The sequence below is a fragment of the Caulobacter sp. BP25 genome, from assembly GCF_002737755.1.
In the GTDB taxonomy this organism is placed as follows: Bacteria; Pseudomonadota; Alphaproteobacteria; order Caulobacterales; family Caulobacteraceae; genus Caulobacter.
Genome location: NZ_PEGH01000010.1, coordinates 57672 through 169666 on the forward strand (window position 1 = coordinate 57672; position 111995 = coordinate 169666).

A 111995-nucleotide genomic window follows, 5' to 3' on the forward strand; every position below is an offset into this window, starting at 1 on the left:
GAGGATCTTGTCGAGACGGCGCTCGATCAGGAAGGACTTCAGGGTTTCGCCGGACTCGGCGTGGTTGGCGACCGAGACTTCGGGCTTGAAGAAGCGCGGCAGCATCTGGCCCCAGCCTGCGGCCGGCTCGAAGCGCTGGTCGGTGACGGTGGAGTCCCCCGCCAGGAACAGGGTCGGGACCGTGAAGGGCTCTACCCTTATACGGCGTACGGCGGCGGTTGGTCCGCAGAACTCCAGGGTGAGCTTGTCGTCCCACGCATAGCTGCCTTCCTCGCGCGGGTTCAGCAGGACGCGTGTTCCTCCCGGGGCGTTGGGCGGCGGGGGAGCCAGATCGGGGCGGCGGACATTGACGACGATGGTTCGCGTTTCGGTTTTGCGCGGGGCGACGCGGACGCCCTCCAGCATCAGCCGACGAGCCTCCGCCTTGACAGTGGTCTCCGAGGCCTTGTCGCCGCCCAGATCGAGGGTGATGCGATAATCGCCCTCAGGCGCGCGCACCGAGAACAGGGCGCCGGGACCGGCCTCCCAGCCGTGGCCGACGGCGGCGTCGTATGGCGTTCGGGGCGATGTCTCGAAATCGAAGACCCACACGGGGGCTACCTCCCTGGCGAGCGCAATGCTAGGCGCGAGGGCGAGGCCCGTCAGCACAGTTCGCCGGTCCAGGATCATGCCGCCTCCCTCGCGCGCAGAGTCCGTGATCTTGGTAGCGGCGCGGCGGTGGGCTTTCAATGTCAAAATACAGGACAATATCCTGAAATGTGGGACTTATGGAGCGGCCGCCGCCGAGGTCTGGCGGGGAACCATCGGCGCCTCCGGACGCGTCGCGCGCCAAAGGACCAAGCCCAGGGCGCCGAGTGTCAGTTCGCGCAGGCGCCTCAGCAGCGAAAGCGCCAGCGCCTGGTCCGGCGAAAGTCCCAGGGCGCCGCCCAGCAGCAGATAGCCGCCCTCCTGCACGCCCAGCGCGCCGGGGATAGCGAAGCCCACGACCTTGGCCGTCTGGGCCAGGCCCTCCACGATCAGGGCCTGGACTAGGGTGGGCTGCAGGCCAAGAGCCCACATCGAGACATAGGTTTCGAACGCCCCCGCCAGCCAGGCGGCCATGTGCCAGGCCCAGGAAGCGCCGATCTCCTTCCGCCGCGCACCGATGTCGCGGAAGGCGTCGCCCAGCGCTCCGACGCGACCGGCGATCGCCGTCCAGCGTTGCGAAACCTTGCCTATGCGGCGGCCAACGCCCGCCCTGTGAGCGACGAACAGGCAAACCGCGATAAGGGTGACGACGCCGACCAGCGCCAGGGCGGCCTGAGCCAGACGCGGATCGCGCAGTGTCGCCATAGCCACCGCCAGGCTTGTCAGCACGAACAGCACCAGGCCGACCGTGCCTGCCAGGACGTCCACCACGCAACTGGCCGTGGTCTCCGCCAGCGAGAGGCCTTTGCGCGCCGCGAGCTTGGCTCGCACCACCTCGCCCCCGACTTGCGCCACGGGTAGCAGGGCGTTCACCGCTTCCTTGATCAGGCGCAGGCGGAACAGAAAGGGCAGGGACGGACGACGGTTCGGCGGCAACAGAACTTGCCAGCCGATGGTGGCGAACAAGGTCACCGGCAGATGGGCCGCCACGACCAGCACCGCCTGCCAACCGACCTCGGCCGCGAGCGCGCGGACCGCGCCGGCTCCGTGCGTGGCCAGCAGGACCGCCATCAAGGCGACGCCAGCCGTCAGCAGCCAGCCTCGCGCCGCTCCGCCGCGCTTAGCGCTCTTGTCCGTCATGCGGCCGAGCGAGCTTGGTGATCGGGAGCCGCTCCAAGTTCACGATAGACCTCAAGGACATCCGCGCAGATCGTCCGCCAGTCATAGGCGGCGCTAGAGGCGCGGGCCGCCCGCCCGATCCTCAAGCGTCGGAGCGGCTCAGCGATCAGGGCGTCAAGCGCAGCAGCGTAGCTCGCCGCGTCGGGACTTGTCGCGAGGACGCCGTCGCGCCCGTCGCTGATCAGAGCGCTGGTGCTGGGCGCGCGTGGGCAAAGCACCGCCAGGCCCGCAGCCATACCCTCGAGGCTGGCGTTGCCGAAGGCTTCGGTCAGGCTGGGATTGAACAGGATGTCGGCGCTGGAGATTGCGCGTCCGAGGGCGTCACCGTCGAGATGGCCGGTAAAGATCGCCTGTGGCGCGCGCGCTTCGAGAAACGCGCGAGCTGGTCCCTCGCCGATGATCAGCGGCCGGATCGGCTGGTCGCGGAGGCGCGCCAGAGTCTCGGTCAGCACGTCGAGACCCTTTTCCATGACCAGACGGCCGAGAAAGGCGACCACGACCTCGTGGTCGGCGATCCCCAGCGATCGGCGCCAGGCCATGTCCCTACGTTCGGGAGAGAAGCGGTTCCGGTCGACGCCGCGCCCCCACACGCGCACGCGCTCGCCCAGTCCCTGGGCGCGCAGCAGATCGGCGATCGGCGCGTTCGGCGCCAGGACCCGGTCGCAGCCACGATAGAAGCGGTCGAGATAGCGTTCGACCGTAGGGCGCAGCCAGTCGAAGCCGTAGTAGGAGAGATAGGTCTCGAACCGCGTGTGCAGGCTGGCGACGACGGGAAGGCCCGCCTGCCGGCCCCAGCGGCTGGCCTGGGCGCCCAGCAGGTCGGGCGCGGAGAGATGGACCAGGGTCGGCTGGAATGCGGCGAGATCGGCCTTCAAGCTTGGGGTCAGGCCGAGCGCCAGCCGGTACTCGCTGCGTCCCGGAATGGCGACGGAGGGCGCCGACACCAGCTCGCCGGCGGGCTCGAACGCTGGGGTGTCGGTCGTCGGCGAATAGACGCGGACCGTCGCGCCAGCGTCGATCAGATAGGCCGCCAGGCGATTGAGCGCCTGGTTCGAGCCATCTCGCGTATAGTTGTAGTTGCCGGAAAACAGGGCGAGGCGAAGGCCGTTGGCGGGCTTTTCCTCAGCAGGCTGACGAATGGTTCTTTCCGCGCGCTGCACGACGCCTCCTGATCTAGAGTCCGAGGCCCCACCCGAATATGACAATGGGCATATGGTGGAATGGTTCAGGTTCCGGAAGGGGAAGGCCGTCGGGTCTCGGCACAATCTTCAGGTCAAGCTGAACCCAAGCTGAACCACAGCGGGAGGTTTCTGACGGGGCCACAGCCAGGCTTGGACCGTCACCCAAGGGCCGCACCGGCAGAAAAAGGCGTTCGGAGACTTGCGCGCGGCGGAGCTGGCGGCTTTGACAGGCGCGCGGACTTGCCCAGAGGCCGGTTCGTGCTCAGTTATGCGCTCGCGACCGTCAGGTTCGCGGTCGAACGATTCCTTGAGGGGCGAAAACAGGCCCCTATCCAGCGAGATTTTTAGAACGTCATGCAGCCGGTCAAGACCCTCATCCTCGCCGCTGGTCAGGGCAAGCGCCTGTCGCCGCTGACCGACGACCGGCCCAAGTGCCTAGTCGAGCTGGCCGGTCGGTCGGTTCTGGAGTGGCAGTTGCGCCATCTGCACAAGGCTGGTGTTCCGGAGGTCGTGGTCGTCACAGGCTTCCGCAGCGACCTTGTCGAGGCCGAGATCGCGCGCCTGTCGCTGCCGGGCATGAGCGTCCGCACGCTCTACAACCCCTTCTACAGCGTGACCGACAACCTCGCGACCTGCTGGCTGGCGCGCGAAGAGATGAAGGGAGGCCCCTTCATGATCCTGAACGGCGACACCCTGTTCGAACCCGCAATCGCCGAGCGCCTGATCAGCGCGCCGGATGCGCCGATCACGGTGACGGTCGATCGCAAGGCCGGCGGCTACGACGCCGATGACATGAAGGTGCTGACCGAGGGGGACGCCCTGCGCGCCATCGGCAAGACGATCACCGAGTACGACGCCGAGTCGATCGGCTTCCTGCGCTTTGACGCCGAGGGCTCCGCCCTGTTTGTGAAGACGCTCGAGGCGATCATGCGCACGCCGGAAGGCCTGAAGCGCTGGTACCTTAGCGTGATCAACGAGATCGCCCAGAACCACGATGTGGTGCGCGTGCGCTCGATCGAAGGGCTGGACTGGGCCGAGATGGACTTCCCGGAAGATCTGGTCCGCAACCGCGAACTCACCGGGCAGTGGGCGGCCAAGGAAGCCGAGGCGGTCTAGGCCTCGCCCACCAGTTCTCGCACCAGATCCATGTCGGAGGGCTTGTCGACATCGACGGCGGCCAGGCCATCGTGCGCGCGGACAGCGGCGGCCTTGACGTCTGCCAGCTTGCCCAGCCGCGCTACCGCCTCGTCCAGCGTCAGTAGGCCCAGAGCGTAGCGGATCAGGAAGCTGGGACCCAGCATGGCGGCGATCTTCCAAGGCTGCTTGCGCAGGGCCTCGACCTTGCGCCAGACGGCTATGACGTTCAGCGCGTTCTCGTTTCGCAGCAGGAAGAGGTTGCAGCCCGAGTATCGGCCGTCGCGGAACTTCAGATAGGTCCGCTTGGTCTGTGGCGCGGCCGCCTGAACACGTTCTTCCGAGGCCAGCAGCACGGCGACGTCTGCGTCGGCCGGCGTGTCCGCTAGGAACTGCGCGATCCACTCCGGCTTGAGCAGGGCGTGGTCCACCGTCGTGACGACCAGCGGAAAGCCCAGCGTTGTCGCGCCATCGGCCACGCTCTGGCTGGGACCTGCGGCCGGCGGCAGAACCTTCACGTCGGCGCCAGCCAGGGCCGAGCGGATTGTCTCGTCATTGGCGGAAACGCCGATCGTCTCCGCGCCGGCGGCCTGGACGGCGCCGAGCACCCGCTCCAGCAAGGTGTGGCCCTGCAGCACGATCAGGCCCTTGTGGGCGACGCCGGCATAGGCGGCGGCCGGATCGACCTCGCCGCCGCGCGAGCCGGCCAGGATCAGCGCCTTGAAGGGGTGATTCACAGAGCCTTCTCGTAGATCCGGTAGGTTTTGTAGTGCGTGCCGCCGACGTTCTCGGCGATGTGGCACATGGCCTTGTTGTCCTCGAGCACCCACGAGATTTCATAGCGATTGTAGCCCAGGCTCATCGCCATATCCCGGCTGGCCTTCATCATCCAGAAGGGCAGCATGCGGCCGCGCTGGGTGGTCGAGAACTTGCGCTTAACGCCCATCAGCGGGATGCGCGCTGACTTCACGCCCTTGACCTTCAGCCGCCACAACAGCTTGGCCCAGCCAAACGGCAGCAGCTTGCCGTTCAGGTCGGCGATCGCCTCGTTGACGTTGGGCAGGAAGACCACAACGCCGGCGGCTTCGCCGTCGATCTCCGCGAACCAGATCAAGCGCTTGTCGATCACCTGCCGCAGGGCCTTGCCCAATTGGGCGGTCTCGGCCTCGGTGGTGGCGGTGAAGCCCCAGTTGTCCTTCCAGGCGTCGTTGAGGATGTTGGTCAGGGTCTGGACCTCCTCGTCGTAGCGCTTCATGTCCAGTTGGCGCAGAACCACGCCCGCCGGTAGGCCGCGCTTGACCCGCTTCTGGGCGATCTCGGGAATGTCGCCGGTTTCGTCGGCGCGATAAGCGAAGACGTCCTTGGCCTTTACGTAGTCCTGCTCCTCGACGCGCTTGCCGGCATAGGCCGGGTCGTGGCCCATTAGGATCATCGGCGGCGTGTCGAAGCCGTGGACCAGCAGGCCGACCTCTTCGTTGATCGACAGGTTGAACGGCCCGACGATGTGGGTGCGGCCCCGGGCGCGCAGCCAGTCCTCAGCCTCGCGGAACAGGACCTGGAAGACCGCCGGATCGTCCTCCGCAGCGATCATGCCGAAGTGGCCGTCTAGCCGGCCCGGGGTCGGTTGCGGCGTCAGGCGGTCGATCTGGGCGCTTATCCGCCCGACGTCGCGTCCGCCGCGCGTAGCCAGGAACAGTTGCACCTCGGCGTGGGCGAAGAACGGGTTGGTCTTCGGCGTCAGCGCCTCGGTCCGCTCCATAAAGAGCGGCGTGATCCAGTTAGGGTCCTTGGCGTTGAGCCGGGCGGGCAGGGCGATGAAGCGCTTTAGCTCTGCCGGCGTCCTGACCGGGATGACGTGCAGGTCGGCGTTCGTCGAGTCGAAAGGCATCACCCCTCCAGGGCCAAGAAGGTGCGCGCCGCCAGAGCGCCGAAGATGGCGGGAGCCGCCCAGACGGCGAGGAAGGGCGACAGGGCGCCAGACTCGCCAAGGGCGGTCAGCATGCCGTTCGCCACAAGGAAGAGCAGCCCAGCGCCAAGACCCGCCGTCAGCAGGACCGCGCCCTGGCCGCTGCGGAAGTTGGCCAAGGCCACGGGCGCGCTCAGCAGCAGCATGACCAGCGAGACAAACGGACTGGCGAAGGCCGCCTGGAAGTGGGTCGCGTAGAAGCTCTCCGGTCGGTCGGAGCCGCCGTTCTCCAGTGCGCGGCGGGCCGAGGCGGCGGTCGGGGCGCTATCGTCGCCGAACAGGCCCTGGACGTCCTGCGGCCGAAGGGCGGTCGGCCAATTAGTCGAGGTGGCGGTCGACGTCTGGGCAATATCGCCGGCGAAGCGGGTGGTCTTGGGGGTCTCCAGAGTCCAGGCGCCATGAGCGTAAAGCGCCTTTGGCGTCTCGACCTTCTCGATAAGGATGCCCTTGTCGTCGCGGCGGAAGATGGTGAGGTCGCTGATCTGACGGCCGTCAGCCGACGCATCGCCGCCGATGACCAGATCCCCGCCCGCCCGGAAGGTGCGGGGCGAAGGCGCCTTGCGCTCGGCGACGGGCGTCGTGTTCTTCCACCAGTCGGCCAGGGTCGGGTCGGCGCGCGGCGCCAGGACCTGGCCGCACAGGGCGTCCAGCAGCATGACCGCGATGACGGCGGGCATGGCCATGGCCACGATGCGATATCCAGAGATGCCGCTGGCGCGCATGGCGACGACCGCGCTCTCTCGCGCCAGCTGCGAGAAAGCGAACAGGCCTCCGGCCAGGACAGCGATCGGCGCGACCTGCTCGAACAGACGCGGCAGACGCAAGGCGGCGTAGTAGGCTACGCCCGCAAGACCTAGGCCCCGATCGAGGATGTCGGTGGTGACGTCCAGCAGGTCCAGCATCTGCAGGATCGACATCAAGATCAGCGCCGCGCCGAGGATGCGGGTGGCGACTGTCCGCAGGACGTAGAGCTGCAGCTTCATGCGGGTTGTCGCTTCGGCAGGGGCAGAGCGTGGACCACGCGCTTGACCAGATTGTTGATGCGGCGCACCAGGCGCGAGACCGGCGTGTCGCCGGGACGCGTGCGGCTGCCCAGGAACAGCCAGACAGCGAATCCCGAGAAAAGCGCGAAGGGAATCCAGATCGCCGGCGCGGCCGCGACTTTCTCGGCCTTGGCCAGGCTCTGGCCCAGCAAGAGAGTGTGCTGGAAAGCTAGCAGCAGCACGCCGGCCATGATCAGGCCCGGTGCGCGGTTGCCCCGTTTTGAGGCCAGCCCCAGGGGGAACGCCAGCAGGGGCAGGAACGGCAGGAACGCGGCTCGCGCCAGGCGGCCATAAAGTTCGCTCAGCAGCGTGGACTTCGGAACGATCGGATGTGGGGACTCAGCCTGCTTGGCCAGTTCGCCCAAGGTGAGTTCGCGCTCATCGCCGCCGCGGTCGCGCAGCAGGACGGCGGCGGTCGCCAGCGGGGTCTGGGTCGTCAGGGTGCTGAAGGCGAGGTTGCGATAGTCGCCAGCCGCGTCTCGAGCGATGCGGCGGCCATCTTTGAGGTCCATGGTCACCGTCTTGCCGCCGGCGTCCATCTTCAGATTGGCCGAGGCGGCGGTGATGATCTCTTCCTGACCCTTGGCGTCGAGGCGGCGGATAAAGACGCGGGTCAGGCTCTGACCGGCGATATCGGCGCTGTCGGCTGTCAGCAGCGAACCCTTGTCGTCGATGAATGCTCCGCCGGCGAGGCGTCCGTTCCAGCCGGCGTTGACCGCGGCGTGCATCACCGCCCGATAGGCGTAGCGGCTGTAGGGCTGCATGTAGCCGAAGACGATCAGGCTGAAGACGCTGAGGAACAGGCCGACGGCGAGGAACGGCGCGGCGATCCGCTCCAGCGACTGGCCACTGGCCAGCAGGGCGTCGACTTCGGAGCCGTCCGACAGTTTCACGATGACGATGAACAGCGCCACGAAGAAGGCCACCGGCAAAGCCAGGCCCAGATAGTGCGGCACCAGGTTGGCCGCCAGCTGCGCGACATAGCCAAACCGCGCGCTGCTTTGTGACAGGGCGTCCAGCAGGCGCAGGATACGCTCCAGCAGCAAGGCGACCACCGTAACGCCCAGGCAGCCCACCAAGGGCCAGAACAGCAGGCGCAACAGGTAGCGGTCGATCAGCCGCAAACCGCTGACGGAAGGGGTCTTGTCGCTCACGCCTGGACCCAGGCCTTGGCGAAGCGCGCGGCGAGCCGCTCCACCGCCTCGGAAGACAGCTCGACGGCCGATCCCAGGGCCGGCGCCGCAGGCCAACCCGCGTCAGGGAAGGTCTGGCCCTCGTGCTCGCGGACGCCAGCGTAGCGTGGCAGCACGTGGAAGTGGACGTCTTTGTCGACCATCATCAGCATGAGGTAATTGATCTTTTCATAGTCGACCTGCGCCTTCAGCAGACGCTCGATGCCGGCCACGGCGACCTGCAGATCGGCGAAGGCTGCGGGACTCACCTCGGAGAACGCCTGGACAGCTTCCTTGCACACCAGCACCAAAGACCCAAATGTCGGCTGCTTGGGTCGGAGAAGAATCAGCCAGTGATCGGTCTCCGCGATCTTCGAACCGGGATAGCCGAACGCCAGGGCGGTGGGATTGGTCATGAGAAAGCCGGGAACTTCAGGCTGCTGTCGCCTGGGCGTAACAATAGGGATGCGGCGTTTTAGATGAAAGCACGATCCGTTCTCATCGGCGCGATCTTCGCGACTTTGGCGGCCGGCTCGGTGCGCGCCGAGGGGCTCGGCGCGCCCCCGGCGGACCGCGATTGCGTTGGGCGCAAAGGCGACGTGCGTCTCGTGGTGCAGGTCGGAGCGTTGCGATCGAACGCCGGGGAGGTGTCGATCACCGTCTACCCCGCAGATCCGGAGCGATTTCTCGCGCCGCGCGGCAAGCTGTTGCGCCACCGGGTCAAGACCTCGGCGCCCATGACCCAGGCCTGTTTCAATCTGCCGGTCGCCGACGCCTACGCGGTGGCGGTCTATCACGACGCCAACGCTGATCGGAAGTTTGACCGCAACACCTTGGGCGTACCAACCGAGGGCTATGGCTTTTCAAACGATGCGCCGACCCGATACGCGACGCCCTCGTATGACGCGGCCCGCTTCATGGTGAAGCCTGGCGACAACACCATCCGGATCAAGATCCGCTATCCGCGCTGAGCGGCGGCGTCGGACAGGCTGAAGCGGCCCAGTTCGGCCAAGCCGTCGCGGCCGGCCTCTATCCCCCGCGCCACGATCCGGACGTCGAAGCCGCCGCCAGCGCGCGGTTCGATCTCGATCGTGTTCCAGCGGGCTGGGCCGTGCCGGTTCGGGCGCGCCGAAGCGGACGGGACGCCCAGAACCGGGATCGTCGCGCCGTTCGGGCCGCGCAGGGCGCCCAGCAGCGCTTCGTGGGCGTGGCCATGCAGGACGAGATTCACGCCGCGCCGCTCCAGCACCTCGCGCAGGCCATGGCGATCTTCCAGGGACTTGCGCTTGGAGACCGCGCCCTCCTGCGGTGGGTGGTGCAGCACGACCAGGCGGAAGAGGCCTTGGTAGACGGGGTCGGCTAGCGCCGCGTCCAGTTTTCGAAGCTGTTCCTCGCCCAGGCGGCCGGTCGCCAGATGGGGCGCGGTTGGCACGGCCGAGCAGAGGTTGAAGATCGCGACGGGGCCGCGCACCCGGACCTGGGGAAAGTGGCTCTCGCCCGTATCGCCCAGCCAAGGCGCCCAGATGGCGAAACGCTCGTGGCCGCCGACGCCGGCCAGGGCGTCGTGATTGCCCGGGCTAACGGTGAAGTCGGCTGGCGCCCCCAGGGATTCCAGCCACTTGCGCGCTGCTGAAATCTCCGTGGGCGAAGCGAAGTTGGTGAGATCGCCGCTGATCACCACATGATCAGGCGCGGCGGCCTTCAGGTCCGCCACCAGCGCCGCCAGCACTTCGGGCCGATGGACCTTGCGCTTCTTGCGCCAGGCGATGCGGCTCAGGAGGCGCTTGGTGAAGACGTCCTTCCAGCCAAAAGCGCCGGGCGGCGGCGGCAGGTGGGGGTCGGACAGGTGGGCGATGCGGTAAATGGACAAGATCTTTCGGGTCGTTCTGGTCGAAGCAGCCGAAGCTGCTTATCAATCGGCGCGGGATTCAAGGGGTATATCGGTTCTTGAGCGCTGAAATTCAAAACACGGCCGCTGAGAGTGGTCCGCGAGCTGTGACCGTCGGCGAGGCTGACGGCCGCATCTGGGGCATGAGCTCCCGCGAGCGCCTGTCGCGCATCTATCGGCGTCTGGGCCTGGTCGAGACGCCGGCTGTCGACCTTTCGCACGCGGTGATCGCGGTCGACGCCGGCTGGGTGTTCGACGAGTCGCTGATCAAGGCCCTGGCCGGCCGCGAGGGGGGGTGCTGGTCGACGAGACCGGACGCGCGGTGGCCGCGCACGCGCCTTCCGACCTGGCCTACGCCGTCTCTGAAGCGCTCGCCGCCGGGCAGGACCCGTCGGGCCTGGACGCCCGCCTGACGCGGCTCACGGCGCTGGAACTGGGCTCGGCCTACAACAGCGCGCTGCGCAAGCGCGAGCCGCCGGTGCTGGAGCGCTTGACGCCGGAGACGGTTCGCGCGGTCGAAAAGCGCCTGTTCCAGGGCTCCTACAAGGGCGTCACCGACTTCGTCACCAAGTACGTCTGGCCAGCGCCCGCGCGCGTCGTGACCCGCTGGTGCGCCCTGGCGAAGATGACGCCGAACCAGGTGACCTTCATCGGCTTTCTGATGGTGATGGCGGCCACCTGGCTGTTCTGGACAGGTCAGTTCGGCTGGGGCCTCGTTTGCGCCTGGATCATGACCTTCCTCGACACGGTCGATGGCAAGTTGGCCCGCGTGACCCTGACCTCGTCGAAGTGGGGCAACGTCTTTGACCACGGCATCGACCTTGTGCACCCGCCGTTCTGGTGGTGGGCCTGGTTCGTCGGCGTCTACGCGGTCGGCCAGTCGGTCCCCTATGCGACGCTCAGCCTGGCGATCGTGATCGGCGGCTATGTCGCCCAGCGGGTGGAGGAGGGGATCTTCCTGGCCCTGTTCAAGCTGGAGATGCATGCTTGGCGGCCGTTCGACAGCTTCTTCCGTCTGATCACGGCGCGTCGAAACCCGAACCTGATCCTGATGACAGCTTGCGCGTTGATAGGTCGCCCGGACGTCGGCTTCACCCTGGTGGCGATCTGGACCGCCGTGTGCCTCCTCGTGCACGCCGTCCAGATTCTGCAAGGCCTGGCCGCCCCCAAGGGCTCGATCCAATCTTGGCTGTCGAAATGAGTCGCATCGCGGTCATCCGCAATCCGAAAAGCCACGGCAATCGGATGAACCCGCCCGGGCCGACGCCCGACGGGGTGCGGCTGGCCGAGCCTTTCGGGCGCGACGCCCTGCGGACGGTTCTCGAGGACTTCGCCCGCGACGGTCTCGACCTGTTGGTCATCGACGGCGGCGACGGCACGGTGCGCGACGTCATCAGCCTGCTGCCACATACGTTCGGCGAGGACCCGCCGCTGCTTGCGGTGCTGCCCTCGGGAAAGACTAACGTGCTGGCGATCGACCTGGGCGCTCAACGCGACTGGCGGCTTGAGGAGGCGCTGAGCGCAGCCCGTCAGGCTGAGCCGCGGATCAAGTCGCGGCCGCCGCTTAGGATTAGTTGGGTCGACGGTCATCGCCCGTGCCTACAAGGCTTCTTCTTCGGGGTCGGCGCGCCCGTGAAGGCGACGAACCTCTCCCAGAAGGTCCACAAGGTCGGCTTCTTCCATAACCTGGCCGTCGCCGTGACCATTGTCACCGCAACCTTCGGCGCGCTGTTCGGCGGCACGCGCGATGAATGGCGCGAGGGCGTGCCGGCTAAGCTGACTCTGGACGGCGAGCGCCAGCCGGGAGATGAGCGGTTCGCCATAGTGGCGACGGCGCTCAAGCGCCTGCCGTTCGGTCTGAAGCCATTCGGCGCGCCGCGCGAGGGCCTCAAGATCCTGGACGTGGACGCGCCCCCTCGCAAGCTGCTCAGGGCTTTGCCCCTTGTCCTCAGCGGCAAGGCCGAGCCGAAGCTGGAGAGCTTGGGCTATCGCCGCCGCGATCCCCAGAGGGTCGGCCTGGCGGGCTGCGCGCCGTTCGTGCTGGACGGCGAGGTGTTCGAGGGCGGCGAGCTGATCATCGCCCTGGGGCCGGCCTTGAGGTTCCTGGTCGGATGAGCCGGTTGCGCGACCTGGTCGCGGCCGAGCTCGCCACGCCAACACCCGACCCGATCACTGCTTTCGCCGAGCATCTGGCGAGCGTCTTCCCCGGCGCGCGCGCGGTTTTGTTCTACGGCTCGATCCTGCGGACAGGCGATCTGTCGGGCGTGCTCGACTACTACGTCCTGACCGAACGGCCGCCGGCTGGCTGGCGGGGCTTCTTCACCCGTATCCTGTGGCCGGACGTCAGCTATCACGAGCTCAAGCACGGTGGAGAGGTGCTGCGCGCCAAGGTCGCCTCGATGACGCTGGCGCAGTTCCAGCGCGCTGTAAGCGGCGCAGGGGCGGACACCACCATATGGGCGCGTTTCGTGCAGCCCTGCGCCCTTGTCTGGGCGGCCGACGGTGTCGGTGGCGCCGTCGTGGACGCGGTTGCCGAGGCGGCCCGCACCGCCGCTCGCTTCGCTCAGGCGCTCGGGGCGGAGGGGGCGGGGCCGCGCGCGCTGTGGACGGCGCTGTTCCAAGAGACCTACAAGGCCGAGCTGCGGGTCGAGAAGGCTGGGCGGGAGGTCTCCATCCTGGCCTATGATCCCGAGCGCTACGACCATGTGATGACCGCCGTCCAGAGCGACCAGGGCGGTCCGCTGGAGCCAGCGGATCGCGCGCGCCTTCGCAAGGCCTGGGGACCCCGCAAGCTGCTCGGCAAGCCTCTGAACGTCGCGCGGCTGATGAAGGCGGCTTTCACCTTTCAGGGCGCTGCGCGTTACGCCGCCTGGAAGATCCAGCGTCACACCGGCGTCGAGATCGAAGTCACGCCCTGGCGCGAACGCCACCCGATCCTTTCCGCGCCTGGCGTGCTGCTGAAGGTCTGGAAAGGGCGGCGTAAGGCGCTCTGAGACCCAAAAACAAAAACGCCCGGGCCTGGACCCGGGCGTTCTCGTATCAACGATGAGAGCGCTATCAGGCTCGGGCGCGCTTAAGCGGCTCGATGACGCCCAGGGCCGCGCCGATTTCGGCGAAGGTCTTGAGGACAGCGTCGATCTGCTCGTCGGTGTGGGCGGCGCTGACGCTGGCGCGCAGCAGCGGACGGCTGTCCGGCGTGGCGGGCGGCAGGGCCAGGTTCAGGTACACGCCGCCTTGCAGCAGGGCGTTCCACATGGCGATGGCGCGTTCCTGGTCCGGCATGGTCGTGGCGACCACGGGGCTGGCCGTCGGGCCGGTATGGAAACCTAGCGTCGTCAGACCGTCGTACAGGCGCTTGGCGTTGTGGTTCAGGCGGTCGCGCAGTTGCGGCTGCTCGATCATGCGGCGCAGGGCCGTGATGGTCGAGGCCACGACGGCCGGCGGCAGGGAAGCGGTGAACATGTAGGGGCGGCAGACGACGCGCATGACGTCGAAGTCGTCCATGTTCGAGACGCAGAAGCCGCCGATGGCGCCCAGGCTCTTGGAGAAGGTGCCGACGATGAAGTCGACGTCCTCTTCCACGCCCGCGGCTTCGGCCAGGCCTCGGCCCGTGGCGCCGAGCACGCCCATCGAGTGCGCTTCGTCGACCAGCAGGTAGCCGCCCAGCTCGCGCTTCACGGCCGCGATTTCCTTCAGCGGCGCGACGTCGCCGATCATCGAATAGACGCCCTCGACCACGATCAGGCGCTCGCCGGGCGCGTCGCCCAGGCGGCGCAGGCGCTTGGCCAGGTCTTCGGGATCGTTGTGGCGGAAGCGGATGACCTCGGCCTGGCCCAGACGCGAGGCGTCGTAGATCGAGGCGTGGCTGTCGGCGTCCAGGATCAGGTGGTCGCCGCGACCGACCAGGGTCGACAGCACGCCCAGATTGGCCTGGTAGCCGGTCGTGAAGACCATGGCGTGCTTACGGCCGTAGAATTTGGCCAGTTCCTGCTCGAGCTCGACGTGAGCTTCGAAGCTTCCGTTGGCGATGCGGGAACCCGTGGTGCCCGTGCCGCGTTCTTGCACAGCTTTCACCGAAGCGGCGATGGCTTGCTCGTCGAACGTCAGGCCCAGGTAGTTGTTGGTGCCGAGCAGAATGGTCGGACGACCGTCAACGACGCCTTCAGTCGGCGAATGCACCGCGTCGAAGCGGACCTTGAACGGGTCAGCCCCGGCGTCTTGGATGGCCTTGTACGCATCGCGATAGGCCAGGTGCTTATCGAATAGCCCCATTAGTTAAGCCCTAGTCCGGAGATCGTTGATCAGTTTGGAAAGGTCGCCGGCGGTCTCGACAGAGGCCAGGCGATCCAGGGGGATGGAGATATCGAAGGTGTCTTCGAGCTCCATGATGATGTTCATGAGGGCCAGGGAGTCCACGGCGAGGTCACGGCCAATATGCGACTCTGCGCGAACCTCGACCGGTCGCCCCAGAACCTTGCTCGCCGCTACCCCGATCTCGCGCAGGCTGAGATCCGTCACAGTTTCCATTCTAGATCAAACCTCCGGGAGCCCCACCCGTGACACTACTGTAACGGCGAGTCTGTCAGATAGCCGCCTCATTTGCGCAAGGCGACGAAATTTTAGGGCAGCCAACCCTGTTTTCGATACCAATCGACGGTGTGAGCAAACCCGTCGAGAAGACCGAATACGCTGGGTACTCTCTCCGCCTTCGGAGCGCTAGATGGGGTCCAATCGGCGTGAAACAACTCCCGCGCCTTGCCTAAACCGAACACGGTGGGTGTTCGAGTCGCGAAAGACCAAGCATCCACAAGGGCTCCGGCGGCGAGGATACCCGCCCGGGGAAGCCTTACCAGGCTTGGGTTTCGACCCATGACGGTCGCGGCCGCGCGCATGATTTCCGCCCAGGTGTAACCGTCGCGCCGCACATCCGACAGCTCAACAAGGCCAGAGAGCGGGTCTTTGCAGTAGTTCGCAAGCTGCGCCGCCGCGTCATGGACATGGATCATGGCCACTCGCGCCGATGGCGACAGCACGGGCAGGATAGGGCTCGAAGCGGCCAGCTTGAAGACTTCCAGGGTCTCGGTGTCGCCGGGGCCATAGATCGCTGGCGGGCGGATGATCAGCGCATGGGGCGAGTCGGCGGACACGGCGTCTTCGCCGGCGCGCTTGCTGGCGGCGTAGTTCGACAGCGCCGGTTCGCGGGCGGCGTAGCTCGAAACGAGGATGAAGCGGGCTCCCGCCGCGCGGGCGGCGCGGGCGGCGGCCAGGGCGCCGTCGCGATTGACCGCGTTGAAGCCCTCCAGAGAGTTTGCCTTAATCAGGCCGGCCACGTGGACGACGACCTCCGCTCCCTGGCTGAGCCGGTCGAGGGCGCCAGGCGTTCTGAGATCACCCGCGATGATCTCGACCTCGAAGTCGCCCCACAACGGATGGATCGGATCGCGCCGGACCAGCACGCGTGGCGTCCAGCCGTCTTTCGCCAGGGCGCGGACCAAGTGTCGGCCCAAGAAGCCCGTGGCCCCGGTGACGGCGACGACGCGTGGCATCAGTCGCCGTAGGTCCCGGCCAGATAGGCGGCGCGGGCCTTGGAGCGGCTTAGCTTGCCCGACGAGGTCTGGGGCAGGGCGTGGGCGCCGACCAGCTTGACCTTGGCGTCGACGCCGTGGCGCGTGCGCAGCAGGGTGGCCACTCGCTCGACAAGGGCGGCGCGGCTGTCTGCGTCGCCGCCGCGAGCCTGCACCAGCACCACGATCTGGTCTTCAGGCTCGGCGGGAACGGCGAAGGCGCAGACGTCGCCGCTGCGCAGGCCGTCGATCTCGTGATCGGCCGTCCATTCCAGGTCCTGCGGCCAGATGTTGCGGCCGTTCAGGATAATCAGGTCCTTGGCGCGGCCGGTGATGACGATCTCGCCTTCGATCTTGAAGCCGATGTCACCGGTGTCGAGCCAGCCTTCGGCCGACAGCACGCGGGTGGTCTCGTCCGGATTGGCGAAGTAGCCGCTCATTACCGAGGGGCCCTTGGCGAAGATGTGGCCGACGCCGCGTTCGGGCAGGACCTGGCCGTCCTCGCCGCGCACTTCCAGGAAGTGATCGGGCAGGGCGGGGCCGCAACGGGCGAAGTCGCGGGCGCGTTCGGAGCCCTCCGGCGCGTCGACGGCCAGGGCGTCGCGCTCTAGGCGCTCGACGTCTAGGGTTTCGGCGCGCAGGCCCTTGCCCAGCGGGGCCATCGACAGGGCCAAGGTGGCCTCCGCCATGCCGTAGCTGGCCACGAACGCCTTGTCGGAGAAGCCGGCGGGACCGAACGCCTCGACGAAGGCCTTCAGCGGCGGCATGCGGATCATGTCGCCGCCCAGGCCGGCGCTGCGCCAGTGCGACAGGTCGTAGGCGTCCAGCGGCTGGCCCTGCACGCGGCGGGCGCACAGTTCGTAGCCGAAGGTCGGGCTGTAGGCGATGGTGGCCTTGTTGCGACCGATCAGGTCGATCCACAGCAGGGGGCGGCGGACGAAGGCGCCCGTGGGCAGCAGATCGACCGACATCTGGCAGCTCAGCGGGCTCAGCAGGAAGCCGATCAGGCCCATGTCGTGATAGAGCGGCAGCCATGAGATGGCGCGGTCCGCCGCTTTAACCTGCAGCCCGTCGCGGGTGATGGCCACGCAGTTGGCCATCAGGGCCTTGTGCAAAACGAGGACGCCGGTCGGGGTTCGAGTGCTGCCCGACGAGAATTGCAGATAGCAGGGATCTTCCGGCGTGATGGTCGGCAGGGCCGCGCCGCCGTCTTCCGGCAGGTCGGCCAGGACGCCGGCGAAATCCAGGTCCGCGCGTTGGCCGATGTCGGTGACGAAGTCCTTCAAGCCCACGGGACCGATCAGGATCTTGGCCTTGGCCGAGCGGGCCAGGTTGCTGATCTGCTCGATATAGGCCTCGCGGCCACCCAGCGGGGTCGGCAGCGCCATGGGCGCGGGCAGCAGGCCGGCGTACTGGCAGGCGAAGAAGGCGCGCACGAAGTCGCCGTCGGTCTCGGCCAGCAAGGCGACGCTGTCGCCGACCTTGGCGCCGGTCGCCAGCAGGCGCCGCGCCAGGACCAAGGCCTCGTCCCGCAGCTTGGCGTAGGGCAGGGCTTCGACCAACTCGCCGCGCAGCGAATAGAGGTTGATCCCCGTCTCGCCGGTCGCGGCGAAATCGAGGGCCTGGGTCAGGGTCGGGAAGTCGGCGAACCGAACGGTGCGGTCAGACGCCGTGGGCGTGATCATACTTGGGGCCTTCATCGTCTTTCGTCGTGCGTGCGGAGTCGTCCTCCGCCGCGAGTCGGGCGAGCCTACGGCGCGCCATCAAATACATGCCGATGGCCATCGCCAAGGCGGATGCGACCAAGGCCGCGCCCGCGCCGGTCAGGCCGAAGCGCTGGATAAGCGGAACAAGGGCGGCGAAATAGCAGATCACGACCACAAGCCGAACCATTAACGCGGCGCCGGCGGCGCGCATCGAAACCAGCATGGGCTCCAGGGGCAGGGTCATGACCCCAATGGCGGCGGCGGCCACCTGCCAGTTCATGACCCCGGCGGCCGGGCCGAAGGCGGGGCCCATGACGGTCTCCAGGATCCAGCGGCCCGCCAGCAAGCTGACCAACAACAGGACGCCAGCAGCCGCGCCGCCGATCAGAGCGATCTGGATCGCCAGCTTGGTCATGGCTTGCTGGCCGCCGGATGCGCGCATCTTGGCCAGTTCCGGATACAGCGCCGGCACCATCAGCCGCGCGGGCTTGGCCATGCCGTCGGCGACCTGCTTGCCGATGCGCCAGAACGCCGCTTGTGCGGGACCCAAGAGAGCGCCGACCGCCATGGTCAGCACATGGGTGAAGCCGACATCCAGGGTGCTCGAGAAGTTCGTAGCCAGGGCGAAGCGCCAGACGCCGGGAAGGTCGCGGCTGGTCGGTCCCAGAAGGGTGAAGCCCTTCAGCAGGCCCCGGCGGTTCAGATCCCAGATGGCGATCGAGGCGACGTAAAAGAACGAGGCGAAGGTTCCGGCCGCCCAGGCCAGCAGAAAGTACTGGATCGGCGCCTGGGTCACCGCGCAGATCGCGCAGCCTACCATCCGCACGAAAGAACTGATCGCCTGCTCGGCGGCCAGGAACCGGAAGCGGTCGAACAGCCGCAGCAGTCCCACGCCCGTGGCCGAGGTCATCACCGCGATCGAGAGCGCGTAGAGCGCGCCGTAGCCGCTCATGCCCTCGGGCCAGCTCAGCTCCTGCCAGAAGAACCAGGCGCCGGCGACGCCCAGGCTTATGCCCAGCACCGCGCTGATGCCGTCCAGCAGCAACGACAGGCGCAGCACTTGCTGGAACTTCACGCGCTCGCCGGCCATCAGCGGACCTGTCCCGTAGGTCAGGACGGTCTGCCAGGACTGAAAGTGCGCCACCTCGCCCAGGAACTGCGCGAAGGCGTTGATCAGCACCAGAACGCCCATCGCTTCCTTGCCGAGGCTGCGAGCAGTCAGGGCGATATAGGCCAGGCCCACGACGGCGTTGACGACCCTGCCGCTAAGCAACTGCCCCGCATTGGCCAGGACGCGCTTGATCGGAGAGACCTCCTGGTCCGGCTCGATGGTCACGCGTGCGGCTCCAGCCGCTCCGCGATCGCCCGGGCGGCGCGCAGCGACGACGGCTCCTCGGTGATATCGAACGTCTCGGCGATGCCCTCGGCCTGGATGGGGCGGAAATCGGCATGGGTTGCGAGCGCGCGATCGACGGCGTCGGGAAGGGCTTCCACGTCGTCCAGAACCGGCCCGAACAGCCAGTGGTGGAAGCTGGGATCACCGCGCCAGGCCGCGCCGCTGGCGTTGAGGAAAAGGCAGGGCTTGGGCGTGCGCAGGAACTCGTAGATCTGGCTGGAGACGTCTCCCAGATAGAGGTCAGCCGCGCGCGTGTAGGTCATGTCCGCCGCCGCCGGGCCGCCGAGATCGACGTGGATGCGAGGGTGCTCGGCGAAGCGCTCGAAGGCGGCGCGTTCGTCGCTGGAGGCGGTTTCGAACAGGCGGATATGGGGCGAGAAGATCAGGTTGTGGCGATCGCCGCGGGCGAAGGCTTCCAGCACTTCCCAGCCCCACTTCGGCCAGGAGCTGAGCTCTGGGTGGAAGTGCGGGTTGTACAGCACCACGGGGCCAGGGCGCTCGAAGCGCGGCTCTGGGCGCCGAGGCAGGGCGTCCACCAGGTCGAACTTCGGATAGCCGACCATGGCGCAGTTCTCGGGCTTGACCCAGCCTTCGCCGATCATCCGGTCGCGCTGTTTGGGTCCCGCCGCCATGACGAGGTTGAACACGCGAAGGCGCGGCTCGAACGGACCTTCGCGGTCGCCGGCGCCATGCTGGGTGTAGACGAGGGCGGGATGGCGAATGCCCAGCTTGCGCAGAAGGGCGGTGGTCCGCTCCGGCGTAATGACAGCATCGTAGCGCCCTAGCCTCAGGGCGTTGGCGATCAGCATCGGCGCCTTGGGTGGCGCGCCGCCGCCGCCGAACCGGCGCATCCAGGCCGGCGGCAGAAGGACAAGTTCAATCGGCGCCCCGCCAAGCTCCGCGAGCAGGCCTGAAACGTAGTCGAGCAGCTCGGGGGTGGTCGCGGCGATCTCGACCTTCAGCTCAGGCCAGCCGCGCGCCATGGCGACGGCCACCGACAGGCTGTGCCAGACCTGATGGTGTTGGGCGATATAGAGGAAGCAGACGCGTTTTTTGGCCACGTCAGGGACGCGGCTCCAGGCGGGTGCGGACTCCGCCCTTCAGAATGACCCGGTCGCCCTTATCGGTGACGCTGTAGGCGTTGGCTCGGGTGCTGGCGTTGGGGCCCTGGCCCGCGACGCCGGCGTCTCCGCTGACTTCGCCGGTCCGCATGTCGATCAGGGCCTGAGGCGCGTCGAACTCATAGCCCTCGCCGCTGGTGATCTTCACGTCTTGTGTCAGTAGCAAGGTGCGTGCGGCCTCGCGGTAGACACCGCTCTTGGCGGTCGCCTGACTGGAGTCCGGCTGGCCGTAACCACGGACGAGCGTGGGGGCGCTGAGGCGGACCAGATCCGCGTCTTCGGAGTCGCGCTCGGCGCGCTCGGCGGTGATCAGAAACGGGCGGCCGTCCTTCAGCACGCCCGTGAAGCGGGGCTTCTCGAGCAGAAGAGGCGTCGAGGCCGCCTGAGTTTGCAGCTTGCTTGAGGCCAGGCTGCGCCAGGAGGCTTGCCCCACGACCGCCGCGCCGATGACGGTCGCGAAAATCGCCAGACCCAGACGCAGGCGACGGACCGGCGCCCGGCGCCGGTTGCGGGCCCGTTCTGCGGCGCTGAGCATTGGGATGGCGGCGGAGCCGTCGGTCTGGGTGAGCATTTCGGCCATGGATAGTCCTACGCCGCCGTTCGCCCAAGACCTTTGTTTCCGGTTCGCCCGGTTGCCTCCGCGCGCGCGATCGCTGAAAGCGATCTATCGACACTTATTGTGTCACTATATAAGCTGGTCGCCGCGAGCGAGGGAAGGCGAGTATGAGGGTCCTAAAGGCGTTTTGCGCGGCGGCGCTGGCTCTGGGCGTGACCGGCGCGGCCCTGTGGTTCTTCCGCTTCGACCTGATCATCCTCTATGCCCGCCTCAATCAGTCGAAGATCGAGGCCTATCGCCCCGTCTCCTGGAGCCAAGGGGCTGAGACGCCGCCATCCGCGACAGGCCGCCCGCCGAACGTGGTGTTCATCCTGGCCGATGACCTTGGCTACAACGACATCACGCTGAACGGTGGCGGCGTGGCGGGCGGGGCGGTCCCGACGCCCGCGATAGATTCCTTGGCCCATGACGGCGTGACCTTCGCCAACGGCTACGCGGGCAACGCCACCTGCGCGCCGTCGCGCGCCGCGATCATGACGGGCCGCTACGCCACCCGGTTCGGCTTCGAATTCACGCCCACGCCCGTAGCCTTCTCACGAGTCGTCGGGGGGCATGCTGGGGATACTCTGCATCCCTCGCGCTTCAACGCCGCCGAGGTCAAGAACGCGCCCAAGGATGACAATACCGAAGTCGTACCGCCGACTGAGGTGACCATCGCCGAGGTGCTGAAGACACGGGGCTATCACACGGTCCACCTGGGCAAGTGGCACCTGGGCGGGATCAAGGGCTCGCGGCCAGAGGATCAGGGCTTTGACGAGAGCTTGGGGTTCATGGCCGGAGCCTCGCTGTTCGCGCCGGTTGGCGATGCGTCTGTCGTCGAGTCACGTCAGGACTTCGACCCGATCGACAAGTTCCTGTGGGGCGCGTTGCCCTATGCGGTGCAGTACAACGGCGGACCGCTGTTCCACCCGAACCGCTACATGACCGACTACTTGACCGATCAGGCGGTCGCGGCGATCGACGCCAACCGTAATCGGCCCTTCTTCCTCTACCTGGCCTATAACGCCGTCCACACGCCGTTGCAGGCGCCCAAGGCGGATTACGACGCCCTCTCGGGGGTCAAGGATCACCGTCTGCGCGTCTACGCCGCCATGGTCCGCAACCTGGACCGCAATGTCGGACGCGTGCTGCAAGCGCTCAAGGATCGAGGACTGGACGACAACACCCTGGTGATCTTTACCTCCGACAACGGCGGGGCGAACTATGTCGGACTGCCGGACCTGAACCGACCCTATCGCGGTTGGAAGGCGACGTTCTTCGAAGGGGGGATCAAGGCGCCTTTCCTGCTGCGCTGGCCCGCCCAGCTGCCGGCCGGCGCGATCTATCGCAGCCCGGTGGGCCACGTGGACATCTTCGCAACCGCCGCCGGCGCGGCCGGCGCCAGCCCACCAGCCGACCGCGTGATCGACGGCGTCGACCTGGTTCCGTTCGTGAAGGGACGGGCCTCGGGCGATCCGCACAAGGCGATGTACTGGCGGTCGGGCCGCTACAAGGTCGTGATGGCGGGCGGGTGGAAGCTGCAGGTCGCCCAGGAGCCGAACCGGGTCTGGCTGTTTGACCTGGCCAACGATCCGACCGAACAGCGCGAGCTTTCCAAGGCGCGTCCTGACAAGGTTCGCGAGCTTCGGGCGATCCTGGCGCAGCTGGACAGCCAGATGGTCAAGCCGGCCTGGCCCTCGCTGCTGTCGGGCGCGATCTATGTCGACCACCCGAGCGGTCAGCCGTCCACGCCTAGCGACGAGTATGTCTATTGGGACAACTGAAGACGTCGCTCTCTTGGTTCGCGGGCGCGGTTATCGCCGTCTCGTTGGCGGCATGTGGTCCGAAGACGCCCAAGGCCTGCCGGGTCGACCTGCCGGTTCCGGACCCGGCCCATCGCACGGCGGGCATGGTTCGGTTGTCTGGCGGGGATTTCCTGATGGGCGGCGCGCCGATCCGCCCGGAGGAGGGCCCCCGGAGACGGTCCGCGTCGCGCCGTTCTGGATCGACCGCACCGAAGTCACCAACGCCGCCTTCGCGCGGTTCGTCGCGGCCACGGGCTACCGCACCGTGGCCGAACGGCCGCTCGATCCCGCGCGCGACGCCTCGTTGTCGGCGGCGCAGCGGCGTCCGGCCTCGCTCGTTTTCGTGGGGGAAAAAGGAGCGAGGTCGGACGATCCTTCGCAATGGTGGCGGGCCATCCCCGGCGCCGACTGGCGGCATCCCGAAGGACCGGCCTCCAGCATCCGGGGCAAGGAGGCCTGGCCTGTCGTCCATATCGCTTGGGAGGACGCCATGGCCTACGCGCGCTGGCTGGGCCGCGACCTGCCGACCGAGGCTGAGTGGGAGTACGCCGCGCGCGGCGGCCTGGTCGCCAAGCGCTACGCCTGGGGAGATCAGCCGCAGGACGCCGGACGTCCCAGGGCCAACACCTGGCAGGGCGTCTTTCCCGCCCAGGACCTCGGCGAGGACGGCTTCAAGGCAAGGCCGGCGCCCGTGGGCTGCTTTCCTCCCAATGGCTATGGCCTCTCCGATATGGCCGGCAACGTCTGGGAATGGACCAAGGACTGGTTCAAGCCCGGCCTGGAGCCCGCTAGCGTGATCGAGACGGGCGGACCGCCCGAGGTTCGGGCGCTGGACCCGGACGAGCCGAACGTCGCCAAGCACGTGATCAAGGGCGGCTCGTTCCTGTGCACGGACGACTACTGTTTCCGCTATCGCCCCGCCGCGCGCACGCCGGGGCCGCCGGATAGCGGGGCCTCGCACGTTGGCTTCCGCACTGTTCTGAGGGAGCGCTAGAAGCCCGGTCCCGGCCGTGTGCGGATGTTCAACTGGCCGGCCAAGCCAGCTTTGCGGTGGTGCTCGATGGCGTGCATCTCCGGCGACATGGCCATGGCCTGGAAGGCGGCGAGCGACGGATACTCGGCCAGGGCGACCGCGTCCCATAGCTCTTCGACCTCGCCCAGCAGCAGACCCGTCACCGCGCCGCTGTAGCGGATGCGTCCGCCCAGACCTTCGACCAACTTGCTGACCAGCTCGCCGTAGCGGGCGTAGGCCTCACGACCGGAAAGATGGCTGTCCGAGCCGTCCGGATACTGAGCCTTCTCATGGAACTTCAGCAGGTTGACCATCACGAACGGCCCGTCCTCTGGCGCACCGAAGAAGGTCGCGATCTGCTCAGGACCGGGAAAGACTGCGTTCTCGACCTTCACGCGACCATCTCCGGCTGGGGCAGGGAGGCTACGAGCTCGTCCAGCAGGGCCGCGATCTCGGCGGGGGCGTCTTCTTGGATGAAGTGCCCGCCCTTCAGCGTCACGTGCTTGGATTTCTGGGTCGCCGGCACGCGCGCCTGGAAGATGGCTTCGCCGCCGCGGGTGATCGGATCGCCGTCCGAGAAGGCGGTCAGGAATGGCTTGTCGAAGCGCTCCAGAACCTTCCAGGCCGCTTCGTTCTCGGCCACGGAGGCGTGTTCGAGCGTGATCGGCACCAGAGCCGGGAACTGCCGGGCGCCCTCCTTGTAGCGCTCGTCCGGGAAAGGCGCGTCGTAGGCGGCGCGTTCGGCGTCGGATAGATCGCGCGCCGTCCCGCCGTTCAGGATGAAGCCGATCGGCATCTCTGGCACGTTCTGGCTGAAGTTCAGCCAGGCCTCGAAGCCCTCGGTCTTGCCATAGCCCACCGGCATGCCGGTGTTGGACACGACCACCGCCGCGAAGCGTTCGGGGAAGGCCGCCACGAGGCGAAGGCCGATCAGGCCGCCCCAGTCCTGGCAAAAGAGGACGATGTCCTTCAGGTCGTTGCGGACGAGCCAGTCGCTCATCCAGGCCACGTGTCGCTCGTAGGTGTAGTCGGTTCGGGACGCCGGCTTATCCGAGCGGCCGAAGCCGACAAGGTCGGGAGCGACCGCTCGGCGGCCCCGGCCGGCCAGGTCGGCGATGATCTTGCGATATAGATAGGCCCAAGAGGGCTCGCCATGCATCAGCAGGATGGGGCGCTGGTCGCGCGGGCCCTCGTCGACATGATGGATCCGCAGGCGCGTCCCGTTCGCATCGGTGATTTCGGTGTAGCCGGGGGCGTAGGTCCAATCCGCCAAGCCCTCGAACCGCTCATCCGGCGTCCGCAGCACATCCATGGCGTCTCTCCCTTCGATCTCTGCATTATTGACATAATGAGTGTCACTATATCGCCTGCTGTCAAGCACGACAGCCGCGAGGCGGGTGGCGGTCGTGGCTGTCGGACGCTAAGCAAGGGGAAGGAGGCTCCGGATTTGGACCGCGCGCGCTATCTTCTTCCCCATCCGCCCCACGATGAGCTGTCCCCCGATGGGCGGCGGCGGCGGGGACAGGACAGCCGGGCCCGCATCGTCCAGGCGATGCTGGACTTGGTTCGCGAAGGCCATGTCTCGCCCTCCGCCGAGCTCGTGGCGTCGCGGGCGAACGTTGGCCTGCGCACCGTGTTCCGGCACTTCAAGGATCTGGAGAGCCTCTATCGCGAGATGTCGGGCGTCATCGAGGCCGAACTGGTCGCCTTGGCTGACACGCCTTTCAAGGCCGTCGGCTGGCGCGAGCGGGTGCTAGAGCTGGTCGAGCGTCGCGGCTGGGCCTACGAACGCATCGCTCCGTTCAAACGGGCCTCGGCGGTCCATCGGCATCAATCCTCGGTTCTGACCTTGGACAACGCCAGGCTGGTCGCCGGCGCTCGCGACATTCTGAGGCGTGAATTGCCGGCCAGCCTGACGGGCGCCCGCAATCTTTTCGAGGCGATTGATCTGTTGCTGAGTTTTGACGCCTGGCGACGGCTGCGTCAGGAGCAGGAGCTTTCCGTCGAGGCGACGACCGAAGTCCTTCAGGCGGCAATCTCGGCGCTACTGGATCGCGCCGACGCTGCTTGAGGCATCGTCCCAGCGCGAAAGGGGCCGGCCGGAGCTGCTCAATTCCCCGGCCGGCGGGCATCCGACCGTAAGGGGCGATCGGAGGCCTTGCCGAAGAAAGACGGCGCCGCGCGAAGCGATCCTCCATGCCTTGCTCCCAGGTCTCGCGCGCTTCCTGACACGCCCTGTCAGCAGCGCGAGCCGATGCGGGTTGCCAGCACAGGTTGGAACGCCGAGGTTTCGCGAGCGTTGTCGTCGCCTGGACGGGCAAGCGCCACCACGCCCGAGGAGCTCCATGACCCCCGACGACCTGCCCGTCATAGATATGGCCGATGTCGAGGCTTCCGCCGCAGCCGAGCGCTATCGCCGGGTCCGCCGGCGCACCGAGGCCCTGGCCGCGCCCTTGTCGCCCGAAGACCAGGCCGCTCAGTCCATGCCGGACGCCAGCCCGACCAAGTGGCATCGGGCCCATACCACCTGGTTCTTCGAGACCTTTCTTCTGGTCCCGTTTCTGCCCGGCTACGCCGTTCATGACCGCGACTACGGCTACCTATTCAACTCCTACTATGAGGCCGTCGGGCCTCGGCAGCCTCGGCCTGAGCGCGGCTTGCTGACACGACCGTCGACACCGGCGATCGGCGCCTATCGCGCTCACGTCGACGCGGCCATGGAGCGCCTGCTGGTCGGGCCCCTGACCGCCGAGATCAGCGAGCGCCTCGAGCTTGGCCTGGCCCATGAGGAGCAACATCAGGAGCTGATCCTGATGGACATCTTGCATTTGTTCGCCCAATCGCCGCTCAGCCCGGCCTACCAATCGGCCGCCGCCGGGCGCGCTGATCCGGGAGCGCAACGTTTCCATCGCTTCGAGGGCGGGGTTGTCGAGATCGGCGCCGAGAAAGCAGGTTTCGCCTTCGACAATGAGCGCCCCCGACATCGCGTTTATGTCGCGCCCTTCCGCCTGTCGGATCGCCTGGTGACCAATGGTGAGTGGATCGCGTTTATCGACGCCGGGGGCTATCAGCGCGTCGACCTCTGGCTTTCCGAAGGGTGGACCAGGGCTCGGGAAGAAGGTTGGACCGCGCCTGCCTATTGGCGACGGGAGGAAGACAGGACCTGGACCGCCATGAGTCTGCAGGGGCGGCGGCCTGTCGATCCTAACGCTCCGGTCGTCCACGTCAGCTATTATGAGGCCGCCGCCTTCGCGGCCTGGGCTGGCCGACGGCTGCCCACCGAGGCCGAATGGGAAGTGGCCGCTACGGCGCCGGGAGGTATGGCGCCGCGGCAGCTTTATGGAGCGGCCTGGCAGTGGACCTCCAGCGCCTATGCTCCCTATCCAGGCTTCAAGCCGGGGCCTGGAGCGCTGGGCGAGTACAATGGCAAGTTCATGGTCAACCAGATGGTGCTGCGCGGCGGGTGCCAGGCCACGCCGCCTGGTCACTCGCGGGCGACTTACCGGAACTTCTTCCATCCTGATCGGCGTTGGATGTTCGCAGGGGTTCGGCTGGCCGACGACGATGGTCTGGACGAGGCGACGCCTGCCAGTTCTTTCCTTGACGAGGTCGTCGCGGGCCTTTCGGCGACGCCCAAGACCCTTCCGGCCAAGTACTTCTACGACGCCGAGGGTTCCCGTCTGTTCGAACAGATCTGCGCGCTGCCGGAGTACTATCTGACCCGGACCGAGACGGCGCTGTTGCGCGAGATCGCGCCGGAGATCGCCGCGTGCATCCCGGGTGATGCGGCTCTCGTCGAGTTCGGCAGCGGCGCCAGCACCAAGACCCGCATCCTGCTAGATGCGGCGCCGCAGGTGTCGGTCTATGCGCCGATCGACATCAGTCCAACCGCGCTGGACGCGGCGGCCGCCAGCCTGCGGGCGGACTATCCCAATCTGACGGTCGCGCCTCTGGTCGGGGATTTCACCAAGGCCTTATCGGCGCCGGAAGGCGCGCGAGGGCGCCCGATTGTGGGTTTCTTTCCCGGGTCGACGATTGGAAACTTCTCACCCGACGAGGCTGAGGTCTTGCTGCGCCAGGCGCGCGAATGGCTGGGTGAGGGCGCCATATTCGTCATCGGCGCGGACGTCGCAAAGGACCCGGGTGTGCTGATCCCGGCCTATGACGACGCGCGGGGTGTTACGGCGGCCTTCAATCGCAACATCCTGGTCCACATCAATCGTGAACTGGGCGGGAGCTTTGATCCGGAGGCCTTCGCGCACCGCGCCGTCTGGAACGCCGAAGAAAGCCGGATCGAGATGCATCTGGAGAGCGTCCGCGACAAGATCGTTATGGTCGGCGATCGTGGCGTGCGCTTCGCTAAGGGCGAGACCATCCACACGGAGAACTCCTACAAGTATCGGCCGGAAGCATTCGAAGCCATCGCCGGTCGCGCGGGCTGGACCGTGGCGCGGCGCTGGGTCAGCCCAGATCCCGCCTTCGCGGTCTACATGCTGGCGGCTTGATCGTCGCCGGCGACGCGCGAACACGAAAAAGCGCCGGTTCCGAGGGGCTCGGAACCGGCGCGTTCGAACCGGAGTTCGACGATCTAAAGCCCGCGCTGGCCGGGACGACCGCTGCGCGAAGACGATCCGCCCTTGCGGCCGGCGTTGGCGGCCAGGTCGCGATCCTTGGCGAAGCTGCGCTTTTCACTCGGTACGCTCGCTCCGCCTTTCCTGGCGATCTCGCGACGGCGTTCCGGGTCCATGGCGGCGAAACCGCGACGACCGCGGGGACGTTCGCTATCGGTGTCCATCTGGGGCTCCTAGTCGGGACTGGTCACAGGCGGTACGGGCGAGGGCGCGACGCCATAGGGACGATCGTCCCTAGGATCGACCGGCGGCGAGGTTGGGGGCTCCTCGACGGGGACGACGCCGGGCTCGTATTCGGGCGGCTTGGGCTCGATCGGGGGCGGGGCGTCGGTGTCGGTCATCTGGCTTCGTTTCCTGCGCGTTCCGGTGAAGTAACCAGCGAAGACGCTTTCGGTTCACCATGAAGCCGCACTAATTACGCCGGAGCGGGAATGTCCGTGCGCCAAGGAGTCGTCCGAGAATGCCGCGCAGCACCAAGCAGACGCTCTCTCGCGCCATGTCTCATTGGCGTCTGGCCGCCGCCTTCGCGACCGGGATCATCGCCTGGGTCACGGCGACATATTTCGACGCGCCGCGTGAAACCCACCTTCTGCTGGCCTGGGACAGCGGTGCGCTCGTCTATCTCTTGACGATGTGGACCCTGTTTATTCGGTCCGACGAGGCTGAGCTGAAATCGCGAGCGGCCCTCTACGACGAGGGCGTCCCAGTGCTGATGTTGATCGTCTTGACGGCCATAGCCGCCAGCCTCGGCGCGGTGGTCGACGCAATGATCGTGGTCAAGGAAGCGCTGAGCGGCGCCAGGGCCGTCATCATCGGCAGCGCCATGGCGACGCTGATCCTGTCCTGGCTGGTGCTGCAGACGGTGTTCGTCCTGCATTACGCGCATCGCCATTTTGGGGCCGGCAAGGACAAGGGCGGCATCCAGTTTCCCGGGGAGCCGCCCACCAGCTATCTCGACTTCGCCTATCTGGCCTTTAGCGTGGGCGCGACCTTCCAGGTGTCGGATAACAGCATCCTGACCTCGAAGCTGCGTCGCCTGGTCACCGCCCACGCGGCGGCAGCGTACTTCTACAACACCGCCGTGCTGGCGCTGGGCATCAACATCATTGCCAGCCTGATCGGCGGATAGGCCTATCGGCGGGGCGGACGCCCGCCCCGCTTGTCTCGATCCTTGCCGCCCTCGGCCATCTTCTGGGCCGGAGTCTTGGGCAACTCTTCCAGCTTCAGCAGGCCGTCCTTGTCGGTATCGAGCAAGGCAAAGCGGGTCTTGGCGGCCTTGGTCGCCTCGTCCTTGGTGATGCGACGATTGAAGTCGGCGTCTGCGCCCATGACCGGTTGAGGCTCGGCGATCAGGCCGTACAGTGAGGCGCCCTGAAGCATGTTTGCCCCCATGCTCCGCCGACGAGCCCCGCTCGGTCCCTCGCCGCCGCCGCTCGGGCCCATGCCGCCTCCGGGCGGGCCGCCGCCGCCGGGACCCTGTCCTGCGGGACCACGTCGCATCGAGGGCGCCGCGCCACCGACGATCTCGGGCGCGATGCGCGTCTCGTAGGCCGAGACCTCGAAACCGTCGATGACTCCGTCACGGTCCGCGTCGACCACAGCAAAGAACCGCAGGGAGTCGGCGACGAACTCCTCCCGGCTCAGGGCGCCGTCATGGTTGGCGTCGGCGCCGGCGAACCAGGTCGTGACGGGGTAGGGCTGGCCGGGCGGTGCGCGGAACGGCTCGCCAGCGGGGCTGATGAATAGTTGCGGACCGCCGCCTGGGCCACCCGGACCGCCCCGACCAGGCGGTCCGAAGTCAGAACCATCCGGGTCAGAGGGGCCGCCGTCGGGCGGGCCGCTGGCGCAGGCGGACAGGGCGGCGGCCAGGATCGCGGACAGGGCGAGAGCGCGTAACATCATCGAGGGGGTCTCCATCGCCAAGCTTTGAAGACCCCCTGGATTGCCGGCCAATGTCAGGGGTGATGGCGGCCTTTACGGCGGCGCAACAATCGGTTGGTTCCCGCAAGTCTCAGGCAGGCAGGCGCACGCTGGCCCGCAAACCGCCCTCCGGCCGGTTGACCAGGGTGACGTCGCCGCCATGGGCGCGCGCCAGAGAGCGGACCACCGCCAGGCCCAGGCCCATGCCGCCGGTTTCGCGATTGCGCGAGGGCTCCCCGCGATAGAAGGGCTCGAACACCCGCTCCACTTCAGCCGGCGGCACGCCGGGGCCATCGTCGTCGATCTCGATGATCGCCATGCCGTCCTCGGCGTAGACGCGTCCGCGCGCGGCGCCGCCGTATTTCAGGGCGTTCTCGACCAGGTTCTGCACCAGGCGTTTCAGCGCCACGGGGTCGCCCTCGATGATCGTTTTCTCGGCGCGCTCGACCGTGGCGTCGCCGCCGGTCTCCGCTGCTTCGTCCATCACGCTTTCCAGAAGCGAGGCCAGCTCCAGCTTGGTGCGCTCGGCCGGACGGTTGGTGTCACGGACGAAGCCCAGCGTGGCGGCGATCATGGCCTCCATCTGGTCGATATCGGCCGCCAGTTTCGGGCGAATGTCGTCGGGCGCGGCTTCGATGCGGAACTTTAAGCGGGTGAGGGGCGTGCGCAGATCGTGGGCGATCGCCCCGACCATGGCCGTACGATCTTCGACGTAACGCCGCAGACGCTCCTGCATCATGTTAAAGGCCGACGCGGCGGCGACCACCTCGGTCGAACCCGAGAGGTTGAGTGGCGGCGTGCGCGGATCTTTCCCCAAACGCTCTGCGGCGTCGGCGAAGGCGGTAATCGGCTGCGACAGGCGACGGGCGAACAGCCAGGCCAGCGGCGTCACGGCGATCACCGACAGCAGCAGGATCAGCAGAATCCGCTGCTGCCAGCTGTCCAGGCGGAAAGTGGGCTTGGGCTCCACGACCAGCCAGTGGCCGTCGCTCTGCCGGACGCCCAGCTTGAAGTCGCCGAAGATCAGTGGCTCGTCACGGCCGCGCGCGCCTGACGGACCGCCAGCGCCGGGCTCCCGGGCGAACGGCTCGCGGGGAGGGCGGCCATCGGGAGGCGGGCGATCGCCATCCGACATCTTGGGCGGGTTGACGGGGCTACGGCGGACGAAGAAGCGCGGACCGTTGTCGATCTGCAGCTCGACGCGATTGGCCGGAACGCCGATCGCGCGCGCTATGCCCGCCTTGAAGTCCGCGCGGCGGATGCTGTCCTGCCCATTGGAGCGAAGGGCGCTACGCTCCTTGACCACCAGCAGTCGGCCGTCGCGAGGTTGGACGGGCTGGCCGGTCTTGAGCGCGCGGACGATCTCGGCGGATCGGTAGAATTCGGGCGGCGGAGGCGGCAGGTTGAAGATGACCGCGATCGCGATCAGCTGGGCCGCCACCAAGGTGACGATGACGAGGCCGAGCGCCTGAACGAACAGCGGCGCGCCGCGCCGAAACATCGTCATGGGGTGCGCACGACCTTGGCGGTGAACATGTAGCCTTCGCTGCGGATCGTGCGGATCAATTCGCCGCCGCCGCCGTCGTCCAGCTTGCGTCGCAGGCGGCTGATCTGGACGTCGATGGCGCGGTCATAGGCGTCGCTGTCGCGGCCTCGGGCGAGGTCCAGCAGCTGGTCGCGGGTCAGCACGCGCTGCGGACGCTCCACGAAGGCGCGAAGCAGCGAGAACTCGCCGCTGGAGAGGTTCACGACGACCGACTGCGGCGAGCGCAGCTCGCGCCGGACAAGATCCAGTCGCCAGCCGGCGAACTCGCACGCAGCGCCCATGGCGTCATCGGCCACGCGGGGCTCCTGGCGTCGGCGCAGCACGGCGCGGACACGGGCTAGCAGTTCGCGCGGGTTGCAGGGCTTGGGCAGGTAATCGTCGGCGCCGAGTTCGAGGCCGACGATCCGGTCGGTTTCCTCGCCCATGGCCGAGAGCATGATGATGGCCGGGCCATCGGTTGCGGACGACAGGCGGCGACAGATCGCCAGGCCGTCCTCGCCGGGCAGCATGACATCCAGCACCACCAGGTCGATCGGGCCTCGCGCCAGGACCTGCTCCATGGTGCGGGCGTCTTGCGCTGTCTCCACCGCGTAGCCGTGGCGGGTGAGGAAGTCGGAGACCACGTCACGGATCCCGGGGTCGTCATCGACGATCAGGATGCGCGGCGCCGCGCCCCGGGGGGCGTCTGGATCGCCTTGGACGGTGTTTTGGGCATTTTCCATTGGGCTTTCCTGTCATGGCCCCGTCACGCTCTGATTTCATCTCTGAAACAGCCGCGCAACCCTCGCAAGACGTCCAGATTTCGCCGACCTTAGCCTGGCGAGTGGTTTTTGGGCGCGTGGTAGCGTTCGCCCTGAGCCTTCATGGCCGCCACGGCGCGGTCGCCGACAAACGGGTTGCTGCGGCGTTCGGCCCCGAAGCTGGACATCGGGCCGTGACCCGGCACGAAGCGCACGTCGTCGCCCAGCGGCCAGAGCTTCTGGGTAATGGCGTCGATCAGGTCCTGGTGGTTGCCCAACGGAAAGTCGGTCCGTCCGATCGAGCCCTGGAACAGTACGTCGCCGACCTGGGCGAACTTGGTCTCGCGATGGAAGAAGACGACGTGGCCCGGCGTGTGGCCCGGGCAGTGAAGCACCTCGAACTCGGTCTCGCCCAGCGTGACCTTGTCGCCGTCCTGAAGCCAGCGATCGGTAACGAAAATGCGAGCCTCGGGCATGCCGTACATCTCGCCGCTCTGCTGGATGCGGTCGATCCAGAACTGGTCGGCCTCGTGCGGGCCCTCGATCGGGACGCCGGTGCGCGCCTTCAGCTCGGCCGCGCCGCCGGCATGGTCCATGTGGCCGTGGGTGATCCAGATCTTCTCCAGCGTCAGCCCCTTTTCGGCCAGCGCCTTCAGCAGGCGATCCACCTCGCCGCCCGGGTCTATGATCGCGGCCTTCATCGTCTTCGCGCACCAGACGATCGTGCAGTTCTGCTGCAGCGGCGTGACCGGGGCGATCACGGCGGCGATGGGCATGGCGGGCGAAGTCATCAGCGGCTCCTCTTTACGCACAGCATAAGGAGTCGCGCGCGGATAAAGAAGAAGGCCCAGGATCGCTCCCGGGCCTTCTGAGACGACGCTGAGCGCGTTGTCTACTTCACGTCGTCGACGCCGCGGCCCATGGCCTCGGCCGGCGAGTTCATCTCGGTGTCTTCGGTGATGTCGATGCCCTTGGCCAGCTTGGAGTGCCAGAAGCCGTAGGCGATGTAGATCACCGCGCCGACCGCCGCGTAACCGCCCAGGATCATCAGCGGCAGCGGGTTGTCGTTCATCGCGTGAACGATCATCGGCTGGAAGTTCTGATAGGCCAGGAACAAGCAGGCCGCGATGCCCGCCGCTGCGGTGAACACGCCGCCCGGCACCTTGAACGGACGCGGCAGGTCGGGGTGCTTGATGCGCAGATAGATCACCGACAAGCAGACGATCGAGAAGGCGACTGCAGTGCCCAGCGACACCAGGTCGCCCAGCAGGCTGATCGGCAGGAACGAAGCGGCGATGGCGATCACCACGCCCAGCAGGATGGTGCCCATCCAGGGGGTGCGGAACTTCGGGTGGATCTCGGCGAACACCTTCGGCAGCAGGCCGTCGCGGGCCATGGTGTAGAAGATGCGGGTCTGGCCGTAGCACAGCACCAGCATAACCGACGAAAGACCCGTGATGGCGCCGATCTTGATGGCGAAGCTGAGCAGGTTCAGCTTGCCGCCTTCGGCCGCCGCGTACGGGATGTCGGCCCATTCCAGGCCCATCCGGTCGATGGCGACGGCGATCGGGGCCGGGCTGGCCAGTTCACGGAAGGGCACCACGCCGGTCATCACGGCCGCGACGGCCATGTAGATCAGCGTACAGATCACCAGGGCGCCCAGGATGCCGATTGGCACGTCGCGCGAGGGGTTCTTGGCTTCGGCGGCGGCGGTCGAAACAGCTTCGAAGCCGACATAGGCGAAGAAGATGATGGCGGCGCCGCGGAAGATGCCGCCGATGCCGAACTCGCCGGGCTGGCCGGTCGGCTCGGGGATGAAGGGGTGCCAGTTGGCCGGGTTGATGTACTGCGCTCCTACCGCGATGAACGTCACCAGCACGATCACCTTGATGACCACGATGGCGTTGTTGACGTTGGCGGATTCGCTGACGCCGACCACCAGCAGGGCCGAAACCATGGCGATGCCGATGGCGGCCACCAGGTTCAGCGTGCCGGTCATGGCGAACATGGTGCCGCCGCCGGGCGCAGCCACGGCTTGGATCAGCGGCGTCGCCCACATCGGCGCGTCAGCACCGGCGACCTGGATCATTGGGAAGTTTATCCCAAGGGCATGCAGGGTGCTGACGACATAGCCCGACCAGCCGACCGCGACGGTCGAGGCGGCCACGCCGTATTCGAGCACGAGCAGCCAGCCCATGATCCAGGCGAAGACTTCGCCCAGCGTGCCGTAGGCATAGGTGTAGGCCGAGCCCGACACCGGCATGGTCGAGGCCAGTTCGGCGTAGCACAGGCCAGCCAGCGCGCAGGCGATGCCCGCGACGATGAACGACAGCATGATGGCGGGGCCGGCGTTCGCCGAAGCGACCTGACCGGTCAGCACAAAGATGCCGGCGCCGATGATGGCGCCGACGCCCAAGCTCATGAGGTTGATGGGACCAAGCGTACGCTTGAGTTGGCTATGGGCGGCTTCCTTTTGGATGCTCGCGATCGATTTTTTCAGGAATAGCCTGTTTCCGGCCATGTCGTTCATTTCCCCATCGACCAGCGAACCCCGCCGGCCAGGCACTGGGCGGCGACGTTAGTCAGCTCGCGGCGGCCGCGCAATGCCTTGCGGTGACGAGCCGCTCATGAGGGACTATGTCTGCGCCTGATGCTGCCTATTGAGAATGTTCTGCCCGCCCTGAGAGCGGCCCTGCTTGGTTCGCAAGCGACGGTTCTTGTCGCCCCGCCGGGCGCGGGCAAGACCACAGCCGTTCCCTTGGCGCTCTTGGAAGAGCCGTGGGTTCAGGGCCGCAAGCTGATCGTCCTGGAACCTCGACGCCTGGCCGCACGGGCGGCGGCCTCACGCATGGCGGCCAATCTGGGCCAGAGCGTCGGCGAAACCGTGGGCTTTCGCGTGCGCCTGCAGTCCAAGGTGTCGGCCCGGACGCGGATCGAGGTCGTCACCGAGGGCGTCTTCACCCGGATGATTCTCGACGACCCGGGCCTGGACGGCGTCGCGGCCGTGCTGTTCGACGAGTTCCACGAGCGCAGCCTCGACGCCGATCTTGGCCTGGCCTTCGCCCGTGATGTGCAGAGCGTGCTGCGCGACGACCTGCGCCTGCTGGTCATGTCCGCGACCTTGGACGGAGCCCGCATTTCGGCCCTGCTGGACGACGCTCCGGTGGTCGAGAGCCAGGGGCGGATGTTCCCGGTCGACACCCGCTATCTTAGCCGCGACGAGCGGCAGCGCTTGGAAGAGCGGGTCGGCCGCGCCGTCGAGCGCGCCCTGGCCGAGGAGGGCGGCTCGGTCCTGGTCTTCCTGCCTGGGCAGGGCGAGATCCGCCGGGCCGAGACCTGGTTGAACGAGCGCCTTCGCCGACCTGATGTCGATATCGCGCCGCTGTATGGGGCGCTAGAGCCGGCCGCCCAGGACCGCGCGATCTCGCCCGCGCCCGCCGGCCGCCGCAAGGTTGTGTTGGCCACCTCGATCGCGGAGACCAGCCTGACCATCGAGGGCGTGCGCGTCGTGATCGACGCGGGCCTCGCGCGCGTGCCGCGCTATGACCCGGCCTCGGGCATCACGCGGCTGGAGACCGTGCGGGTCAGCCGCGCCGCCGCCGACCAGCGCCGAGGCCGCGCCGGCCGGACCGAGCCGGGCGTCTGCTACCGCCTGTGGGACGAGCCCGAGACCCGCGCTCTGCCCGCCTTCGCCCGACCCGAGATCTTGGAGGCCGACCTGTCGCGGCTGGCGCTGGATCTCGCCCGCTGGGGCGCGCGCGACGCGGACGGCCTGACCTTCCTCGACCCGCCGCCGGCCGCCGCCTTCGCCGAGGCGCGGGGCCTCTTGACCCGCATCCAGGCGCTGGACGCCCAGGGCGACCTGACCGCCCACGGCAAGGCGTTGGCTGACATGCCTCTACCGCCGCGTCTGGCGCATATGGTCGTGCGTGGCGCGGCCTCCGGCCAGGCGCGCGAGGCCGCCGAGGTCGCCGCCGTGCTGACCGAGCAGGGGCTGGGCGGCAAGGACGTCGACCTGCGTCGGCGGCTGGAAAACCTACACCGCGACCGCTCGCCGAGGGCCCGCGACGCCATGGCACTGGTCGAGCGCTGGGCCCGCGCGGCCGGGAAGCCCTCGGGCGCCAAGGAACTAGAAGTCGGGCTGATGCTGGCCGAGGCCTATCCCGAGCGCGTCGCCAAGGCGCGCGGCAAGCCGGGCGAGTTCCAACTGGCCGGCGGACGCGGCGTCTATCTGGAACCCACCGATCCCCTGGCGCGCGAGCCCTGGCTAGCCGTCGGCGAGCTGGGCGGTGGCGATAGCCGTGACCGCATCCTGCTGGCCGCCGCCGTCGAGGAAGCCGACCTGCGCGAGACCTTCGCCGATCGCCTCGTGGCCGAGGACCGCCTGGAGACCGCCGGCGGCAAGGTGCGCGCCAAGCGGCTGCTGCGCCTGGGCAAGCTGGTCCTGGAAGAGCGGCTGATCGAGAACCCCGACCCCGCGATGATCGCCGGCGCGCTGCTGGACCAGGTTCGCGCCGAGGGCCTTTCGGCGCTCCGCCTGGGCGAGCGGGGCAGGGCGCTGCTGGACCGCGTGGCCTTCCTGCGCGAGGTCGATGGCGACGACTGGCCCGATCTGTCAGAGGCCGCCCTGGTCGAACGCCTCGACGAGTGGCTGGAGCCGCTGCTGGCCGGTCGCTCGTCGCTATCGAGCCTGGATGAGGGGACGCTGCACGACGCGCTGAAGACTCTGGTCACCTGGGACCTGCAGCGGAAGATGGACGCCCTGCTGCCCGCCCGCTTCGAGGCGCCGACCGGCAACAGCTTCGCCATCGACTATTCCGCTGAAGGAGGACCCCGCGTCGAGGTCCGGGTCGGGGAGCTCTACGGCCTGGCCGAACATCCCAGCGTCGCGGGCGGCAAGGTCCCGCTGACGCTCGCCTTGCTGTCGCCCGCCCACCGCCCGATCCAGATCACCAAGGACCTGCCGGGTTTCTGGAAGGGCTCGTGGCGCGAGGTGAAGGTCGAGATGAAGGGCCGCTATCCCCGGCACGTCTGGCCGGATGATCCGGCCAGCGCCGCGCCAGTGACGCGGGCGAAGCCGAGAGGGACGTGAGGCGTGATCAAGATCCTCCCCGCGTTGCGGGGGAGCTGTCGCGGAGCGACTGAGGGGGCAAGCTGGACGCATGTGGCGTTAGCCCCCTCCGGCCCTCTGGGCCACCTCCCCCGCAAGGCGGGGGAGGAACTTCGACCGCTACCCCGTCACCGTATAGATCATGATCCCCGTCGCCACCGACAGGTTCAGGCTGTCGGCCCGGCCGCGCATCGGGATCTTCACGTTGACATCGCACGCCGCCGCCAGCTCGGGCGGCAGGCCCTGTTGCTCGTTGCCCATCAGGATCAGCGACGGCTTCACATAGTCGGCGGACTTGTGATCGACCGTGGCGGTCAGCAGCGTCCCCACCACGCTGCCGGGCCAGGTTTCGCGCCAGGCCAGGAACTCGGGGATGGTGGCCTTGGCGATCTTGACCGCGAAGATCGAGCCCATGGTCGCGCGCACGCCCTCGACCGAATAGGGATCGACGCAGTCGCCGACCAGGATCACCCCGCCGCAGCCGGCCGCGTCGGCGGTGCGGATGACGGTGCCGAGGTTGCCCGGATCGCGGACGGCCTGCATGGCGACCCAGCAAGGCGCGCTTTCCGGGGCGATGGTCGAAAGCGGCGTGAACACTTGGCGGAAGACGGCGACCACGGCCTGCGGGTTGTCGCGGCGCGAGACCTTCTCGAGGATTTCGCGATTGACCTCAATGACTTCGCCGCCGGCCTTCAGGCAGGCGGCGACGGCCTTCTTCAGCATCGGATGCTCGGCGGCATCGGGGCCGTACATGACGATCTTGGGCGCATGGCCGCAGTCGATCGCCTCGATGACGATCTTCAGGCCCTCGGCCAGGAACAGGCCGCTGTCCTCGCGTTCCTTGCGCATGTGCAGGGCGCGGACGGCCTTGACGGTGGCGTTGGTCAGGGAGGTGACGGTCTTGGTGCTCATCTGACTTATCCCTCCGACGACCAGCGGGCGAAGAAGGAGAGACCGATCTGCCGGTCGCCCCTGTCCTCGACCAGCGAAAGCTCGCCCCAGTCGATGACGCCGCCCCTGCCTTCCAGCTCCTGCGCCAGCAGGCCTGACATCGCGGCGCCCGAGACGCGGGCGGCATAGGCGTTCATCAGCAGGAACGAAGCATCTTCGTTGAGCAGGGCGGCACAGTCCTTGGAGAGGGCCGCCAGGTCCTCGAACAGGCGCCAGACCTCGCCGTCGGCGCCGCGGCCGAACTTGGGTGGATCTAGGATAATGCCGTCATAGACATTGCCGCGCCGGACCTCGCGCGCCACGAACTTGCGGGCGTCCTCGACGATCCAGCGGATCGGCTTCTCCGCAAGGCCCGCGAAGGCGGCGTTCTCGCGCGCGAAGCCGACGGACTTCTTGGAGGCGTCCACGTGCGTGACAGCCGCGCCGGCGGCCGCGCAGACCAGCGAGGCCACGCCCGTGTAACCGAACAGATTCAAAATCTTGGGCTGACGTCCCGAGGTCTTGGCGAAGGCGCGCACGCGCTCGTCCTGCCAGGCCCAGTTGGCCGCCTGCTCGGGGAAGAAGGCCAGGTGGCGGAACGGCGTGAACTGGCCGTGGAACTTGGCGCCGCCCCATCCAAGCGGGAACTTCTCGATCGGTGCGCCCTTAAAGCGCCAGCGGCCGGCCTCGTCCTCGTCGGTGGGGTCGAAGACGGCGTCGGCGTTGTCCCAGGCCTTCTGGTCCAGGCGCGGCGCCCAGAAGCACTGCGGCTCGGGACGCACGACGGTGTAGCGGCCATAGCGCTCCAGCTTCTTGCCGTGACCGCTGTCCAGCAGGGCGTAGTCGGCCCAGCCGGTGGTGCGCATGACGATGGGGGCGGGAGCGATCTTCGGAGCCATCGCCCGCCCATACCTGTTTACAGCCTGACCCGTCCAGAGCGCGGGACGTGCAGCGTCTTGTCCCAGCGGTGCGGGGCGGTCACGAACTGATGTAGCGCCTTGGCCGCCGCCACGCTCTGCAGCAGCCAGTAGAGGGGCATGCCCAAGAGGTGCAGGGCCTTGGGCTTGCCCTGGGCGCGCAGCATGCCGCGCGCGCCGGCGAGGGCCGCCGCGCTCCAGCCCAGGGCGTAGAGCACGAGGTCGGCGGCGGGAATGTCAAAACTGGCGTCGGGCCAGTAGTCGATGGCCGCCGCCACGATCGCCGCCGCCATCACCGGGCCATGCAGGTGCGAGGACGCCACCGACTGGGCCAAGGTCAGGAGCAGGGCCGTGGCGTTCCGCGCCTGACGGACGACGCGGCCGCGCGAGTGGACGGCCAGGGTCTGCATGTGTCCCTTGATCCAGCGCGCCCGCTGGGGAAGCCACTGGCGCCAGGTGGTCGGGGCGGTCTCCCAGGTCGGCTTGGAAATGACGCCCAGCCGATAGCCCGCTGCGGCCAACCGAAAGCCGACGTCCGCGTCCTCGGTGACGTTGTAGGCGTCCCAGGCGCCGATTTCGCGTAAAGGACCGACCTTGAAGTGGTTGCTGGTGCCGCCCAGCGGAAAGGCCAAGCCCCACTTCGCCAGGGCCGGCAGCAGCACTTCGAAGTGGGCCGCGTACTCCAGGCGAAACTGGGAAGGAGAAAGACGGAAAATCCCGGGTCTTCGATCCGCAGCGGCGCCTGCAGGCAGGCCAGGCGCGGGTCAGAAGCGGCGAAGCGGGCGGCCGCCTCGCGAAGTTGGCCAGGATCAGGCATATCCTCGGCGTCGTAGATCACCACGAGGTCGCCCCGGGCCCGCGCCAGGGCGTGATTGCAGGCGCGAGGCTTGGTCTTGGGCGTTCCCGGCGGGACCACCAACACCTGGACAAAGGCCGGCAGGTCCAAGGCGCGCACGGCCGTCAGAGTCTGGGTATCGTCGGCTTCCAGCACGATCAGCGCTTGCAGCCGGTCGCGCGGATAGTCGATCGCGGCGAGGTTCTGGAGCAGCTCGCCTACGACCTCGGCCTCGCGGTAGAGCGGCGCGATGATGGTGTAGGCGGGCAGGTTTCCATCGGCCAGGGGCGGTGAAGAAAGGGGCTCCAGCGGTGTGCAGGCGGCCGCCAAACGTGTCAGGCCGCCCAGCAAGAATACGGCGAAGAACAGGTGATGCACGCCGATCAGGCCGGTGCTCGGCGCCAGCGCCAGGGTGACCGCGATCGCTAAGCCCGTCAGGCCTATGCCCGCAGCCTGGGCTCGCGACAGGGAAAGGTGAGCGCCATCCCGTACAATCCTCGCGCGGGAATCTTCGCTCGAAGGCGCTCGCGTCGCCGTATCGTGCTCAAAGCTTTGAACTCCGGGCGCAAGTCCGCCCGCCGGCGCAAGCGCCGGTTCTAAACGCCGTTCTTCACGCGCCATCGTCGCCCCAAGACGCCAGATCGCCCCAACGGCGTGGATAACGGTATCTCAACCAAAAAGTGTCAAATGGAAAAACACGCGTTTTAGGGCTCTTCCTCGCGCGCGCGAAGTCACAGGGGCGGAAATTCTTCCCGTCACGCACGTTCTTGCGACGGCTGGGTGATTCCCGTTTAGTGTTGGACTGGGGAAATGCAGGGGAAGCGAGTTCCGTGACGGTTGTTCTGAAGAAGCCTCAAAAGTCTGCGCGTAAGCCCAAGGGGGATGGGCATCTTAGGCGCGGAGAAATCCTGGAGGCCGCCGAGAAGATTTTCATCGCCGAAGGCTATTCGGGCGCGACGATCCGCAAGATCGCCGACGCGGTCGGCGTGTCGTCGACGGCGCTCTACATGCACTTTCGCGACAAGGACCAGATTCTGATGGAGATCAGCAACGACGCCATCGAGCGTCTGCTGGCTCTGAACATCCAGATCGCCGCCCAGCCGGTCGACCCGGTAGCGCGCGTGCGCCTGATGCTGGAGGCGTACATGACGTTCGCGCTCGACAACCCCAACACCTACCAACTGGTGTTCTGCAGCACCGGCGAGCACATCTCGCAGGACAAGATCTCCGACCTCCTGTCGCTGGGTGACCGCTGCTTCGAGAAGTTCAGTGAGCCGGTGCACCAGATCGCCGCCCAGGGCCGCCTGCGCTCTGGCTCGGCGGTCGAGGCGGCCGAGGTGCTGTGGGCGGGTTGCCATGGCCTGGTGTCGCTGCTGATCACCAAGCCCTCGCGCGGCTGGTCTTCGTCCGAGGGGCTGATGAAGGTAATGCTGGACGGTCTGCTGCACGGCCTGGTCACGGACTGATTTCATGAGCGCCGCCAAGGCCTTGTGCGCCCTTGTGGCGGCGCTGGCGCTCGCGCCTGGCTTCGCCCTGGCGGCTCCGCGCGTGATGTCGCTGGACTCCTGCGCCGACCAGTATGTGCTGGCCCTGGCCCCGCGCGACAGCATCGTCGGCCTGTCGCACCGCGCCGTTTCGCGGGACAGCTATATGCGGGGCGCGGCGGCCGGCCTGCCTTTGCGGCGGGCGACGTTCGAGAGTCTAGTCGCCGCGCGCCCAGATGTGGTGGTGCGCCTGTGGGGCGGCGACGCCCGGCTGTCCAAGGCGATCGAGAAGAAGGGCGTGGCGACCGTGACGCTGGACGACGCCGCCGACTTCGACGGCGTCCGCGTCAATGTGCGCAAGGTGGCCATCGCTCTGAACCGTCGCGCCGAGGGCGAGGCGGTCATCGCCCGAATGGACGCTCAACTCACCAGCGCGGCGGGAGCGGGGAAGGGGCGGTCGGCGCTCTATCTGACACCGGGCGGCTTTACGGCCGGATCGGGCACGCTGATCGACGCCATGCTGAAATCGGCCGGCTACGCCAACGCTTCCAAGACGCCATACTTCGCGCCCGTCTCGCTGGAGGGGCTGGTGATGACGCCGCCGACGGCCGTGGTGCTGGGGCTGTTCGACATGGCGTGGGCGGGGGCGGACCGTTGGGGGCCGGGACGCCACGCCGCCCTCCAGCGCGTGGTCGCGACCCGTACGGCAGCCTCGCTGCCCGCCTCGGTGGTCGGTTGCCCCGGCTGGTTCGCGGCCGACGGCGCGCGGATGCTGGCGGAGGCGTCGCGATGAGCCTTGTTAGACTTTGCCTGCTGATGCTGCTGGTCCTGGCGCTGGCCGCGATCGCGGCGGTGGCGCTGGGCGAGACGCCTTTGACCTGGAGCCAGTACGTCCAGGCGCTGACCCAGCCGGGCTCGCCGCCTGGAGAGGTGTTGTGGACGATCCGCGCGCCGCGCGTCGCCGTCGCGGCCCTGGTCGGCGCGGCTCTCGGCTTGGCGGGCGCGACCATGCAGGGCCTGCTGCGCAATCCGCTGGCCGACCCCGGCGTGCTGGGCGTCTCGGCGGTGTCGGGCCTGGGGGCCGCGATCGCCATCTCGGCTGGTCTCGCCGCCATTCCCGGCGCGATCGAGCTGTCGGCCCTGGTCGGCGCGTTGGTCGCTGGCGGCTTGGTCGTGACCCTGGCCGCGCGGTTCCGCGAGCCTGAGGTACTGATCCTGTTTGGCGTCGCCCTCTCGGCGTTCGGCGGCGCCCTGACGGCCCTGGTGTTCAACCTGTCGCCCTCGCCGGTTGCGACGGCCGAGATTTTGGCCTGGCTGATGGGCTCGGTGCAGAACCGCGACGCCATGGACGCCCTGCGAGCCCTGATCCCCATGGCCATCGGCGTGGCGCTCTGCCTGCGCGCCGGAGACGGCCTGCGGATGCTGACCCTGGGCGAGGAGGCCGCGCGGATGTCGGCCCTGCCGATGGCGCGGCTGCGGGTCTATGCGGTCGCCGGCGCGGCCCTGCTGACTGGCGCGGCGGTGGCGGCGGCGGGCGTGATCGGCTTCGTCGGTCTGGCCGCCCCGCATCTGGTGCGGGCGCTGGTGCGCGATGATCCCAAGCGCATCCTTTGGCCCTCGGCCCTTGCGGGAGCGCTGCTGCTGGTCGTGGCCGACCTCGCCGCGCGTCTGATCCCGACCGAGCAGGAGCTGAAGCTGGGCGTCGTCACCGCCCTGTTCGGCGCGCCCGCCTTTGGCCTCCTGGCCTGGCGCGCCGCGCGGAGCTGGCGGTCATGAGCGCGATTTGGACGCTCGACGCGGTGACCGCTCGCCAGGGGCGAAAGACGGTTCTGGAGGCGGCGAGCCTGCGCGTCGTCTCTGGCGAGGTTGTCGGCATCGTCGGACCAAACGGCGCGGGCAAGACCAGCCTGCTGCGCGCGGGTCTTGGCCTCCTGCCGCTGGAGGCGGGGCAAGCGCGGCTATCGGGGCAGCCGGTGACTTCGCTGAAGCCCGAAGCGCGCGCGCGCCTGGTCGGCTACCTGCCGCAGGAGCGCCGCGCGGCCTGGAATCTGCCCGCCCGGATGATCGCCGCGCTGGGGGCGAGCGATCTTTCCGACACGGAGGCCGACGCGCTCGCCCGAGCCTGCCTGACGCGCGTCGGCGCTGGCGATCTGGCCGATCGTGGCGTGCTCGACATGTCGGGCGGTGAGCGGGCGAGGGTGCTGTTGGCGCGGCTGCTGGCGACCCGCGCGCCGCTGCTGGTGGCCGACGAGCCGGTGGCGGGCCTTGATCCCGACGCCCAGTTGCTGACGCTGGACCTTCTGCGCGCCGAGGCGGCGGGCGGGGCGGCGGTGGTGGTGACGCTGCACGACCTGGGTCTCGCTGCGCGGGCTTGTGATCGCGTGGTTGTCGTCTCTCAGGGCCGCATCGTCGCGGAGGGGGCGCCGCGCGAGGCGCTGTCGAAGGACGTTCTGGCGCAGGTGTTCGGGCTGGATGGCGGCCTGGTCGAGACGTCGGCCGGCTTGGTGCTGGCGGCTCGGCGGGTTTAGCCATGATATCAAAACTCTCGTCATCCCGGGCGGCGAAGCCGACCCGGGGGGCAGTGCGGCGGCCCCTGGGGCCCGGCTCTCCGCTGCGCTGCGGGCCGGGATGACAAGGTATTGTGAAGCCCTTTGTCCGCCAGCTAACCCTTAAGGCTGCGCCGCCACCGTCTCGGCCGAGGCTACCGCCGCGCTGTAGCTGTAGCCGCCGCGCTTTAAGTCGCTAGAGAGCGTCAGGGGCGTGGCGCCGCCGCTTAGCCGCGCGCGATAGACCATGGTCGTCTCCAACGTCCGCATCACGTAGTTGCGGGTTTCGGAGAACGGGATGCACTCGATGAAGTCGAGCGGGTCGGTCGTCGCGCCGCGCGGGTCGCCGCATTGGTTGACCCATCGCGCCGGACGGCCAGGGCCTGCGTTGTAGGCGGCAGCGGCCATGATGTACGAGCCGCTGAAGGTGTTGACCATCTGGCCCAGGTACACCGAGCCCAGGCGCATGTTGTACGAGGCGTCGGATAGGCGATCGAGCGAGTGGTCTTCGCCCAGCTTGCGCGCCACCAGCGAGGCGGTGGCCGGCATCAGCTGCATCATGCCGCGCGCGCCGACGCCAGAGCGGGCCTCGGGGTCGAAATTGCTTTCCTGGCGCGAGATCGAATAGACGAAGGCCGTCTCGGCGGCGCCGGGAATTGGCGTGAAGTGGTGGTGCAGCAGCGGATAGCCGCGCTCAGGTAGGACAAAACCCCTCTGAGCAGCGGCGCGCACGGCGCGCATGGCCAGGTCCTGGTCGCCATAGCCGCGCGCCATGTCGACCAACAGGGCGATCTCCGGGAGGCTCGGCAGGACGTCGTCGATATAGAGCATCAGGCTGCGGAACTGGTCGCGCGCGCCGATGTCGGCCAGGATCCGCGCGGCGCGCACCTGCTCGCGGCTATAGAACCGCGCCCGATCAGCGGCGGTGATCACCGGATCGCCCTCAAGGCGCAGCTCCTGGAGCCCCGCCTTCTCGGCCGAGAGTTGCCCGTAGAAGGTGGTGATGTAACGCGAGCCTTCGAAGTAGAAGGCCTGGGCCGCGATCGGGTCGCCTTGCGCCTCGGCGGCGCGGCCTTGCCAGTAGAGTGCGCGGCCCTTGGTGATCGGCGAGGCGCCGACGGCGGCGATCTGGGCGAAGTGGGCGGCGGCGGCGTCTGGATTTCTCAACCGCGAGAGCGCGATCCAGCCAGCGAAGAACTCTGACTCGGCGATCTCGGTGGGCGTCAGGGCACGGGTGTTGCTGGCGGCGGCGTAGGCGCCGACGTTGTCGCCAGCCTGCAGGGCCGCGACGACCAGCTGTTTGCGCTCCTTCCAGATCGTGGTCGAGGCCTCTTCCGTCGGCGGGGCCGGGAAGTTCGCCACCATCGGCAGGGCCAGGGTCTCCATGCCCTTGCGGCGCAGATAGGCCGCGCGCTCGAAGACCACGCCAGGCGAGTCCTGCAGGTCTGGGGTCAGGCCGTTGTAGAGATCGTTCGCGTTGGCCGCGCCCTGGCGATAGGCGATGCGCGTGCGGGAGGCCGCTTGCTGCGTCTCCGACAGCATCGCGACGATCTCACGCGCCGCCGGGCCTTGCTGGCCGTAGAGCAGAATGTCGGCGCGGCGGACGTAGTCGTCCGGCGTCAGCATGGCGCCGAACCGCGCGATCATGGCGCGCTGGGCGTCGGCTTCGAACACCTTGTCGCGGAAGGTGCGGCGTATCAGGTCCGTCGCCTCTTGCTGGCGGCCGGTCGCCTGCAGGGCGCTGGCCAGGGTCATGACGCCCTCGGCCGTCGCCGGCTGAGCGCCACCGAACCACGCGACGATGCGGGCCGGATCTAGGCCCGAGGTGCCGAGGGCTCGCTCGACGGCCGCGTCGCGACGGGCGCCGCGCGGCCAGTCGGCCAGTTCTCGACGCGCCGAGTCGAGATCGTAGAAGCTCAGCGCCTCGGCGTTGGCGTCGACCAGCGCCCACAGGGCGATCTTGCGCGCGACCGGATCACCAAGGCTGGCCATGGCTGATCGCGCGCCCGAGACGTCGCCTCGTTTGGCGGCGGACAGGGCTGTGCGCAGGGTGGAGGCGTCGGTGTCGGAGATAAACGCCGCGCCCGCGCTGAACGACGCATTGGCGAGGTCGGGCGTGGTCGTCTGGGCGTCGGCGACGCCGCAAACGGCGACGATGCAAGCCCCTCCGAGCATGATGCGGCGTAGAACTGAAGCCAAAACACACTCCTCAACCCGGCCCTGAGCCAGGGCCTTCGAACCATCCGCCAGCCGGATACGCGCCAGCGTAAGGGTCGTCCTCGAATCGCAAATCCGGATCCGAAATAAGATCAGGCCGGATTATGTTTAAAGGAGGGTTGGCGGGACTTGACCCGAGGGCCTCGTCCGATCAAACCGCTCCAGCCTCGACGCGCCCGGTTGCGGGACGGCGGGGCAGGGACATATTGTCCGCCTCCTTCGTCCTGCCGCAACCGACGCGGCGCCATTCTCACGGCAATTTGCAAGTCATGGTCCATTCCCCGTTCAAGGGCGTCATTCCGGCCCTCGTCACGCCGTTCAAGGACGGGGAGGTCGATGAGAAAGCCTTCGTGGCGCTGGTCGAGCGCCAGATCGCGGGCGGCGTGCACGGCCTTGTGCCCGTCGGCACCACCGGCGAGACCTCGACCCTTTCGCACGAAGAGCACATGCGGGTCGTCGAACTGTGCGTGAAGACCGCCGCCGGCCGCGTGCCGGTGATCGCCGGCGCGGGCAGCAACTCGACCGACGAGGCCATCATGCTGGTCCGTCACGCCAAGACCGTCGGCGCCGACGCCGCGCTGGTGGTGACGCCCTATTACAACCGCCCCAGCCAGGAAGGCCTCTATCGCCATTACGAGGCGATCAATAACGCCGTCCAGCTGCCGGTGTTCGTCTACAACGTGCCGGGCCGCACGGGCGTCGATATCTCCAACGAAACCCTGGCGCGCCTGTCCAAGCTGCCCAACATCGTCGGCATCAAGGACGCCACCGGCGACCTGACCCGCATCAGCTTTCAGCGCCTGATGTGCGGGCCCGACTGGATCCTGCTGACTGGCGACGATCCGACGGCGCTGGGCTACATGGCCCATGGCGGTCACGGGGTGATCTCGGTCACCGCCAATGTCGCGCCAGAGGCCTGCGCCGCCTTCATGAACGCCTGTATGCAAGGCGCCTGGGAGACCGGCCTCTACTGGCAGGATCGCCTGGTGCGCCTTCATAAGGCTCTGTTCCTGGACTCCTCGCCGGCCCCGACCAAGTTCGCCTTGTCGCATCTTGGCCTGTGCGCGGAGGACGTCCGCCTGCCGATCACGCCCTGCGCGCAGGCCGTGCGTCCGACGATCCTGGACGCCATGCGCGAGGCCGGTCTCGAATAATGACCAAGCCGATCGCGGAGAACCGGCGCGCCCGGTACGACTACTTCATCGAGGAGACCTTCGAGGCCGGCATCATGCTGACCGGCACCGAGGTGAAGTCGCTGCGCGTCGGTCGGGCCAACATCGCTGAATCGTACGCCTCGGTCGAAGGGCGTGAGATCAAGCTGATCAACGCCGATATTCCGCCCTACGGCCACGCCAACCGCTTTAACCACGAGCCGCGCCGCCACCGGAAGCTGCTGCTGCATCGCAAGCAGATCGACAAGCTGATCGGCGCGGTCCAGCGTGACGGCCGGACGATGATCCCGCTGAAGCTCTATTGGAACGAGAAAGGTCTGGCCAAGCTTGAGATCGGCCTGGCCAAGGGCAAGAAGCTGCACGACAAGCGCGAGACCGAAGCTAACCGCGACTGGCAGCGCGACAAGGCGCGCCTGATGAAGGGCGACCGCGGCGACTAAGAGAGGTCGTCCGCGATCGTCGTGGCTTTGTCTTGTTCAGCCCAGGCCGAATATCATCAAGAAGCCCAGCGCCATGCCGAGGCAAAATCCGGCGACACTGGCGATGAGATACCGGCGGACGTCCGCGCGGACGTCGGTACGCGTCTGGGCCATCTGTAGTCCCGCTCCCACACGCCTCTTGGGCGTGACGAATCAATCCACGATTCAGTTTTAGCGTGACTTGATCCTGATCAACGGGGGTCAATACGCGGGCGCGACGATTGTTCGCAGCATAAACCCCCGGGGAGGTCGCCAATCGAGTCCGTTTCGGGAGTCTTGTGCTTGGCGGAAGTCCAAGATTGCCAACGCTGTCAAATGATCATCCAGCGTCGATTACTTCGATGATGGATTAGCCATTCTCCAACGCCAAAAGGGCAAAGGTCGCCAACCAGTGTTCGCCCATGTAGTCGCCGGAAACATGCGGGATCGCGGCGGCCAAATGGTTCACCGCAGCGCTGATCGCATGGGGTTTAGCCGGGTCGGCTTCAGACATCGCGCTGGCCAGCGTGCGCCAACACCAGGCTCTGGACAGGTTCAAGCCGTCGAGGTGGGCGATTTTACCGTCAGTGCGGTCGCTGACCCGCGCGGGCGTGAACAGTGTGGCCGGCTGCTTGCGCGCCAGGTCGGGCAGGAAGCGCGGGAACCATAGCTCGAAGCGCTCGGGCGGCAGCAGCCGGCGCATGGCCTCTGCTTCGATCAGGGCCGGGGACAGGAAGTCGTCGCCCGACGGCTCCCAGGCCTGGCAGGCGGCGTCCTCGCCGTACCAAACGAGGGCGCGGTTGCGCATGAGCTCGTAGAGCGCCTGGTCGCCCGTCATCTCGGCGTACTCGTAGGCCAGCACCAGAGCGAAGGCGGTGTTGTAGTGGGTCCCGGCTCGGACCGGATAGTCGGCGATCGGCAGGAAGGCCTCGAAGCGGGCTTTGAACGCTAGGGCGAGGGGGGCGTGGGCGCCGGCCCAGGGGCGGCTGTGGCGCAGCAGCTCGGCCTGCAGCATCAGGCTCCACGCCCAGCCGTAAGGACGTTCGAAGCCCCGGCTTTCGGGGCGCGCCAGATAAGCCACCTCGCCGGCGACCTTCTCCGTGGTGAAAGCGTCGTCAAACAGGGCGACGATGGTGTCGGCCTCGGGCATCTCGGGACGCAGGCGCAGCAAGGTGGCCAGCAGCCAGTAGCCATGCACGCACGAGTGCCAGTCGAAGCTGCCGAAGAAGATCGGATGCAGTTCGCGCGGCGAGCGGACGTCTTCCGGCCCGCCCATGACGTGGTCCAGCTTGTTGGGGTACTCGCGGGTCAGGTGCCCCAGCGCGATCCTGGCGAAGCGCGAGGCCGTGGCGCGGGCCAGACTCATGGGCGGCCGGTCTCAAGCATGGAAGGCGAGGGCGTTCATCAGGATCACATTGACGATCAGCATCAGGACCGCTGTCGGCGCCTGGGCGCGGATCACGGCGTAGCGGTCCTTCAACTGCAACAGGGCGGCCGGCACAAGGTTGAAGTTGGCCGCCAGCGGCGTCAGCAGGGTGCCGCAGAACCCCGACAGCATGCCGATGGCGCAGACCACGGCCGGGTCGCCGCCAAATCTGCCGATGACCAAGGGCAGGGCGATGCCGCCCGTCATCACCGGAAAGGCGGCGAAGGCGTTGCCCATCATGATCGTGAAGACGGCCATTCCTAAGCAGTAGGCGGCGACGGCGGCGAAGCGGCTATCGGCGGGCGTGATCATCACCGCGAGCTCGCCGATCGTCTTGCCCACCCCCGCCAGGGCGAAGACCGCCCCCAGGGCCGCCAGCATCTGCGGCAGCAGGGCGGCCCAGCCGACCAGGTCCATCAGCCGACGCCCCTCCTGCACGGCCGAGGCGGGAGGCTGGCGGAACATGACCTGGGCGAGGACCGCCGCGACCAGGGCGGCCAGGGCCAGCGAGATCAGCGTCGCTTGCTTGGGATCGACCAGCGGGGTCCCGTGAAGGGTCAGGCGCTTGAAGACCAGGGAGCCCGCCAGGACCAAGACGGGAATGACCAGGGCGGGAACGAACAGGCGCGCGCCATACCGAGCGGCCAGGCTTTCGCGCTGGTCGGGCGAGGTGGTCTTCGGAACTCCGACGCCCAACTGACCCGCTCCGGCGATCACGGCCAGGGCCAGCGCCAGGACGCCGTTGCCAAGGTCGCCCAGGTGGTCTCCGGCCAGGAAGCTCAGGGCGAACAGGCCCCAGAAGGCGGCGTTGCCAAGGCGCTTGGGATTCTCGCGGTCCGCCAGGCTGAGGCCCGCGAAGGCGGCGAACATCACGCCGGACAGCAGATAGACGAGCGGCAGGCCGATCACGCGGCGTCCTCCGCCTGGGGCTTCAGCGTGCGGTCGAACAGCAGCAAGCGGGCCCCGTGGATCAGGAAGGCGGCGATGGCGGACGGGATCGCCCAGACCGACAGGGCCAGCGGCTCGACCGTGATCCCGCTCTGGTCCAAGAAACCGACGATCAGCAGGATCGAGCCGATCGCCAGGAAGATGTCCTCGCCGAAGAACAGGCCGATATTGTCGGTCGCCGCGCTAATCGCCCGCACACGCTGACGGTCGTCGTCGGACAGCGGATCGGCCGCCGCCTCAGCCATCGGCGCCAGCAGCGGACGCACGGTCTGGGCTTGGCCGGCCACCTGGGTCAGGCCCAGCGCCGCCGCGATCTGGCGCAAGGCCAGATAGGCCAGGAGGATGCGGCCGGCGGTCGCCGCACGCAGGCCTTGGATCGTCCGCCGCGCCTGCTCGCGCAGTCCGGCTCGCTCCAGAACGCCTATGGCCGGCAGGACCAGCCAGGCGACGCTCACATAGCGATTGGTGTTGAAGGCCTTGCCGAACGCCGCCAGCACCTCGACCGCCGTCAGCCCTGCGGCCAGCCCCGACGTCATCGCGGCGGCAATCACGACCAGCAGCGGATTGAAGCGCAGGGCAAAGCCCAGCACGATTACCGCCACGCCCAGAAGGGTCAGCATCCCCAACGACTCCCCGTGTCCGATGCGACCGTCGGACGCCAAGGCGGTGCTGGCAAGGCCATAGGGCCAAACCGCATTCGGCGAGGTTGGACTTGACGCCTCGGCGCCCTGGCGCGACGCTCAAGTCAACAATGATAACCTACGGGAGGCACCCATGGCCGACGGCTCACTGCCGATTACATCCCTGAAGGGCAAGGTCAGCGACGCCGAGTGGCAGGCGCGCGTGGACCTGGCGGCCCTTTACCGCCTGGTCGCCCTGCACGGCTGGGACGACATGATCTTCACCCACATCTCGGCCCGCATCCCGGGGCCCGAGCATCACTTCCTGATCAATCCCTACGGCATGTTCTTCGGCGAGATGACCGCCTCGTGCCTGGTCAAGGTGGATCTGGACGGCAACATCGTCGACAAGACGCCGTACTTCATCAATCCGGCGGGCTTCACGATCCACTCGGCCGTTCACGGCGCGCGCGACGACGCCCAGTACGTCATGCACCTGCACTCAGACCAGGGCGTGGCGGTCTCGGCCCAGCGCGATGGCCTGCTGCCGTTGACACAACATGCGCTGATCGTCTTGCCTCAACTCGCCTATCACGACTATGAAGGTGTTGCGCTCAACTTGGGAGAGCGAGAGCGGATCGTGTCCGATCTCGGCGACAAGAAGCTGCTGATGCTGCGCAACCACGGCACGCTGTCGGTGGGCGCAACGGCCGCTGAGTGCTGGTTGGGGATGTTCTTTCTGGAGCGGGCGTGCGCGCAGCAGGTCATGGCCTTGTCGACCGGACGAGACAACGTCCTTCTGGCGCCGGAATCGGCTCAGGAGGAGGTGCGTCGCCAGACCGGCATGGGCATGGGGATGATCGGCGGCCTGGCCTGGCCCGGCTGCCTCAGAAGGCTGGACCGCGAGCTGCCCGGTTACGCGGAGTAGGCGCGCCTTCCACGGCTTCGAGAGCCGCCGCGATCCTTTTGGGTGCGGCGGCTCTTTCATGTCTGGGCGGGGGTAGGGCCTTTGCTGGGGCGTGGCCCATGGAGCCGGGGCGCGCCCAGGTGATCGTCAAGTACGAGCGCGCGACCGCCGATCGGGGCTATGATCTTGGCGGCGGGCTGACGCCGATCGCGCCTCGGCGGGATGAGGTTCTGTCGGTGTTCGTCGAGCGGGGCCTGACGCCTCGCCTGACGCTTCAGGCCAAGGCGGGCGCGACTCGCGGCCACGACCCTTGGGTCGACTATTCGGGCCGGGGACCGATCGAGGTCGGGCTTCGATGGACCGCCCAGCGCGGTCCCCGCTCATCGCTTGCCGTTTATCTAGGCGCCGGGGAAGCCGGTGTGGGCCGAAACGCGGGCTACGCGGCGCCTGGAAAGGGCAGTCTGGATCTTGAGGCGCGGGTCCTCTACGGCCGCTCGGCCGTCTGGCGGGGACGCGAGGCGTTTGTCGACCTGGAGGCCGCTCGGCTCAAGCGAGAGGGTCTGGCGGACGAAACCCGGATCGACGCGACGCTCGGTTTCAGACCGGCCAAGTCCTGGCTTTTGCTGGCCCAGACCTATGCGGGCCAGGCCGATCGCGGCGAGCTCGATGCGCGCTGGATCAAGGCTGAGCTGTCTGTGGTGCGGAGCTTTGGCGACTGGAGCCTTCAGGCTGGATGGCGTGATACGGTCTCTGGTCGGGAGACCGCGCGGGATCGTGGCGTCGTCCTTGCCGTCTGGCGTCGCCTCTAGCTTGTTTCAGGGTTGAAATAGTCCGTCATCCGCCTGTCACTGGACGCCGCTTTAGGCTGAGGTCATATCTCGCCGCACCCATAACTTCGCCGCTCGTGGCGCCCGGAGCTGTTCGTTGATCCGCAGGCACTTCTTTCTGATCCTGGCCCTGGTGGCTGTCGTGCTGATGCTGGTTGTCGGCGGCTTCAAGCTGGCCTTCGCCGGCAAGGAGAAAGCCGGGGCCGGCGGTGGCGGCGGGCGCGCCACGCCCGTTTCTCAGCTGGTGGTGGGGCAGCGTCCGTTCACGGATCGCATCGAGGTGCTGGGCGTCGCCAAGGGGCGTCAGTCCGTGACCATCACCTCCAATACGGCCGAGATGATCACGGCCGTGCATTTCAGCGATGGCCAGGCCGTGTCCCGCGGTCAGGTGCTGGTCGAGCTGAAGGCCGACCAGGAGAACGCCGGAATCGCCGAGGCGAGGGCGAGTTTGGCCCAGGCCGAGCGAGATTATCAGCGCTGGAAAGCCCTGGCCGAGAAAGGGATCGCTCCCCGCGCCACGGCCGAGCAGTATCTTTCGGCCTATGAGACGGCCAAGGCCGCCGTCGCCTCCGCCCAGGCCCAGAAGCTGGACCGCGTGATCCGCGCGCCGTTTTCGGGCCGGGTCGGCATCTCCGATATCGCGCCAGGCGCGCTGATCAGCCCCGGAACGGCGATCGTCACGCTGGACGACACCTCGGTCATCCGCGTCGACTTCTCGATTCCCGACCGTTATTTGACGACCCTCCGCGTGGGCCTGCCCATCAACGCCAGGCCGGACGCCTTGCCGGGCGAAACATTCCAGGGGCGAATCGCCCAGATCGATACGCGCATCGACCCGGCGACCCGGGCGATCAAGGCGCGCGCCGAGTTCCCGAATTCCGATGGCCGCCTGCGGCCGGGCATGCTGGTCAAGGTCGGGATCGACCAGGGCGTGCGCCAGTCCGTGGCTGTGCCCGAGGCCGCCGTGCAGTTCGAAGGAACCCAGGCTTCGGTGTTCCTGATCGCCAAGGGTCCCAAGGGCCAGATCGCCCGCCGGACCAATGTCGAGACCGGTCTCGACCAGGGCGGCTATGTCGAAGTTCGCTCGGGCCTCAAGGCGGGCGACAAGATCATCGCGGACGGTCTGAACCGCGTGCAGGACGGGGCGCCTGTCGGCGGCGGCCAGGGCAAGCCGGGTAACGGCGGCGAGCGCAAGGCTCCCTGATGATTTCCGATCTTTCTGTCCGCCGTCCGGTTTTCGCCGCCGTCGCGGCGATCATCCTGTGCGTCATCGGTCTGGCCGCCTTCACCGGCCTGCCGATCCGCGAACTGCCGAACGTTGACCCGCCGGTCGTCTCGGTCTCGACCAGCTATCGCGGCGCCTCGGCCGAGGTTATCGAAGAGCGCATCACCCAGGTGATCGAGCGCCAGGTGGCGGGCATCCAGGGCATTGACCGGGTGAACTCGTCCTCGCGCGACGGCCGCTCGCAGATCAACATCACCTTCACCCTGGACCGCGACCTCGACGATGCGGCCAACGACGTGCGCGACGCGGTCAGCCGGGTCACCTCGAACCTGCCCGATCAAGCCGACCCGCCCCAGATCGCCAAGGCCAACGCCGACAGCTCGCCGATCATCATTCTGAACCTGACCTCGTCGACCCTGTCGCCGCTCGAGCTGGCCGACTATGCCGACCGCTATCTGGTCGAGCGAATGTCGACGGTGCCGGGCGTGGCCCAGGCGGGCCTCAATGGCCAGCTCTACGCCATGCGCATCTGGCTCAATCCGGACGCCATGGCCGCTCGCGGCGTGACGGTGGACGACGTCGAGACGGCATTGAACACCGAGAATGTCGAACTGCCCGCCGGTTCGCTCGAAAGCGCCGCCAAGGACTTCACGATCCGCGTCAGCCGCTCCTATTCGAAGCCCGAGGACTTCGCCCAGCTGCCGGTCCGCGCCGCCGACGCCAACGGCTTCATCGTCCGCCTGGGCGAGGTGGCTCGCGTGGAAGAGGGCTCGGACGAGCGCCGCAAGATCTTCCGCGGGAACGGCCAGAACCAGGTCGGCATCTTCCTGACCCGCCAGTCCCAGGCCAACGACGTGGCCATCTCCAAGGTCGTGGACCAGGAAATCAAGGCGATCAACCAGACGCTGCCGCCCGGCACCCAGCTGATCAAGGCGGTGGACAACTCGATCTTCACCGCCGAGGCGATCCACGAGGTCTGGATCACCATGGGGATTTCGGTGGTCCTGGTCGCGCTCGTGAACCTGGTGTTCCTGGGTAGCTGGCGGTCGGCCCTGATCCCGTCGATCGTCGCTCCGATCTGTATTCTTTCGACCTTCATCGTCCTGGCCCCGCTGGGCTTCTCGCTGAACCTGCTGACGCTGCTCGCCCTGGTGCTGGCGGTGGGCCTGGTGGTCGACGACGCCATTGTGGTGGTCGAGAACATCCAGCGCCGCGTGGACGAGGGCGAGCCGGCGCCGGTTGCGTCCCTGCGCGGAACGCGGCAGGTGTTCTTCGCCGTCGTGGCCACGACCATCGTGCTGATCTCGGTGTTCGCGCCCCTGATGTTCCTGCCCGGCTATACCGGCCGTCTGTTCGTCGAGCTGGCCGTGGCGATCGCCGCCGCCGTCGGCTTCTCGGCCCTGCTGGCCTTCACCCTGTCGCCGATGCTGGCGTCCAAGCTGCTGAAGCCCGCCCAGGGCGACGGCTGGCTGGCGCGACGCGTCGACTCCGCCATGGACAAGCTGCGCGATAGCTATCGCCATTCGCTGGAGCTTCTGCTGGGCGCGCGGGCGGCGGGCTGGGCCACGGGTCTGGTCGTCCTGATCCTCGCCGTCGCGGCGACCGGTCTTTTCATCGCTCTGCCCAAGGAGATGGTGCCAGCCGAAGACCGGGGCCGGGTGGATGTCTCGATCAGCGGCCCCGAGGGCGCGGGTTTCGACTACACCACCCAGATCGCCAATCAGGTGGAGAAGGAACTGGCCAAGTACCGGGAGCAAGGGGTCGCCGACCGCACGATCATCGCCGTGCCGCGCTTTGGCCAGAGCCAGTTCAATACGGGCAATGGCGTGCTGGTGCTCAAGGACTGGGGCGAACGCGACAAGACGGCGGATGAGGTCGCCGCCGAACTGAACAAGACTCTTAGCAAGATCACCGGCGCTCGCGCTGTAGCGACCGTGCGCGGCGCTTTTCAGCGTGGCGCGGGCGGCGGCGGCACCAATGTCGACCTGATCGCCGTGGGCAACGACTACGTCCAGCTCGCCAATTGGCTAAAGCCGATCCTGGAGGCCGCCCAGGACAATCCGGGCTTCTCGCGTCCGCGCATCGACTACGAGCCGACCTCGCCGCGTCTGTCGGTGCAGATCGACCGCGACAAGGCCGCCAGCCTGGGCGTGTCGACCCAGTCGATCGGCCGCGCGCTGGAGACCATGTTCGGTTCGCGCCAGGTGACGACCTACATCAAGAACGGCCAGGAGTACGACGTCATCCTGCAGTCCGAACTTGAGCAGCGTCGCAGCATCGACAACCTCAACCAGCTGCAGGTGCGCACCGAGGCCGGAACCCTGGTGCCGCTGTCGACGGTGGTGACCACCGAGCTGCGGGGCGACACGCCCGACCGTCCGCGCGTCGACCGCCTTCGCTCGGTGACGCTGACGGCGCAGCTGGCGCCCGGATTCACGGTCGAGGACGCCGTCAGCTTCCTGCAGGCCCAGGCCGACGCCAATCCGACGCCCGGCGTCAGCGTCAAGTGGGGCGGCCAGGCCAAGGATTATCTGGAGGCTTCCGGCGCGGTCGGCATCGCCTTCGGCTTCGCCCTGCTGCTGGTCTTCCTGGTGCTGGCGGCGCAGTTCGAAAGCTGGATCCACCCGGCCGTCATCATGCTGACCGTGCCGCTGGCGGTGCTGGGCGGCCTGTTCGGCCTCCTGATGATGGGCTCGACCATCAACACCTACAGCCAGATCGGCCTGATTATCCTGGTGGGCATCGCCGCCAAGAACGGCATCCTGATCGTCGAGTTCGCCAACCAGCTGCGCGACGAGGGGTTGAAGGTGCGCGAAGCGGTCATCGAGGCCTCGGCCCTGCGTCTGCGCCCGATCGTAATGACCTCGATCGCCACGGCCATGGGCGCGCTGCCGCTGATGCTGTGGACGGGGGCCGGCGCCGGCAGCCGCCAGACCATCGGCTCGGTGATCTTCATGGGCGCGATCGTGGCCACGGTGCTGACGCTGTTCGTTGTGCCGGTCTTCTACAACCTGCTGGCGCGCTTTACGAAGTCGCCGGAGTGGATGTCGCGTCAGATCGAGGAATACGAGGCCAAGGAGAAAGCTGGCGAGGGCGAAGGGTCTCCGGCCTAGGCGCTCCACATAGGAGCCAGAACGGGCGCAGGGCGCGTCGGCGCAAGCTGACGCGTCCGAATTCCGACGAGACCGGCCTACCGCCGGGGGCGCTCGACGTCCAGGACCTCCATGCGCCAGAAGAGGTCGTCACGCAGCGTGTAGCGGTGGCGCGCCATCAGGTCCGACCACAGCTTGCCCGCCAGGTTCCAGACTACCACGTTGGCCAGGACGACGATGCGATCCTCGTCGTCGATCTCGACCGTGACCGGCGTCATTTCGATCCGCAGCGCCCGATCATTGTAGACCCAGTAGGCGCGGACGGCCGCAGGGGTCTTCAACAAGCCGCCACGCGTCACGTCGGGCCATTCCAGGTGTGGATGCACGAGGGCGCGAAACCCTTCGAAGTCGCGCCGCTGGTTGGCGTCGTAGAGACGCTCGACCCGCGCCTGGATGTCGGGTGAAGCCGGTCTCACGTCACGGCGCCGGCTTGTAGCCCGTCTCGACCTTTAAATAGGCGATCAGGTCAATCCGGTCCTTTGGATCCTTCAGGCCCGCGAAGGTCATTTTTGTGCCGGGCATGAAGCCGCGCGGATCCGCCAGCCACTTGTCCAGATGCTCGGCGTCCCAGACGAAGCCCGCAGCCTTCACCACGTCCGAATAGTTATAATCGGCCTTGGCCCCGGCCTTGCGTCCGAACACGCCGTAGAGGTTTGGCCCGGTCAGGTCGGGGCCACCTTCGGTGATCGTATGGCACGAACGACAGAGGGCGAACTTCCTCTGGCCGTTGGAGAGGTCGCCGGTGTTGTAGGGCGCGGGCAGGGCGGCTAGCGCCGCGGCCTTCTCGGCGTCCGTGGGGGCTGAGGCCGGCGCGTCGGCCGGCGGCGCCGACGAGCTGCCGCCGTCCCTGGAACAGGCGACCGCCGAGATGGCGAGGGCGGCTAGGGCGACCAATTTCAGCGTTCGCATGAGGGTTCCCGACTGACGTTTCGTCGCGGGTTCTGCGACGCCGCGACGCATTCCAAAACCTTATAAAATCTGGGCCCCGACCTTGTCACCTAACAAGGGTCCCTAACAGTCAAGCCTGCGACAATTGGCGATATCTATGTGATTCTCTAAGTGAAAAGTGAAATCGCAAACCGTGGGTTCGCACATAACCATTTGACGCTTGTTAACCATAAATCTTACCCCTTTTTCCACGGAGCGGGCTGGCTCCGGGCAGGGCTGGAAGACAAGATCATGGACTGGAGCGAAGAACGCACAGCGACCCTCAAGAAGCTGTGGCTGGAGGGCCTCAGCGCGAGCCAGGTCGCGCGGCAACTGGGCGGCGTCAGCCGCAGCGCGGTGATCGGCAAGGTGCACCGTCTGGGCATCACCGTCCGCGAAACCCCGGTCCGACAGCGCGCCTCGTCCATCCGCGTGTCCTCGCGCATGGCTTCTCGCCAGCGGCCCGCCCGTGAGGCGACGACCGCGGCCCGTCAGGTTCCGACATTCGAGCGCGTCGAGGAGGATCTGCTGCCGACCTCCGGCATCCTGGGCCTGGGCGCCCACTCCTGCCGCTGGCCGATCGGCCATCCCGACAGCGATGACTTCGGCTTCTGCGGTCGTCCCAAGGTCAGCGCCCGGGGCTCGTATTGCGAGCAGCACAGCCAGGGCGCCTTCCGTCGGGTCGGCTCGAGCCAGGCCCTCGAAGCCTGGGCGCTGAAGGGCGTCAACGAAAAGCGCGTCCAGTCCATCCTGGGCTGAGTTCGATCACTCCCATCCTATCAACCTCACGTACGATCGCCGAGACAATCCCATGAACATGGTCCTGATCGAGAACGCCGCCGGCAGCAGCCAAGTGATCACCATTATCGAGGAGTTCGCCGGCCATTCGGTGTCGCGCGACCTCAATCCCGGTGACCACGCCGAGATCCCGGTCACCCAGTTCAAGTCGATCACCGTGCGCGAGACCTATCCCGACGACTGGCTCACCCGCGGTCGTCAGCGGAACCGGGCCGCGATCGACGCGTGACCGTCTAGCGCCGTGTCGATAGGGCTATTTCCCGCCTAGATTGAAAGGCATGACCCCGCGAAGCCTTTCGCGGGGTTTTTCGTTGCGCCGGGGGGGCGCGCTGATTGCGTGGCCGTTAACCTTATGACAGACAAGTCGCCGCTTTGTGGGGGGCGAAAAAGATTATGCGTGAGGGGGAAGAGCGCGCGGCGATGGTAGAAGACCATGCGCTGCCGCTGCCGAGTTACCTGAGCTATCTGCTCTACCAGACCGAGCAGCATCGGCGGGCCATGGCCGCCGACCTGCTGGCGCGTCATGGCCTGAGTTTCGCCAAGTGGGTGGCGATGATTTCGCTGCGCCGGTTCGGGGATCTGTCGATGACCCGCCTGGCCAAGCTCGCCGCCACCGATCGCACCACCTTGACCCGCTCGATCGACAGCCTGATCGTCGACGGCTTGGTGATGCGCGAGACCTCGACCGCCGATCGGCGCATCGTCGTCATTCGCCTGACCGAGGCCGGACGCGCCCTGCTGGCGACGATCCGCGCCGAGATCCGGCCGCTGAACCACGACATCTGCGCTCATCTCACGCTTGACGAGCAGGCTGTGATGACCCGCGCCTTGCAGAAGATGCTGGGGGGACTGATCGCCGAGCCGGACTGGAAGGACGACGTCCTGGCCTTTTCCGCGCCGGCGCCCGTGGCGCCCGTGGCGGCTTAGTCGTCGAACCTCACCCGTCCGCGCCCTGACTTCACCGTCCCGCGCTTGGCCTTGCCTTCCAGTCGCTTGAGCTTGCTGGAATAGGTCGGCTTGGTCGCCTTGCGAGGCTTGGGTTTCTCGGTGGCGCGGCGGATCAGGTCCACCAGGCGCGCCTGGGCGTCCTGGCGGTTCATTTCCTGCGAGCGCGAGCCCTGGGCGAACAGGATCAGCACGCCGTCCTGGGTCAGGCGGCTGCCTGCCAGCGTCTCCAGCCGCGCCTTGACGTCCTCGGGCAGGGACGGGGAGCCTCGCACGTCGAACCGCAGCTCCAGCGCCGTGGACGTCTTGTTGACGTGCTGGCCGCCAGGGCCCGAGGCGCGCGCGGCCTTCCAGACCAGCTCGTCCTCGTCGATGCGCAGCCAGGAGGTGATGTCGATCGTCATGGGCGCCGAGGGGGCGGTGGGACCACCCGCTTGGCCTTGACCACCAGCTGATCCAACGCCTGCAGGAACCGCGAGCGGTCGGCGTTGGCGAAGGCGGCCGGGCCTTTGGTGACTTCGCCCATCGAGCGCAGGTGCTCGCCGATCGAACGTGAGGCCAGGGCCGAGCCGATCGTATCGAGTGTGAACACCCGTCCGTTCGGCGCCACGGCCGCGCCGCCGGCCTTCAACACGCGGTCGGCCAGGGGAATGTCGTTGGTCACCACCACGTCGCCCGGCCCGCAGCGTTCGGCGATCCAGTCGTCGGCGATGTCGGGGCCCGCGTCGACCACGACCTGCTCGATCGCCGGCGTCAGCGGCACGCGGATCCAGCTATTGGACACTACGAAGGTCTTGAACCCATGCCGCGCGGCGACCTTGTAGGCCTCGTCCTTCACGGGACAGGCGTCGGCGTCGATGAAGAGCGTGGCGGTCATCGCGCGACCCGAGGAAAGAGAATGGTGCCGGCTGAGGGGATCGAACCCCCGACCTTCGGTTTACAAAACCGCTGCACTACCGCTGTGCTAAGCCGGCATGCCCGACGCGAAGCCGAGCGGGCGTCTTCCTTAGCGAGCGATGTGGGTCTGGGCAAGCCGGCCACCGTCGCAGGCCCCCACCTGACCACGCTTTGCGTGGTCGTCCGCCCCAATCCTCCCCCCAGCGGGGGAGGTGTCCGCGCAGCGGACGGAGGGGGAAGTGTTGCTGGCCCTGCCTCTTCCCCCTCCGTCGTCTCTTCGAGCCGACACCTCCCCCGCTGGGGGGAGGATTTTACGAGCGTTCGCGGCGCTCTATGATCCGCGTATCCGTAATCGAAGTCAGCGATTTCAACGACTTCTCACTTTTACACGCTGCTGTGTGATCCGCGTTGAAACCGCGCGCACAATCATAGCCATCCCCGTCGCGGGGGAGGGCGTATGGATCCGGCCCAATACGGCGGCGGGGCTAGGTTGAGCGGGGCCGCGTTCGGCGCCTGGGAGGCTTTGTCTGGTCGTGCGGCTTACTCTTTAGGAGCGCGCACGAGGGGCCGGGCCGCTCGGGATCACGTCGAACGCGGAGCGACAGGGCGGTGATCGTATAAGCCGCCTATCGTGGATCGTCGGGCTGGAGACGGAGGAGCCGATCCAGTTGGTCCGCGCCCGTCCGGGGGTAGCGAAGTCCCGAGCAGATAATGCTCACGCCCGTCGCCCTCACGGACAAGAACAGCCTGGCGGAGCGGACGATCGAGCCGAAACGCACAACACACTCACGGTCTCCGGGTTCGCCCGGCCGCTCCGTCGCCTCCCCACACCTTCAGCGAGCGATCGCGTGAAGCCGAGACGCCGTGTCCGCTTCAGTCAGTTCCTCCCCCGCGATGCGGGGGAGGTGGCCCAGAGGGCCGGAGGGGGCCAACTCGGCCGACCTCCAGCTCGCCCCCTCCGTCGGCTCCGCCGACACCTCCCCCGTGTCACGGGGGAGGAACTTCAGAGATCGAACCGCACGCCCTGCGCCAGCGGCAGGGCCCCCGAGTAGTTCACGGTCGCGGTCTGGCGGCGCATGTACTGCTTCCAGCTGTCGGAGCCGCTTTCGCGACCGCCGCCGGTCTCCTTCTCGCCGCCGAACGCGCCGCCGATCTCGGCGCCCGAGGGGCCGATATTGACGTTGGCGATGCCGCAGTCGCTGCCGGCGGCCGACAGGAAGGCCTCGGCCTCGCGGACGTCGTTGGTCATCACGCAGGAGGAAAGGCCCTGGGGGACATCGTTCTGGATCGCCACAGCCTCGTTGAAGTCCGCGTAGGGCACGACATGCAGCAGCGGCGCGAAGGTCTCGCGTTGCATGCACGGCGCGGGGGCGGGCAGGCGGGCCAGGGCCGGGCGGACGTAGAAGGCCTCGGGCCACTGATCGGCCAGCAGGCGCTCGCCGCCGCTGACGGTCCCGCCCTCGGCGCGGACGGCGTCCATGGCCGCGACGAAGGCCTCATAGGCGGCGCGGTCGATCAGCGGGCCCAGCAGCGTCTTGCCCTCGCGCGGATCGCCGACCGGCAGGCGCTGGAAGGCGGTCTCGACCGCGTCCGAGACCTTGTCGACCAGGCTTTCGTGGACGATCAGGCGACGCAGGGACGTGCAGCGCTGGCCCGCCGTACCGGCGGCCGAGAAGACGATGGCGCGCAGGGCCAGGGACAGGTCCGCCGAGGGCGTGACGATCATGGCGTTGTTGCCGCCCAGCTCCAGGATCGAGCGGCCGAAACGCTCGGCGACCACGGGGGCCAGCGCCTTGCCCATCCGGGTCGAGCCTGTGGCGCTGACCAACGGGATGCGCGGGTCGCGGGCCAGCCGCTCGCCGGCGTCACGTCCGCCCTGAACCACGCTGGCCAGGCCCTCGGGCGCGTCGCCGAAGCGGGCGATGGCGCGTTCGAGGATGGCGTGCGTGGCCAGCGCCGTCAGCGGCGTCTTCTCGGACGGCTTCCAGATCACCGGATCGCCGCAGACCAAAGCGAGGCACGCGTTCCAGGCCCAGACGGCGACCGGGAAGTTGAAAGCGCTGATCACCGCGACCGGACCCAGCGGATGCCAGGTCTCACGCATGGCGTGGCCGGGACGCTCCGAGGCGATGGTCAGGCCGTGCAGCTGGCGCGACAGGCCGACGGCGAAGTCGCAGATGTCGATCATCTCCTGAACCTCGCCGGCCGCCTCGGAGGCGATCTTGCCGGCTTCCAGGGTGACGAGTTCGGCCAGATCGGTCTTGGCCGCGCGCAGCTCCTCGCCGAACAGTCGCACCAGCTCGCCGCGACGCGGGGCGGGCACGACGCGCCAGGCGTCAAAGGCGCGGCGGGCGGCCGCGACCTTGGCCTCGATCTCGCGGGCGTCGTCGAAGGCGACGTGGGTCAGGACGGAGCCGTCGATCGGGCTGCGCACGGGCTGGCCGGCGTCGGCGGGGCGGGCCGGGACGCCCAGCGCGTCCAAGAGGTCGCGGGCATGGGCGGCGGGAGTCGGGAAGGGCTGGGTCATGGCCTTGGAAAACGCTCCCCGACGGTTCGGGTCAAGCCCTTGGCGGCGGCGTTGCGCGACGCGCGTCGAGCGGCTAGGGACGCGGGAAGCAGGAGAACCGACATGGCGCAGGCTAAACTCATCGACGGCAAGGCTTTCGCGGCCGATCTGCGGGCCAAGATCGCCGGCGAGGTCGCCGAGCTGAAGGCCAAGCATGGCGTCACGCCGGGCCTGGCCGTCGTGCTGGTCGGCGAGGATCCGGCCAGTCAGGTCTATGTCCGCAACAAAGGCGAGCAGACGCAAGCCGCCGGGATGTACTCCGAGACCCACCGCCTGCCGGCCGAAACGACCCAGGACGAACTCCTGGCCGTCGTCGCCAAGCTGAACGCCGATCCCAAGATCCACGGCGTGCTCGTGCAGTTCCCGGTGCCGCCGCATATCAGCCAGATGGACGTCGTGGCGGCCCTTTCGCCGGACAAGGACGTCGATGGCCTGACCGTGACCAACGCCGGGCGCCTGGCCAGCGGCCTGCCGGCCCTGACGCCCTGCACGCCGCTGGGCTGCATGATGCTGCTGACGGACACGCTGGGCGACCTTTCCGGCAAGAGCGCCGTGGTCATCGGCCGCTCGAACCTGATGGGCAAGCCGATGGCCCAGATGCTGCTGGCCGCCGACTGCACCGTCACCATCGCCCACTCGCGCTCCAAGGACCTACCGGGGATCGTGCGCCAAGCCGACATCGTCGTGGCCGCCGTGGGCCGGGCCGAGATGGTCAAGGCCGACTGGGTCAAGCCGGGCGCGACCGTGATCGACGTCGGCATTACCCGCTATCCAGCCCGCGACCCCGCTGCTGCGGCGGCGGGCAAGACCCGTCTTGTCGGCGACGTCGCCTTCGACGAGGTTAGCCAGGTCGCCGGCGCGATCACGCCGGTTCCGGGGGGAGTGGGGCCTATGACCATCGCATGCCTGCTGGCCAATACGCTGACGGCGGCCAAGCGCCTGTCGGGGATCGCCTGATGAAGCGGGTGGCCGTCCTTCTCGCGTCCGCCCTCATCCTCACCGCGTGCGGGGCCAAGCCCCCGCCGCCGCCCACGCCCGAGCAGGCCTTGGCCCTGCGTCCGGCCGACGCGCGGCTGGCGGCGCTCTACGAAACCTCCTGTCGCGCGTGCCACGCCATGCCCGAGACGGGCGCGCCGATGGTGCACGATCGCGCGGCTTGGGACCCGCGCTGGAAGCAGGGCGAGGCCGTATTGCTGGACCACACCATCCAAGGCTTCAACGCCATGCCGGCCACCGGCCAATGCGCGACTTGCACGCCGGACGATTTCAAGGCCCTGATACGGTTCATGGCGGGGCGCGAAGACTCCGCGACGTAACAAACAACAAGCGGGCGGAAACATGATCTCCAGGCGTGGGGCCCTGATCGCGGGCGGAACGGGTGTGGCGGTGGTCGCCGGCGGCGCGGCCGCCTACAAGGTCGCCACCGGAGACAAGCCCGAGCCGCCTTCGCCGCCCTCGGTCAACGCCGACGGCAAGGTCTTGTGGCGCAACTGGTCGGGCATTCAGAACGCCTATCCCGCCGCTCGTCTCGCGCCCAAGGACGAGGGCGAGCTGGCCCTGGCTCTGAAGACCGCGCCCGCGCCGATCCGCCCCGTCGGCTCGGGCCACTCCTTCACCGCCCTGGCGCCGACGAGCGGCGCCCTGGTCTCGCTGGACGCCATGTCCGGGATCGTCGGCTGGGAGGGCGACGAGGCGATCGTGCGAGCCGGCACGCGGCTAGGCGCGCTGGGGCCGATGCTGGCCGAGAAGGGCCGGGCGCTGCCGAACCTGCCGGACATCAACAAGCAGTCCCTGGGCGGCGCCCTGGGTACTGGCACCCACGGCACGGGCGTGAAGATCCCGGCGCTGCACGGGGATGTCACAGGCCTTCGCCTGGTCACGCCCTCAGGCCAGGTCATCGACGCGGACGCCCAGAAGAACCCCGAGATCTTTCAGGCCGCGCGCGTTTCGCTGGGATCGCTGGGCGTGATCAGCCAGGTGCGGATCAAGACCAGCGCCAACCGCCGCTTGCGCCGCCGCGTCTGGCTTGAACCGTTCGAGGAGGCGCTGGCCAACGCCGAGGCGCGCTGGGCTCAGCATCGGAACTTCGAGTTCTACGCCGTGCCGTTCACGGGGCTGGCGGTGAACATCAGCCACGACGAGACCGACGATCCAGCCCTGCCGCGCGGCCCCGATCAGGACACCGAGTTCCTCGAGGCGCTCAAGGGCCTGCGCAACCTGCTGGGCTTTGCGACCCCGGTGCGCAAGGCCGCCGCCAAGGCGCTACTGTCGACCGCCAAGCCCGAGACCGCCATCGACGAGGGCTGGAAGCTGCTGTCGACCGAGCGGCCGGTACGCTTCAACGAAATGGAGTTCCATCTGCCGGCCCAGAACCAGCTGAAGGCGCTGGAGGAGGTGGTTCGGACCATCGAGAAGGAACGTCCGGACGTCTTTTTCCCCATCGAGGTGCGCCGGATCGCGCCCGATGATGCTTGGCTCTCGCCTTTCCAGGATGGGATACGCGGGTCGGTGGCGGTCCACGCCTACTATCGGGACGACTTCACGTTCCTCTACAGCCTGATCGAGCCGATCTTCCGCCGCTACGAGGGACGCCCGCACTGGGGCAAGCTGCACACGCTGAGAGGTCGGCAGCTAGCTGCGCTCTATCCACGCTGGGACGACTTCCTGGCCGTGCGACAGGAGCTGGATCCGGAGGGGCGGATGCTCAATCCGTACCTCAGGGGTCTGTTTGGCCTTGCCTAGCCGAGATAGTCGGCGACGCGGGCTTCCAGCTCGGTGACGAGCGGGCGGCCGACCGGGTGAGTATCGACCCGGATGTCGTCGCGGACGCAGGCCTTGATCGCGTCGATGTGCGCATCGACCAGGAACATGGGCGCCGAAAGACGCGTCGCCGGGTCGTCGATCAGCTTGCAAAGCGAGGCGGCCAGGCGCGTGATCAGGGGGAACTCGTAGGTGGCGCCCAAGCCCTTCAGGTCGTGGGCGCGCAGGTAAAGGGTCTCGACCGTTTCGGCCGTAAGGCCTTCGCTGCGGACGCCTTGGCGCGCCGCCTCCAGCTTGACGATCTCGTCATCCAGCCATTGGGCGAAGTTGCCGGACAGGCTCTTGAGCGCGGCTTCGGCCTTGGCGATGGCGGCCATGTCTATGCCGCCACGCCCGCCCACCTTGAGCTTGAGCATGTTCGGCACCTGGATCACCTCTGCGGTGGTCTTACTCGTCACGGTCGCCTCCCCAGCGGCGGGATATTCGCGAGTCGGTACCATAGCAGGCGTTAACATTGAGTGAGACCACACCTAACGTGCGACCCAACGCCTCAGGCCGAGAATTGCTCGGCCAAAACCCGCTCCTCCAGGCTGCGGCCGGCGTCGAACAGCATCGACAGCGAGGTGCCGCGGTCCTCGGAGATGTGAACCTCCATGACGTCCCGCACCTCGAAATTGTCGGCGACGGCGCTGACAGGACGTTTGTCGGCTTCGAGAATCTCGAAGGTCACGCGGGCCGATTGCGGCAACAGCGCCCCGCGCCAGCGGCGGGGGCGAAAGGCGCTGATCGGGGTCAGGGCCAGTACATGCCCGTGGATGGGAATGATCGGGCCGTGCGCCGAAAGATTGTAGGCGGTTGAGCCGGCCGGCGTGGCCAGCAGGGCGCCGTCGCAGACCAGCTCGCCCATGCGCACCTTGCCGTCGATCGAGATGCGAAGCTTCGCCGTCTGCCGGGTTTGGCGCAGCAGCGAGACCTCGTTGATCGCCAGGGCGCGATGCTGCGTCCGGCGCGAATCGATCGCCACCATCGCCAGCGGATGGATGACTGCTCGTTCCGCCGCGTTGATCCGCTCCAGCAGACCATCCTCGCTGTACTCGTTCATCAAGAAGCCGACCGAGCCCCGGTTCATGCCGTAGATCGGCGTCTGAGACGCGATCGCCTCGTGCAGCGTTTCCAGCATGAAGCCGTCGCCGCCGAGGGCCACGATGACTTGAGCCTTGTCCTCACCGACGTCGCCATAGCGGGCGGTGAGTCGTTCGCGAGCTTCCTGGGCTTCGGGCCGGTCGCTGGACTTGAACGCCAGGCGAGTCACGAAAGGTTGCGGCTGGTACATGCCCGCCAAGAGGCGACAAGCCTATGCGCTTGTCAAACCGCTCCGACGGCCTGGCGGAAGGCCATGCCGGCGATGTCCGGCGTGAAGGGACCGAAGGCGCTGTTGGCGCGGCGCAAGCCCTCGTCGCCGCCGCCCGGACGGCCGCCGTTCAGCTGGCGCACATGCTCAAGAATGGTCGGAAACACGCTGCGGTCGATGCCGACGGCCGAGCAGGCGAGCGCCAGGAGCTCGGGCTTGGCGCTGTCGATCGCGCGGCGGATCTGTGGGGGCTCGAACTCGCCCAGTCGCGCCAGGGCCATGATGAACAGCTGTAGCCGGCCCTCGCGCAGCACCCGCAGCAGGTAGCCCGGTCGGAGCTGTCCCGCCGAGTCGAGCTTCTCGATCAGCGAGCGCTCCATGTCTTCGCGCTCCTCATCCTGTTCGACGGGGGCGATCTCGATTTCGCTTTCGCCGCGATGGGCGGCGCGCAGGACCTCTTCGAGCGCGCTCTGCATGCGGGCGGTGTCGAGATTGAAACGGGTGGCGAGGGCCTCGCGCAGGGCGCGGCCGACCAGAACATAGAGCTGTTCGGCAAGATCGCTGGACATCCGCGGATGTCTGGCCAGTGGCGAGCGCAACGCGACGACGTCGCGAGAGCGGTCGACAAGGCGCTGCATGGCCTGGTCGGAGATGTCCGCCGTCTCGTTCGCCGCCAGAGCGGTTAGGACGGCCGGCTCGTCGCGGTCGATGATCGCGTCCACGACCGGGGGCGAAAGACGCGGGCGGCGGGCGATCTCGATCTGGTGCTCCAGTGTCGCCTGGACCAGCAGGCGGACCAGATCGTGATCATTAAGGACAGGGCTGCGGGCGATGATCGGTCGGGCGATCTCGATCTCGTCCAGGGCCATGATGTTGATCAGGGCGGACGGCGCCCAGTCGGCGTCCGCGAGCCGTTCCGACAGGCGATGGCGGATATCCCGCTCAGCCTCGACAACCAGCGTCATGAAGATCGAGTTGAGCAGGGCCTGGACGTCGGGATGGGTCGGCTCGCCATTGGCGCGGCCGGCCTCGCACAGGTCGATGATCCCGGTGAGCAGGCGTTCGCGGTCACCTGGCTCGCGACTGCGAGCCAGTGTCATAAGCGCGGAGATCTCGACGGCTGAAATGGCCCGACTCCTCGAATCCGAAGGCGCTTCAAGGATGACCTTGCGGAGGCCAAATGAAAACATGCTTAAAGGCGATAGCGGGGTCGGCGTGTAACGGGCCCGGACGCCGCTTGAGAGGGAGGACGCCGGCATGGCGCAAGAGCTTATCCTGGCTCTGGATCAGGGCACGACCAGCACGCGCGCCATTCTGTTCGATCGCGAGGGGCGGGCGGTGGCCGAGGCGTCCAGGCCGCTGCGTCAGGCCTATCCAGACGACGGTTGGGTCGAGCATGACGCCGAGGAGATCTACGCAGCCTGCGTCGCTGTCATGCGAGAGGTCGCCGAGGCCTCGGGGCGGACGGCGGACATCGCCGCCCTCGGCGTCACCAACCAGCGCGAGACCGTTGTCGTCTGGGATCAGCGCACGGGGCGGCCAATCCACCCTGCGATCGTCTGGCAAGATCGGCGCACGGCGAATGTCTGCGCCAAGCTCAAGGCCGAGGGGCGCGAGCCGCAGGTGGCCGAGGTCACCGGCCTGCTGCTCGACCCCTATTTCTCGGCCACCAAGATCGCCTGGCTTCTCGACCATGTCCCTGGCGCTCGCGCCCGGGCTGAGGCCGGCGAGTTGCTCTGCGGCACCATGGACTGTTGGGTGATCTGGCGGCTGACCGGCGGCGCGGTCCACGCCACCGACGCGACCAACGCCTCGCGCACCTTGCTGTTCGACATCGGCGCGCAGGCTTGGTCCGACGAGATGCTTGACCTGTTCGACGTACCCCGGGCGCTGCTACCCAAGGTTCTCGACTGCGTGGACGACTACGGCGAGGTTGGAGCCGAGATCCTAGGCCGGCCGGTTCCCATCTGCGGCGTCGCCGGCGACCAGCAGGCGGCGTTGATGGGGCAGGGGTGCGTGGCGTCCGGACAGATGAAGGCGACCTACGGCACCGGCTGTTTCATGCTGATCAACACGGGCGAGGAAAAGTGCGTCTCGCGGTCGCGTCTTCTGACGACCGTGGCGGCGCGGGTGAACGGCAAGACGACCTACGCGCTGGAAGGCTCGATCTTCGTCGCCGGGGCGGCCATCCAGTGGCTGGGCGAGGGGCTGGGCGTCACCGGCGGACCGCGCGCCGCCGAGGCCTTGGCGCAGGCCGCCAAGGCCGATCATGGCGTCGTGATCGTGCCGGCCTTCACCGGTCTTGGCGCGCCCTGGTGGGACGCCGGCGCGCGCGGCGCGATCTTCGGTCTGACTCGTGACGCCGGCCTGCCGGAGATCGCGGCGGCGACTTTCGACGCCTGCGCCCTGCAGAGCCGAGACCTTATTGAGGCGATGCGCGCCGATGCGCCGGGCGCTTTCGGCGAGGCCGCGCAGCTACGCATCGACGGCGGCATGTCCAACAGCGCCTGGTTCTCGCAGCGCCTGGCTGACCTGACGGGCGTCTCCGTGCGACGGTCCAGCTACCAGGAGACGACGGCGTTGGGCGCGGCCCTTTTCGCCGGCGTCGGGGCGGGTCTCTATGCCGACGTCGAGGTCGCGGCCCAGGTCAGTCCTGCCGCCGAGACCCTCAAGCCATCGCTGAACGAACACGAACGCGAGGCCGCCTATGCGCGTTGGCTAGATGCGGTGCCGCGTGTCAGGTCCTGACGTTTCGGCGTTGTCGCGACACCGCTGTCATGGTCTCTAGGCGGCGGAACGAGAAGCGGAGACCGCCAACATGACGACCCGACGCGCCATGCTCGCCGCCGGAGCCGCTCTGATCGCCGGAGGACGATCAATGAATGCAGAAGCCGCGACATCGGCGTTCCCCAGGATCGGCCGTATTCGTCGCCTGTCTCCGGACCTGGACGCGGTGATCGCACCCGACGCGGTGATCGAGCAACTGGCCGACGGCATGATCTGGTCCGAGGGGCCGGTCTGGATTCCGGACGGCTATTTGCTGTTCTCCGACGTGCCGGGCAATGTCATGTACCGGTGGAGCGAGAAGGATGGGAAGACGATCTTCCTTCAGCCGTCCGGCTACGCGGGTCCGCCGACCAAGGTCTTCCGTGAGCCCGGAACCAACGGCATGACCTTGTCCCTGGCGGGCGAGCTTCTCGTCTGCGACCACGGCAATCGAGCGGTCTCCAAGGTCGACCTTAGGACCAAGGGCAAGACCGTGCTGGCCTACCGCTTCCAGGGCAAGCGGTTCAATAGCCCCAACGACCTGATCGTCGCGCGGCTGGGTGACCTGAGGGGCTCGATCTACTTCACCGATCCGCCTTATGGGCTGGAAGGTCTCGACGCCTCGCCGGTCAAGGAGCTGCCCTTCAACGGGGTCTATCTGCGCCGTCCGAACGGCGATGTGGCGCTGGTCGACGACAAGCTGACCTTTCCGAACGGCGTCGCTCTGTCCCCTGACGAGAAGCGCCTCTACGTGGCGGTGTCCGATCCCAAAGGCCCGATCATCATGGCCTACGACCTTGGTCGCGATGGACTGCCCGTTGCGCGCAAGGTTTTCTTCGATGCCAGCGAGTTGCTGAAGGCGGGCGGTCCTGGGTTGCCGGACGGGATGCGAGTGGATGCTCAAGGGCGCCTTTTCGCGACCGGGCCGGGCGGGGTCTTGATCCTGACACCGGAAGCCAAGCTTCTGGGCGTGATCGAAACCGGCTTCCCGACCGCCAACTGCACGTTCGGCGAGGACGGCCACACGCTGTTCCTGACGTCCAATCACGTCTTGGCGCGGGTCCGCACGCTGACGTCGGGCCTTAGCGGAGCGAAGTGATGAGCGGGATCAGCAAGCGGACCTTCATCGCCTCCAGCTTGGCGCTTGCCGCAGCCGCCAGACCGCTGGACGGGCTGGCCCGGCAATCGGATCGCAAGCTGGGCTATGCGATCCTGGGCCTTGGCTACTACGCTACTCAGATCATCATGCCGCGCTTCGCCGAGTGCGAGCACTCACGTCTAGCCGCTCTGGTCAGCGGCACGCCCGAGAAGCTGAAAAAGTATGGCGAGCAGTATGGCGTGCCCGAAAGCGCTCGTTACAGCTATGAGGCCTTCGACAAGATCGCCGAGAACCCGGACGTCGACATCGTCTACGTGATCACGCCCAACAGCCTGCACCGCACCTTCACCGAGCGTGCGGCCAGGGCTGGCAAGCACGTCGTGTGCGAAAAGCCGATGGCGACGTCATCGGCTGACTGCGAGGCGATGATCGCCGCCTGTAAAAAGGCCGGCCGCAAGCTGATGATCGGCTACCGCAGCCGCTTCCAGGCGCACAACATCGAAGCCATCAAGCTGATCCGCGACGGCGCGATCGGGCCGGTTCGGACAGTCGTCACCGATCACGGTTTCACAATCGGCGATCCCAAGCAGTGGCGTCTGAACAGGGCGCTGGCGGGCGGCGGCAGCCTTATGGACATTGGCATCTACAGCCTAAACGCGGCCCGCTACCTGACCGGCGAGGAGCCGGTGGCGGTCAACGCCATGGAGTCCACCGACCGTAGCGATCCGCGCTTCAAGGAGGTGGAGGACATCATCAACTTCCAGCTCCTGTTCCCGTCTGGCGCGACCGCCAACTGTGTCTCGGCCTACAGCGCCAACTGCAACCGCTATCGGGTCACGGGGCCAAAGGGCTGGATCGAGATCGACCCGGCCACGAGCTATCAAGGTCAGGCGATGCGAACGCAGCTGAACCGCCAAACCGGCCCGCGCGAGCCGGCTCCGCAGCCGAAGAACCAGTTCTCGGCCCAGTTGGACCATCTGTCGGAATGCATTCTGACCAACCGCGAGCCAATCGTGGGAGGGGAGGAGGGGCTGAAAGACCTGCGCCTGATCGAGGCGATCTATCGCGCCGCCCGCGAGGGGCGCACGGTGAGGGTGTGACGGAGGGGGCTGGTTGAACCCCGCGCTAGGCGGCCTCGTCCAGGTACGTTTTTACCCGCGCGAACAGCTCCTCGAACATGGGCGTCGTCAGACGTCCGGTGTTCGTGTTGAGCCGCGAGCAGTGATAGCTGTTGAAGATCCGGTAGGGCCCCGCCTGGAACTCCGAGCCGTGGCCCGGAACGCCGGCGGAGGCCTTCAGGCCCAGCGCCTTCAGCACATTGCGGCGCGAGACGTCCCCCAGAGTGACGATGGCCTTAAGGTTCGGGAACATCTCCAGTCGCGTCGTCAGGAACGGGCGGCAGGCGTTCTCCTCTGAGGTCTCGGGTTTGTTGCCGGGCGGCGCGCAGCGGACGGCGTTTGTCACCGCGCTGCCGACTAGCTGGAGGCTGTCATCGGGCCGCGCCTCGAACTTGCCGGTGGCGAAGCCGAACTTGATCAAGGTCTCGTAGAGCAGGGTCCCGGCATAGTCGCCGGTGAACGGACGACCGGTCCGGTTCGCGCCCTTGCGGCCCGGGGCCAGGCCCACGACCAGCAGCCGCGCATCCTTGTCGCCGAACGACGGGGCGGGGCCGTTGAACCAGTCGGGATAGAGGTCCTGGTTCTCGCGCCGATAAGCGACGAGCCGGGGGCACAGCGGGCAGTCGCGCGGCGGCTCGGCCGGGTTGGGAACGACCTCGCCGAGGATGTTCGAGACCTGCGCCACGCTTAATACTCGTCCTCGGCTTCGCGTTCGGCCAGGGTGCGGTTGTCCAGCGGTTGGCGAGGCTGGGCGCGCTGGGGACGGCCAATGATGCCGCCCAGGTCAGAGAGATCCACGAAGTTGTCGGCCTGGCGGCGCAGGTCGTCGCTGGTCATCGGCGGCTGGCTCTTCATGGTCGAGACCACGGTGACGCGGCGCCCCTTGCGCTGGACGGCCTCGACCAGGGCGCGGAAGTCGCCGTCGCCCGAGAACAGCACCAGGTGGTCAGCGGTCTCGGCCATCTGCAGCATGTCGACGGCGATCTCGATGTCCATGTCGCCACGCCAGCGCTTGCGGCCCTGGGAGTCGGTGAACTCCCGCGCGGGCTTCGTCACGAGCGTAAAGCCGTTGTAGTCCAGCCAGTCGACCAACGGCCGGATCGGGGAATAGTCGTCGTTCTCGGCGATGGCGGTGTAGTAGTAAGCCCGGATCAGGACGCCGCGCTTTTTGAACTCATCGAGCAGCTTGCGGTAGTCGATGTCGAAGCCCAACGCCTTGGCGGCGGAATAGAGATTGGCCCCGTCGATAAACAGGGCGATGCGGTCGGTCGGATAGAAGGTCACGGGAAATCCTTGAAAAATCAGGTCGCTGAAAATGACTTGGACGAGGCCGTGATCGTGGCGCTCGGCTGCAATCTGCCGGGAGCCTATACGAGTCGCGAGGCTTTGTTGGAAGCCGCCCTGATCGCTTTGCCGCGAGAGGGTTTGGAGGTGGCCGCGCGGTCCAGTTGGTGGCGTTCGGCCGCGTGGCCGGACCCGCAAGGGCCCGAGTACTTGAACGGCGTGACGCTCGTGCGAACAGCATTGTCGCCCGCCGAGGTGCTGGCGGCGCTACACCGGATCGAGGCGCGCTTTGGCCGAGCGCGGGGAGAGACCAACGCCGCGCGCACCCTGGACTTAGACCTCGTCGCGCATGGTCGGAACGTCCTGGACGGCGCGATCGTCGTGCCTCACCCTAGGGCCCATGAGCGGCTGTTCGTCATGGGGCCATTGGCGGAGGTGGCTCCCGCTTGGACCCATCCTCTCAGCGGCGAACTGGCTTCCAGCTTGGCGGCGATGGCGGTGGTCGGACGCGATGCGCGGCCCAGCGAAGGGATAGACTAAGTCTGGACATTGAACCTCGAAGCGGGCATAAGCGCTCGCTCGCGAAAGCTGATGATCGTGCGCGGCGTTGCGTGTCGCCGCACGGAAGCCTATTTTGCGTTAGATAACCGCAGCCCGAGGAACTCATGGCCCGCGTCACCGTAGAAGATTGCGTCGAGAAGGTTCCGAACCGCTTCGCGCTCGTCCTGCTGTCGGCCCATCGCGCCCGCGGCATCTCGGCCGGCGCGGCCCTGATGGTCGACCGCGACAACGACAAGAACCCCGTCGTGGCCCTGCGTGAAATCGCCGACGACGTGATTGATCACGAAGGTCTCAAGGAGCACCTGATCACGACGCTGCAGCGCGTTGACGAGCACACCGAAGCGGAAGAAGAGGCTGAGACCCTGGCCCTGCTGGCCGATCCCAGCCACATGCAGATGAGCGAACTGGAACTGGTCCGCGCCCTGCAAAGCGACCGCGATGGCGGCCAGGAGGAGCGGTACTGAGCCCCGAAGGCACAGACCCTCTGACCCTGCAAGCGGTCTCCAACACCGCTTTGTCCCAACGCGCGCCAGATTCCGCTCCAATTGGGGCCGAATCGGGCGCGTCGTCGTCTGTGGCTTCTAGTGAGGTCGCGGCGACCCCCGCGCCGCAACCAAAGCCGCGCCCGAAGTTTCTTCGCCAGTATGAGCTGATCGAGCGGGTCCACGCTTACGACCCGACAGCCAATGAGGCGTTGCTGAACCGCGCCTATGTCTACGCCATGCGCATGCACGGCTCGCAGACCCGGGCCAGCGGTGATCCCTACTACGCCCACCCGATCGAGGTGGCGGGCATCCTCACCGAATACCGGCTCGATACCGCGACCATCGTCACAGCGCTCCTGCATGATGTGATCGAGGACACCCCGGTCACCAAGGAGGAGATCGCCCAGCTGTTCGGCGAAGAGATCGCCGAGCTGGTCGAGGGCGTCACCAAGCTTTCAAAGCTTGAGCTTCAGGCCGAGCACACGCGCCAGGCCGAGAACCTGCGTAAGTTCATCCTGGCCATTTCCAAGGACGTCCGTGTCCTGCTGGTCAAGCTGGCCGACCGTCTGCACAACATGCGGACGCTGCACTTCATCAAGAACCAAGCCAAGCGCGAGCGCATTGCCCGTGAGACGCGCGACATCTACGCGCCGCTGGCTCGCAACATCGGTTGCCACCGCATCTGCGTGGAGCTGGAGGAGCTATCCTTCCAGCACACCAACCCCGTTGCGCGCGACGCGATCATCCGGCGTCTAGACGCCTTGCGCGAAGAGCAGGGCGGGGCAGTGGCCCTGGTCAGCCAAGAAATCTCGGCCAGACTGGCGTTGGCCGCTTTGCCGTCGCGGGTCTTCGGCCGCGAGAAGTCGCCCTATTCGATCTGGCGCAAGCTGCAGCGCAAGTCGATCGGCTTCTCGCAGATGTCGGACATCTACGCCTTCCGCGTGATCGTCGACAGCGAGGAGGACTGCTACCGCGCCCTCGGCGTCGTTCACCGCGCCTGGTCCAGCGTGCCCGATCGCTTCAAGGACTACATCTCGACGCCGAAGCGGAACAACTACCGCTCGCTGCACACGACCGTCGTCGGGCCGCGCGGCATGCGCATCGAGATGCAGATCCGCACGGAGTCGATGGATCGCGTCAACGAAGAGGGCGTCGCCGCCCACTTCCGCTACAAGGACGCCTCGTACGGCCTCGACCTGGAAGGCATGGAGGCCGCCGGCGGCCGCGACCCGCTGGCCAACCTGCGCCAACTGGTTCAGGTGCTGGAGCACGGCGGCGACAGCGAAGAGCTGGTCGAGCACGCCAAGCTCGAGATGTTCCTCGACCAAGTGTTCGTCTTCACGCCCAAGGGCAAGCTGGTCAGCCTGCCGCGTGGCGCGATGCCGCTGGACTTCGCCTATGCCGTGCACACCAGCGTCGGCGATACCTGTATTGGAGTGAAGATCAATGGCGAGCTGAAACCGCTGCGCACGCCGCTGGTCAATGGCGACGTGGTCGAGGTGGTGCGCGGCTCCAAGCCCGTGGTGCCACCAGACTGGCGCTCGCTGACGGTCACGGGCCGCGCCCGTTCGGCTATCCGTCGCCATATCCGCCAGACCGAGAAGGAAGAGTTCCTGCGCCTGGGCAGGGCCTCGCTGGAGCAGGTCTTCGAGCGCGCGGGCAAGAAGCTGAAGGACGTCTCGCTGCGGCCGATCCTGGAGCGCTTCGCGCTGGACGGTGATGAGGCTCTGTTCGACTCCGTCGGTCGTGGTCGTGTCTCGCCCAGCCAGGTGCTGGAGACCGCCTATCCTGGCATGAAGGATTCCGAGCGTGAGGCGGCTACGGCCCGTCGCAAGATCGAGGGCGGCAAGGACGCCACGCTCTACGTCGGCGGCGGCGGCCTGACGCCTGGCGTCTGCCTGCACTTCGCGCACTGTTGCAGCCCGGTGCCCGGCGATCGCATTGTCGGCATTCTGCGCGAGGACGGTGAAGGGCTCGACGTCCACACGATCGACTGCCCGCGCCTCGCCGAATTCGAGGATCGCGAGGAGCTTTGGCGTGACCTGATCTGGACGCCGGAGGCCGAGCGCTCGACCATCTCGCTGACCCGTCTGCACGCGACGATCCAGAACGCGCCCGGCGTCCTGGGTCAGGTCTGCACAATCATCGGCGAGGCGGGCGGCAACATCGTCAACCTGCGCATGCACCACCGGCAGAGCGACTTCTTCGACACCGATATCGACGTCGAGGTTCGCGACGCCAAGCACCTGACCAACATCCAGGCCGCGCTACGCGCCTGCCCGTCGGTCGAGACGGTCGATCGGACGCGCGGCTAGGCCTTCCTCAGCGCCGCCACCGCCTCGAGGCTGCCCGCTGTCATCGGCGAGGGCAGGGCGTCTAGCGCGAACCAGCCCCATTCGTGGATGGCGTGGGCCTCCTGGATTACTGGCTGGCCTTCCCAGCTTGCGACCGCGTAGGTGATCGCCACCCAGTGGTAGTCCGGCGCGACCATGTCGGTGACCGCCAGGACGCGACCGGTCTTGACGACGATGCCAAGTTCCTCGTTGGTCTCGCGCTCGGCGCAGACGTGAGCGGCTTCGCCCCAGTCAAGCTTGCCGCCAGGAACGCCCCAGTGATCAGCCTCGGGGTTCTTGACCCGTTTGACCAGCAAGAGGCGGCCCTGGGCATCGAGGATGGCGGCGCCGCAGCCCACCCGGGGGCGTTGGATGTCTTCAGTCATGCGCGCGGTAGAGCCCTAAACGACGCCCAGGCGCAAGCCGGCGTTTGTAGACTCGGCGGGCTGGGCTATATCCACGGCCCATGACCAACGACGACGTTCTCGACGAATTCCGCGCCGCCGGCGCGCTCCGCGAAGGCCACTTCGTGTTGTCCAGCGGCCTGCACAGCCCCGTCTTTCTGCAGAAGAACCTGGTGTTCATGCGGCCCGAGCGCTGCGAGCGCCTCTGCAAGGCCTTGGCCCAGAAGATCATCGCCACGGTGGGGCAGGTCGACGTCGCCGTCTCGCCGGCCGTTGGCGGTATCATCCCTGGTTACGAAACCGCCCGTCACCTGAACGTGCCGTCGATCTACGTCGAGCGCGAGGGCGGGGGCTTCAAATTCCGGCGCGGCTTCCACCTGGAGCCCGGCCAGAAAGTTGTGATGGTCGAGGATATCGTCACCACGGGTCTCTCGTCGCGTGAATGCATCCAGGCGATCAAGGACGCTGGCGGCGACGTCGTGGCTGCCGCCTGCATCGTTGATCGTTCGGGCGGCAAGGCCGATGTCGGAGTGCCGCTGATCGCGCTGGCCAGTCTGGAAGTGCCGGCCTATCCGGCCGATGCTCTGCCGCCAGAACTGGCCGCGATCCCGATCGAGGATCCTGGCAGCCGCCGGCTGAAGGGCTGACCATCATGCTACGTCTGGGCGTCAATATCGACCACGTGGCGACGATCCGGAACGCCCGCGGCTCCTACTATCCCGAACCGGTCCGCGCGGCCGAGCTGGCGCTCGCCGCCGGCGCGGACGGCATCACCGCCCACCTGCGCGAAGACCGTCGCCACATCAGCGACGCAGATATCGCCGTGCTGACCGACCTCTGCCACAAGCGTGGTAAGCCGCTGAACTTCGAGATGGCCGTGACAGACGAGATGGTCTGCATCGCGATCGGCGCAAAGCCGCACGCCGCCTGTCTCGTGCCCGAACGCCGCGAGGAGGTCACCACCGAAGGGGGGCTAGACGTCGTCAAGGGCCAGAAGCGTATCGCCGACGCCACGACTCGTCTGCGCACGGTCGGCGCGCGCGTGTCGCTCTTTATCGAGCCGGATCCCCAGCAGATCCGCGCCTCGGTCGCGGCCGGCGCCCAGGTCATCGAGCTTCATACCGGAGCCTATTGTGACGCCGCCCGCGCTGGCGAGGTCGAACGCGCGGAAGCTATCCTGGAACGTCTCAAGAAAGGCGCGGCGCTGGCTGCGGAACTCGGCCTGGAAGTTCACGCTGGCCACGGTATCGACTACGCCACGGTCAAGCCTATCGCCGCCATCCCGCAGATCGCCGAGCTGAACGTTGGCCACTTCCTGATCGGCGAGGCCATCTTCGTGGGCCTGCCGCAGGCGATCCAGCGGATGCGGGCCTTGATGGATGCCGCGCGCGTGGAGATGGCCGCATGATCATCGGGATCGGCTCGGACCTGTGCGACATCCGCCGGATCGAGAAGTCCCTGGAGCGCTTCGGCGATCGCTTCACGAACAAGGTGTTCACCGAGATCGAGCGCAAGCGGTCCGAGCGGAAGCCCGACCGCGCCTCCAGCTACGCCAAGCGTTTCGCGGCCAAGGAGGCTTGCTCCAAGGCGCTCGGCACGGGCCTGAAGCGCGGCGTGCACCTGGCGGGCATGGGCGTGGTCAACCTCCCGTCAGGCAAGCCGACTATGGCCCTGACCGGAGGAGCGCTGGAGCGCTTGAAGGAAATGACGCCGCCTGGCATGGAGGCGGTCATCCACCTCTCCCTGACCGACGATCATCCCTACGCCCAGGCTTTCGTGATCATCGAGGCGGCGCCCAAACCTTAGGAAGGCGAACATGGCCGACTATCTCTTGCTGATGCACGACGATGCGATTGGCGAGCGTGCCGCAGATTGGCCTTTGTACCTGGAACAGTTGTCGATCAAGGGGCGTCTGCGTGGAGGAAGCGCGATTGGAACCGGCGCGTGCTTCCGCAAAGAGGGCGCGCCAGGCCCGGAGAGCGGGCGTCTGACGGGCTTCATCCGCATTGTGGCGGATGATCTGCAGGACGCAGAGACCTGTCTTATGGGGAATCCGGTCTATGAGGCCGGCGGCACGGTTGAGATCCGTTTGCTGCCGGAGAGTGAGTAGGCCCGCGCCGCATCCTCGCCGTAAAGCCAAGCTAACGCGCCGCTCTTGCTCCTGGCTGCAACCCCGTCTAGCAAAGCCCCATCCGGTTTCCCGGACCGTCCTTTTCGAAGAGCTCAGCGCCCGCATGACCGACGTCGCCGACACGCCACCGCCCGGAGAGAAGGGCGCCGTCGCCGAGCTCATCGAGATCATCAAGACCGTCGCCTACGCCTTGGGTATCGCGCTGGTGCTGCGGGTCCTGCTGTTCCAGCCCTTCACGATCCCGTCGGCCTCGATGGAGCCTAACCTCTATCAGGGCGACTACATCATCGTGTCGAAGTTCAGCTACGGCTGGAGCCGCCACTCGATTCCGTTCAGCCCGCCGATCATCAAGGGCCGGATTTTCAATCGCGCGCCTACGCGCGGCGACATCGTCGTCTTCAAGCTGCCGCGCGACAACCGCACCGATTACATCAAGCGCCTGATCGGCATGCCGGGTGACAAGGTCCAGATCCGCGGCGGCGTAGTTTACATCAATGGCAAGGAGCTGCCGCGAAAGCCCTTAGCGCCGGCCCTGGTCGACACTGGCTACGGCTTTACTCAGCAGGTACAGCGCTTTGAGGAAACCAATCCCGAAGGTCGCCAGTACAAGACCCAGGACTTCGGTCCCGACAGCCGTGGCGACAGCACCGGCGTTTATACCGTTCCTGCCGGCTGCTATTTCTTCATGGGCGACAACCGCGACAACTCGGCCGACAGCCGCTTTGATCCGGGCGTCTCGCCGTTCAAGGAGAGCGCCTGCAAGTGGGATTACGAGCTCGACCAGTACATTGGCGACGAGGTCGGCGTCGGTTTCGTGCCGGAAGAAAACCTGGTTGGCCGCGCCCAGATCATCCTGCTGTCGTGGAACGCCGAGGCCAGCCTGTTCAAGCCCTGGACCTGGTTCCTGGACGCGCGTCCCAGCCGCTTCTTCCACGTGCTGAAGTGATCTTGCGCCATGGATAGGCGCGCCGCCGCAGTAGGCGACCTGGAGCGCCGGATCGGTCACCAGTTCGAGGATCGCGAACTGCTTGAACGCGCCCTGACTCACGCCAGTGTCGGCGATGGGGCCAAGAAGGTCCGCGACAACGAGGTGCTGGAGTTCATCGGCGACCGCGTGCTTGGCCTCCTGGCCGCCGAGGCCCTGGCCCAGCGGTTTCCGAAGGCTAAGGAAGGCGAGCTGGCGCCGCGCCTGAACGCTCTGGTTAGTCGCGAGACCTGCGCCCGCGTGGCGCGGGTGGCCGAGCTGGGGCCGGCGCTGCGGCTCTCGGCCTCGTCGAGCAAGATCGGTGGGCGCGAGACCGAGTCGATCCTGGCCGGCGCGACCGAAGCCCTGATGGCGGCCCTTTATCAGGACGGCGGGTTAGACACCGCGCGACGTGTATTCCTGAACCTCTGGGCCGACGAGTTCGACCGTGCGGGCGAGGGGCGTCCGCGCGATCCCAAGACCGCTTTGCAGGAATGGGCCCAGGGCAAGGGACGGCCGCTGCCGACCTATCGCGTGCTAGACCGCACCGGTCCCGACCATGCGCCGGTCTTCACCGTCGAAGTCGTGGTGAGCGGCGTCGATCCAGCGATCGCCAAGGGCAAATCCCGGCAAGAGGCCGAGAAGGCCGCCGCCAAGTCTCTGCTTGAGCGCGAGCGGGCGGGCTGAGGCGTTAGAACGCGATAAACATGCCCAGGACGGCGGCGGCCATCACGGCGGTCGCCAGCCAGCCGAAGACCTTCTGAAGCGGCGTGGCCACGAAGTCGCCCATCTGAGCCTTGCGGCTGGCCACGACCATCATCGCCGCCATGATCGGCACCGAAATGACGCCGTTGATCACCGCGCTCCAGAACAGCGCCTGGATCGGGTCGAAGCCAGAATAGTCGACCACGAGGCCAAGGACTATGGCGGTCGCGATGACGCCGTAAAAGGCCTTGGCCTCGGTGGGCTTGTGCTCCAGCCCGCACTTCCAGTCGCGCAACTCGCCTATCGCGTAGCCGACCGATCCCGCTAGGACCGGCACCGCCAGCAGGCCCGTGCCGACGACGCCCATCGCGAACAGGAAGAAGGCCAAATCTCCGGCGACGGGACGTAACGCTTCCGCCGCCTCGGCCGAGGTCTGGATGTTGGTGATCCCCTGCGTATGCAGGGTCACGGCGGTCGTTAGAATGATGAAGAAGGCGATCAGGTTCGACACGCCCATACCGACCAGGGTGTCCCAGCGGATGCGCCTCAGTTCCTCGGGCGCGTCGGTCGGGTCTTCAATCAGCGGCGCCTCGCCTTTGGCCTCTTCGTCCTCGACCTCCTCGGAGCTCTGCCAGAAGAAGAGGTAGGGGCTGATGGTGGTGCCGAACACGGCGACGACCACGACGATCCAGCTGCTCTTGGGCAGTTGCGGCAGGATCGTGTGCTCCACGACCTGGCCCCAGTCGATCTTCACGGTGAAGACCACGGCCACGTATGCGAACAGAGCCATGGTCAGCCACTTCAGTAGCTTGACGTAGCGGTGGTAGGGCACCAGGACTTGAAGCAGCAGGCTGGCGACCGCGAAGCCGACCGTCATGACGTGCTGGTTCCAGCCCGTGACCAGCTTGGCCGCGGCGCCCATGGCGGCAAGATCGGCCCCGATATTTATGGCGTTGCCGATGAAGAGCAGCGCGACAAGGCTCGTCACCGCCCAGCTCGGGAAGACCTTAGCCAGATTGGTCGAGAGGCCATGACCGGTCACCCGGCCAATGCGAGCGCTGATCGACTGGATGGCGACCATCAGCGGATAGGTCAGCACGACCGTCCACAGCATGTTGAGGCCGAACTGCGCGCCAGCCTGGGAGTAGGTCGCGATGCCACTGGGATCGTCGTCCGCCGCGCCGGTGATCAGGCCGGGGCCTAGGGTGCGCAGGAGCTTGGGCCTGGGCGAGACCGATTCTGGCGAGCTCATGCGTTTCCCGAATCCGTTACGCCGGGGCGATGGGAAGACCAATGCCCAGCTTAGCGGCGATCACAAGGCAGGCGGGGCGGGATTTTCCGATCCATTGGTGCTACACGCACGCGCAATGACTGAAACCACCTCCCAAACTCGCGCTGGCTTCGCCGCCATCATCGGCGCGCCGAACGCCGGCAAGTCCACTCTGGTCAACCGCATGGTCGGGGCCAAGGTCTCGATCGTGACCCAGAAGGTCCAGACCACGCGCTTCCCCGTACGCGGCGTCGCCATCGCTGGCGACACCCAGATCGTCCTCGTCGACACCCCCGGCATCTTCAGCCCGCGCCGCCGCCTGGACCGCGCCATGGTCCGCGCCGCTTGGGCCGGCTCCGAAGAAGCCGAGGCCACCGTCCACCTCGTCGATGTTCAGGCCGAACTGGCCAGCCGCGCCGACAAGGCTACGCCGGGCGAATACCGCTCGGCCCAGGACGTCCAGACTATCATAGAGGGTCTCAAGGCCGCCAACCGCAAGGTGATCCTGGCGCTGAACAAGATCGACGGGATCAAGCGCGACACCCTGCTGGCCGTCGCTAAGGAGTTCTTTGACACCGGCGTCTACACCGACGTTTTCATGATCAGCGCCTCGACCGGCGCGGGTGTCGAGGACCTGACCGCCAAGCTGGTCTCGATGATGCCCGAGGGCCCCTGGCTCTATCCGGAAGACCAGACCGCCGACCTGCCGGCTCGTCTGCTGGCCGCCGAGATCACCCGTGAGAAGGTCTATCTGCGCGTCCACGAGGAGCTGCCCTATGCGGCCACGGTCGAGACGACCGCCTTCGAGGAGCGCAAGGACGGCTCGGTCCGGATCGAGCAGACCATCCTGGTCGAGCGCGAAGGCCAGCGGGTCATCGTCATCGGCAAGGGCGGTCAGACCTTGAAGTGGATCGGCCAGGCCTCGCGCGAGGAGCTGTGCGACATCCTCGACCGCAAGGTTCATCTGTTCCTGCACGTGAAGGTCAAAGAGAACTGGGCCGAGGAGCGCGGCCTGTTCAGCGACATTGGCCTCGACTTCGATGTTTGACGCGCCGGCCCCAGCTGTCGACCTGGACGCCTATTTCCGGCGTATCGGCTATGACGGCCCGCGCGAGCCGACCCTGGATACGCTGCGGGCCATCGCCTTCCGCCACCCGGACGCCATCCCGTTCGAGAACCTCGACGTCCTCTTGGGGCGTGGGATCAGCATTGTCCCCAGCGATGTCGACGCCAAGCTGATCGGCGCCGGGCGAGGCGGCTACTGCTACGAGCAGAACGGGCTGTTGAAGCGCGTGTTGCAGGCGCTGGGTTTCCAGGTCGAGGGCCTGATGGCCCGCGTACTGTGGATGGCCCCGGAAGGCGCGCCGCCGCGTCCGCGCTCGCACCAGGTGCTGGGCGTGACGATTGACGGCGAAACCTGGCTGGCCGACGCTGGCTTTGGCGGCTGCGTCCTGACCGCGCCGCTGCGCCTGTTCTCGGATGAGGTCCAGGACAGTCCGCACGGTCCGTTCCGGATTGTCGATACGCAGACCAACGGCGTCGCCGAGCGTCAGGTCCTGGCCGATCTCTCGGGCCGCTGGGCTCCGCTCTATCAGGTGTCGCAAGGCGCGTGGGCCGAGGTCGACTACGAGCAGGCCAATTTCTTCACCTACACCCATCCCAGCTCCCACTTTACCTGGAGCATGACCGTTGGGCGCACGACGCCGATCGCGCGCTACGCCTTGAAGAACAACCGCTTCACCCATCGCGACGTCACCGGCGCCGTGGTCGAGCAGCGCGACCTTTCGGTCGACGAGCTGGAGGCGACCCTGCGAGACGTGATCGGCCTGCCGGTCGCGCCCGACTGGCGTCCTGTTCTGGGGAAGGTCGTGGCCTGGGGGACGCCGTCTTAGATGGAGTGGGAGGACGAAGCCTATGTCCTCTCGGCGCGCTCGCACGGCGAGACCGGTGCGATCGTCGAACTGCTGACCCAGGACCGCGGCAAGTTCGCCGCCCACGTGGCTGGCGCCGCCTCGCGCCGAATGAAGCCCTTCTTGCAGCCAGGCGCGCGAGTGATCGCGCGCTATCGCGCTCGCGTGTCCGACCAACTGGGCTCTGCCAGCCTGGAGCCGATGGGCGAGGGGCCCTCATCGCTGTTCGATGACCGCCTGGCGCTTGCGGGGCTTTCGGCCGCCGCCGCCGTCGCCGCTGCGGCCCTGCCGGAACGGGAAGCCCATCCAGGCGCCTTCTACGCCTTGGAGGCCCTGATCCGCGTATTGGAGATTCCCGAGATCTGGCCGGCGGTCTATGTCCGCTACGAGGCGGGGCTGCTGCAGGAACTGGGCTTTGGCCTGGATCTCTCCAGGTGCGCCGCCACAGGCGCCTTTGATGACCTCGTCTATGTCAGCCCGCGCACTGGTCGCGCGGTAAGCCGCGAAGCCGGACGGCCCTATCAAGACAAACTGCTGCCGCTGCCGCCGTTCATGCTGTCGTCACAGGGAGGGCTGACGGAAGGCGATGTAAAGGCGGGTCTGGATATCACGGGCCACTTCCTTGAGCAGTTCGTGTTCGGACCGCTGAACAGGCCGCTGCCCCCGGCGCGGCTTTGGCTGCTTGACCGCCTTGTCGAGGCGAGACGGCTTTAAGAAGCGTCACAAATGCGGTTTATCCCGAAACGGAAGTTTCGGAGCCGCTTGATGTCTGTTCTTGATCGCTACGCCCTCAGCCGTCGGCGCCTGCTGTCCGTCTTCGGCGGCGCGGCGGTCACCGCGCTGGCCATTCCGATGGAGAGTGGCAAGGCCCTGGCCCAGGCGGTTTTCGCCACCTATCCGTTCCAGCTGGGCGTAGCGTCGGGTGATCCGTCGCCGGACGGCTTCGTGATCTGGACGCGGCTCGCGCCCGAACCGCTGGAGATCGGTTACGGCATGCCCAGCGCGCCTGTCGCCGTCGAATGGGAAGTCGGCGATGCGCCCAGCATGCGCAACATCGTCGCCAAGGGGCGCGCGGTCGCGCCGCCGGAGTTGGGCCATGCGGTGCATGTCGAGGTCAGCGGTCTTCAGCCCGGTCGGGACTACTGGTATCGCTTCATCGCGGGCCGCGAACGCAGCCTGACCGGCCGGGCGCGCACCACGCCAGCCTGGGGCGCGGCCGTGGACAGGGTTCGGTTCGGCGTCGTCGGCTGCCAGAACTACGAGCAGGGCTATTATACCGCTCACCGGCGCCTGGCCGACGAGAATCCCGACTTCGTGTTCTGCTACGGCGACTATATCTATGAGGGCCGCGGCAACCGGATCTGGAACAGCGCCGATGGGCCGGTGGAGAACGTTCGGCAGCACTTTGGCGGAGAGGTCTACAGCCTCGACGACTACCGCCGCCGCTACGCCCAGTACAAGATGGACGCCGACCTGCAGGACGCCCACGCGGCCGCGCCTTGGTTCGCGGTCTGGGATGACCATGAGGTCGAGAACAACTGGGTCGGCGACCATGATCCCAATGGTGTCGATCCTAAAGTGTTCCTCCTGCGTCGCCAGGCGGCTGCTCAGGCCTACTATGAAAACATGCCGTTGCGCGCGGCGAGCTTCCCCTCGGGGCCCTCTATCCGCATTCACCGCCGCGCGGCGTTCGGCGGACTGATGGATCTGAATCTGCTCGACACCCGCCAGTTCCGCAGCGACCAGCCGTGCGGTGATCGTTATGGCGTAACCTGTCCCGGCGTTGATGATGCGGCGGCTCAAGTGCTGGGGGCGGAGCAGGAAAAATGGCTGTATAACAGCCTTGGCGCCTCCAAAGCGACATGGAACGTGCTCGCCCAGCAGGTCATGCTGATGGACCTGGATCGCGTCTCAGGGCCGGAGGTCGGCTACAACCTCGACAGCTGGGGCGGCTATCGCACGCCGCGCGCGCGACTGCTGAACGAGATCCGCAACCGCAAGGTCCGCAACGTCGTGGTCCTGACTGGCGACGAGCATCAGAACTACGCGGGCGAAGTCTATCTCGATGGCGCCAAGCCGGAAGGTCCACCGATCGCCGCCGAGTTCGTCGTCACCTCGATCAGTTCGGGCGGCGATGGGATCGACCAGCGCGCCGACATGGCCGCGATCCAGAAGGCCAGCCCGATGCTGAAGTTCAATAACGCTCAGCGAGGCTACGCCATCTGTGATGTGACCCCCAAGGCCTTCGTGACCGAGTTCAAGGTGCTGGATGCCATCACGCGACGTGATGGCAAGCTGTCGACGCGGGCCAAATGGGCGGCGGAAGCCGGAAAGCCGGGGATTACCCAGGCCTGATGGGTCGAATCATCGGGCCAGTTTCTGCTAGACTCCGGCCTCGGAGTAACGAATCCCCTCGATGAACAAACCTGTCCTTCCTCCCCCCGGCGGCCCTGACGACGGCGACCGCATTCTCGATGAGCCGCTGACCGAGGCTCTGTCGCGCCGTTATCTGGCCTATGCGCTCTCGACCATCGGCTCCCGGGCGCTACCCGACGTGCGCGACGGCCTCAAGCCCGTGCACCGTCGCGTGCTGTACGCGATGAGCAACATGCGCCTGAACCCGGACGCCGCCGCGCGCAAGTGCGCCAAGGTGGTCGGCGAGGTGATGGGTAACTTCCACCCGCACGGCGACCAGTCGATCTATGACGCCCTGGTCCGTCTGGCCCAGGACTTCGCCCAGCGCATCCCGCTGGTCGAGGGGCAGGGGAACTTCGGCAACATCGACGGCGATAACGCCGCAGCCATGCGCTACACCGAGTGCAAGATGACGGAAGCGGCGACGCTTCTGCTGGACGGCATCGACGAGGACGCGGTCGACTTCAAGCCGACCTATGACGGCCAGGACGAGGAGCCGCTGGTTCTGCCGTCGGGCTTTCCGAACCTGCTGGCCAACGGCTCGTCGGGCATCGCGGTGGGCATGGCCACCTCGATCCCGCCGCACAACGCCGCCGAGCTGATCGACGCCTGCCAACTGCTGCTGGCCAATCCCGACGCGACGACCGAAGACCTGTTGGAGAAGGTCCCAGGGCCGGACTTCCCGACCGGCGGCGTCATCGTCGAGCCGCGCGCGAGCTTGCTGGAAACCTACGAGACCGGCCGCGGCGGCGTGCGCATCCGCGCCAAGTGGGAGAAGGAAGACACCGGTCGCGGCACCTACCAGATCGTCGTCACCGAGATTCCGTACCAGGTGAAGAAGTCGGATCTGGTCGAGCAGCTGGCCGACCTGATCGACAGCAAGAAGGCCGCGCTGCTGGGCGACGTCCGCGACGAGAGCGCCGAGGACATCCGTCTGGTCCTCGAACCCAAGTCCAAGAACGTCGAGCCTGAAGTGCTGATGGAGAGCCTCTTCAAGCTCTCGGCGCTGGAGAGCCGTTTCCCGGTCAACATCAACGTGCTCGACGCGCGGGGCACGCCGGGCGTCATGGGCCTCAAGCAGGCCCTGATGGCCTTCCTGGCCCACCGCCGCGAGGTGCTGACCCGCCGGGCCCGCCACCGCCTGGCCAAGATCGAAGCCCGTCTGCACATCCTGGACGGCCTGCTGATCGCCTATCTGAACCTCGACGAGGTCATTCGGATCGTCCGCTATGAGGAAAAGCCGAAGGAGAAACTGATCGAGACCTTCGGTCTCACGGACATCCAGGCCGACGCCATTCTCAACACCCGTCTGCGCCAGCTGGCCAAGCTGGAGGAGATGGAGATCCGCCGCGAGCACGCCGAGCTGGTCGAGGAGCGCGACGGCATCCTGGCCATGCTGGCCAGCGACGAGAAGCAGTGGAAGCTGGTCGGCGTGGGCCTGGGTCAGGTCCGCGAGACCCTGCTGAAGATCAACCATCCGCTGGACAAGCCTCGTCCGACGGGCGCCAAGGGGCGCTCGATCTTCGCCGACGCGCCTGTTGTGGACGCCGACGCGGCCATCGAGGCGATGATCGTCCGCGAGCCGATCACGATCATTCTGTCCGAGCGCGGCTGGATTCGAGCCGCCAAGGGCAAGGTCGACGATCCGTCCGAACTGAAGTTCAAGGAAGGCGACAAGCTGGGCTTTCTGGTCCCGGCCGAGACGACCGACAAACTGCTGATCTTCTCCAGCGATGGCCGGTTTTTCACCATCGGCTGCGATAAGCTTCCCAGCGCGCGGGGCCATGGTGAGCCGGTGCGCATGATGATCGAGCTGGACGACAAGGTGAAGATCATCGACGTCTTCCCATTCAAGGCGGGCCGCAAGCGCATTCTGGCCTCGAAGCTGGGTTACGGCTTCCTGATGCCCGAGGAAGAAGCGCTGGCGAACCGCAAGGCCGGCAAGCAGGTGCTGACCGTCGACGCGGCCGGTGCGGCCTTCTGCATGGAAGCCGTGGGCGACCAACTGGCGGTCATCGGCGACAACGGCAAGATCCTGATCTTCCCGATCGAGGAGCTGCCGGAAATGCCGCGCGGCAAGGGCGTCAAGCTGCAGGCCTACCGCGAGGGCGGCCTGCGTGACGGTCTGTCCTTTAACGCCGAGACCGGCGCCTACTGGATCGACACCGCCGGCCGCCGCCGCGATTGGGCCGAGTGGAAGGAATGGGTGGGCCGCCGAGCGGGCGCGGGCAAGCTGGCGCCCAGGGGCTTCGCCACCAACAAGCGGTTCAAGCCGAAATGAAGGCTGGACGGCTGCGTCGCCGCGCGCTGAGCTTCCTGGCTGGCGTCTTTGGCTGCGCGGCCGTCGCCGCGTCTTCAGCCCTGGCCCTGCCGCAAGCCAAGCCAGAGGAGGCGGGTTTCAGCGCCGAGCGCCTGAAACGGTTGGACGAGCACATGCAGACGATGGTCGATCACGGCCAGATCGCCGGCGGCGTCGCTGTGCTGGCTCGTCACGGCCGCGTCATCCATGCCAAGGCCTTCGGCACGCGCGAGCTGGGCGGACAGCCCATGCCCATGGACGCCATCTTCCGCATCCGCTCCGAGACCAAGCCGGTCACGGGCGTAGCCATGATGATCCTGTACGAACGGGGCCTCTGGAAGCTGGACGATCCGATCAGCAAGTACGTGCCGGAGTTCGCCAATCTCCGTGTCGCGAGCGGTGTCGACGCGATGGGCCAGCCGATCCTGACGTCGATCTCGCGGCCGCCGACCATGCGCGAGCTGATGACCCATACGGCTGGCTTCGCCTATGGTATAGCCGACGATCCCAGCAGCCCGCCGGATCAGGCCTACTATCGCGCCGGCGTCCTGCAATCTGGGTCGCTGGAGGAGCTGGTGCGAAAGGTCTCGGACCTGCCCATGTTCTCCGAGCCTGGCCAGCTATGGCGCTATAGCGTCGCCGCCGACATCCAAGGCTATATCGTCGAGAAGCTTTCGGGCCAGAGCCTGCCGGTTTTCATGGAAGAGAACATCTTCGCGCCTCTGGGCATGAAGGATACCGCCTTCTACGTACCCGCCGAGAAAATGGGGCGACTCGCCGCGCTCTATGACGGCGATCCGGCGACGGGGAGGCTTGTTCCCGCCGTGGAGGGCGCATGGCGGGACGTCAGTCGCCCGCCGGCCGCGCCTTTGGGCGGCGGGGGTCTTCTGTCGACCGCCGGCGATTTCGCCCGTTTCGCTCAGATGATCTTGAACAAGGGCGAGCTCGAGGGGGGCGGATTCTCAGGCCCGAGTCCGTGGCCCTGATGACGCAGAACCATCTGCCGCCGGGCTTCGTTGTCACCTCCAACGGCACAACGGGCGTCTTGAAACCAGGGCCGCGTCCTTTCCCCTTCGCGGCCGGCATGGGCTATGGCCTGGACGTGGCGGTGGCTGTCGATCCCGCCGCGTCGGGCGCGCCGGTTGGGCCGGGGACGATCAGCTGGGGTGGCAGCGCGGGCACTTGGTTCTGGATCGACCCCACGAACGATCTGTTCTTCATCGGGATGATCCAGCGTTTGGGGGGCGTGGGGCCTGGTCTGGACGCCCAGTCACGCACCTTGGTCTACCAAGCGATTGAGCGTCCGCCCGAAATCGCGATGGGGACGCCGCAGACGCCAAGGCCATCCAAGGCCGCGAACAAACCAGCCCTGGCGCGCTAAAGAAGCTGCCTCCCTCCGCAAGGCCAGGGGGCGTTGGCATAGCTGGACGCCAAAGGCCGTGGTTCAGATCACTCGGCTCCGCCTTGAACAATCGTCATGGTTCAGTGCGACGGGAGGAGCTGGTCGCGTCGTGAAAAAGCGGTTTCAACCGGCGAACACGCGCTCTAAGGTCGTGTCAAACATGTGTTCGGGAGGGTGGTTTGGCGTTTCGTAAACTGATCGGGACCGTTCTGGCGGTGGCCCTGGTCGCGGGCGGTCCCGCGTTGGCGGCGGCGCCAAAGTCTGAGGCGTTCGTCGCGGCGGCTCCTGAAAGCGTAGGCTTCACCCGCGAGGGTCTCGCCAAGCTGGACGCGCACATGAAGGGCCTAGTCGATACTGGCCATCTGCCCGGCGTGACCACCATGCTGGTTCGTCACGGTAAGGTCGTGAACTACGCGGTTCACGGCAAGAAGGGCTTCGATGGCCCGCCGATGACCAAAGACACGATCTTCCGCATCTATTCTCAGACCAAGCCGGTCACCGGCGTCGCCATGATGATCCTCTATGAGGAGGGCAAGTGGAAGCTGGACGACCCGGTCAGCAGGTATATCCCCGAGTTCGCGTCCTTGCGCGTCTTCAAGGGCGTCAATCCGGACGGCTCGTTCGACACCGTCCCAGCCGACCGTCCGCCGACCATGCGCGAGGTCATGAATCACTCGGGCGGCTTCGCCTATGGCCTGGTTCCAGATAACGCCATCGACAAGGCCTATGCTCGGAACGTGCTGGCGGCTCGGACGCAGAAGGAGTTCGTCGACAAGATCGCCGAACTGCCACTGGTCGCCCAGCCGGGCACGCGCTGGAAGTACAGCATCTCGGTCGATATCCAGGGGCTGATCGTCGAGAAGCTGTCGGGTATGTCGCTCGGCGACTTCATGCGGACTCGGATCTTCGAGCCCCTGAAGATGACCGACACCGGCTTCTGGCTGCCGGGCGAGAAGATGGACCGCCTGGCCTCGCTCTACCTCTGGAGCCCCAAGGAGCAGAAATTGGTCCCCGCCAGCGGCTTCATGGTGCTGGACATCACCAAGCCGCCGGCCATGGCCTCGGGCGGTGGTGGTCTCGTCTCGACCAACGCCGACTACGCCCGCTTCGCCCAGATGCTGCTGAACGGAGGGACGCTGGACGGCAAGCGCATCCTGAAGCCCGAGACCGTCAAGCTGATGCGCACCAATGCGCTGAGCGACACGATCATGAATTCTGACGTCCCGCCGTTCAACACGGCCAGGGGGCGGGGCTTTGGGCTCGATTTCGCGGTCGTGCTGGACAGCGCCAAGGCGGGGCCGCAGGGCGATGGGACGTTCAGCTGGGGCGGCGCGGCCGGCACCTGGTTCTGGATCGACCCCAAGAACGACCTCTTCTTCCTGGGCATGATCCACATCCTTAACAAGGACGGCGATCCGGCCATCAAGGACATCGACGATGACAGCGCCAAGCTTGTCTACGACGCGTTGAAAGACCCCGGCAAATAGGCTCGTCGGCCATAAGAACGTTAGGGAGCAACGCCACATGAAGGCCGCCGTCTATTACGAGACCGGGGCGCCGGACGTCTTTCGCTACGAGGACGTTCCGGACCCCGTTTGCCATTCACAAGGCGTGGTCATCCGCGTCGAAGCCGTGAGCATCGAGGGCGGCGACACGCTCAATCGCGGCGGCGGCCAGATGGCGGGCAGTCCCCACGTCGTCGGCTATCAGGCCGCCGGCGAGATCGTCGAGGTCGGCGCCGAGGTGAGTCACCTGAAGGTCGGCCAGAGGGTGGTCACGGTGAACGCCTTCGGATCGCACGCCGAGCTGCGAGCCGTGCCTTCGCGGAACGCCTGGCCGATCCCCGAAGGCTTCGACATCCACAAGGCCTCGGCGATCCCCGTGCCCTTCGGGACCGCCCATGAGTGCCTTTTTGGCGCCGGACGTCTCAAGGCGGGCGAAACGGTGCTGGTTCAGGCCGGCGCGGGAGCGGTCGGCATCGCCGCGATCCAACTCGCCAAAAAGGCCGGAGCCACGGTGCTGGCTTCGGCTTCGAGCGATGACCGGCTGGAACGCCTCAAGGTGTTCGGCCTCGACCACGGGATCAACTACAGCCGTGACGACCTCGTCGAGCAGGTCATGAGTCTGACCGGCGGCAAGGGCGTCGACCTTGTCGTCGATCCTGTGGGCGGCGCGACGCTGGCGAGCAGCCTCGGTGCCTTAGGCTACCGCGGCCGCGTCTCGCTGGTCGGCAACGCCGGCCGGGAGCCGATGAAGGTCGACGTCTCGTCGCTGATGGCTGGAAACCGCTCGCTGACGGGGGTGTTCCTGGGGGCGGAGATCATGACCGATCGCGTCCATGACATGATCCAGGAGCTGATCGAACAGGCTGCGCGAGGCGAGCTGGAGGTCGTGATCGACAAGACCTTCCCGCTGTCCGAGGCCGCTGCCGCCCACGCCTATATCGAGAGCCGCCAGGCCGTTGGCCGGGTGTTGTTGATCCCATGAGCAACCGCGTCCTGGCCCATACGGGCGCCAAGTATCCGATCATCCAGGCTCCGATGGGATGGATAGCCCGCTATCCCCTGGCGAGCGCCGTCTCCCGCGCGGGCGGCCTCGGGATCATCGAGACCTCGTCCGGCGAAACGGAGAACTGCAAGGCCGAGATCACCAAGATGGCGGCCAGCGGCCTGCCGTTCGGTGTGAACCTGCCGATCCTGTTCCTGCGCGACGACGCCATGCTGCGGTTCGTCTGCGAGAGCGGGGTTAAGTTCGTGACGACCTCGGCCGGCAGTCCGGCCAAGTTCATCGGACCTCTGAAGGACGCCGGTATCGTCGTCTACCACGCCGTGCCGACCGTCGATGCGGCGGTGAAGTGCGTCGAGGCGGGCGTCGACGGCCTCGTGGTCGAAGGCGCCGAGGGGGGCGGCTTTAAGAACCCCGAGGAGGTCTCGACCCTCGTCTTGTTGCAGGCGATCCGCGCCAAGGTCGACGTGCCGCTGGTCGCCGCCGGCGGGATCTGCGACGGGCGCGGCATGGCGGCGGCCTTCGCCCTGGGGGCGGAAGCGATCCAGATGGGCACCCGTTTCGTCAGCTCGGCCGAGAGCCCGGTGCACGCCAACTACAAGGCGGCCATCACCGGCGCCAAGGAGACGGGCACCTGGGTGCTGAACAAGAAGGCCAGCCCCTGCATCCGCGCCATCAAGTCGGAGCTGACCAAGGAGATCCACGACGCCGGCGTCATGCCGCCCGACGTGCTGAAAAACATCCTCAAGGTCTATTTCGGCGGCGACATGGAGGCCGCACCGGCCCTTGCGGGGCAGACCGTCGGCCTGATCGACGCGGTGAAACCCATTCAGGAGATCATCGACGAGACGGTCTCCCAGTTCCACGACATTTGCGGGCGCCTGGGCGCCCTGGCCGCCGCGCGCGGCTTCTAGAGGATTTTCGACATGCAGAACCTGTTCTCGCTCGAAGGCCGCGTGGCCCTGGTGACCGGCGGCTCGCGCGGCATCGGCGCGATGATCGTCAAGGGCTTCCTGACCTACGGCGCCAAGCGCGTCTACATCACCGCCCGCAAGGCCTCGGCCTGCGACGCGGCGGCCGAGGCGCTCAGCGAGTTTGGCGATTGCGTATCGCTGCCGGGCGATATCTCGACGATGGAAGGCATCCAGGGGCTGGCCGATCGCATCAAGGAGCGCGAGGGCAAGCTCGACGTCCTGGTCAACAACGCCGGGGCGGCCTGGGGCGCGGCGTTCGACGAGTTTCCGGAGGCCGGCTGGGACAAGACCGTCGATCTGAACATGAAGACCCCGTTCTTCCTGACCCAGGCGCTGATCGAACCGCTGCGCGCGGCAGCCAAAGACCGGGTGGCGAAGGTGATCAACATCGCCTCCATCGACGGACAATCGGTGACCAAGGACGAGACCTATCCCTATGGGGCTTCCAAGGCCGGCCTGTTGCACATGACCAAGCGGATGGCCCTGCGTCTGGCTTCCGACAACATCGCCGTCAGCTGCATCGCCCCGGGCGCCTTCGCGTCGGACATGAACAAGGTCGCGCGCGATCATGCCGACGCCGTCGCCAAGATGATCCCTGCCGGCCGTATCGGCGAGGAGGAAGACATGGCGGGTGCGGCCATCTATCTGGCCTCGCGAGCTGGCGACTATGTGATGGGAGGCGCTGTCACTGTCGACGGAGGTGTCAGCTTCGCGCGTTGAGCTCTAGCCCAGCTCTTCGATGTCCGCGGGCTGGGCGTCGCTTAGGGGCAGGTCGCAAGCGTCCTTGGCGTCGCTGCGCAAGGCGGGCGGGCGGGCGCCCCGTTCGCGGGCCGACATCAGCGACCAGCCACCGGGCTTGAGGATCTCCAGCGGCGAGAAGCGCGCCTTGTAGGCCATCTTCTCGCTACCCGGCACCCAGTAGCCTAGATAGACGTACGGGAGGTTGCTTTCTTGAGCCTGGACGATGTGGTCTAGGATGATGAAGGAGCCCAAGCTGCGACGGGTCTCATCGGGATCGTAAAAGCTGTAGACCAGCGAAAGACCGTCGGCGAGAACGTCAACCAACACGCAGGCTATTAGGTCGCCGGGGCCGCGGTCTTGAGACTTGCGGCGGTATTCGATCAAGTGCGTACGAACAGCCGTGTCCTCGACCATGGCGACGTAGTCTGGCCAAGTCATCTCGGCCATACCGCCGTCGGCGTGACGGGCCAGCAGGTAGCGACGCAGCAGCTCGAATTGCTCGAGGGTCGCCTCGGCCTCGACGAGGTGACGTTCGAGGTCGTCGTTCCGTTTCAGAACCTTCCGCTCGGATCGTGACAGAACGTACTCGCCCGTGGGGGCGCGCGCGGATTGGCAAGCCCGGCAGGTCTCGCAAGCGGGGCGATAGGCGATGTTCTGCGAGCGGCGGAAGCCGACCTGGGTCAGGCTGTCATTTACCGTAGGACCGTCTGACAATGGTAGATGCGCGAACACCTTCCGCTCCTCACGGCCTGGGAGATACGGGCACGGCGTGGGCGCGGTCAGGAAGAACCGAAGCTGTCGCGTCGGAAAGTGCTGCGTCACGGAAGCCCGGTCCCCTCTAGCTTGAATGCGCCCCTTAGTGGATTAGGGGGCATTGCGTCCGGTTGCGCAAGCTTCGCCGCGCGCCAACGCGGCTAACGGTCACAGACCGTCAGGCAGAACTGGCTTTTCGCGGAGCAGGACGATCGAAATGCGCCGATTGCCGGCCAAGGTCGGATCGTCGGCGTAGAGCGGCTCGGAATTGGCCTTGCCTGAAACCTGATAAATGCGGTCGTCATCGACGCCAGCAGCGCGCAGGATTTGGCGCGAGGCGTCGGCGCGCGAAGCCGACAGCGACCAGTCGCCGTCCTGCTTCTTGCCGTAGGCGCTGGCGCTGGTGTGGCCGGAGACGGTCACGCGGTTGGGTAGCTGGGTGATGACCTTGGCGACCGCGCGCAGCAGGATGCGGGCGCGGTCATTTGGAACCTTCGAGTTCTCCTGGAACATCGAGCGGCCTTCCTGGTCGACCAGCTGGATGCGCAGCCCCTCGGGGTCTGGTCGATCAGGATCTGCTTCGACAATTCGGCCAGCTCGGGCATGTCCTGCAGCGACTGGCGCAGCGACTGGGCGGCCGAGGCGAAGCTGTCCTGCTCCTTCCTGGCCAGGGCGTCGCGCAGCGCTTGCTCGCTGGCCGATGAGAGGTTGGCCGTGTCGGTGGACTGACCGTCCTTTTCAACGTTGTCCGGAACCTCCGGAGCCATCTGCTGGATGGCCGACATCTTGCCGTCCGACTTGGCGCCATCATCACCCAGCGACGTGCCGCCCAGAATGCCGCCGGAGCCACTGGTGGTCGATGAGATCGAGGCGGGCGCGAAATAATCAGCGATGCCCTGTTTTTGCTCGGGGCTGGTCGTGTTGAGCAGCCACATCAGCAGGAAGAAGGCCATCATCGCGGTCACGAAGTCGGCATAGGCAACCTTCCAGGCGCCGCCGTGGTGGCCGCCGCCCGAGACCTTCTTCACCTTCTTGATGAGGATCGGTTGCTCGCCGCTAACCGCCATCGTGCTTAAGCCTGTTTAACCGAGTGACCCGCAACCTGCCGAAAGGTCGTTAAGATGGGGTTGCGATAGCCGGTCTTGGCCGCGTAATCCCAGGCTTCACTCTAGGAGTTTGCGATGAAGACGGCGTTTATCGGCCTGGGCGTCATGGGCTTTCCGATGGCGGGACATCTGAAGGCGGTGGGCCATGACGTCGCCGTCTACAACCGCAGCCCTGAAAAATCGCGCCGCTGGGCCGAGAAGCATGGCGGCTTCGCCTACGCCACGATCGCCGAGGCGGTCTCGGGCGCTGAAGTCGTGCTGCTCTGCGTCGGCAACGATGACGACGCCCGCGACGTCGTGGCGCAGGCCTTGCCAGCGATGGCGGAGGGCGGCGTGATCGTCGACCACACCACCACCTCCGCCAAGGTCGCGCGCGAGATGGCCGCCTTGGCCGCGGCGAGCAAGCGGGCCTTTATCGACGCGCCGGTCTCGGGCGGGCAGGCCGGCGCCGAGAACGGACAACTGACCATCATGGCTGGCGGAGACCAGGCCGCGTACGACCGCGTGCTGCCCGTGATCGAGGTCTACGCCAAGGCCGTCCGCCGGATGGGCGATGTCGGCGCGGGCCAGCTGACCAAGATGTGCAACCAGATCGCCATCGCCGGCGTCGTCCAGGGCGTCGCCGAGGCGCTGCACTTCGCTAAGCGCGCGGGTCTCCCCACCGACGACGTGCTGGCGGCCATCTCCAAGGGGTCGGCCCAGTCATGGCAGATGGAGAACCGCTGGCCTACCATGGCGCGCGGTGAGTTCGAGTTCGGCTTCGCCGTCGACTGGATGCGCAAGGACCTGGGCATCGCGCTGGACGAAGCGCGGTCGAACGGCGCCAAGCTGCCGGGAACTGCCTTGATCGACCAGTTCTACGCCGAGGTCCAGGCGATGGGCGGCCACCGCTGGGATACGTCTAGTCTCGTGGCGCGCCTCGAGAAGTAGGCGCTAGCCGAGCAGGACATCCGCCAGCTCGGCGGCGTCCCAGCCCTTGCGAGGCGCGACGAGGATCGGTGTCTGCCGCTCGAACGCGCGCAGCATCTCGACGGTCTGATCCAGGTTTGGCGCGTCGAGGCTTTCGCTGACCACGATCGCCGACACGGTAAGGCCGCGCGCCCGCAGGACCTCCAGCGCGGTCAGGAGGTGACTTGCAGTGCCGAGATAGCTGCCGGCGACCAGCAGGATCGGCAGGCCAAGGGCCGCCATCAGGTCGAGGTTCGTGGCGTCGTCGGTCATCGGTGACATGACCCCGCCGGCGCCCTCGACGAGCGCGAGGTTGGCGTCGCGATCGGCCAGCCAGGCGTGGCAATCGGCGACAAGGTCCTTCATCCGCAGGGCATCGCCTTCCAGTCGCGCGGCTAGGTTCGGCGCTAGCGGCGCGCGGTAGCGGCGGGGCGAGATCTCAGCCCATGCGTTAGGAAGTCCGAGCGCGACGGCGAGTCGCGCGGGGTCGCTGGTTTCCGGCGCTTCCGGATCGAAGCCGCTAACGACAGGCTTGAAGGCGTCGACGCTCAGGCCGCGCGCCCGAGCAGCCTCTAGCAGCGCGCAACCGACATGGGTTTTGCCAAGATCGGTGCCGGTTCCGGCGACGAAGAAGGCTCTCATGTGAAGACCTCGCGCAGTGCGGCGATAGCGTCGGCAAGGCGGATCACATCGGCGTCCTCGTGGGCGGCGTTGAAGGCCACGCGCAGGCGAGCCGTGCCTTCTGGCACCGTGGGCGGTCTGATGGCGACGACGAGGAAGCCCTGCGCCTCCAGCGCGGCCGAGGCGGACAGCGCGGCTTCGGCGCCCCCGAGCACCACGGGCACGATCGGGCTCTGGGCGTCCGGCAAGTCCAGCCGCCGTGTGAAAAGGCGCGCCTTGCCTATGGGCAGGGCGGTCAGGTCTGGTTGGCTTTCGATGATGTCCAGAGAGGTCAGGGCCGCCGCAGCGGAGGCAGGAGGCAGACCCGTCGCGTAGACTAGGGTTCGAGCACGGGTCTTCAGCAGATCGACGACGACCCGGGAGCCGCAGAGATAGCCGCCATACGACCCCAGCGCCTTCGACAGGGTGCCCATCTGTAAGGGAATTTCGGCATCTGGGAACAGGGCGGCCGAGCCACGACCTTCCGCCAGAACCCCCACGCCGTGCGCGTCGTCGCTCATCAGCCAGGCGTCGTTACGGGCGCAGAGGTCGGACAACTGGTCCAGTGGCGCGATGTCGCCGTCCATCGAGAACACGCCGTCCGTGGCGACCAAGGCGTGGCGAGCGAGGGGGCGTTCAGCCTCCAGCAGTCGGGCCAGGACGGCGACATCGTTGTGGGCGAACTTGACGATCTTGGCGCCTGACAGCTGCGCCCCAGCCCAGATACAGGCGTGGGCCAGGGCGTCTATGAAGATGACATCGCCCGGCCCGACCAGCGTGGGGATGACGCCCGTGTTGGCCAAATAGCCCGAGCCGAAGACGCACGCCGCCTCGGTTCCCTTCAGGCGAGCCAGACGTTTCTCCAGATCGCCCAGCAGTGGGTGGTCGCCGGTCACGAGGCGCGAGGCCGCCGCGCCCGCGCCGTAGTTCAGCGCGGCTTCCGCCGCCGCCGCGCGCACCTCGGGATGCTGTGACAAGCCCAGATAGTCGTTGCAGGAGAACGAGATCAGCCGTCGGCCGTCGCGCTCGACGACAGCGCCGTCGTGGCGGCGGGTGGGTTTGAGCCAGCGTCGAAGGCTCTTGGCTTCCAGGGCCGCCAGCTTGCCGCCGGCGAAGGCGTCGAGGCTTTGCATGTCGTTTCCCGTTTGCCGTGGCTGGTGCGCGGGAATAGGCAAGGCGCCCCGAGTCCGCAAACGGAAACCGTCATGACCCATCCCGACTGGCTGACCGCTGGAGCCTCGCACGTTTGGCGTCCCTACTGCCAGATGAAGACGGCCCGGCCGCCGCTGCCGGTCGTGGCGACGCGGGGCTCGAGGCTGGTACTGGCGGACGGTCGAGAGCTGGTCGATGGCCTAGCCTCGTGGTGGACGGCCTGCCACGGCTACAATCACCCGCATATCGCTGAGGCTCTGCGCACCCAGATCGACCGCATGCCTCATGTGATGTTCGGCGGCCTGGCGCATGAGCCAGCCTATCGTCTGGCCGAGCGTCTGGCGCGTTTGCTGCCGGGGGATCTGAACCACGTCTTCTTCGCCGAGAGCGGCTCGGTCTCGGTCGAGATCGCGATGAAGATGGCGCTGCAGTTCCAGATCAATCGCGGGGTCGCGGGGCGGACCAAGTTCTTGGCCTTCCGGGGCGGCTATCACGGCGACACCCTGGCGACGATGACGGTCTGCGACCCGGAGGAGGGCATGCACAGCCTGTTCGCCGGCGTCATGCCGGCCCAGGTCATCGCCGACCTGCCGCGCGACGCCGAGAGCGAGGCCGCGCTCGACACCCTGCTGGCCGAGCGGGGACACGAGATCGCGGCCATTCTGGTCGAGCCCTTGGTGCAGGGCGCGGGCGGTATGCTGCTGCACTCGCCAAACGTGCTGAGAACCCTGCGCCGGCTCGCCGACAAGCACGGCGTGCTGCTGATCTTCGATGAGATTTTCACCGGCTTTGGCCGTACCGGAACCCTCTTCGCCATGCAGGCAGCGGGTGTGGAGCCGGACATCGTGACCCTGTCCAAGGCCCTGACTGGCGGGACTCTGCCGCTGTCGGCCGCCGTGGCCTCGCGCAAGGTGTTCGAGGCGTTCTGGTCGGACGACGCGGGCGCGGCGCTGATGCATGGGCCGACCTATATGGCCAATCCGCTGGCCTGCGCGGCCGCCAACGCCTCGCTGGACCTCTTCGTGGATGGCGCTTGGGCGGCGAACGTCGAACGGGTCAGCGCGGCGCTGGTCGAAGGGCTTGAGTCGTGCTGGAGCGGCAAAGGCGTGGTCGACGTCCGGATCCTGGGCGCGATCGGCGTCGTAGAGTTCGAAGCGCCGGTGGCGGTGGGCGACCTTTGCGCGCGTTTCGCCGAGCTTGGCGCTTGGATCCGTCCAATGGGCAAGGTGGTCTATCTGACGCCGGCCTTCACGACGCTGGACGAGGACCTCGCCTTGCTGACATCGGCCGTCCGCAAGGTGGTCGGCGCGGCTTGAGCCGCGATTGACCCGGGACGACGCGTCTGGTCCAAGCGGGGCCATGTCCGCCAAGTCCTCTCCCCTGACCGGCCTGGAGTACCTCGCCATCCTGGCGATTATCCTGACCTGGGGGATCAACAACGCCGCCGCCAAGGTGGCGACGCTATACCTGCCGCCGATGCTGATGGGGGGCTTGCGCTTCCTGGTGGCCCTGGCGTTTCTGTTCCCGTTCATCCGCCCGCCGTTCCCCGAACCCAGGAAGCTGCTGGCGATCGTGCTGCTGACCGGACCGATCCACTTCGGCGTGATCTATGTCGCCTTCAGCATGGCCAAGGCGCTGAGTCCGCTGGTGGTCGCCAGCCAGCTGTGGATTCCGTTCACCGCCATCTTCGCCTGGAGGATGCTGGGCGAGACCATGCGGCTTCCGGCGGTGGTGGGCCTTGTGATCGCCTTCCTCGGCGTGGCCTGGATGAGTCTGGATCCCCACGGGGCGGGCGACCTGCCTGCAATCGTGCTGATCGTCATCGCCGGCGCGTGCTGGGCGGTCGCCACCGTGCTGGTGCGCAAGACGCCAGGCATCAAGCCGCTGAAGATGCAGGGCATGACGGCCTTGGTGGCCGCGCCTGTGCTGCTGACCATGTCGTTCGTCTTCGAGACAGGGCAGGTCGAATACATCAAGGCCGCTCCGCCGATCGCCTGGGCGGCGGTGCTGTTCGCTGCGGTGGTCTCCACGGTCGGGGCCAGCGCTCTGCTGTTCTGGCTGGTCCAGCGTCGCGAGGCGGGGCGGGTGACGCCCTATTTCCTGCTGACGCCGCTGGTCTCATGCTCGATTGGCATCCTATTCCTGGGCGACAAGCTGACGCCGCAGCTGCTGATCGGCGGCGGCGCGACGATGGTCGGTGTCGCCCTGGTCGCCTTGACCGAAAAGCGGATCAAGCCGGAAGAGACGCTCGCGGAGGCGGCCTAGCCTTTCGGCGGCGGGCAGCGGTCGACGATTTCGCGGCGGAGCAGAGCGGGCGTGGCCAGGACCTCCGTCTGGTCGCCGCCGTAGGTTCCTGTGGTCATCTCGCCCTCGACCGCGAAGGTCTCGTTCGGGCGGGCGCGGACCAGGAACAGCCCAGCGATGTCCTGCATGTCATCGAGGCTGACGAAAGCCGCGCCGACGGTGGCTTGACCCTTCAGTACCGTGACGCCAGCACCCGCGCCGGTAGCGTTGATCGTCCAGCCGGGCGGCACGTGGCAGACAGCCAGCACGTCGAGGCCGGAGACCTCAAGATCGAAGGCCTGCAGGTTCTGGTCGGAATTGCTGGGCCGCCAGGCAAGAGAGACGAGCTCCGTGGGTTGGAGGGGAGGGGGCGACGGCGGGGCGGGCGCGCCCTGAGGCGCGGCCGGCGTTTCGGTCTTGCGCTCGCCCTTCGAGCCGTCGCAGGCGGCGGTCGCGGCCAAAAGCAGGGCGAGGATCGGCAGTCGCCAGGTACGCATGGTGTCTCCCGCCGAGGCTGGTGTGAGTCTCGGCGGGAGCTAAGCGACTACTTGATCACGCCGCAAGCCGCGCGCGCGCCGGCGCCGCCGATCGGCTGGCTCTTGTGGTCGTCGGGGCTGGCGTGGACGACGATGGACGAGCCGTCGGCGTCCAGCAGGGCTGGGCGGCCACCCGCGCCTTTCAGGGACACTAGGGTCGAATACATCTCGGCCGTGGCCGAGCCGTCAGCGTTGGCGAAGATGTTGGGCAGGTCGCCGTTGTCGTTGGCGTCGGGGTTCAACAGGCCATGGACGACCTGGGCGGTGGTGTGCACATGCGCGCCTGCGGACTTGAAGTCTGGTGTTCCGCAGTCGCCCTTCTCGTGGAAGTGAACCGCGTGCCAACCGGGCGTGAGGCCCTTCAGTTCAAGCTTCAGCAGGGCGCCGCGCGGGGCCTCTGCGACCGTAACGACGCCCATGTCCTTGCCGTCCCCGCCCTTGACCTGGGCGATCGCGGAGGTCTGGGCCAGGGCTGGCGCGGCGCTAATCAGGGCGGCGAGGCCCAGGGTCGTTGCGAGGGTGAGGCTGCGCATGGCGGGTTTCCTTCTGAACAAGCGTAGGACTGGGGACGAAACGGCCGTAAAGGTGGCGTCTGTCTCATTGGAATGCTAACAGTTTCCGGCAGTTCCGTGTCCGATTCTGACGGCGAAAAATCCCCTTGAGCGACGAACACACCACGATCCCCGCCGACGGTTCCCGCGGGGATATCGCCCCGATCAACATCGAGGACGAACTCCGCCGCTCATACCTCGACTACGCCATGAGCGTGATCGTCAGTCGCGCCCTGCCGGACGCGCGCGACGGTCTCAAGCCTGTGCACCGCCGGGTTCTGTTCTCGATGCACGAGCAGGGCCAGACGCCCGAGCGGTCATACGTCAAATCGGCCCGTGTGGTCGGTGACGTCATGGGTAAGTATCACCCGCACGGCGACGCCTCGATCTACTTCACCCTGGTCCGTATGACCCAGTCGTTCTCGATGGGGCTGGTGCTGATCGACGGCCAGGGCAACTTCGGCTCGGTCGACGGCGATATGCCTGCGGCCATGCGCTACACTGAGTGCCGCATGGCGCCGCCCGCCATGGCGCTGCTGGCCGATCTCGATAAGGACACGGTCGACTTTGTCGACAACTATGACGGCAAGGAACAGGAACCGACCGTCCTGCCGTCGCGGATTCCGAACCTGTTGGTCAATGGCGCTGGCGGGATCGCCGTCGGCATGGCGACCAACATCCCGCCGCATAATCTGGGCGAGATCATCGACTCTTGTCTGCTGCTGATCGACGATCCGGAGGTCACCACCGACCAGCTGCTGGATCTGGTGCCCGGACCCGACTTCCCGACCGGCGGCGAGATCATCGGCCGTGCGGGCCCACGCCAGGCTCTGCTGACCGGCCGTGGCTCGGTCATCATGCGCGGCGTGGCCAGTGTCGAGGAGCTGCGCGCCGGCCGCGAAGCCATCATCGTCACCGAGATCCCGTACCAGGTGAACAAGGCCAACCTGGTCGAGCACATCGCCGAGCTGGTCCGTGACAAGAAGCTCGAGGGCATCGCCGATATCCGCGACGAGTCCAACCGCGACGGCATGCGGATCGTCATCGAGCTGAAGCGGGACGCCTCGGGCGAGGTGATCCTGAACCAGCTCTACCGCTTCACGGCGCTGCAAAGCTCGTTCGGCGTTAACATGCTGGCCCTGAACCGTGGCCGGCCCGAGCAGATGGGTCTGCACCAGCTGCTGCAGCTGTTCGTCGAGTTCCGCGAGGAAGTGGTCGTCCGCCGCACCAAGTTCGAACTTGGTAAGGCCCGCGACCGTGGCCACGTGTTGGTCGGCTTGACCATCGCCGTCGCCAATATCGACGAGTTCATCCACATCATCCGCTCGTCGAAGGACCCGACCGAGGCGCGCGAGCGTCTGGTGGCCAAGTCCTGGCCCGCTGGCGACATGCTGCCCCTGGTCGAGCTGATCGCCGACCCGCGCACGATCCAGGAAGAGGGCGGCCTTATCCGCCTTACCGATGAGCAGGCGCGCGCTATCCTGGCGCTGACGCTGTCACGCCTGACGGGCCTGGGCCGCGAGGAAATCGGCAACGAGGCCGAGGCCTTGGCCGACGCTATCCGGGGCTATCTGGAGCTGCTGTCCGACCGCGCCAACATCATGGCCGTGGTCCGGGAGGAGCTGGTCGAGGTCCGCGAGAAGTTCGCCATTCCGCGCCGCTGCCAGATCGTCGACGGCGACGCCGACATGGAAGACGAGGATCTGATCGTCCGCGAGGACATGGTCATCACCGTCACCATGGGCGGCTACGTCAAGCGCACGCCGCTGGCCAACTACCGCACCCAGCACCGGGGCGGTAAGGGCAAGTCGGGCATGGCGACCAAGACCGAAGACGCGGTCACCCGCGTGTTCTCGGCCTCGACCCACGCGCCGCTGCTGTTCTTCACGTCCGGCGGCAAGGTCTACAAGCTGAAGGTCTGGCGCCTGCCACAGGGCGTCGCCAATTCGCGCGGCAAGGCGTTCGTCAACCTGCTGCCGATCGAGCCGGGTGAGACCATCACCTCGATCCTGGCCCTGCCGGAGGACGAAGCCACCTGGGGCGGCCTGGACGTGATGTTCGCCACCCGCTCGGGCAGTGTTCGTCGGAACAAGCTCAGCGACTTCGTGGATGTCCGCCGCAACGGCAAGATCGCCATGAAGCTGGACGCCAATGAGCTCGGGGGGCGCGACGGCATCGTCGGCGTGGCGGTCTGCAACGCTGACCAGGACGTGCTGCTGACCACGGCCGCCGGTCGCTGCATCCGCTTCTCGGTCGACGAGGTGCGCGTGTTCGCCAGCCGCGACTCCACGGGCGTGCGCGGTGTGCGCCTGGCCGAGGGCGACGAGGTCATCTCGATGGCCGTGCTACGCAGCGTTGACGCCACCCCGGCTGAACGCGCCGCCTACCTCAAGCACCAGCGCGCCATGCTGCGCGCGGCCGGCGAAGAGGGCGACGACGCTCCCGTCGCCGCTGACGAGGGCGAAGAGGACGCCGACGAGACGACGCTGTCGCCCGAACGCATCGCCGAGCTTGGCGCGGCCGAGGAAATCCTGCTGACCGTGTCTTCGGAGGGCTTCGGCAAGCGCACTAGCGCCTATGATTTCCGCCGTACGGGTCGTGGCGGTCAGGGTCTAGCGGCTCAGGATCTGAGTAAGCGCGGCGGTCGTCTGGTGGGCTCGTTCCCGATCGACGAGAGCGATCAAATCCTGCTCGTGACCGATCAAGGCCAACTGATCCGCGTGCCTGTTTCGCAAATTCGTGTTGCAGCGCGGAATACTCAGGGCGTAACCATCTTCCGCACCGCGCAGGACGAGCACGTCGTCAGCGTCGAGCGTCTCGCCGATTCCGGCGGCGACGATAACCAGGGCGAGGACAGCGGGGCGGAAGAGACTCCGTAACCCTCGTCCGTAGCGTAGGGGGTTGCATGCGGGTTGGGCTTTATCCTGGGACTTTCGACCCGGTCACCAACGGTCACCTCGATATCATCGGGCGGGCCGTGAAGCTGGTCGACAAGCTTGTGATCGGCGTCGCCGTGAACATCGGCAAGGGGCCGCTTTTCTCGCTAGATGAGCGGGTCGCCATCCTTGAACGCGAAACGGCGCACCTGAAGAAGATCGCTCAGATCGAGGTGCGGCCTTTCGAGAGCCTTCTGATGCACTTCGCCCGGGATGTGAACGCCCAGATGATTGTGCGTGGCCTGCGGGCCGTCGCCGACTTCGAGTACGAGTTCCAGATGACGGCGATGAACCAGCAGCTGGATCGCGAGATCGAGACCGTCTTCCTGATGGCCGATCCGCGCCACCAGGCCATCGCCTCGCGGCTGGTCAAGGAGATCGCCGCCCTTGGCGGAGACATCTCCAAGTTTGTCCCGGCTGGCGTCGCCGAGCAGTTGCTAACCAAGGTGGGACGGGGCTAGCAGGCGAACGTCGTTAGGCGGACTTCCTCGCGGTGCGGAAGTGGCTAAGCTGGCCGGCATGAATCGCTGGTTTGCCATCGCGGCCCTTTCCGCCGCTCTCGTCGTTCAACCCATTGCCTCCAAGGCAAGCCCCCAGCAAGACGGAGCGAGCGCTTCAGTCGCCCGCCGCGATGGTCTGGAGGAGGCGCGCGCGATCATTGGCGACATCCAGAAGATCGTCACGCCCAATGGTGTTGATGAGACCCTGACGCTCAACCTCGGCGGCGCGCGTCAGGTGGTCAATATTCGCGGGAACGACCGTGCCAACCCCGTTCTGATCTATATCCATGGCGGGCCTGGATCGGTCGAGATGCCGATGGCTTGGAGCTTTCAGCGTCCCTGGGAAGAGTTCTTCACGGTCGTCCAGTGGGACCAAAGGGGCGCGGGACGTTCCTATCCGCTGAACGATCCGGCCGCGATCGCGCCGACGCTGAGCCTGGAGCGTTATCGTGACGACGCCATTGAGCTGATCGAACAGCTTCGCAGTCGCTTTGGGCAACGCAAGGTCTTCGTTCTTGGGCACAGCTTCGGATCGGCCGTCGGATTGGCTGTGACCCAGAAGCGACCCGATCTGCTCTATGCCTACATCGGCATGGGCCAGTTGATCGATTTCCGGGAGAACGAGCGGGTGGGTATCGAAAGCACCCTTAAGATCGCCCGCGAGCGGGGCGATAAGGACGCCGTGGAGGCGATCTCTGCTTTGAGCCCCTACCCTGATGGGGGCGCGTTCACGATCGAAAAGGCCGATGCCTGGCGCAAGTACGCCAACCGCTATGGCTCCCTTGCGGGACTGAGGCCTGACGCCAACTTCTACTTCAACTCCACCAGGCTCTCACCGCTCTATACGCCCGATGATCGCAAAGCCTGGGGCGAGGGGAGCGGTTTCACGGTAGCGACCCTATGGCCGCGCCTAGCCGACGTCTCCTTCTCCCGCTTTGGAAAGGCCGAGGCCCCCGTGATCTTCCTTTTGGGCCGCCGCGACAGCACGACGCCCTCGACGATCGCCGCTGCTTGGCTGGATCGTCTATCGGCTCCGACCAAGACGGTTTGCTGGTTCGAGAGTTCCGGGCACCTCCCAATGGTCGAGGAGCCTGGCCGAACCTTCATGGCGCTGCTGGGCGTGCGCCGACTGGCCGACGGGGCTCCAGCCAGGACGGCTTTTGCCGATGCTCGCTCGGGCTGCAAGGTTCTTGATCCTGTAAAACCTTAGCTAGAGCGCTTGAAGCGCGGCGCCTGTTCGAGCTTGGCCTTCGCCCCGAAGCGGCCGGATTCCTGCGGTTCAAGGTCCGTCGCACTTGTCGGGGAGGCCGTGTCGTTCTACGCCGGCCATGACCTATTCTGTTCGGGGTATTCGATGAAGTTCGCCATGACCGCCGCCGCCTTGGCGCTCGCCGCAGTGACGGCTTCTCCTCAGGCGGCCTCGGCCCAGACCGCTGCGGATTGGCGCACGCCGGATCCCAACAATGTCATCGTGGTGGAGACCAACAAGGGTCGGATCATCGCCGAGCTCTATCCGCAGGCCGCACCCAATCACATCGAACGGTTACGCGGACTGGTGAAGAGCGGCTTTTATGACGGTCTCACATTCTTCCGTGTGATCAACGACTTCATGGCCCAGACCGGTGATCCGCAGAACACCGGCATGGGCGGCTCGGACCTGCCGAACTTGACGGCTGAGTTCACCTTCCGCCGAGGCGCAGACCTGCCGCTGGGCGCGGGGTTCAAGGTGGGCAGCAACGAATCTGGCTGGATCGACGCCCTTCCGGTGACGAGTCAGAACTCCGCCCTGGCCGTGATGACCGCCGATCGTAAGGTGGCGACCTGGGGCAACTTCTGTCCTGGGGTTCTGGGGATGGCCCGCGCCGGCGACCCCAACAGCGCCAACAGCCAGTTCTTCTTCATGCGTCAAGCTAACGCTTCGCTGGACAAGACCTACACCGCCTTCGGACGTGTGCTGCAGGGCCTCGACGTCGTGCGCAATATCAAGACCGGCGAGCCGGCCCCCGACCCGCAGGACAAGATGCTCAGCGTCAAGCTGCTGGCGGACCTGCCGGCGGACAAGCGTCCGACGGTGCAGGTGATGGATACCCGATCCGCAGCCTTCAAGGCGCTGGTGGCCAAGCGCCAGGCCGAGCAAGGCGGCAGCTTCACCAATTGCGATCTCGACGTTCCCGTTCAGGTGAAATGACATGACGCTGTCTCGCGCGCTGCTACCGGGTCTGGTTCTCGCGATCACCTCGAGCGCCGCTTTCGCAGCGGGGCCGAGCCAGTTGTCTGAACAGGACTGGCGCACGCCGGCGCCCGAGACGATCCTGGTGATCGACACCAACAAGGGGCGCGTGCTGGTGGAGCTGGTCCCCGACGTCGCACCTAACCATGCCGCGCGACTTCAGGAACTGGCCCGCGCCGGGATCTATGACGGTCGCACCTTCTTCAGAGTCATTGATCGGTTCATGGCCCAGACAGGCGATCCGACCAATAAGGGCGATGGGGCAAGCGACAAGCCGAACCTCAAGGCCGAGTTCACCTTCCGGCGCGCCGCCGAAACGCCGTTCGTCGTCATGGCGGCGCCGGCGGGGCTGGAGGTCGGCTATCTGAAATCCCTGCCGGTGGTCAGCCAGGCCTGGAGCTGGAGCGAAATGACCAGCGACCACATGGTCGCCGCCTGGGGGACCTATTGCCCCGGCGTCGTCGGCATGGCGCGCGACGAGGACAACAACTCGGCCAACAGCCAGTTTTTCCTGATGCGCCAGCCGTATCCTTCGCTGGATAAGCGCTACACCGCCTTTGGACGCGTCGTCAGTGGGCTGAGCGTGGTGCGGGCCATAAAGACGGGGGAGCCCGTGCCCGCGCCACAGGATCAAATGCAAAAGGTCAGGCTGCTCTCGGACATTCCCGAGCCAGAACGGCCCAGGGTGCGGCTTATCGACCCAAAGGGACCTTGGTTCGCTGCGGAAACAAAACGCCTGAGGGCCTTGAAAGGCGCGGACTTTTCTATCTGCGACGTCGATCTGCCAGCGGACATCCGCTGAGTTCCTGCAGTTTTCCGGCGAAGACTTGGTTCACAGGACGCCCTGAACCGCGCTAGAAGCGCGGTCGCATCACTCGCCACATAAGGGAAGACCATGTCGGCCGACCTCGAAAACACCCTGATCCTGACGCTGGAGACCGGTCCGGTCACTATCAAGCTGCGCCCTGATCTGGCGCCTGGCCACGTCGAGCGGATCAAGGAACTGGTGCGCGAGGGCTTCTACGACGGCGTTGTCTTCCACCGCGTGATCCCGGGCTTCATGGCCCAGGGCGGCGATCCGTCGGGCACGGGGCGCGGCGGTTCGGACAAGCCGGACCTGAAGGCTGAGTTCAACAAGGAGTCGCACGTCCGCGGCGTCTGCTCGATGGCCCGCACGCCCGATCCGAACTCGGCCAACAGCCAGTTCTTCATCGTGTTCGACGACGCCACCTTCCTCGATGGCCAGTACACCGTCTGGGGGCAGGTGATCGAAGGCATGGAAAATGTTGACGCCCTGCCCAAGGGCGAGCCGCCGAAGGAGCCGGGCAAGATCGTCAGCGCCAAGATCGCTGCCGACGCCTGATCCCTCGCATAAGCGCGTTCAAGCGGCTCCGGACCTTGGGTCCGGAGCCGTTTTTCATTTGGCCTCTCGTCGCAGGGTCACGATGATGGGCCGGTGGTCTGAGCCGATGGCCGGACCGCGTTCGACCTTCACCGCGCGCCACGCCGAGCCTGCGTATACGTGGTCGATCGGCAGGAAAGGCGCTGGAGCGGCCGCGACGCGTGAGAACTGGCCGGAAGGCCATGAGGGCAGGGCGCGGGTCAATCGCTGCAGCCCCAGAGCCTTGTCCTGACGCTTCAGGGTGAATGACCAAGGCGTGGAATTGAAATCGCCGGTGATAATCAGGTCGCGGCGGTCGAACTTCGAGGCTGCCTTGACCAGCATCGCCGACTGCTTCTGTTGGCGTCCAGCCGGAACAGGCCAGACGTAGTGCGCGCCCATGACCGCGAAAGGTCCCGCCGGATCTTCCAGCACGGCCCAGGCCCCTGGCAGACCCTTCGGAACCGCGCCAGACTCGATGATCTTTCTACGCGAGAATATCGTCGGTTCGCAGGCCCTGGCCTTGCAAGACGTAAAAGGATAGGCGGCTCGCAAACGCTTGGCGATCGGCCAGGCCGTCCCGCCTCCCTCCACCAGCACTATGACGTCGGCGTTCTGCGCCAATAGCCATTCGAGGCTTTCCTCGGGCGCGTAGTTCTCATGCCATACATTGAACTGGATGACCTTGAGGTCGCCCGGCGCCGTGGCCTCGGGCTTGAACCGCCAGGCCATGCGCAGCTCTGGCAGCATCATGACGCCGCAAGCGCTGATCGCGACGACGCCTAGCGCGACAATTACCCATCGCTCGGCGTCTCGCGCGAAGAGCGCGCCGAGCGCTACCGCGCCAACGCCCATGCCCAGCCAAAACGGGGCGGCGTGCGTGAGGGCGTCGAGTCGGGGGCTGAGCGCCCCGCCCAGGCTCGCCAGCGCGAGTATCGAGCCCGCTAGACCCAGCATCAGAGCTGTGCCGCGGACCAGGAGACTCAAGAGTTGGACGATGAGGCGCATGAACCGCTGTTAGCATGAGGAAAAGGCCGTTGGCGCGCCCGAGTTCGAGCCGTTTGGCGGCTTCGTCTCGCGCCCGCGCCGATCGCCCGACTCTTGACCTTCGCGGCCCATCGTGCGCTTGAAGCGCGCCCATGCGCCTATCCGATTTCGACTTCGACCTTCCCGAGGATCGCATCGCTCTGCGGCCCGCCGAGCCGCGCGACGCCGCGCGCCTGCTGGTCGTGCTGCCGGGCCAGCCGCTGGCCGACCACGTCGTCCGCGAACTGCCTGATTTCCTGCGTCCCGGTGACGCCATGGTGTTCAACGACACCCGCGTCATCCCGGCTCGTCTCTCGGGCCTGCGTGAGGGCCGCACAACGGGTGGCGCCGACGGCACACCCGTCGCGGTCGAAGCCACGTTGCATCGTCGCATAGCGCCGGATCGTTGGAGCGCCTTTATGCGTCCCGGCAAGCGCCTCAAGGTCGGTGACCGTGTCGCGTTCGGCGCGGGCGATGATCGCGCGTGCGAGGTCGATCGCCTGGACGCCACCATCGCCGAGAAGCACGAGGGCGGCGAGGTGGTGCTGGCCTTCGATCTTTCTGGACCGGACCTTGATATCGGCATCGCTCGCCACGGCGACATGCCGCTGCCGCCCTATATCGCCGCCAAGCGAGGTGAGGACGAGCGTGACCGCGCTGACTACCAGACCGTCTACGCCCGCGAAGATGGCTCGGTCGCCGCGCCGACCGCCGGCCTCCACTTTACGCCGGAGCTGCTTGAGGCCCTGAAGGCTAAGGGCGTCTCGACCCACTTTGTCACCCTGCATGTCGGGGCGGGGACGTTCCTCCCGGTCAAGACCGACGACGTTTCCGAACACAAGATGCACGCCGAGTATGGCCAGGTGACCCAGGAGGTCGCGGACGCCCTGAACGCCGCCCGTGCCGCCGGCGGCCGGATCATCTGTGTCGGCACCACCTCGCTGCGTTTGCTCGAAAGCGCGACCGGCGAGGACAGCATCGTGCGGCCTTTCGCCGATGAGACGGCGATTTTCATCACGCCTGGCTATCGCTTCCGCGCGGCCGACGTGCTGATGACCAACTTCCACCTGCCCAAGTCGACCCTGTTCATGCTGGTCAGCGCTTTTGCCGGACGCGAGAAGATGCGCGCAGCCTATGAGCACGCCATATCGACGGGCTACCGCTTCTATTCCTATGGCGACGGCAGTCTGCTGTTCCGCGCCGAGCCTGAGAGCCGCTGATGGTCGCGTTTCCCTTCGAGATCAAAGCCACCGACGGCAAGGCGCGCACGGGTGTGCTCAAGACCCCGCGCGGCGAAATCCGTACGCCGGCCTTCATGCCGGT

At 67.0% G+C, this 111995-nt stretch carries 106 protein-coding genes, 1 tRNA gene and 5 pseudogenes (2 of these 112 cut by a window edge); 60 read left to right on the forward strand and 52 right to left on the reverse strand.

From position 1 onward, the window contains the following. From CSW59_RS07330 to CSW59_RS07340, 3 genes are all read right to left on the reverse strand, one after another. A protein-coding gene (locus tag CSW59_RS07330) for a rhamnogalacturonan acetylesterase (RefSeq protein WP_236632178.1) crosses the window boundary here: on the reverse strand, positions 1-591 show its 5' portion. 555 nt of this gene lie to the left of the window's left edge; the window shows 591 of its 1146 coding nt (coding positions 1-591); it begins with the start codon at positions 589-591; its stop codon lies off the left edge, out of view. 174 nt (positions 592-765) lie between these two features. Continuing rightward, positions 766-1767 carry a flippase-like domain-containing protein gene (locus tag CSW59_RS07335; RefSeq protein ID WP_099443425.1) on the reverse strand — a complete coding sequence of 334 codons (1002 nt, stop codon included), beginning with the start codon at positions 1765-1767 and terminating at the stop codon, positions 766-768. After that, positions 1764-2966: a glycosyltransferase family 1 protein gene (locus CSW59_RS07340; RefSeq protein ID WP_099443426.1), complete on the reverse strand. Its 1203-nt coding sequence runs from the start codon at positions 2964-2966 to the stop codon at positions 1764-1766. The genes CSW59_RS07335 and CSW59_RS07340 overlap by 4 nt, the downstream gene beginning before the upstream one ends. A 375-nt stretch (positions 2967-3341) precedes the next feature. On the opposite strand from CSW59_RS07340, the gene CSW59_RS07345 reads away from it, so the two are divergent. Further along, a complete protein-coding gene (locus tag CSW59_RS07345) occupies positions 3342-4103 on the forward strand; it encodes an NTP transferase domain-containing protein (protein WP_099443427.1) in 762 nt (253 codons plus the stop codon). Here CSW59_RS07345 and CSW59_RS07350 read toward each other — a convergent pair. Genes CSW59_RS07350 through CSW59_RS07370 form a run of 5 tightly spaced genes read right to left on the reverse strand, consistent with a single transcriptional unit; the run spans position 4100 to position 8718 of the window. Beyond that, complete coding sequence (locus CSW59_RS07350; protein WP_201722737.1) at positions 4100-4951, reverse strand: nucleotidyltransferase family protein; 852 nt, start codon at positions 4949-4951, stop codon at positions 4100-4102. The two genes, CSW59_RS07345 and CSW59_RS07350, sit on opposite strands and share 4 nt — an antisense overlap. Then, the gene (gene bcerS, locus CSW59_RS07355) at positions 4855-6009 is read right to left on the reverse strand and encodes a ceramide synthase (protein ID WP_099443429.1); all 1155 of its coding nucleotides are present in this window, start codon (positions 6007-6009) and stop codon (positions 4855-4857) included. Before bcerS ends, CSW59_RS07350 begins: the two co-directional genes overlap by 97 nt. Next, entirely contained in the window at positions 6009-7070 is a 1062-nt protein-coding gene (locus CSW59_RS07360) for an LptF/LptG family permease (protein ID WP_099443430.1), read from the reverse strand. Before CSW59_RS07360 ends, bcerS begins: the two co-directional genes overlap by 1 nt. After that, positions 7067-8284: an LptF/LptG family permease gene (locus tag CSW59_RS07365; RefSeq protein ID WP_099443431.1), complete on the reverse strand. Its 1218-nt coding sequence runs from the start codon at positions 8282-8284 to the stop codon at positions 7067-7069. The genes CSW59_RS07360 and CSW59_RS07365 overlap by 4 nt, the downstream gene beginning before the upstream one ends. Next, positions 8281-8718 carry an HIT family protein gene (locus CSW59_RS07370; protein WP_099443432.1) on the reverse strand — a complete coding sequence of 146 codons (438 nt, stop codon included), beginning with the start codon at positions 8716-8718 and terminating at the stop codon, positions 8281-8283. Before CSW59_RS07370 ends, CSW59_RS07365 begins: the two co-directional genes overlap by 4 nt. A 63-nt stretch (positions 8719-8781) precedes the next feature. Between CSW59_RS07370 and CSW59_RS07375 the strand changes: the two genes are divergently transcribed. Beyond that, positions 8782-9273 (forward strand): DUF2141 domain-containing protein, encoded by a 492-nt coding sequence (locus CSW59_RS07375; protein WP_099443433.1) that lies wholly within the window; start codon positions 8782-8784, stop codon positions 9271-9273. On the opposite strand, the gene CSW59_RS07380 is transcribed toward CSW59_RS07375, so the two are convergent. Next, on the reverse strand, positions 9261-10172 hold the full coding sequence (locus tag CSW59_RS07380; RefSeq protein ID WP_099443434.1) for a metallophosphoesterase: 912 nt from the start codon (positions 10170-10172) through the stop codon (positions 9261-9263). The two genes, CSW59_RS07375 and CSW59_RS07380, sit on opposite strands and share 13 nt — an antisense overlap. 161 nt (positions 10173-10333) lie before the next feature. Here CSW59_RS07380 and CSW59_RS07385 point away from each other — a divergent pair. The 3 genes and pseudogenes from CSW59_RS07385 to CSW59_RS07395 all read left to right on the forward strand — a co-directional run bounded on the left by CSW59_RS07385 (position 10334) and on the right by CSW59_RS07395 (position 13183). Beyond that, positions 10334-11391, forward strand: a pseudogene (locus CSW59_RS07385) (CDP-alcohol phosphatidyltransferase family protein). Beyond that, entirely contained in the window at positions 11388-12305 is a 918-nt protein-coding gene (locus tag CSW59_RS07390; RefSeq protein ID WP_369825751.1) for a diacylglycerol kinase family protein, read from the forward strand. Before CSW59_RS07385 ends, CSW59_RS07390 begins: the two are co-directional and overlap by 4 nt. Then, the gene (locus CSW59_RS07395; protein WP_099443436.1) at positions 12302-13183 is read left to right on the forward strand and encodes a hypothetical protein; all 882 of its coding nucleotides are present in this window, start codon (positions 12302-12304) and stop codon (positions 13181-13183) included. Before CSW59_RS07390 ends, CSW59_RS07395 begins: the two co-directional genes overlap by 4 nt. A gap of 64 nt (positions 13184-13247) precedes the next feature. Here the strand turns inward: CSW59_RS07395 and spt are convergent, their stop codons facing one another. The 7 genes from spt to lptC all read right to left on the reverse strand — a co-directional run bounded on the left by spt (position 13248) and on the right by lptC (position 20548). Beyond that, positions 13248-14462, reverse strand: a complete 1215-nt coding sequence (gene spt, locus CSW59_RS07400; RefSeq protein WP_099443437.1) for a serine palmitoyltransferase — start codon at positions 14460-14462, stop codon at positions 13248-13250. A 3-nt stretch (positions 14463-14465) separates the two neighbouring features. Further along, positions 14466-14717: an acyl carrier protein gene (locus CSW59_RS07405; RefSeq protein WP_013079816.1), complete on the reverse strand. Its 252-nt coding sequence runs from the start codon at positions 14715-14717 to the stop codon at positions 14466-14468. Positions 14718-14809: 92 nt separating this feature from the next. Continuing rightward, the gene (gene cerR / locus CSW59_RS07410) at positions 14810-15736 is read right to left on the reverse strand and encodes a ceramide reductase (protein ID WP_099443438.1); all 927 of its coding nucleotides are present in this window, start codon (positions 15734-15736) and stop codon (positions 14810-14812) included. Beyond that, positions 15736-17454, reverse strand: coding sequence for a fatty acyl-AMP ligase (locus CSW59_RS07415; protein WP_201722738.1), 1719 nt, complete (start codon positions 17452-17454; stop codon positions 15736-15738). Before CSW59_RS07415 ends, cerR begins: the two co-directional genes overlap by 1 nt. After that, on the reverse strand, positions 17417-18790 hold the full coding sequence (locus CSW59_RS07420; RefSeq protein ID WP_099443534.1) for a lipopolysaccharide biosynthesis protein: 1374 nt from the start codon (positions 18788-18790) through the stop codon (positions 17417-17419). Before CSW59_RS07420 ends, CSW59_RS07415 begins: the two co-directional genes overlap by 38 nt. Positions 18791-18792: 2 nt before the next feature. After that, a complete protein-coding gene (locus tag CSW59_RS07425) occupies positions 18793-19917 on the reverse strand; it encodes a glycerophosphotransferase (protein WP_099443440.1) in 1125 nt (374 codons plus the stop codon). A gap of 1 nt (position 19918) precedes the next feature. Further along, entirely contained in the window at positions 19919-20548 is a 630-nt protein-coding gene (lptC, locus tag CSW59_RS07430; protein ID WP_099443535.1) for an LPS export ABC transporter periplasmic protein LptC, read from the reverse strand. Between the two features lie 152 nt (positions 20549-20700). On the opposite strand from lptC, the gene CSW59_RS07435 reads away from it, so the two are divergent. Then, positions 20701-22356, forward strand: coding sequence for a sulfatase-like hydrolase/transferase (locus CSW59_RS07435; protein WP_201722739.1), 1656 nt, complete (start codon positions 20701-20703; stop codon positions 22354-22356). Between the two features lie 32 nt (positions 22357-22388). Then, positions 22389-23371 (forward strand): annotated as a pseudogene (locus CSW59_RS07440) (formylglycine-generating enzyme family protein). Here CSW59_RS07440 and CSW59_RS07445 read toward each other — a convergent pair. Beyond that, the gene (locus CSW59_RS07445) at positions 23368-23784 is read right to left on the reverse strand and encodes a DUF1330 domain-containing protein (RefSeq protein WP_099443441.1); all 417 of its coding nucleotides are present in this window, start codon (positions 23782-23784) and stop codon (positions 23368-23370) included. The pseudogene CSW59_RS07440 and the gene CSW59_RS07445 sit on opposite strands and share 4 nt — an antisense overlap. Further along, on the reverse strand, positions 23781-24701 hold the full coding sequence (locus tag CSW59_RS07450) for a haloalkane dehalogenase (protein ID WP_099443442.1): 921 nt from the start codon (positions 24699-24701) through the stop codon (positions 23781-23783). Before CSW59_RS07450 ends, CSW59_RS07445 begins: the two co-directional genes overlap by 4 nt. A gap of 135 nt (positions 24702-24836) precedes the next feature. Between CSW59_RS07450 and CSW59_RS07455 the strand changes: the two genes are divergently transcribed. Together CSW59_RS07455 and egtB are read left to right on the forward strand one after the other, a co-directional pair. Then, positions 24837-25460, forward strand: a complete 624-nt coding sequence (locus tag CSW59_RS07455) for a TetR/AcrR family transcriptional regulator (RefSeq protein WP_099443443.1) — start codon at positions 24837-24839, stop codon at positions 25458-25460. A 274-nt stretch (positions 25461-25734) separates the two neighbouring features. Beyond that, positions 25735-27894, forward strand: a complete 2160-nt coding sequence (gene egtB, locus CSW59_RS07460) for an ergothioneine biosynthesis protein EgtB (RefSeq protein WP_099443444.1) — start codon at positions 25735-25737, stop codon at positions 27892-27894. Positions 27895-27977: 83 nt separating this feature from the next. Here the strand turns inward: egtB and CSW59_RS07465 are convergent, their stop codons facing one another. Both CSW59_RS07465 and CSW59_RS20585 read right to left on the reverse strand, forming a co-directional pair. After that, positions 27978-28184: a general stress protein gene (locus CSW59_RS07465; protein ID WP_099443445.1), complete on the reverse strand. Its 207-nt coding sequence runs from the start codon at positions 28182-28184 to the stop codon at positions 27978-27980. A gap of 9 nt (positions 28185-28193) precedes the next feature. Next, entirely contained in the window at positions 28194-28361 is a 168-nt protein-coding gene (locus CSW59_RS20585) for a hypothetical protein (RefSeq protein ID WP_143754973.1), read from the reverse strand. 119 nt (positions 28362-28480) lie between these two features. On the opposite strand from CSW59_RS20585, the gene CSW59_RS07470 reads away from it, so the two are divergent. Further along, complete coding sequence (locus CSW59_RS07470; protein ID WP_099443446.1) at positions 28481-29149, forward strand: DUF1345 domain-containing protein; 669 nt, start codon at positions 28481-28483, stop codon at positions 29147-29149. Positions 29150-29151: 2 nt separating this feature from the next. On the opposite strand, the gene CSW59_RS07475 is transcribed toward CSW59_RS07470, so the two are convergent. The 5 genes from CSW59_RS07475 to CSW59_RS07495 all read right to left on the reverse strand — a co-directional run bounded on the left by CSW59_RS07475 (position 29152) and on the right by CSW59_RS07495 (position 34747). Then, positions 29152-29922 carry a hypothetical protein gene (locus CSW59_RS07475; protein WP_099443537.1) on the reverse strand — a complete coding sequence of 257 codons (771 nt, stop codon included), beginning with the start codon at positions 29920-29922 and terminating at the stop codon, positions 29152-29154. A 109-nt stretch (positions 29923-30031) separates the two neighbouring features. Beyond that, complete coding sequence (locus tag CSW59_RS07480) at positions 30032-31447, reverse strand: ATP-binding protein (RefSeq protein ID WP_099443447.1); 1416 nt, start codon at positions 31445-31447, stop codon at positions 30032-30034. After that, a complete protein-coding gene (locus tag CSW59_RS07485; protein WP_099443448.1) occupies positions 31444-32208 on the reverse strand; it encodes a response regulator in 765 nt (254 codons plus the stop codon). Before CSW59_RS07485 ends, CSW59_RS07480 begins: the two co-directional genes overlap by 4 nt. An 89-nt stretch (positions 32209-32297) precedes the next feature. Then, a complete protein-coding gene (locus tag CSW59_RS07490) occupies positions 32298-33017 on the reverse strand; it encodes an MBL fold metallo-hydrolase (RefSeq protein ID WP_369825752.1) in 720 nt (239 codons plus the stop codon). Positions 33018-33118: 101 nt separating this feature from the next. Next, a complete protein-coding gene (locus CSW59_RS07495) occupies positions 33119-34747 on the reverse strand; it encodes an amino acid permease (RefSeq protein ID WP_099443539.1) in 1629 nt (542 codons plus the stop codon). A 129-nt stretch (positions 34748-34876) separates the two neighbouring features. Between CSW59_RS07495 and hrpB the strand changes: the two genes are divergently transcribed. After that, a complete protein-coding gene (gene hrpB, locus CSW59_RS07500; RefSeq protein WP_099443449.1) occupies positions 34877-37318 on the forward strand; it encodes an ATP-dependent helicase HrpB in 2442 nt (813 codons plus the stop codon). A gap of 138 nt (positions 37319-37456) precedes the next feature. Here hrpB and CSW59_RS07510 read toward each other — a convergent pair whose 3' ends face one another. The 3 genes and pseudogenes from CSW59_RS07510 to CSW59_RS07520 form a co-directional block, all read right to left on the reverse strand. Beyond that, positions 37457-38248, reverse strand: coding sequence for an RNA methyltransferase (locus CSW59_RS07510; protein ID WP_099443450.1), 792 nt, complete (start codon positions 38246-38248; stop codon positions 37457-37459). A 5-nt stretch (positions 38249-38253) separates the two neighbouring features. Further along, on the reverse strand, positions 38254-39165 hold the full coding sequence (locus CSW59_RS07515) for a class I SAM-dependent methyltransferase (protein WP_099443451.1): 912 nt from the start codon (positions 39163-39165) through the stop codon (positions 38254-38256). Between the two features lie 17 nt (positions 39166-39182). Continuing rightward, a pseudogene (locus tag CSW59_RS07520) lies at positions 39183-40639 on the reverse strand (glycosyltransferase). A 209-nt stretch (positions 40640-40848) separates the two neighbouring features. On the opposite strand from CSW59_RS07520, the gene CSW59_RS07525 reads away from it, so the two are divergent. The 4 genes from CSW59_RS07525 to CSW59_RS07540 are packed head-to-tail and all read left to right on the forward strand — an operon-like array spanning position 40849 to position 44030. Then, positions 40849-41484, forward strand: coding sequence for a TetR/AcrR family transcriptional regulator (locus tag CSW59_RS07525; protein ID WP_099443452.1), 636 nt, complete (start codon positions 40849-40851; stop codon positions 41482-41484). Positions 41485-41488: 4 nt separating this feature from the next. Further along, on the forward strand, positions 41489-42295 hold the full coding sequence (locus tag CSW59_RS07530) for an ABC transporter substrate-binding protein (RefSeq protein WP_099443453.1): 807 nt from the start codon (positions 41489-41491) through the stop codon (positions 42293-42295). Next, on the forward strand, positions 42292-43278 hold the full coding sequence (locus CSW59_RS07535) for a FecCD family ABC transporter permease (protein ID WP_369825753.1): 987 nt from the start codon (positions 42292-42294) through the stop codon (positions 43276-43278). The genes CSW59_RS07530 and CSW59_RS07535 overlap by 4 nt, the downstream gene beginning before the upstream one ends. Next, positions 43275-44030 carry an ABC transporter ATP-binding protein gene (locus CSW59_RS07540; protein WP_099443455.1) on the forward strand — a complete coding sequence of 252 codons (756 nt, stop codon included), beginning with the start codon at positions 43275-43277 and terminating at the stop codon, positions 44028-44030. The genes CSW59_RS07535 and CSW59_RS07540 overlap by 4 nt, the downstream gene beginning before the upstream one ends. A gap of 141 nt (positions 44031-44171) precedes the next feature. Here the strand turns inward: CSW59_RS07540 and CSW59_RS07545 are convergent, their stop codons facing one another. Further along, positions 44172-46247: a lytic transglycosylase domain-containing protein gene (locus CSW59_RS07545; RefSeq protein WP_099443456.1), complete on the reverse strand. Its 2076-nt coding sequence runs from the start codon at positions 46245-46247 to the stop codon at positions 44172-44174. Between the two features lie 287 nt (positions 46248-46534). On the opposite strand from CSW59_RS07545, the gene dapA reads away from it, so the two are divergent. Then, positions 46535-47419, forward strand: coding sequence for a 4-hydroxy-tetrahydrodipicolinate synthase (gene dapA / locus CSW59_RS07550; RefSeq protein WP_099443457.1), 885 nt, complete (start codon positions 46535-46537; stop codon positions 47417-47419). Further along, positions 47419-47877 carry an SsrA-binding protein SmpB gene (gene smpB / locus CSW59_RS07555; RefSeq protein ID WP_099443458.1) on the forward strand — a complete coding sequence of 153 codons (459 nt, stop codon included), beginning with the start codon at positions 47419-47421 and terminating at the stop codon, positions 47875-47877. The genes dapA and smpB overlap by 1 nt, the downstream gene beginning before the upstream one ends. Positions 47878-48265: 388 nt before the next feature. Here smpB and CSW59_RS07560 read toward each other — a convergent pair whose 3' ends face one another. From CSW59_RS07560 to CSW59_RS07570, 3 genes are read right to left on the reverse strand one after another with little or no spacing between them, the layout of a single operon-like run. Next, a complete protein-coding gene (locus CSW59_RS07560) occupies positions 48266-49261 on the reverse strand; it encodes a DUF2891 domain-containing protein (RefSeq protein WP_099443459.1) in 996 nt (331 codons plus the stop codon). 12 nt (positions 49262-49273) lie between these two features. After that, a complete protein-coding gene (locus CSW59_RS07565) occupies positions 49274-50230 on the reverse strand; it encodes a DUF979 domain-containing protein (RefSeq protein ID WP_099443460.1) in 957 nt (318 codons plus the stop codon). Continuing rightward, complete coding sequence (locus CSW59_RS07570) at positions 50227-50889, reverse strand: DUF969 domain-containing protein (protein ID WP_099443461.1); 663 nt, start codon at positions 50887-50889, stop codon at positions 50227-50229. Before CSW59_RS07570 ends, CSW59_RS07565 begins: the two co-directional genes overlap by 4 nt. Positions 50890-51043: 154 nt before the next feature. On the opposite strand from CSW59_RS07570, the gene CSW59_RS07575 reads away from it, so the two are divergent. The 4 genes from CSW59_RS07575 (at position 51044) to CSW59_RS07590 (ending at position 56961) form a co-directional block, all read left to right on the forward strand. Next, positions 51044-51817, forward strand: coding sequence for a class II aldolase/adducin family protein (locus tag CSW59_RS07575; RefSeq protein ID WP_099443462.1), 774 nt, complete (start codon positions 51044-51046; stop codon positions 51815-51817). Positions 51818-51915: 98 nt separating this feature from the next. Then, positions 51916-52605, forward strand: a complete 690-nt coding sequence (locus CSW59_RS07580) for a hypothetical protein (RefSeq protein ID WP_099443463.1) — start codon at positions 51916-51918, stop codon at positions 52603-52605. A gap of 115 nt (positions 52606-52720) precedes the next feature. Beyond that, entirely contained in the window at positions 52721-53827 is a 1107-nt protein-coding gene (locus CSW59_RS07585; protein WP_143754974.1) for an efflux RND transporter periplasmic adaptor subunit, read from the forward strand. Continuing rightward, positions 53827-56961, forward strand: coding sequence for an efflux RND transporter permease subunit (locus tag CSW59_RS07590; protein WP_099443464.1), 3135 nt, complete (start codon positions 53827-53829; stop codon positions 56959-56961). The genes CSW59_RS07585 and CSW59_RS07590 overlap by 1 nt, the downstream gene beginning before the upstream one ends. 77 nt (positions 56962-57038) lie before the next feature. Here CSW59_RS07590 and CSW59_RS07595 read toward each other — a convergent pair whose 3' ends face one another. Then, positions 57039-57416, reverse strand: coding sequence for a nuclear transport factor 2 family protein (locus tag CSW59_RS07595; protein ID WP_099443465.1), 378 nt, complete (start codon positions 57414-57416; stop codon positions 57039-57041). A gap of 1 nt (position 57417) precedes the next feature. Then, positions 57418-57909, reverse strand: coding sequence for a cytochrome c family protein (locus CSW59_RS07600; protein ID WP_099443466.1), 492 nt, complete (start codon positions 57907-57909; stop codon positions 57418-57420). A gap of 270 nt (positions 57910-58179) precedes the next feature. Between CSW59_RS07600 and CSW59_RS07605 the strand changes: the two genes are divergently transcribed. The 3 genes from CSW59_RS07605 to CSW59_RS07615 all read left to right on the forward strand — a co-directional run bounded on the left by CSW59_RS07605 (position 58180) and on the right by CSW59_RS07615 (position 59652). Continuing rightward, positions 58180-58686, forward strand: a complete 507-nt coding sequence (locus tag CSW59_RS07605; RefSeq protein ID WP_099443467.1) for a GcrA family cell cycle regulator — start codon at positions 58180-58182, stop codon at positions 58684-58686. Between the two features lie 52 nt (positions 58687-58738). Next, the gene (locus CSW59_RS07610; protein ID WP_099443468.1) at positions 58739-58954 is read left to right on the forward strand and encodes a hypothetical protein; all 216 of its coding nucleotides are present in this window, start codon (positions 58739-58741) and stop codon (positions 58952-58954) included. 164 nt (positions 58955-59118) lie between these two features. Then, positions 59119-59652, forward strand: a complete 534-nt coding sequence (locus CSW59_RS07615) for a MarR family winged helix-turn-helix transcriptional regulator (RefSeq protein WP_099443469.1) — start codon at positions 59119-59121, stop codon at positions 59650-59652. Here the strand turns inward: CSW59_RS07615 and arfB are convergent. The 4 genes from arfB to CSW59_RS07645 all read right to left on the reverse strand — a co-directional run bounded on the left by arfB (position 59649) and on the right by CSW59_RS07645 (position 63094). Continuing rightward, on the reverse strand, positions 59649-60074 hold the full coding sequence (arfB, locus tag CSW59_RS07620) for an alternative ribosome rescue aminoacyl-tRNA hydrolase ArfB (protein WP_099443470.1): 426 nt from the start codon (positions 60072-60074) through the stop codon (positions 59649-59651). The genes CSW59_RS07615 and arfB overlap by 4 nt on opposite strands. After that, complete coding sequence (locus tag CSW59_RS07625) at positions 60071-60547, reverse strand: YaiI/YqxD family protein (RefSeq protein WP_099443471.1); 477 nt, start codon at positions 60545-60547, stop codon at positions 60071-60073. The genes arfB and CSW59_RS07625 overlap by 4 nt, the downstream gene beginning before the upstream one ends. Before the next feature lie 22 nt (positions 60548-60569). After that, positions 60570-60644, reverse strand: a tRNA-Thr gene (locus CSW59_RS07630). Between the two features lie 926 nt (positions 60645-61570). Continuing rightward, entirely contained in the window at positions 61571-63094 is a 1524-nt protein-coding gene (locus tag CSW59_RS07645) for an aldehyde dehydrogenase family protein (RefSeq protein ID WP_099443472.1), read from the reverse strand. 102 nt (positions 63095-63196) lie between these two features. On the opposite strand from CSW59_RS07645, the gene folD reads away from it, so the two are divergent. Genes folD through CSW59_RS07660 form a run of 3 tightly spaced genes read left to right on the forward strand, consistent with a single transcriptional unit; the run spans position 63197 to position 65875 of the window. Next, positions 63197-64090 (forward strand): bifunctional methylenetetrahydrofolate dehydrogenase/methenyltetrahydrofolate cyclohydrolase FolD, encoded by an 894-nt coding sequence (gene folD, locus CSW59_RS07650; RefSeq protein WP_099443473.1) that lies wholly within the window; start codon positions 63197-63199, stop codon positions 64088-64090. Beyond that, positions 64090-64449: a cytochrome c5 family protein gene (locus tag CSW59_RS07655; protein ID WP_099443474.1), complete on the forward strand. Its 360-nt coding sequence runs from the start codon at positions 64090-64092 to the stop codon at positions 64447-64449. Before folD ends, CSW59_RS07655 begins: the two co-directional genes overlap by 1 nt. Before the next feature lie 22 nt (positions 64450-64471). Further along, positions 64472-65875 (forward strand): D-arabinono-1,4-lactone oxidase, encoded by a 1404-nt coding sequence (locus CSW59_RS07660; protein ID WP_099443475.1) that lies wholly within the window; start codon positions 64472-64474, stop codon positions 65873-65875. Here the strand turns inward: CSW59_RS07660 and CSW59_RS07665 are convergent. The 3 genes from CSW59_RS07665 to CSW59_RS07675 all read right to left on the reverse strand — a co-directional run bounded on the left by CSW59_RS07665 (position 65872) and on the right by CSW59_RS07675 (position 68344). Further along, positions 65872-66351 carry an Hpt domain-containing protein gene (locus tag CSW59_RS07665; protein WP_099443476.1) on the reverse strand — a complete coding sequence of 160 codons (480 nt, stop codon included), beginning with the start codon at positions 66349-66351 and terminating at the stop codon, positions 65872-65874. The genes CSW59_RS07660 and CSW59_RS07665 overlap by 4 nt on opposite strands. A 92-nt stretch (positions 66352-66443) precedes the next feature. Beyond that, on the reverse strand, positions 66444-67226 hold the full coding sequence (locus tag CSW59_RS07670) for an NAD kinase (RefSeq protein WP_099443477.1): 783 nt from the start codon (positions 67224-67226) through the stop codon (positions 66444-66446). Between the two features lie 32 nt (positions 67227-67258). Then, positions 67259-68344, reverse strand: a complete 1086-nt coding sequence (locus CSW59_RS07675) for a DUF2336 domain-containing protein (protein ID WP_099443478.1) — start codon at positions 68342-68344, stop codon at positions 67259-67261. 157 nt (positions 68345-68501) lie between these two features. On the opposite strand from CSW59_RS07675, the gene glpK reads away from it, so the two are divergent. The 3 genes from glpK to CSW59_RS07690 all read left to right on the forward strand — a co-directional run bounded on the left by glpK (position 68502) and on the right by CSW59_RS07690 (position 72209). Continuing rightward, on the forward strand, positions 68502-69992 hold the full coding sequence (gene glpK / locus CSW59_RS07680; RefSeq protein WP_099443479.1) for a glycerol kinase GlpK: 1491 nt from the start codon (positions 68502-68504) through the stop codon (positions 69990-69992). Positions 69993-70062: 70 nt separating this feature from the next. Continuing rightward, positions 70063-71109, forward strand: coding sequence for an SMP-30/gluconolactonase/LRE family protein (locus CSW59_RS07685; protein WP_099443480.1), 1047 nt, complete (start codon positions 70063-70065; stop codon positions 71107-71109). Then, positions 71109-72209, forward strand: a complete 1101-nt coding sequence (locus tag CSW59_RS07690; protein ID WP_099443481.1) for a Gfo/Idh/MocA family protein — start codon at positions 71109-71111, stop codon at positions 72207-72209. The genes CSW59_RS07685 and CSW59_RS07690 overlap by 1 nt, the downstream gene beginning before the upstream one ends. Before the next feature lie 25 nt (positions 72210-72234). On the opposite strand, the gene CSW59_RS07695 is transcribed toward CSW59_RS07690, so the two are convergent. Both CSW59_RS07695 and CSW59_RS07700 read right to left on the reverse strand, forming a co-directional pair. Then, positions 72235-72912 (reverse strand): uracil-DNA glycosylase, encoded by a 678-nt coding sequence (locus CSW59_RS07695; protein ID WP_099443482.1) that lies wholly within the window; start codon positions 72910-72912, stop codon positions 72235-72237. Positions 72913-72914: 2 nt separating this feature from the next. After that, positions 72915-73511, reverse strand: coding sequence for an NYN domain-containing protein (locus tag CSW59_RS07700; protein ID WP_099443483.1), 597 nt, complete (start codon positions 73509-73511; stop codon positions 72915-72917). Positions 73512-73559: 48 nt separating this feature from the next. Here CSW59_RS07700 and folK point away from each other — a divergent pair, with 48 nt between their 5' ends. The 3 genes from folK (at position 73560) to CSW59_RS07715 (ending at position 76872) form a co-directional block, all read left to right on the forward strand. Beyond that, positions 73560-74051, forward strand: a complete 492-nt coding sequence (folK, locus tag CSW59_RS07705) for a 2-amino-4-hydroxy-6-hydroxymethyldihydropteridine diphosphokinase (protein ID WP_201722741.1) — start codon at positions 73560-73562, stop codon at positions 74049-74051. 125 nt (positions 74052-74176) lie between these two features. After that, positions 74177-74536: a DNA-directed RNA polymerase subunit omega gene (gene rpoZ / locus CSW59_RS07710; RefSeq protein ID WP_004619634.1), complete on the forward strand. Its 360-nt coding sequence runs from the start codon at positions 74177-74179 to the stop codon at positions 74534-74536. A gap of 110 nt (positions 74537-74646) precedes the next feature. After that, positions 74647-76872 (forward strand): bifunctional (p)ppGpp synthetase/guanosine-3',5'-bis(diphosphate) 3'-pyrophosphohydrolase, encoded by a 2226-nt coding sequence (locus CSW59_RS07715; protein ID WP_099443485.1) that lies wholly within the window; start codon positions 74647-74649, stop codon positions 76870-76872. Here the strand turns inward: CSW59_RS07715 and CSW59_RS07720 are convergent. Continuing rightward, entirely contained in the window at positions 76869-77276 is a 408-nt protein-coding gene (locus CSW59_RS07720) for an NUDIX domain-containing protein (protein ID WP_099443486.1), read from the reverse strand. The genes CSW59_RS07715 and CSW59_RS07720 overlap by 4 nt on opposite strands. Positions 77277-77356: 80 nt before the next feature. Between CSW59_RS07720 and pyrE the strand changes: the two genes are divergently transcribed. From pyrE to rnc, 6 genes are all read left to right on the forward strand, one after another. After that, positions 77357-77941, forward strand: a complete 585-nt coding sequence (gene pyrE / locus CSW59_RS07725; RefSeq protein WP_010919429.1) for an orotate phosphoribosyltransferase — start codon at positions 77357-77359, stop codon at positions 77939-77941. 2 nt (positions 77942-77943) lie between these two features. Continuing rightward, positions 77944-78702, forward strand: a complete 759-nt coding sequence (locus tag CSW59_RS07730) for a pyridoxine 5'-phosphate synthase (protein ID WP_099443487.1) — start codon at positions 77944-77946, stop codon at positions 78700-78702. Then, positions 78699-79100, forward strand: coding sequence for a holo-ACP synthase (gene acpS / locus CSW59_RS07735; protein ID WP_099443488.1), 402 nt, complete (start codon positions 78699-78701; stop codon positions 79098-79100). The genes CSW59_RS07730 and acpS overlap by 4 nt, the downstream gene beginning before the upstream one ends. Before the next feature lie 10 nt (positions 79101-79110). Then, entirely contained in the window at positions 79111-79404 is a 294-nt protein-coding gene (locus CSW59_RS07740; RefSeq protein WP_099443489.1) for a hypothetical protein, read from the forward strand. A 124-nt stretch (positions 79405-79528) separates the two neighbouring features. After that, positions 79529-80371 carry a signal peptidase I gene (lepB, locus tag CSW59_RS07745; RefSeq protein ID WP_099443490.1) on the forward strand — a complete coding sequence of 281 codons (843 nt, stop codon included), beginning with the start codon at positions 79529-79531 and terminating at the stop codon, positions 80369-80371. A 9-nt stretch (positions 80372-80380) separates the two neighbouring features. Then, complete coding sequence (gene rnc, locus CSW59_RS07750) at positions 80381-81076, forward strand: ribonuclease III (protein ID WP_099443491.1); 696 nt, start codon at positions 80381-80383, stop codon at positions 81074-81076. A 4-nt stretch (positions 81077-81080) separates the two neighbouring features. On the opposite strand, the gene CSW59_RS07755 is transcribed toward rnc, so the two are convergent. Continuing rightward, positions 81081-82346, reverse strand: coding sequence for an Nramp family divalent metal transporter (locus tag CSW59_RS07755; RefSeq protein WP_099443492.1), 1266 nt, complete (start codon positions 82344-82346; stop codon positions 81081-81083). A gap of 115 nt (positions 82347-82461) precedes the next feature. Between CSW59_RS07755 and era the strand changes: the two genes are divergently transcribed. The 10 genes and pseudogenes from era to CSW59_RS07805 all read left to right on the forward strand — a co-directional run bounded on the left by era (position 82462) and on the right by CSW59_RS07805 (position 94589). Continuing rightward, positions 82462-83412, forward strand: coding sequence for a GTPase Era (gene era / locus CSW59_RS07760; protein WP_099443493.1), 951 nt, complete (start codon positions 82462-82464; stop codon positions 83410-83412). After that, complete coding sequence (locus CSW59_RS07765; RefSeq protein ID WP_099443494.1) at positions 83405-84256, forward strand: arylamine N-acetyltransferase; 852 nt, start codon at positions 83405-83407, stop codon at positions 84254-84256. Before era ends, CSW59_RS07765 begins: the two co-directional genes overlap by 8 nt. Then, on the forward strand, positions 84257-84988 hold the full coding sequence (recO, locus tag CSW59_RS07770; protein ID WP_099443495.1) for a DNA repair protein RecO: 732 nt from the start codon (positions 84257-84259) through the stop codon (positions 84986-84988). A 51-nt stretch (positions 84989-85039) separates the two neighbouring features. Then, positions 85040-86629, forward strand: a complete 1590-nt coding sequence (locus tag CSW59_RS07775) for an alkaline phosphatase (RefSeq protein WP_099443496.1) — start codon at positions 85040-85042, stop codon at positions 86627-86629. A gap of 61 nt (positions 86630-86690) precedes the next feature. Further along, complete coding sequence (parC, locus tag CSW59_RS07780; RefSeq protein WP_099443497.1) at positions 86691-88970, forward strand: DNA topoisomerase IV subunit A; 2280 nt, start codon at positions 86691-86693, stop codon at positions 88968-88970. Next, positions 88967-90369, forward strand: a pseudogene (locus tag CSW59_RS07785) (serine hydrolase domain-containing protein). The gene parC and the pseudogene CSW59_RS07785 overlap by 4 nt, the downstream one beginning before the upstream one ends. Before the next feature lie 200 nt (positions 90370-90569). Beyond that, the gene (locus CSW59_RS07790; RefSeq protein ID WP_099443498.1) at positions 90570-91877 is read left to right on the forward strand and encodes a serine hydrolase; all 1308 of its coding nucleotides are present in this window, start codon (positions 90570-90572) and stop codon (positions 91875-91877) included. A 37-nt stretch (positions 91878-91914) separates the two neighbouring features. Beyond that, the gene (locus CSW59_RS07795; protein ID WP_099443499.1) at positions 91915-92877 is read left to right on the forward strand and encodes a zinc-binding alcohol dehydrogenase family protein; all 963 of its coding nucleotides are present in this window, start codon (positions 91915-91917) and stop codon (positions 92875-92877) included. Beyond that, positions 92874-93809: a nitronate monooxygenase family protein gene (locus CSW59_RS07800; protein WP_099443500.1), complete on the forward strand. Its 936-nt coding sequence runs from the start codon at positions 92874-92876 to the stop codon at positions 93807-93809. Before CSW59_RS07795 ends, CSW59_RS07800 begins: the two co-directional genes overlap by 4 nt. Positions 93810-93821: 12 nt before the next feature. Beyond that, positions 93822-94589: an SDR family NAD(P)-dependent oxidoreductase gene (locus CSW59_RS07805; protein ID WP_099443501.1), complete on the forward strand. Its 768-nt coding sequence runs from the start codon at positions 93822-93824 to the stop codon at positions 94587-94589. Positions 94590-94592: 3 nt separating this feature from the next. Here the strand turns inward: CSW59_RS07805 and CSW59_RS07810 are convergent, their stop codons facing one another. Together CSW59_RS07810 and CSW59_RS07815 are read right to left on the reverse strand one after the other, a co-directional pair. Continuing rightward, positions 94593-95432, reverse strand: a complete 840-nt coding sequence (locus tag CSW59_RS07810) for an arginyltransferase (RefSeq protein ID WP_099443502.1) — start codon at positions 95430-95432, stop codon at positions 94593-94595. A 99-nt stretch (positions 95433-95531) separates the two neighbouring features. Beyond that, positions 95532-96430: pseudogene (locus tag CSW59_RS07815) on the reverse strand (flagellar motor protein MotB). A gap of 114 nt (positions 96431-96544) precedes the next feature. Between CSW59_RS07815 and CSW59_RS07820 the strand changes: the two are divergent. Then, positions 96545-97399, forward strand: a complete 855-nt coding sequence (locus tag CSW59_RS07820; protein ID WP_099443503.1) for an NAD(P)-dependent oxidoreductase — start codon at positions 96545-96547, stop codon at positions 97397-97399. Positions 97400-97402: 3 nt separating this feature from the next. Here CSW59_RS07820 and bioD read toward each other — a convergent pair whose 3' ends face one another. After that, positions 97403-98059: a dethiobiotin synthase gene (gene bioD / locus CSW59_RS07825; protein ID WP_099443504.1), complete on the reverse strand. Its 657-nt coding sequence runs from the start codon at positions 98057-98059 to the stop codon at positions 97403-97405. Beyond that, positions 98056-99210: an 8-amino-7-oxononanoate synthase gene (gene bioF / locus CSW59_RS07830; protein WP_099443505.1), complete on the reverse strand. Its 1155-nt coding sequence runs from the start codon at positions 99208-99210 to the stop codon at positions 98056-98058. The genes bioD and bioF overlap by 4 nt, the downstream gene beginning before the upstream one ends. A gap of 72 nt (positions 99211-99282) precedes the next feature. Here bioF and CSW59_RS07835 point away from each other — a divergent pair, with 72 nt between their 5' ends. Further along, complete coding sequence (locus CSW59_RS07835; RefSeq protein ID WP_099443506.1) at positions 99283-100545, forward strand: adenosylmethionine--8-amino-7-oxononanoate transaminase; 1263 nt, start codon at positions 99283-99285, stop codon at positions 100543-100545. Between the two features lie 43 nt (positions 100546-100588). Further along, positions 100589-101494 carry a DMT family transporter gene (locus CSW59_RS07840; protein WP_099443507.1) on the forward strand — a complete coding sequence of 302 codons (906 nt, stop codon included), beginning with the start codon at positions 100589-100591 and terminating at the stop codon, positions 101492-101494. Here CSW59_RS07840 and CSW59_RS07845 read toward each other — a convergent pair. Continuing rightward, on the reverse strand, positions 101491-102009 hold the full coding sequence (locus CSW59_RS07845; protein WP_099443508.1) for a hypothetical protein: 519 nt from the start codon (positions 102007-102009) through the stop codon (positions 101491-101493). The two genes, CSW59_RS07840 and CSW59_RS07845, sit on opposite strands and share 4 nt — an antisense overlap. Before the next feature lie 47 nt (positions 102010-102056). Beyond that, on the reverse strand, positions 102057-102581 hold the full coding sequence (locus CSW59_RS07850) for a superoxide dismutase family protein (RefSeq protein WP_099443509.1): 525 nt from the start codon (positions 102579-102581) through the stop codon (positions 102057-102059). A gap of 125 nt (positions 102582-102706) precedes the next feature. On the opposite strand from CSW59_RS07850, the gene gyrA reads away from it, so the two are divergent. The 6 genes from gyrA to CSW59_RS07880 all read left to right on the forward strand — a co-directional run bounded on the left by gyrA (position 102707) and on the right by CSW59_RS07880 (position 109628). Further along, positions 102707-105478 carry a DNA gyrase subunit A gene (gyrA, locus tag CSW59_RS07855; RefSeq protein WP_099443510.1) on the forward strand — a complete coding sequence of 924 codons (2772 nt, stop codon included), beginning with the start codon at positions 102707-102709 and terminating at the stop codon, positions 105476-105478. 26 nt (positions 105479-105504) lie between these two features. Next, on the forward strand, positions 105505-105996 hold the full coding sequence (coaD, locus tag CSW59_RS07860; RefSeq protein WP_099443511.1) for a pantetheine-phosphate adenylyltransferase: 492 nt from the start codon (positions 105505-105507) through the stop codon (positions 105994-105996). A gap of 40 nt (positions 105997-106036) precedes the next feature. Next, the gene (locus CSW59_RS07865; protein ID WP_201722740.1) at positions 106037-107245 is read left to right on the forward strand and encodes an alpha/beta fold hydrolase; all 1209 of its coding nucleotides are present in this window, start codon (positions 106037-106039) and stop codon (positions 107243-107245) included. Positions 107246-107389: 144 nt separating this feature from the next. Further along, positions 107390-108223, forward strand: a complete 834-nt coding sequence (locus tag CSW59_RS07870; RefSeq protein ID WP_099443541.1) for a peptidylprolyl isomerase — start codon at positions 107390-107392, stop codon at positions 108221-108223. A 1-nt stretch (position 108224) separates the two neighbouring features. Beyond that, entirely contained in the window at positions 108225-109067 is an 843-nt protein-coding gene (locus tag CSW59_RS07875; RefSeq protein WP_099443513.1) for a peptidylprolyl isomerase, read from the forward strand. A gap of 93 nt (positions 109068-109160) precedes the next feature. Continuing rightward, positions 109161-109628, forward strand: a complete 468-nt coding sequence (locus tag CSW59_RS07880) for a peptidylprolyl isomerase (RefSeq protein ID WP_099443514.1) — start codon at positions 109161-109163, stop codon at positions 109626-109628. A 54-nt stretch (positions 109629-109682) separates the two neighbouring features. Here the strand turns inward: CSW59_RS07880 and CSW59_RS07885 are convergent, their stop codons facing one another. Next, entirely contained in the window at positions 109683-110654 is a 972-nt protein-coding gene (locus CSW59_RS07885; protein ID WP_099443515.1) for an endonuclease/exonuclease/phosphatase family protein, read from the reverse strand. A 131-nt stretch (positions 110655-110785) separates the two neighbouring features. On the opposite strand from CSW59_RS07885, the gene queA reads away from it, so the two are divergent. Beyond that, a complete protein-coding gene (queA, locus tag CSW59_RS07890; protein WP_099443516.1) occupies positions 110786-111892 on the forward strand; it encodes a tRNA preQ1(34) S-adenosylmethionine ribosyltransferase-isomerase QueA in 1107 nt (368 codons plus the stop codon). Further along, positions 111892-111995: the start of a tRNA guanosine(34) transglycosylase Tgt gene (gene tgt, locus CSW59_RS07895; protein WP_099443517.1), read on the forward strand. It continues 1012 nt past the right edge of the window; only the first 104 of its 1116 coding nucleotides appear in the window; the start codon lies at positions 111892-111894; its stop codon lies beyond the right edge, outside the window. The genes queA and tgt overlap by 1 nt, the downstream gene beginning before the upstream one ends.

Bases quoted from the DNA above. Each gene is read 5' to 3' on its own strand.
- CSW59_RS07485 (WP_099443448.1), bottom strand. From the start codon at position 32,208: ATGGAAAATGCCCAAAACACCGTCCAAGGCGATCCAGACGCCCCCCGG.
- CSW59_RS07510 (WP_099443450.1), bottom strand. From the start codon at position 38,248: ATGAGCACCAAGACCGTCACCTCCCTGACCAACGCCACCGTCAAGGCC.
- CSW59_RS07395 (WP_099443436.1), top strand. From the start codon at position 12,302: ATGAGCCGGTTGCGCGACCTGGTCGCGGCCGAGCTCGCCACGCCAACA.
- spt (WP_099443437.1), bottom strand. From the start codon at position 14,462: ATGGGGCTATTCGATAAGCACCTGGCCTATCGCGATGCGTACAAGGCC.
- lepB (WP_099443490.1), top strand. From the start codon at position 79,529: ATGACCGACGTCGCCGACACGCCACCGCCCGGAGAGAAGGGCGCCGTC.
- CSW59_RS07805 (WP_099443501.1), top strand. From the start codon at position 93,822: ATGCAGAACCTGTTCTCGCTCGAAGGCCGCGTGGCCCTGGTGACCGGC.
- CSW59_RS07720 (WP_099443486.1), bottom strand. From the start codon at position 77,276: ATGACTGAAGACATCCAACGCCCCCGGGTGGGCTGCGGCGCCGCCATC.
- CSW59_RS07470 (WP_099443446.1), top strand. From the start codon at position 28,481: ATGCCGCGCAGCACCAAGCAGACGCTCTCTCGCGCCATGTCTCATTGG.
- CSW59_RS07530 (WP_099443453.1), top strand. From the start codon at position 41,489: ATGAGCGCCGCCAAGGCCTTGTGCGCCCTTGTGGCGGCGCTGGCGCTC.
- CSW59_RS07580 (WP_099443463.1), top strand. From the start codon at position 51,916: ATGGAGCCGGGGCGCGCCCAGGTGATCGTCAAGTACGAGCGCGCGACC.
- hrpB (WP_099443449.1), top strand. From the start codon at position 34,877: ATGCTGCCTATTGAGAATGTTCTGCCCGCCCTGAGAGCGGCCCTGCTT.
- CSW59_RS07600 (WP_099443466.1), bottom strand. From the start codon at position 57,909: ATGCGAACGCTGAAATTGGTCGCCCTAGCCGCCCTCGCCATCTCGGCG.
- CSW59_RS07875 (WP_099443513.1), top strand. From the start codon at position 108,225: ATGACGCTGTCTCGCGCGCTGCTACCGGGTCTGGTTCTCGCGATCACC.
- pyrE (WP_010919429.1), top strand. From the start codon at position 77,357: ATGACCAACGACGACGTTCTCGACGAATTCCGCGCCGCCGGCGCGCTC.
- CSW59_RS07775 (WP_099443496.1), top strand. From the start codon at position 85,040: ATGTCTGTTCTTGATCGCTACGCCCTCAGCCGTCGGCGCCTGCTGTCC.
- CSW59_RS07570 (WP_099443461.1), bottom strand. From the start codon at position 50,889: ATGCTGACCCTTCTGGGCGTGGCGGTAATCGTGCTGGGCTTTGCCCTG.
- CSW59_RS07660 (WP_099443475.1), top strand. From the start codon at position 64,472: ATGATCTCCAGGCGTGGGGCCCTGATCGCGGGCGGAACGGGTGTGGCG.
- CSW59_RS07610 (WP_099443468.1), top strand. From the start codon at position 58,739: ATGAACATGGTCCTGATCGAGAACGCCGCCGGCAGCAGCCAAGTGATC.
- smpB (WP_099443458.1), top strand. From the start codon at position 47,419: ATGACCAAGCCGATCGCGGAGAACCGGCGCGCCCGGTACGACTACTTC.
- CSW59_RS07515 (WP_099443451.1), bottom strand. From the start codon at position 39,165: ATGGCTCCGAAGATCGCTCCCGCCCCCATCGTCATGCGCACCACCGGC.
- CSW59_RS07740 (WP_099443489.1), top strand. From the start codon at position 79,111: ATGGCCGACTATCTCTTGCTGATGCACGACGATGCGATTGGCGAGCGT.
- CSW59_RS07450 (WP_099443442.1), bottom strand. From the start codon at position 24,701: ATGGATGTGCTGCGGACGCCGGATGAGCGGTTCGAGGGCTTGGCGGAT.
- CSW59_RS07795 (WP_099443499.1), top strand. From the start codon at position 91,915: ATGAAGGCCGCCGTCTATTACGAGACCGGGGCGCCGGACGTCTTTCGC.
- egtB (WP_099443444.1), top strand. From the start codon at position 25,735: ATGACCCCCGACGACCTGCCCGTCATAGATATGGCCGATGTCGAGGCT.
- folD (WP_099443473.1), top strand. From the start codon at position 63,197: ATGGCGCAGGCTAAACTCATCGACGGCAAGGCTTTCGCGGCCGATCTG.
- CSW59_RS20585 (WP_143754973.1), bottom strand. From the start codon at position 28,361: ATGACCGACACCGACGCCCCGCCCCCGATCGAGCCCAAGCCGCCCGAA.
- CSW59_RS07880 (WP_099443514.1), top strand. From the start codon at position 109,161: ATGTCGGCCGACCTCGAAAACACCCTGATCCTGACGCTGGAGACCGGT.
- CSW59_RS07675 (WP_099443478.1), bottom strand. From the start codon at position 68,344: ATGACACTGGCTCGCAGTCGCGAGCCAGGTGACCGCGAACGCCTGCTC.
- CSW59_RS07535 (WP_369825753.1), top strand. From the start codon at position 42,292: ATGAGCCTTGTTAGACTTTGCCTGCTGATGCTGCTGGTCCTGGCGCTG.
- CSW59_RS07685 (WP_099443480.1), top strand. From the start codon at position 70,063: ATGACGACCCGACGCGCCATGCTCGCCGCCGGAGCCGCTCTGATCGCC.
- CSW59_RS07690 (WP_099443481.1), top strand. From the start codon at position 71,109: ATGAGCGGGATCAGCAAGCGGACCTTCATCGCCTCCAGCTTGGCGCTT.
- CSW59_RS07435 (WP_201722739.1), top strand. From the start codon at position 20,701: ATGAGGGTCCTAAAGGCGTTTTGCGCGGCGGCGCTGGCTCTGGGCGTG.
- CSW59_RS07495 (WP_099443539.1), bottom strand. From the start codon at position 34,747: ATGGCCGGAAACAGGCTATTCCTGAAAAAATCGATCGCGAGCATCCAA.
- CSW59_RS07475 (WP_099443537.1), bottom strand. From the start codon at position 29,922: ATGATGTTACGCGCTCTCGCCCTGTCCGCGATCCTGGCCGCCGCCCTG.
- queA (WP_099443516.1), top strand. From the start codon at position 110,786: ATGCGCCTATCCGATTTCGACTTCGACCTTCCCGAGGATCGCATCGCT.
- CSW59_RS07645 (WP_099443472.1), bottom strand. From the start codon at position 63,094: ATGACCCAGCCCTTCCCGACTCCCGCCGCCCATGCCCGCGACCTCTTG.
- recO (WP_099443495.1), top strand. From the start codon at position 84,257: ATGGAGTGGGAGGACGAAGCCTATGTCCTCTCGGCGCGCTCGCACGGC.
- CSW59_RS07390 (WP_369825751.1), top strand. From the start codon at position 11,388: ATGAGTCGCATCGCGGTCATCCGCAATCCGAAAAGCCACGGCAATCGG.
- CSW59_RS07480 (WP_099443447.1), bottom strand. From the start codon at position 31,447: ATGACGATGTTTCGGCGCGGCGCGCCGCTGTTCGTTCAGGCGCTCGGC.
- CSW59_RS07835 (WP_099443506.1), top strand. From the start codon at position 99,283: ATGACCCATCCCGACTGGCTGACCGCTGGAGCCTCGCACGTTTGGCGT.
- bioD (WP_099443504.1), bottom strand. From the start codon at position 98,059: ATGAGAGCCTTCTTCGTCGCCGGAACCGGCACCGATCTTGGCAAAACC.
- arfB (WP_099443470.1), bottom strand. From the start codon at position 60,074: ATGACGATCGACATCACCTCCTGGCTGCGCATCGACGAGGACGAGCTG.
- glpK (WP_099443479.1), top strand. From the start codon at position 68,502: ATGGCGCAAGAGCTTATCCTGGCTCTGGATCAGGGCACGACCAGCACG.
- CSW59_RS07655 (WP_099443474.1), top strand. From the start codon at position 64,090: ATGAAGCGGGTGGCCGTCCTTCTCGCGTCCGCCCTCATCCTCACCGCG.
- CSW59_RS07540 (WP_099443455.1), top strand. From the start codon at position 43,275: ATGAGCGCGATTTGGACGCTCGACGCGGTGACCGCTCGCCAGGGGCGA.
- CSW59_RS07820 (WP_099443503.1), top strand. From the start codon at position 96,545: ATGAAGACGGCGTTTATCGGCCTGGGCGTCATGGGCTTTCCGATGGCG.
- CSW59_RS07490 (WP_369825752.1), bottom strand. From the start codon at position 33,017: ATGACTTCGCCCGCCATGCCCATCGCCGCCGTGATCGCCCCGGTCACG.
- CSW59_RS07370 (WP_099443432.1), bottom strand. From the start codon at position 8,718: ATGACCAATCCCACCGCCCTGGCGTTCGGCTATCCCGGTTCGAAGATC.
- CSW59_RS07415 (WP_201722738.1), bottom strand. From the start codon at position 17,454: ATGAAGGCCCCAAGTATGATCACGCCCACGGCGTCTGACCGCACCGTT.
- CSW59_RS07335 (WP_099443425.1), bottom strand. From the start codon at position 1,767: ATGACGGACAAGAGCGCTAAGCGCGGCGGAGCGGCGCGAGGCTGGCTG.
- CSW59_RS07765 (WP_099443494.1), top strand. From the start codon at position 83,405: ATGTTTGACGCGCCGGCCCCAGCTGTCGACCTGGACGCCTATTTCCGG.
- CSW59_RS07845 (WP_099443508.1), bottom strand. From the start codon at position 102,009: ATGCGTACCTGGCGACTGCCGATCCTCGCCCTGCTTTTGGCCGCGACC.
- CSW59_RS07670 (WP_099443477.1), bottom strand. From the start codon at position 67,226: ATGTACCAGCCGCAACCTTTCGTGACTCGCCTGGCGTTCAAGTCCAGC.
- coaD (WP_099443511.1), top strand. From the start codon at position 105,505: ATGCGGGTTGGGCTTTATCCTGGGACTTTCGACCCGGTCACCAACGGT.
- CSW59_RS07755 (WP_099443492.1), bottom strand. From the start codon at position 82,346: ATGAGCTCGCCAGAATCGGTCTCGCCCAGGCCCAAGCTCCTGCGCACC.
- CSW59_RS07590 (WP_099443464.1), top strand. From the start codon at position 53,827: ATGATTTCCGATCTTTCTGTCCGCCGTCCGGTTTTCGCCGCCGTCGCG.
- acpS (WP_099443488.1), top strand. From the start codon at position 78,699: ATGATCATCGGGATCGGCTCGGACCTGTGCGACATCCGCCGGATCGAG.
- CSW59_RS07575 (WP_099443462.1), top strand. From the start codon at position 51,044: ATGGCCGACGGCTCACTGCCGATTACATCCCTGAAGGGCAAGGTCAGC.
- CSW59_RS07800 (WP_099443500.1), top strand. From the start codon at position 92,874: ATGAGCAACCGCGTCCTGGCCCATACGGGCGCCAAGTATCCGATCATC.
- rpoZ (WP_004619634.1), top strand. From the start codon at position 74,177: ATGGCCCGCGTCACCGTAGAAGATTGCGTCGAGAAGGTTCCGAACCGC.
- CSW59_RS07345 (WP_099443427.1), top strand. From the start codon at position 3,342: ATGCAGCCGGTCAAGACCCTCATCCTCGCCGCTGGTCAGGGCAAGCGC.
- cerR (WP_099443438.1), bottom strand. From the start codon at position 15,736: ATGCCACGCGTCGTCGCCGTCACCGGGGCCACGGGCTTCTTGGGCCGA.
- CSW59_RS07615 (WP_099443469.1), top strand. From the start codon at position 59,119: ATGCGTGAGGGGGAAGAGCGCGCGGCGATGGTAGAAGACCATGCGCTG.
- CSW59_RS07870 (WP_099443541.1), top strand. From the start codon at position 107,390: ATGAAGTTCGCCATGACCGCCGCCGCCTTGGCGCTCGCCGCAGTGACG.
- dapA (WP_099443457.1), top strand. From the start codon at position 46,535: ATGGTCCATTCCCCGTTCAAGGGCGTCATTCCGGCCCTCGTCACGCCG.
- CSW59_RS07625 (WP_099443471.1), bottom strand. From the start codon at position 60,547: ATGACCGCCACGCTCTTCATCGACGCCGACGCCTGTCCCGTGAAGGAC.
- era (WP_099443493.1), top strand. From the start codon at position 82,462: ATGACTGAAACCACCTCCCAAACTCGCGCTGGCTTCGCCGCCATCATC.
- lptC (WP_099443535.1), bottom strand. From the start codon at position 20,548: ATGCTCACCCAGACCGACGGCTCCGCCGCCATCCCAATGCTCAGCGCC.
- rnc (WP_099443491.1), top strand. From the start codon at position 80,381: ATGGATAGGCGCGCCGCCGCAGTAGGCGACCTGGAGCGCCGGATCGGT.
- CSW59_RS07850 (WP_099443509.1), bottom strand. From the start codon at position 102,581: ATGCGCAGCCTCACCCTCGCAACGACCCTGGGCCTCGCCGCCCTGATT.
- CSW59_RS07465 (WP_099443445.1), bottom strand. From the start codon at position 28,184: ATGGACACCGATAGCGAACGTCCCCGCGGTCGTCGCGGTTTCGCCGCC.
- bioF (WP_099443505.1), bottom strand. From the start codon at position 99,210: ATGCAAAGCCTCGACGCCTTCGCCGGCGGCAAGCTGGCGGCCCTGGAA.
- CSW59_RS07605 (WP_099443467.1), top strand. From the start codon at position 58,180: ATGGACTGGAGCGAAGAACGCACAGCGACCCTCAAGAAGCTGTGGCTG.
- CSW59_RS07375 (WP_099443433.1), top strand. From the start codon at position 8,782: ATGAAAGCACGATCCGTTCTCATCGGCGCGATCTTCGCGACTTTGGCG.
- CSW59_RS07840 (WP_099443507.1), top strand. From the start codon at position 100,589: ATGTCCGCCAAGTCCTCTCCCCTGACCGGCCTGGAGTACCTCGCCATC.
- CSW59_RS07405 (WP_013079816.1), bottom strand. From the start codon at position 14,717: ATGGAAACTGTGACGGATCTCAGCCTGCGCGAGATCGGGGTAGCGGCG.
- CSW59_RS07360 (WP_099443430.1), bottom strand. From the start codon at position 7,070: ATGAAGCTGCAGCTCTACGTCCTGCGGACAGTCGCCACCCGCATCCTC.
- bcerS (WP_099443429.1), bottom strand. From the start codon at position 6,009: ATGCCTTTCGACTCGACGAACGCCGACCTGCACGTCATCCCGGTCAGG.
- CSW59_RS07560 (WP_099443459.1), bottom strand. From the start codon at position 49,261: ATGAGTCTGGCCCGCGCCACGGCCTCGCGCTTCGCCAGGATCGCGCTG.
- CSW59_RS07885 (WP_099443515.1), bottom strand. From the start codon at position 110,654: ATGCGCCTCATCGTCCAACTCTTGAGTCTCCTGGTCCGCGGCACAGCT.
- parC (WP_099443497.1), top strand. From the start codon at position 86,691: ATGAACAAACCTGTCCTTCCTCCCCCCGGCGGCCCTGACGACGGCGAC.